Here is a 90,017-nt window from a genome sequence, read left to right as displayed (position 1 = left end):
GGCAGCGCCGACGGAAGCCATCGATGGCGAAGTGTTCGATGCACTCGGCACCTTCGCCGAACGCCTTGCCCGACGCGCAACCGGCCGCCAGGCGAAAGGACCCGACACCGCCGTCGGCGAGCATCTCGAAGTCGCCGCCGCGTATGGCGTGACCATGGTCAGCTTCGAGCGTGACGAGAAGATCCAGCTCTGCTATGACGGCGACGCCTTCCGCCGTGTCCTGGCGCTGCCGGCATCCGATCTACAGAAAGCCCTGGCGGCGCTGGCGCTCACGCGTCACGACTGCGTCTCACCGAGGCTGACGCCGGTCGAGCGATTCGCCCTCGTTAACTGGCGGGCCGAAGTGCTGGACCGGATCGACACGTCCCGGCTCCCGGATGTCCTTAAGAACCGCCTGCACCTGCGCAAGGCCGGTGTCTGGGCAAGTCTCGCGTGGCAGCGGGCGAGACGGTCCGAACTCGGTGTCGCAGCCGTTGCCGAGGCAGCCAACCGCGCGGTGGACGAACTGGCGCTAATCAACAAGAGCGAGTTGGCGGAGACGGATGCCGCGACCTATAGCGACGCCGCGATTCGCGTCGGCGCTTCGCGCTGGGCGGCCGAGCCCGGGCTACCTCTCGACCCAATCAAGGCGCCGGTCGGTCTCGGCGTCGCGACCACTCCCGGTGAGCCAGGCGAGACCTGCGTGCATCTGGTCGATGCCCGGCACGACGTCAAGAACCCGCTGCTCACGCGCTGCACCTTCGGCATTGTCTGGTCGGCGTCGGCGGCAGCCCATCCTCAGGGTGGCGCCCTGACGTTGGCCGTGCAACCGCTCGATACTTGGCGCGAGATGTGGGTCTTTCGCCAGGAACCGACGGGCTGGATCGTCGATGTCGTCCCGCCGGCCACCGACACGCCCGACCTCGGCTAGGTCGAGTTCGCGGGTTGGGTGCCAGGGCACACGAAACTGCTCGCCGCCCGCGAGGCGAAGGTCGACGGCCGCTACAAGATCCGTTTCGAGCTGCTGAACCTGTCCAGCCTGGAGGTCGAGCGCTGGGCTGACAAACCGAGTTCGCTGTCGGTCTTCTACCGGTCTCAGGCGCCGGCGTGGAAGGCGCGGACAGTGAGCATTCGCTGAGGTTTTCTGGAGGGGACGCGGCCCAGACCCGCGGGTGTTACTTCCCGATATCCTCCTTCATGCCATGGATCGCGACCGAACGGGTCACGATCCATGGCTCGCTGCACTTCGTCCGGCCTGAACCTCGCGGGCATCGGCGAACGGCGTTCGTTCGGCCGGCGACGATTCACGTTTCATCTGCCGCGGGTGGCTTGAAACGCCCTGCTGGTCGGTGAAACGGTGCTCGGGAAAGGTGCGGGTTGTGGACACCCGCGGGCCGAAGGATCGGTTGGGTCTATTCCCGCGGCTCAATAATCATGGCACGTTGGTACAGGTCGACGGTCAAGGCCGCGATGTGCTCTGGTGTCGCGTGATCCCCTGGGCTTCCAGGACAGCCTTCAGGATGCCCTCCAGAACGGCAGGGTCGTGACGGTGTTTGCGGCTCTTCGACATCGCTGACGCTTTTGGAGTCCGTGGCGTAAGCCCCGCCGACTTGGGCTGTGACGCGCCGGCCACGGCCGGTCGCGAGCCAGTCAAGGGTGACGCCTCCGGCGGCGGCAATGGCCCAAGCCTTGTCCAGCGAGGGCATTCGTCGGTCGTTCAGGTAGGTCCGGAGCACGGATTCCGCCATCCCGCACTTCCAGGCAAAGGACGCCACGGAGTGGTCGCCGATCAGCAGCTTCAACCGGGCCGCAAGCGCGCCCAATTCGATTTCAGGAAGGGAATGGCTCGCGTGCGCTTGGTCGGAAGCCATGGCATCAGGCGGCGATTCGCCCGTGGATTCGAACTTGCTCATCGTCGTCCGTTCAGTATCGGCGGTGGATTCGCGGTTCGACACCAGTGCCGCATTCACGCGAACGCACTCGATCTCCTGCCGGGAAACGGTCGGAGGAGCTTACTGCGCCCCGACAACCCGCATTCGCTGCAGCGTCAGCACAAAACTCACGCCATCGTCCACATTGCGAACGGCGATCGTGCCGCCCATCTTGGCCATATAGGTCTTGGCAACGAACAGGCCCTGGCCCCGGTTGCCGTTGGCGCCGGCTTCCGCCAACTCGGAGACGCCGTACTCGAAGATCTTGTCCATGAAATCCTCGGCGACGCGCTGACCGACGTTGTGAACGGTCACCGTCGCAGTGGTCTCCGTCGTCTCCAGGGTGAGTGTAATCGGCGTGCCGGGCTGGCGATAGCGGTCGGCGTTCTTGAGGATGTGGGAGAAGACGTCTTCCAGAGGGTACTCGTCGGCGCGCACGGGCACCGGTCCCTGCGCGGGCGCGCAACGCACGTCGGCAAAGCCCGCGTTGTCGGCGACGTTGCGCAGGAATTCGGCGATGTCGACCGCCTGCACCTGCAGGGTGGACGACTGGAACGTCTCGCTCGGACTGGCGCCACCGTACAGTACACGTACAGCCTGCTGCATGCGGCTGATGTAGCGGTGGCTTGGGTCTCCTGCATGGCGATGCAGTGCCAGGAGGGACTGCAGCGGCGACATGATTTCGTGACCGACCGCGTGCCAGAGGTCTCTTTCCTGCTCCGCGCGGATCCTTTCCCGCTCGGCGTCCTCCTTCACCCGACGCAGGAGATCGTTGAGACAGTTGGCGAGGATGCCCAACTCGTCACCGCCCCGCAGGTCCGCCAGGTCGAAGCGATCGAGGCCGTCGGTCGTCTTCACGCGTCTGGAGAGCGCGCTGGAACAGCGGGTGAGGTGGCTAATGCGGCGGATGATGCCGATTTCGATGACCAGCCACGCCAGCGCGATGGCCAGCAGCATTGCGCCGACGAACCAGGAAACGCGGGTGGCGACGGCGCTCAGGATCTGGTTCACGCTGCGCGCGTCACCGTGGAGCACAATCTGATAGTTGCCCATCGGCGTCGCCACCTCGTCGGCGAGTTCGACCGGGGCGTCGAAACGTTCCACCGGCAGCTTGCGAATCAGGCGCGTGAGCAGGAGCGACGATTCCTCGATGACCTCGTGCTTGCCGCGCAGTTGTACTTGATCCGCTTCTTCATCGCGGCCGGCCTTCCGAATCGTCAGGGTTTCGCCTGGCAGGAGAAGGTCCGTCAGGTCGTTGAGGGAGAAGGGTGCAACGGCACCGTCGGCGTTGCTATCAAAAATTGCCGGGCCGTCGCCGGGCGGCAGCACTTCGACGCGGACCTGGAACTGGTCGAGGTCCGGTGGCGGCCACTGGGGCTTTTCCGGCTGGAAGAGCGCGTCGCGCAGGACGTCGATGGGCAGGCGCAATGAGAAGAAGGATTTCTTCTCGCAGGCTTCATCGCTCTCGCTGGCGGCGTCAAGGCACCTGCCGCTCTGCCATACCCAGCCACGGAATTCCTTCACCGGCATCTCGCCGGTGTAGTCCCGGTCGTCGAGTTCCACGTAACCGGTGAAGCGACCCCGCCGTCCCCGACGCTCGCCGGCGCTCATTACGGCCCGGGACTTCAAAGGGCGCGAGCCAGCGGTAGGTCTCTCCACGCAGGCTGACCACTACCCGCAAGCGGTGGGCACCATCGAGAAACTCGTTACCGATGCGGTGAGGAACGAGCGTGCTGCTGACGAACGTACCGGCCGCATAGATGAAGCCGCCGGCCCAGGCGTTGTTGGCGATGGCGACGCACAGACTGCCGTAGTTCTTGTACTGGACCAGGCAACCGGCCATTTCCACGGCGTGACGGACCTTGCCCTGGTCGTCGAAATCGATGGCCGAGAAGGGCAGCATGACTGGGCGTAGCGGTGTCACCGGACCGTCGTCGCGCGGCGGGTTGAGCAGCGCCCGCTGGCCAGCCGGGTGGCGCAGGCGGGCGACGATCTGTTCCTTGGTCTTGGCGAAGCTCGCCTGATAGTTGTCGTAGCTACGCTGCTTCTCCTCCTGCAAGACTGCGACCGCCATGGCGACCACGGCCAGCGCAAGTAGCAGGAAGGCGCTGCGAAAGAGGATGCGCAGCCGGAACGATGCCAGCCAGGCCAGCGGTTTCATTCCGGCGACCTCAGCGAAGGGGCGCGGAGACGCGCCGGAGCGCCACGGAGGAACCTGCTGCCGTCCATCACCCGCCTACCGATCGCTTGCGCCTGTAGGGATTCGGTCGGACCAGCGGAAGCCGCGCATGGGGATGTTCTCGATACGGTCGAACTCCTCGTCCAGTTCTCGGAAAGCTTCGCGAATGCTGCTGATGTGTTTACGGATGTTGTCCCGATTACGGCCGCTTTTGACGACCTGGAAGAGTTCGTCGTAGGAGACCACCTGGCCGCGCTTCTCGTAGAGCGTGGCGAGGATGCGCTGGGCGGTCAGTGGCAGGTTGACGCGCTTGCCTCGCCAAAGGGGCGTGCTTTGCCGCAGGGGGGGTCAATGGAGAGTTCGTTACCGGCAGGCAAAGGGGGCTTGCCGTTGTCGCGCTGTCGAGAGGCGCGCAGGATTTCCAGAAAGGTGTCGATGAAGTCGCGTTCTTCAAAGGTGGTCTTCTGCAGGTAATCCCAGGCATCGAGCGCCTTCATGATGCTGCGGTAGAGGGTGGCGGGCATCGCCGAGACCACCAGCACCGGCGTGCCGCTGCCGCCCTTGTTGATGGCGTTGATGATCGCCACGCCGGCATGGCGTTCCCGCCCCAATTCGATATCCAGCACCACCAGATCGTAGTTCTCGCGGGCAATGGCGGCTTCGGCATCGTCGCGGGTGAACCACTGTTCCACGGTGATGTCCGGGTGCGCGGAGAGAATCCATTCCTTGAGTTGATTGCTGGTGGGAATGTCGTCTTCGATGATGGCCACTCTGAACATGCGGCGCTCCGTTCCTGTGTTGCGAAAGTATCCCTGTTTTTGACGGAGGAGCCACTGCCGTGGCGTGAATGTTTGTTCACGCGTCGGTAGCAATGGGCGCGCTCCGGAACATCAACCGCACAGCGTGGACCGAAGTCGCCCGGCGGCGGCATGGATTGCTCCAAGGCTTCTGCGGCACCATGACTGCCATGAGAGATCGGCCGGCGTATCGACGTGCCACTTTTCGGAACGGGGCAGGTAGGCTATGCCCCGGAAGCGTACCGCAGTGGAGGGAGCCACCATGTCGGATCGTCTGAGAAACCTCGTCGCAAGCCTGCTTCAAATCCGGGAAACGCTGGCCTTTACCATTTTTCTGGTGGGCACAGATCGCCGGTGCCGTCGATCCGCGCGCCCCTTATGAGGCCACGAGACCGGGCAGTGGTACTGCAGGAGACCTGCAGCAACACGCCGCGACGATCGAGCGCTCTTGACCGCAAGCGGAGCACCGCCAGAGCACCTGGCCACGTGCGAAGGACGAGTTTTAAGCGTCGGCCTCGAAATGTGACCGGAAAAGCCGTATCTCGGCCGCAGGGGGAGGCGGGCATTGCCCACGATTGCACCCAATCCCTATTCGATAAGGATTGGGTGGACCGCAGCCTTATGGAAGAAAAAGCCTGCTCATCGGTCTCGATTTACCCCCGGGACGAAGCCCTGCAAGGCCTTGAAGCCCGCCCGGTCGGCGAATTGGCCGTCCCTGATGACCGGGAAGTGCGTTGGCCCCTGCGATAGCCAGCGCCTTGGGGTGTCCGGGCTAAGGCGTTTTGGCGGATTTCTCAAAAGGATTGCTGGGGTGGCGAATCCTTATCTTTAAGAGGGGGCACGAACGGCCGATGGAGGACGGCATCAGGGACCTGCGAGCACTGTTGCAAGCTCAGCTGAGAGACGTGTTCGAGCAGGCGAGAGACCTTGGCAATCGCTACCTGCAGGAAATCGTGGAGGCGAACACCGCAAAGGGCTGGAATCAGAAGAACCGGTTGCAGTTTCGGGTTCGGCAGCGGGGCAATGCGATCGCCCTCGAGTGGTACCTCATCAACTGGTACGGCAGGAAGGATCAGGGCCGCGAGCTGCGCCGAACGTACATCCCGAAGCGCAACAAGAGCAGGCGGCGGGATGCGCAAGTGTTCGGCTACAGCATGGAGGACCTGCTTTGCCACACCTCGGGGTGGGACGATGATCTGGTGACCGCTGTCGAGAGCGAGGCCAGCGCCTATCGCCGTCAGGCGCACTTCCTTGCCGACATGCTCGTGACCCTGGGGCGCCTGGAGCGGTTTGCGACGGCGCAGACGCAGGGACCGTCGCCGGGCGCGCAGAAGGAGTCCTTGTCATGAACAAGCCCCCTCGTTATCTGGTGAGCGATCAGTTCGATCTTGGCATGCTTGCCTCGTTGGCCGCGGACATTACGCTAACGGAGCTTTCCCTCGACGACGTGTGCCAACGCATCGAGGATGCCGAGCGCGAGCACGAACTGGGCCTTCATGGCGGATGGGCTGCAGCCGTGACAAACAAAGCGGCGGTCACGCTGGTGCTCAACGCACCGATATTGCTGGTCGCCCGGCGGGTGAAAACCGATTACGGGGTGATTTTTAAATGGGTGCAGGTCGAAGTGATCAACTGATTTTCTCGCGGTGCTCTGGGCGGTGATGAGCGCTTGGTCCATGATCCAAAGGCGCAGTCAACGAGAGGCCGGAATTGAGAAATCGCGCGAACGTTGTCGATTAGAAACCCTCCGGGCGCGATCCATCGCATTTCTTCAGCGCCGATTCAGGGAACTAGGGCGGGCCAATCGGCTCGAAAAAAAATCGTGGTGTCGAATAAGCCTGTACTGGCTTAAAATCCGGATAAGTAGCGTTTTTTCAGCGTTCCATTTCAACCAGTAACACCTCTCAGGAGATTCCATGCCGAACTACCAGGAACTGATTGCCCAACGGGACGAACTCAATCAACGGATCGACGAAGCCCGTAGAACTGAAGTGGCAGAAGCGATTCGTCGGGTGAAGAACATTATTCAGGAACACGGATTGACCGCGGCCCAGTGTGGTTTTGGCGCAGGCGCTGCAAGCGTCAAGAAAGCGCGCATCCCCGTCAAAGCCAAATACATTACGCCCGACAGAACAGTGACCTGGAGCGGTCGTGGAAAGTGTCCGAATGTGTTCAAGGCGTTGGTTGACGCAGGTCACCGGATGGAAGACTTCTTGCTGAAGTGAGTTATAGGCCCAACCCGCTCATTGTTGTGAGCGATCCAGCATGGTTGTATTCTGCGATTGAGCTTTACGCTCTTTCTGTGTGCAACGCGGGTTCGTTTCGATGTCTGACAGGACCGTGAGAATCTCGTGGTGGCCGCCTCATTGATCGTATCTGCTCCTTCTCGCTGCCGTGTCCGCAACCACTCAAGCAGGAGATAAGATCATGGACATGACCATCGCTTCAAGTGCGTTTGCGAACAACGCGACAATCCCCAAGCTCTACACGTGTGAGGGCAAGGATATTTCCCCGCCACTGGCCTGGAGTAGCGTACCAACGGCGGCAAAGAGCCTGGTTCTTATCGTGGACGATCCCGATGCCCCCGATCCCGCCGCGCCGCGCATGACCTGGGTTCACTGGGTGCTGTACAACCTGCCGGTTGAAAGCACCGGGCTGCCGGAGGCCGTGCATTCGTTGCCGGCAGGCACGCTCGATGGACTGAACGACTGGCAGCGCGCTGGCTACGGAGGCCCCTGTCCTCCCATCGGTCGGCACCGCTATTTCCACAAGCTCTACGCGCTCGACGTTGTGCTGCCCGACTTGAAGGAACCGACCAAGACGGCCTTGGAGGACGCGATGAAGGGGCATGTCGTTGGGGAAGCGCAGTTGCTCGGTACCTATCAGAAGGGGCGTTGATCTCGCTTTGCACGAAAACCTTGCTCCCATCGTTTTCTGCGTTCTGATGGGCGCGACGCTTCCCGACCCGCCAGCGCTGTGGTTGTCCGGTCGTCGAACAGTTAAAACCGGTAGCGACGGACTCCACGAGAGGACCATGATGTCCGTTTGGGGGCATCGCCTGGCATGTTGGAGGCGCTATCAACGCCCTTTGGCAACGTGTCGGTCGAAGACTGACGAACGATACGGGCGCCGGCATTGCCGGCCACTTGCGGCATGAGCGTCGCGTACAATCGTCGCAAGTCGCCTTCTCGGAACTTCGGGCCGCCGATGCCGGACTTCCCGAGGAATCATCATGGGTGGGCTCGGTGTTTTAGTGGCGGCAGATTGACTCCATTTCTTCAAGGCACGACGTGACGCAAGAGGACCAAACTCCAGGCTGCTCGCCGCTCGCTCAAGCGGTGACGCGAGACGGCAAGACCGTTCCAATCGATATCTACGAGAACGGAGAAGGTGGCTGGCTTCTGGAGGTGGTCGATGAACACTGGAACTCCATCGTTTGGGATGGCTCGTTTGCCAGCGACCGCGAAGCGCTCGACGAAGCCCTGAACACTATTGACGGTGAGGGAATTGGGGCGCTGATTGGTTCGCCGAGTGGCGAGCAGAAGGCGATGGATTTCCATCAACCGTTGTCTGAAGCGGAACTCGACGAACTCGACGACTTTCTCGCCGACGAGGCCATCGAGACAGGTCGATGGATGTCTCGATGATGGAAGGGTTTCTGACCGCGGTCGCGATCGGACCCCGGATGGTGCTGCCGTCGGGATGGTTGCCCTGGGTGTGGGATATCGAGAACGGCCAAGCCGAAGCAGGGTTCGAGAGCGAGGAACACGCCAATCGAATCATCTCGCTCGTCATGCGACACTACAATGCGGTGGTCCAAACGTTCATCGACGATCCTGCATCGTTCAAATCGGTTTTCTGGCGCGGCGACCAGTGGGGTGCAGCCGAATGGTGTGACGGTTTCAGTCTCGGTTTTCAGTTCAGCGACGAGGCGTGGAGCCTGCTCGGTGGTGGGCAACCTACCTGGTTCGCCCCTTTCCTGCGTCTGGGTACCGACGATGGCATCTCCATCACCAACAACACTGGTGACGCTGAAAAATGGATGAACGAGATCGAACCGTCGCTCGTGAAAATGCACGCCTACTGGAAAGACAAACCTGGCAGCCAGCCTGGCGGAGTCATCCAGGACGAATTCCACCTTGCCGGGCAGAAAGAAGTCGGGCAGGTCGTTCGTGGCGGGCCAAAGGTCGATCGCAACGATCCGTGTCCTTGTGGCATTGGCAAGAAATTCAAGAAGTGCTGTGGAGCCAACGACGCTCCGGCCGCTTTGCATTGAGCGGCGTGAGATGGAGACGCCGCGTTCACCGTTTCGTTGAACCACGACTTGGGAATGGTGCCGAGAGGCGAGGGGTAAGCCGAACAAAACTCCCTGCGGTCCCGAAGCGTCCTGACGCAGCGCTCCATGCGCGACCGCTACTCGGCCGAGGGTGACTGCTTGGCCGATCCGCTAACGCGGTACCTTCTACACCGAGCAGAATGCTTGGCAGATCATGCCATGCGACAGGTGACTGACCGGATAGGACCCAAACCTCCCACATAACGCTCGCAAACGCTTTGGCAACCTGCTGACTACAAAGTGGCCGAGTTCCCTGCAATTTACGATGGCCTGCGTTTTGTGAATCCGGGGCGACGCACGTCTTACGGAACAAGTTTTTGATCGCGTAAAGTGCGACGGTACGCTCCAGCCGCGATTGCGAGCGCGACGACAAGCAGCGCAGCCGCGACCGAGAACGTGATGCGCATACCGCTGGCAACGGCCTCGGGGCGTGCCGTTGTTATGTCGGTCGTCGCCGAAGCGAGGGCGAACACAGCGCCCATGACCGATGCCCCGGTGATCAGTCCCAGGTTGCGTGACAAGTTGAGCATGCCGGAAGTGGCGCCGCTCAGGTCCGGGCTGACATCCGTCATGACGTTGGTGTTGTTGGCCGTCTGGAACAGCGCGTAGCTGGAGGTAATGACGACGATCGGTGCGATGTAGCCAGGGACGCCGAAAATCGTCGGCAGGATGGACAGCGTGAAGGCGCCCGCTGCCATTCCGAGGAGCCCAATGGTGATCATGCGTGGTGGCCCAAACCGGTCGGCCATGCGTCCGGCTGGCACGGCGGTCAGTGCAGCAACAAGCGGGCCGACGGACAAGACAAGTCCAACATGCGCGGCGTCGAGCCCGAGGGTACGCGAAAGATAGAACGGCCCGACCACCAGCGTCGCCATCATCACCGTCGAGACGAGCATGCTGGTGGCGAGACTCGAACTCAGCACGAGATTGCGGAACATCGCCAATCGGATCAACGGTGGCGCTGCCCGTTTCTCGGCAAGCACGAAGAGGCCGGCTCCAAGGACAGAAGCCAACAGCAGAGCGACGTTGAATGGGCCAAAACTGCCGCGCCCGGTCGTCATGGCTAGCGCATATGCCGCGAGTGTCAGGGCCAGCAGCAGCGTGCCCAAACCGTCGAAGCCGGGGCGCTCTGCGTTCAGTCGCTTGCGATCATTCGGCAGGTAGCGATGTGCAAGGAAAAGAGCCAGGACACCCAGTGGCAAGTTGATCAAGAAGATGACCCGCCACCCGAGTTCGGCGATCAGAATGCCGCCGAGTGATGGGCCGAGCGCGGTACCTACCGCGGACATCGTTCCGAGCAGCCCGATGGCGCTACCGGCCTTTGCCTTGGGAACCGTTTCACCGACAAACGCCATGGTGAGGGCCATCATGATGGCCGCGCCAAGACCCTGCAGTGCACGCGCAGCAATCAGTAACCAGAGCGTGGGAGCGACACCGCACACGCTTGATGCCACCGTAAACAGGAAGATTCCGGCAAATAGCAGCCGCTTGCGGCCGGTAATGTCACCGAGCCGGCCGACGCTGACGATCGTGGTGGTGATGGCCAGGAGGTAAGCGAGGACGATCCACTGGACCTCCTGAAAGGAGGCATTGAATGCCTCCGCAAAGTTTGGCAATGCCACATTGGCGATGCTCGTGCCGAGCGAAGATAGCAAGACGGCTAGCGAAAGGGTGGCGAGCGCCCAGCGCAGCGACGGTGCCTGTTCAGCGCTTCGATAGACGGCCCCATCTTGGTCTGCAATGATTGCGTTCATCATGAACTCCTTGTTGTGACTGCTCCCGAATCGGAACTGTCACAAACATAAGCCTTCACGTGCCCTGGCGGAAGGCGCATCATTTGCACTTTATTCGTGCGTTTGACGCCATATAACAACCAGGCCGTCTTGGGACTAACCCATGTCGACACCCGATCTGAATCTGCTCGTCACACTTGACGTGTTGCTCGCCGAAGGCAGCGTTGCGCGCGCTGCCAGACGGTTGCGGCTCAGCCCTTCGGCGATGAGCCGGGCACTGGCGCGATTGCGAGAGACGATAGGCGATCCGTTGTTGGTCAGGGCCGGACGCGGTCTCGTCCCCACGCCACGGGCGATCGAACTACGCGAGCGGGTCAGTCAGCTCGTGGAGGATGGAAAAGCCGTGCTGCGCCCCTCCGAGATGCTCAACCTCAAACAGCTGGACAGGACGTTCACGCTCCGGACCAGCGAGGGTTTTGTGGAGAACTTCGGACCGGAGCTCATTGCCCGCGTCAGCGAGGAAGCGCCCGGTGCACGGTTGTGCTTCGTGCAGAAGCCCGACAAGGACAGTACGGCACTGCGCGACGGGATCGTCGATCTGGAAACTGGCGTTGTGGGGAAGGCGACGGCTCAGGAACTGCGTGTGCAGACATTGTTCCGCGACCGCTTCATTGGCGCTGTGCGACTGGGGCATCCCTTTAGCCAGGGTGAGGTTTCGCCCTCTCGTTTTGCGGCCGGCAGGCACATCGGCGTTTCGCGCAGGGGGCTCGACGAAGGCCCGATTGACGAAGCATTGAAGCCACTTGGGCTGGGACGGCAGATCGTCACGTTTGTCGGAGGCTTTTCGACCGCGCTGGCCTTGGCTCGGGGCTCCGACTTGATTGCCAGTGTTCCCGAACGACACACGGGAAATCTACGTGCCGGAATGCATAGCTTTCCCCTCCCGGTCAGCACACCGGAGGTCACGGTCTCATTGCTCTGGCACCCGAGGCTGGATGCCGATCCCGCACATCGTTGGCTGCGCGGCCACATCAGGGATGTCTGCGCGGTATTTCGCTGAAATGACTGGGGCGACGGCCAATCGAGTGGAACGGCGGGTTCCGGATCAGTGTGCTGTCATTCGCGCCAGCCGGACTTTGGCTGTGGCTACGTCGCTTGCTGGCCGACAGCTGCCGTTGAGTGATGCGATCTCAAGGCGTCGACGGGCAAGTCGCCGGCGTCAGGCGGACACCGTCTCCCGTGGCCGGCGGGCCAATCCAGGACATTCGTGGCATCGGCTTTATCTCGGCCGACACGATTGCCCAGAAGATCGGCATCGCCAACGATTCTCTCCTGCGCGCCCAGGCCGGTATTTCCTACGCGCTCACCGAAGCTTCCGGCCAGGGCCATTGCGGCTTGCCTTATGCCGAGCTGGTGCCCTTGGCGGTGAAGCTGCTCGACATCGCGGAATCCATCATCGAAACAGCGATCGCTCAGGAAATCACCGCGGAGGTAGTGTTGCCCGACACCGTCGAGGGTCAACCCTGCGTTTTCCTTGCACCCCTGTACTACGCCGAGCAATCGATCGCCGCCCAGATCCAGCGCCTTCAAGCGGGCGGGACGACCCTCCCTGCCTTCGAGGCCGACAAAGCCATTCCGTGGGTCGAGCAAAAACTCGCCATCCAGCTGGCCGACAGCCAGAAACAAGCCATCCGTCTCGCGCTGTCGTCCAAGCGGCTGGTGATCACCGGCGGACCCGGCGTCGGCAAGACCACCCTGGTGAATTCGATTCTGACCATCATGACCGTCAAGGGCGTCAAACCGCTGCTGTGTGCGCCGACCGGACGAGCGGCCAAGCGTCTCTCCGAATCGACAGGCCTGGAAGCCAAGACCATCCACCGCTTGCTGGAAATCAATCCGATCAACGGTCAGTTCAAGCGCAACGCGGACAATCCTCTCGAATGCGATCTTCTGGTGGCCGACGAATGCGCGATGATCGACGTGCCGTTGGCAAACCAGTTGCTCAAGGCCGTGGCGACCCGCACGGCGGTGATTCTTGTCGGTGACGTGGATCAACTGCCCTCGGTTGGCCCCGGCCAGTTCCCGACCGATCTAATTGACTCGGGTGTCGTCCCCGTCATCCGGCTGCCCGAAGTGTTTCGCCAGGCGGCCACCTCGCGCATTGTGCGCAGTGCCCACCAGATCAACCGGGGGGGGTTTCCCAGTCTGCCCGCGAAGGGCGAAACATCTGACTTCCACCTTGTCGCCGCCGAGGAACCGGAAGCCATCGCGCAAACCGTGGTGGACTTGGTGCAGACTCGCCTGCCGAGAAAATTCGAGGTTGATTCGATCCGCGACATTCAGGTTCTGTGCCCGATGAACCGGGGGATCACCGGCGCCCGCGGTATCAACCAGGCTTTGCAGGCGGTGCTCAATCCACCCGGCGAGCACAGTGTCGACAAGTTCGGCAACCGCTTCAGCGCCGGCGACACGGTGATGCAGATCGAGAACAACTACGACCGGGATGTTTTCAACGGCGACATCGGCTTCGTGACCGGCGTCGACCAGGACGAAGAGGAACTCGCCGTCGCCTTCGATGGCCGGGTGGTCAGTTATCCGTTTGGCGAACTTGATGAGCTGGTGCTCTGTTACGCGACGACGATCCACAAGTCGCAGGGTTCCGAGTACCCGGTGGTGGTCATTCCGATCTCGACCCAGCACTACATGATGCTCAAGCGCAATCTGATCTACACCGGGATCACGCGCGGCAAGAGGCTGGTGGTGCTGGTCGGGCAGAAGAGAGCTCTGGCCATGGCGGTCAAGGGCAAGTAGGTGGAACGACGCTGGTCGAAGCTGAAAGAACGTCTGCTCACGACTGACCGATAGTCGAGCTGCCACGCTCGCGTTACCGGGTAAGTCGCGTGGGGTCCTCGCTACGGCGGGCTATGTCCCCTCGGGACAAAAACCCGCCAGATGACGTCTGCAAGTGCTTTTGCCGCTTGCCGATTTTCAAGGCGCCGATCGCAGCAATGTCACGTCGGACTGGTCGTCGGCCGTTTCGGACTTCATCTCCAATCCTCAACCTGCAATCCGCTGACTCGTTTGAACTCGCCAACATTCGATGTAACCACCACCAACCCACGCGCCATCCCTGTGCCAGCTATCAGGACATCGTAAGCGCCGATTGGCTGACCCTGGGTCTTGAGCGCCGCACAAATTGCTGCGGCTGCCTGTGCATCAGCTTCATCAAACGGCAGCGTGGCGATGGTGGAAAAAAAACGCGTCCAGTATTGGTGCCAGCTTCTTTGCGCGCTCGGTGTTGAGCGCCAGGCCGTAATCAACCTCCATGCGCGTAAGCGCAGATACGCCAATCAGATTCGGCGGTGTGGCTTTGACGCGCGCCAAGACGCTGGGTTGGCCTTTGACGAAATCAGAGACCGTGCAGGTGTCGAGCAGATACTTCATGCCAGTGGGTCAGCTGCCGGCGGCTTGAGGCGGTCCCTGTCTGCTTCAAATAGCGGCATGTCGGCCATACCCTTGAAGGCAAGTAGTTCGGCCGGCCATTGGGGTTTCCCGCGCCTCTTCAGCCACTCGCTCACTGCCTGGCGAACCAGCGCATTCCGGCTTTCGCCAACCTTTTTGGCAACTTCGTTGAGTTGCTGACCAGTTTCGTCGTCAAGGTAGATGTTGAAGTTCATGATTACGGCCTCCATACGCATAACTGCTTTATATGTTATACGAAGGGGGTTCGAATTGGAAGGTGTCCGAGTGTGATTGCGTAACCACGAGTATGGAGTAGCAATCTTGACAGGCCGGTTGACAGCCGAAATTCAGGCAGGGGATTCAAGGTGAACTTGGTTCAATGGCCGCTTACGGGAAATAACGCTGGTCCAGTGTCCGCAATGGAGGCGCGACCCCTCTGTCTCTTGTAGGCCGTGATTTGCCTGATGCTCAGTCCGACCCATCGGCTGCTATGCGCTGCGTTGCTGCCGCTGGGGATAAGAATCTGAACGGATCTTCTGGGGGCAGTCGCGCTCGACTACGAGGCGGCCCGGAGCAAGGCGCAGATCAAGGCGACCCGCGCGACGCAGAGCGCGGGCTCGTACATGGCGCACTTCCAGCCCGACCTGCAGGAACGCAAGCGCGACTGGAACATGGTGCTCAAAACCTTCGACAGCGGCCGCACGGTGGTCGGGATGTATCACCAGATCTGCCTCTTGGCCAAGGTCGCGGACGCCGGACGCTGCGAGCACGCCGTGCGTGCGGTCTGGCGCGCCCGCGGTTTCGATCTCTTCGACAACACCGGTGGCAACTTCAATTTTGCGGTCGCGGCACTGTCAGGCTCCGGCAAGTCGGTCTTTGTGAACGAGATGACCTATCGCTACCTTGGTGTCGGCGCCAAGGTCTGGATCATCGACGTTGGGCGATCGTACAAGAACCTCTGTGACTTGCTTGACGGCGAGTTCAACGAGTTCTCGGACGAGCGGCGCAACACCCTGTGCCTCAACCCGTTCTCGATGATCATCGATATCAACGCCGACATGGAAATGGTCCTGCCGCTCCTCGCCCAGATGGCGAGCCCCCGCGAACCGCTGGACAACTACAGCTACACCGCGCTCGGCTCGGCGATCAAGCGCGTCTGGGACGCCAAGGGCCGAACCGCGACGATTACCGACATCTACACCCTCCTGCAGACCGGCCGGCTGTCGAGCGACGGCGAGTACGAGCGCGACCTGAGTCGCCTAGCGACGGCGCTGGAGCCCTATACCCGGCACGGGGTCTATGCGAGCTACTTCGAGGGCGCCGCCAACATCGCCTTCGACCGGGATCTCGTGGTCCTCGAACTCGAAGAGCTGAAAGCCAAGAAGGACCTGCAGTCGGTGGTGATGCAACTGATCATGTACCGCATCACCCAGGAAATGTATCGCGACCGTTCCCGCCGAAAACTGGTGATCATCGACGAAAGCTGGGATCTGATGGGCAGCGGCGCCAGCGGCAGTTTCATCGAAGCCGGCTATCGTCGCGCCCGCAAGTACGGCGGCGCCTTCGGCACTATCACCCAGTCCGTGGACGACTATTACAAGAACGAGGCGACCCGGGCGGCGATCAACAACGCCGACTGGCTGTTCCTGCTGCGCCAGAAACCGGAGAACATCGAGCGCCTGGGCGCGGAAGGAAAGCTCGTGCTCGACGAATGGCTCAAACGCCAGCTCGCTTCGGTGAGTACCGAGCACGGCCACTTTTCTGAAATCTACATCCACTCGCCGCTCGGCTCTGGTCTCGGGCGACTCCTGCTCGATCCCTTCTCGATGCTCGTCTATTCCACCCGCGCCGAGGATTTCCAGGCGATCAAGCGCTTGCGCGAGCAAGGGTTGTCGGTTTCGGAAGCGGTCGAGCGTCTGGTCATTGAACGTGCGTCACGATAGGGCGGCCGCGTCATGAACCCATTCAGAACAGCGTTGCTTACCGGCGCCCTGACGCTGCTGCTCGGCGCCGGCATCGTGGCGTCCTGGCTGCACTTCCGGCCGCTGGAGATTCCGCGCTTCGCGCGCGTCAATATCGGCGCTTGGTCGCTCAGCAGCAGCAATCGCTGGTCGAGCGGGTCAAGCCGGGCATGGACGCCACGGAACAGGCCAGGCTCTTCGAGGACGCCAAAGCCTTCGGGCTGCGGCTCGACGCAGCCCTCGACCAGGTCGCGCAGGAGTGCCAATGCGCGCTGATCAATTCAGCGGCCTTGCTCAAGGCCTCGTCCGCTGCGGCGATTCCAGATCTTTCCGCACGGGTGGCGGAATTTGTTGGCACGGCGCCTGCAAGCCCGTCGGCGCAGTGATCGATGCGATCCCTCGTGATGGCCGTGTGCTGCCTCTGCTTCGGCAGCGCCTCAGCGAACAGCGGACTGGAGTACCCGTCGATGTGGATCTGTGACGAGGATCGGTTCAACTGGTATTGCGACATTCCACCCGATCCAGAGCCAGCCAACAGCGCCCCCGAAGCGAAGGTGCTCAGCGAGGAAGTCGAAGCCGTCGCGGCACTGAAAGCGCTGCGGGAAGGCGCCGAGCGGAAGAGGGCGCTGGCCATCATCAAGCCGACCCCGGAGAACTTGACCAGGGCAGCAGCGACGGCACAGGCTACCGCCACGGCATGGGGTCGAGTCGCCACCACGAGGCGAACGACAGCCTGCGCCAGGTCGATCAGTGGGCCAAAAAACTCGGCGTCAGCGAAAAGGTGGCGATGGAAATGATGATCGGCGCCTCGATGGGCATGAATACGCCGCAGCTCCTCGAGATCGCCGGGCTTCGCGGTGGGGTGGAGTTCTCCGCCAAGCTGCGCAACTCTGCCGACGCTTCGCGATCGCTGGAGGAGATGGCCCAGTTCGCCAGCGAATCGAGTTTTGGCAAAAAGGTGGGCACCGTGCTCGACAACGGCTGGGAGCGCAACTATCGCAGCACCGACGAGGGCAGGGCAGCCGGCAGCGAGGGGATGCGCGCGTCGCTGGATCACGCGCGGCAGTCGCGCGAAGCCTTCAGCGCCTCCTTGCAGGAAACGGAAGGGCATCGGCAGATGTGGGAGCTGTCGCACAGCGGCCAGCTGGGCTCGAACCTGCAGCTCCAGGATCACTTCATCAAGGATTTTCTGCTGCCCAAGCTCGATTTCAACTACGAGACCTTCCAGGGGATCATGGGCGACCCGTACAAGCTGCGCCCGTACATCGCCGAATACACCGCGCAGAACTACGACCGGATGCTTGGCGAGATGGCCGGTCAGGTGCTGGGGGCAGATGCGGTCGGTGCGCGGCACGAGGCGGATCGCAGCAGTATTCCCGGTGCCGGTGCGGTCGGGCAGGCGGGCGCCGGCCACCTTGGTCAGGTGACGGGCAGGGCGGCAGGTGCCGGGGTCTCGGCCCAGGGGCGCCCGAGTGATCAGACCGCGCATACGGCGATGCGGGAATTCTCGACGAACGCGCATGCGATACGGGACCGCAAGGAGGGAGCGGCGCAGACGCAGCAGGAGAACGCGGCACCCACAGATTTCAGCAAGCTGGAACCGGTGTCACCGGTCGGCAAGGCTGCAGCGGTTGTCGGTGAGGTCGGGAAAGCGGCGGGGCGGGTGGTCGAGGGGCTGACCGGGGAAGATCCCGCTCAGTATGTGCAGGACACTCTGGCCGGGAAGAAGAGGCGTTGATCAAGAATCCGCTTTACCGGCGCCCGTATGCGCGGTGTTAGTATAACTGGCGTTATAACATTGACCATTGCGGAGCCTTCCATGACCACGCTCAAGCTTACCCAGATCGGCAACTCGCTTGGCCTCATCCTGCCCAGGGAAGTGCTGGCGCGGCTGAAGCTGCAGAAGGGTGATACGGTGTTCGTCACCGACGCGGCGAATGGCGTGATGCTGACGCCTTACGACCCTGATCTTGACCAGCAACTCGAGATCGGGCGCGAGTTCATGCACGAGTACCGCGACACCTTCCACCAGCTCGCCAAGTGAGCTGGCGCTGGCTCGATCGCCGCGCGCTCGAATTGTTGCACGACGAGAGCCTGGCCGAGCATGGCGGCGCGAGCGGGCTGCGTGACGAAGGTCTGCTCGACTCCGCACTCGCGCGGCCGCTGAACCTTGCTGCCTATGGCCAACCGGATGTGGCCGACCTGGCTGCTGCCTACTGCGTCGGTCTGGCGCGCAACCACCCCTTCATAGACGGCAACAAGCGCGTTGCTTTTCTGGCGGTTGGCGTGTTTCTGGCGCTCAACGGCTGGCGCCTGGTGGCGAGTCAGGCCGATGCCACGCTGACCGTGCTCGCCGTCGCGGCCGGCCAGATCGACGAAGCGACGTTCGCGCGCTGGTTGCGCGAGCACAGCGCATCGCGTAACCGCTGAGCTCGTTCCGCCGGGCAGCGAGTGGTGCTGGATCGTAGCAGCACAAGGACAGGTCGCGATCCGAGTGAAGGCGGCGTCTTTCCCCAGATCCCTCGGCGGCGCCGATGCAGTCACACTGGAGGTGCTTCAACTCGGCAATGATCAGCAGATCGCCGCGGGACGTTCCGCGCAGTTCCTTTCGCAGCATTTCCAGATTGGCAATGCGCTTGGTCGTGGTCTGGCCTTGAATTGAAGTCGAGGAGGGCACGGCGCTTTGCGGGTAAGCGCAGCACGCTGTCCGCGTCACGCGGGCTGCTGTTGAACTCGTGCGAAAAACTGTGCTGGCAAGGACATGAGGTTGCTTGACCCTGCCAGCCGCCCAGGCGCCGCCGCCAGCATTGACGGCGGGTGTCACATGAGTCCTCGGCTCACCTAGGTCGGGAGCGATTCGACAATGCCGTCCCTGGCCCGTGTGAGCCTGTAGTGCACCTTTAAGGCGCGCGAGAAGTAGTACAGATTCGGGTTGCTGAGCACGCGCTCGTACTCGAGTTTGCTGATTTCGACCGTGGTGTCGCCAACCCGATAGAAATGCCGGTCGCCATCCTCGATGATTTCAGCCCAGTAGTTGCTGTCGTCGTCCGGCGGCTCGGGCCAGGGTAGCGCCACGCCCGCCGCGCGGGCGATTCGATTGGCTCGTCGCAGGTCTGCAGTTTGCCAGGTGCCGACGCGCAGGCGCGTGACCTTTGCCAGTGGGTGATCGTCAGTTGCCAGAGCTCGCTGGCTGACAGCGGTCGCACCGAAAGGTGCGGCGAACAGGCTGGCAAGTGCTGCCGCAAGTCTTGTGAATTCACGTCTTCTCATTTCAATCTCCTGTTTAGCGACTTTGCCGACACGGTGGGCGCGCAATCCGGATCAAATCCTCCCAATCGTTTTCCTCGGCAGGCGGCGGATCAAACCGTGTTTCGTCTCAAAATCTGGCAGCTCTTCCCTATTTGTTGACGCCGAAAGCCTCGGCCACTTCGCTGATCGAATCGAGGTCGACCACGCAGGTCGCGCCGCTTCGTTCCCGCAAGCTCAGCTGTCTGCGACCGCGTACCTTCTTGATCTTCCCCGGCAAGGCGTGGAGGCGCTGCTGGGCGCCCGACGCTGTCCTGAAAGTCACGTAGAGATACTCCTCGAATGCGATTGCCCGGTAGAGCAGGGCAAGATCGCCGCCGCCCGGGGTCGGCTGGCCGGCGTCGGGATTCTTGCCGAGGCGATAGCTTCCGGTGCTCGGATCCCAGTAGATGGGGAAGCCCAAGCTGTCACGCATCGTCTCCAAGTCGTTGCTTATGATGTCGCGGCGTTCTCCGAGGGCCGCCAGCAGGGTGCTCATGGTGACGCCACCGGGTTCAAGTAGAAGCTCACTGATACGCTCGACCGGGATCAGACGCTCTGCTGAGGGAATTCTGCACCGAAGGGCGGGGACATCAGGCCGCCTCCTTTTCCTGGTAATGCGCTCCGGCACTGGCTGTCTGGCCCCAAGCTTCGACGAAGGCCACGAGCGTGTTGTCGTGAATGTTGAGCACCGGGCGGATGCTGCCTGCGGCATCGCGCTGGTAGCCCCCGGCCAGATTCCAGGCGACTGGGATGCCGAGCCGGTGCAGCTCTTCGACTACGGTCCGGTCGCGCCGATAAAGCTGGTCGGTGGTCAGCCAGCCGCCCAGCGGGTCGTCGATGTGCGGGTCGGCCCCGGCTTGATAGAGGATCAGGTCGCAGCCCTGGAACAATTCAAGGAGAGCGGGGATTCGGGCAAGAAAGCCCTCTGCTCGCCCCGGCCGACCGAACTCCCCGGTCGGGCTGTAATGGACGATCTGGCTCTCACCCTGCAGATGGTCGATGATGTTCTGCGTGCCGTCGCCCCAGTGCTGGTCGAAGTCGAGGATGCACACCTTCAATAGCCGCGAGCGAAGGCATGGCCTGCATGGTGGAAGCCGGAGCAGGGCGCGATCGCACCGCGGCGGTTCTGCAGCGCCTCACGCGCCGCCGCGAGCATGGCGCCATTGGTCCAGGGCAGGGCAGCGCAGCGGCCACCGCTGGCGACCTGTTGCCAAAGCCATTGGTCCGCCGGCCGCCGAGAATGTCGGCGACGAACGCAGGGTCATGGGCGACGCTGAACTGTTCGGCGCTGAGCGGTAGCGGCGTGTGCATCTGCAGCGGCAATCCGAGTCGCTGCCACGACTCGATGACCAGCGCCGGCTTGCCCGCGCTGGGCGAGAAGCTTTCGCTGTCGGCGACCATCGCCGGGGTGTAGAAGACCGGAGTCGGCGTCGCGCCGGCCACGTCTTTCAGGTCGAGTGGTGGGTCGAGTGGTAGGTCGAGTCGCCGGCTGGCGGTTTGCTGTCGTTCATCATGAATTCTCCGGTAGAGGGGTCAAAGCCAGCATGAGGCATCGCTGTCTCACCAGATGAGAGAGTCACGACGCGACGGCGCGGTGATCCGGTCGGAGCGCGGCTCATTCGTCGCTCTCGCTTGCCGCCATGACTTTCTGGATCTCCGCAACGTTGACCGTGACTGCCTCGGTCGCCGACCGGTGCCGGATTTCTAGGCTCCATCCAGATGCCGTGATGCGCAGCTTCAGGGGCGTACCGGAGAGGATGCGCTCCAGGCCCGCCCGGGTCTCCTGATGACGAAGCGCGCCGGCTGCTCATGGATCAGCGCGTCAACCAGGTTTGAGAAATCGAGGTCACCAATGGCCGCCATGTTCGGCATGTCGATCTCGATCTTGCGGTCGAGTCCGTAGAGCGGAAAGTTCGCTTCGCAGAGCGTGTTTTTCAGCAAGCCGCGCATCGGTTCCAGAAACGGCCCAAGCACATTGGGGGCGATCTTCTCCACCATGTTGTTCAGCGTCAGGGCGGCATAGGCCTGCGCCGGGGTGAGCCACAAACCCGGGAGCATGTAAGTCGGGCCGGCATTGCCCTTGGGCTCGAGCCGATAGACGCCTCCGTCGCGATCCCAGACGATGGGTGCGTTCATCTCGTCACGCATCAGCTGAAGATCGCGATTGATCGTCGCCCGCGAGATTTCCAGTTCGCCCATGATCTGGGCGAGTGAGGCGCCCTGCGGGCGACGTGAGCAGAGCATTGATGCGGGTAATGCGTTGGGTGCGTCCCATGTTCGTCCTTGTGCAAAGTTTTCCTTCCCGTCCGGCAGGCAAGGACCACCAAAGCCCACTGCCCTGACTTTACCGCGACCCCTTGATCCCGGGCCTTGACCGGGCGCGCCATCGAACTGACCGCATGCGCCAACGGCTCGAAGCGCCCGCGCTCTTCATTCGGACCAAGGGTGAGCAGCGGACTGGCGATGCGCTGCGGGTGGGTGACATGGACCGGAGGCAGGCCAGCCGGATAGTATCGCCCGCCGCTCGCGTTGACCTGGACGAACTCCAGTTGGCAAATGGCAATTCGAGTTTTGCAACGGGCTCGGCGACGAGCGGGTTTTCGATACTGGTGTGATCGGCCATGACGGTTCTCCTGTTCCCCGTGCGTTCCGGCGTACACCGGGCCTTGGGGAATCGAGAGGCGGCGACGCTTTAGCAGTTCTTGTCGGTCGCCCTGCAAGTTGTCTTAACTCGGCGACGACCTCTCGGCCAGGGCACGTTGTCTTGTGCCGTGAATCGATTTTCACACCTGGCAGGCTCACAGGATGAGCTAGCGGGCCTCGGACCGAACAAAATCCTCAGAGCTTGTTCGGGAAGGGAGCAGCACGTCGCATGATGTATGTGGTCGTGCATCCCGCCCGTCGTTGCGGTGCGCCGCACTCTGCTGACGTAGGTTGGAAGAAGTCAAGTCCGGTGTCTTGTGGGATTTGGCGCGCGGAGGGCGTAGGTAAAACAGACATTTGTCGCCCACAACGCCTAACCAGAGATGCCGTCCCGTCTAGACGGCGGTACAGCTAGTCAGACTCATCGTTCGTCACCTGATCCCACGCAAATTCCTTCGTTCTGGCTCATCTGGTGAGCCGCATCTGGAGTATGCTAATCACGTTAATTGCTAGACACAACATGCTCAGGAGATTGGTCGCATGACATGGGAGCGGGGAACAGAGGTTCGACGATTGGACAACCCCGGCAAAACCGGTGTGACGACGGGCCAGGTTCGCAACCGGGGAACGTTGAGTTACTACGGTGTGCGCTGGCAGGATGCCTCGAACGACTATGTGGCTGAAGATCAGATTGAAGAATTGAACGCGATCATCTCGAAGGACCGATTCGAGCTGATCGAGCAAGGGCGTTACGGGCGCTCGGAGGATTTGCGCCGCAGCCTGACCCATGTTCACCTGTCCGGCCGTTTGGCCAATCTGGTGTATTCGATGGGCGTCACAAACACGGATTTTTATGCGCACCAGTACAAACCATTGCTGACGATGCTTGAGTCGCCAGCTGATGGATTGCTGATTGCGGATGAGGTTGGGTTAGGAAAGACAATCGAGGCTGGCATTATCTGGACCGAGCTGCGGGCGCGTGAAGACATGCGCCGCTTGCTGATCGTCTGTCCTGCAGTCTTGCGCGAGAAATGGCGCGACGAATTGAAGCTTCGTTTCGGGATCGATGCGATGATCGTCGACGCCAGAACACTTGCGGACGAAATGGCTCACTCGTCCGGTGCTGGGGCCGCAAAAGCGTGGGTTGCAAGCTATCAGGCGTTGCGCCCGCCACGTAATTGGCGTCCCGGGAGCGAGCTGCCGAGCAGAAAGGCTGCAGGAAGGCAGGTGCTTGCGCAGCTGCTGGACGAGCATGCGGAGGATCAGCCACTGGTCGATCTCGTCGTATTTGACGAAGCGCACTACATGCGCAACCCGGACAGTGCCGTGCATCGTCTCGGGGAGATGCTGCAGAGGGTTTCCCATCAGCGTGTGCTGCTGTCGGCGACCCCAATCAACTTGCGCAACGACGATCTATTCCATCTGCTCCAACTATGCGATCCCGATCATTTTCAGTATCCATCGAGCTTTCAGGAACTCTTGCTGGCCAACCAACCGCTCGTAGCGGCGCGTGATGCAGCGCTGAATCCAACGTCGAGCGCTGAAGAGATAATGAGCCATGTGCGGCAGGCATCGGAGAGCGATCTGTTACGCAACTCCCGCCAGCTGGCTTCGCTGATTGCCGATCCGCCGAGTGATGATCTGCTAGAACGTGCCGATTACCGTTCCGAACTTGCCGCCGGGTTAGAACGGATCAATCTCCTCGGGCATGTGGTCACAAGAACGCGCAAACGTGACGTGCAGATCGAGCGTCCTCGGCGTGAAGTGCATCCCGAAAGGGTACTCATGACGGAGGCCGAGCGGGCTTTCTATGAATATGTGACCGAAGCTACGCGTGAATACGCCTGGCGACGGGGAATTTCCGACGGCTTTCTGCTGGCGACGCCGCAGCGTCAGGTGTGCAGCTGTCCGGCGGCCTTTGCTCGCGCTTGGCTGGGGGGAAATGAAGCCCTCGTCGAGGATTTGTCCGAGCAGATTCTTGAGGAGTACGAAGAGAGCGGAGACGAGGCTGAGTTTGACGATATCAGCGTTTCACTGAAGGAGTTCCTGCTGACTCATAGGCCGCGCAATTTCGATCCGGCGGTGTTTGAGCGTTCCGACTCCAAGTTGCAGAGGCTCGTGACGGAGTTCGAAAGCTACTTTGCCGAACATCCTGAGGAAAAGGTGATTGTTTTCACTTCATTCCGGGTAACCGCGCAGTACCTGAAGGATCGTTTGGTTTCGCTGGGAATGCCGAGCCTGTTGCTCTGGGGAAACATGACCGAGTCCAAGCAGGATCTGATAAACGAGTTCCGCGACCGTTCAGATCTGAGAGTTCTCATTGCCACCGAGGTAGCATCGGAGGGGGTGGATTTGCAGTTTTGCCGCCTACTGGTGAACTACGACCTACCGTGGAACCCGATGCGAGTGGAGCAGCGAATTGGCCGGATTGATCGTCTCGGCCAAAAAGCCAAGGTCATTCACATCTGGAACCTGTTCTACGCAGAAACTATCGATGAGCGCATTTTCGGTCGCTTGCTGGTTCGATTGCGGGTCTTCGAGCAAGCCCTGGGCGAGCCGGAACCCATTATCGGCGAGACGATACAGAAGCTGGAGTCACATTTGTTGACGAATCGGCTGACGCCAGAGCAGGAGGAGGAGGAAATACAGCGAACTGCGCAGGCTCTGGAGAATGTTCGACAGCGGCAGGAGGAACTGGAAAGAAGTGCTTCGCAAATGATGGCGCACGGCGGACTGGTGCTGGAACGTATTGCCGCCGCACAGGAACTTTCGCGACGAGTAACCGAACGTGATCTGATCATCTATGTCCGCGACTTTTTTGAATCACCATGCTGTGGGACATCGCTTCCAACAGACGGAAACCGCCGACGAATTCGTGATTCAGTTGCCGGCAACCGTTGCCGCTGACCTGGATAGTTTCTGCCAACGCAAGGGCATTGTCGGGCAAAGCACTCTGGGCAACGGTCTCTCGCGGCATTGCCGATTCTTGAACAACTTGACCAATGCGAGCAATCGGTCTCGAGAATGCATTCATCAATTCCATCCCTTGATTCGCTTTATAAGTCACAAACTCAGAGAGATCGATGAGGCTTTCTATCCGCTCGTTGCGGTAAGTGTTCCAGCCAGCGAAATGAGCAGTCTGCCGTCCGGAAATTACATGTTTGCGCTCCGTCGATGGACGTTTAGCGGCGTGCGTGAAGAGGAATGGCTACAGTCGGCGGTGGCGCGGGTTTCGGACAAGATTCTTCTGCCAGATGAAGTGGCGGAGTCGCTTATTAATGTCGCGCGAGTCCATGGGGGTGACTGGATCGAAGCGTCTCAGCTCGTGGCAGCCGAGGTGGCGAGCTCGTGTCTGGATGAACTCGAAAGGCATCTCGATGAGGCTTACCAGCGCGCAAAGAAACGCAAACAGGATGAAAATTCTGATCGACTGATGTTCCAGTTGCACGGTATCGACCAGCATCTGCAGAGACGGCTGGATACGCTCGGGAAGGTGCTGGAAGAACATGCCCGGGTCGGGCGGCACGGTTTGGTCAAGGCCACGCAGGGGCGTATCGACAAGCTGCGTGCGTTGATGGGTCGGAAGCGTGAGCAGATTCAACGTCGGGAACTGATTCAGCCGGATGATTCGCCGGTATGTGTCGGGCTGATCCGGCTGGCATGAACAGGGCAAGTAAGGAGGCTTTCAATGGCAGATTGGAAGAGCGCGCTTCGTCAAATCAAGACCAGCCTTTCTGGGAAAAAGGAGGCGCAGGAAAGTCGTGAGCCTGCATCGAGGTGGTCGACGCAGCCCCCACACGAAGCCAAGACACTGGTCCAAAACGCAAGGCTGTTAGCCAAGGCGGGCTCCCCGGCGATATCAAAGATCTTGGCGGTCCCGCATACGGCGCCAAGTAAACCATTTGCCCCGTCCATGCGACCCGCACTGGTGCCTGCGTCGGTTTCTTCAACGCCGGGTCCTATGCTGGAGGCCTTGCCCAAGCCTAAGGGTATTCCAACTACCGTTCATGTTGCGCTTGCCAGCACGCTCGCAAGGCAAGCGTATTTCAAGATGCCGGAGCGATGGGTGGCCGAAGGTGCACGTACCCAACTGGTGCCGGGAAACGACAATACCGCGGTCGACGTCGTCATAGGCCTTGATTTTGGTACTTCCTATACCAAGGCGGCGATCGGCTTGCGCGATCAGATTATTCCAGTGACCTGGGAGGGGGTTTCGGATATGCCAGAGCGTTATCTCTTGCCTAGTGAGTACAGCGTGCTTGACGACGGCAGTTGTCAGCTCGGGCAAGCACCCTCGGTATCACATGAAAAGGTGCGTCAGCGGTTGAAGCACCCCTTCATAGACCCAGCTGTTTCGTCAGCGTCCATCGTGGCAGCGAGCATCTTTGTGGCCTTGGTTTTGCGTTACATTCGTTGCCTGGATTTTTCACAGGCATGGAAACAAGATCGGCCGAAGCAAGGTCCGCTGGATACTGAATATCGGTGCGCCAAGCAATGGTCTGGAAAATGCTCGGCTGGAACGCGCCTACCGGAGGCTTGGAGCATCTGCCTGGATTCTGAGCCAGACGGAGGCTGATATCGATACCGAAATTGCGCGCCAAGTCACCGACCAGGCAAGCATCGATCAGCTGCCTGACGAATTGATCGACTTGTGTGTTCGTCCCGAGTTCGTGGCACAAATTGCCGGTTACGTTCAGTCCGCACAGCGACGGCCGGGCTTGCATGCATTGGTCGACGTTGGCGGTGGTACGCTGGATGTGGTGACCTTCATTGTTCATGAAAGGGATGGCGAAGACGTGTTTCCTTTTCTCGTACCCGAAGTGCGTGCATTGGGTACTCAGCTGCTGGATGCAAACCGTCTCGTTGATGCGTCGAAGCTTGGAGAAATTCATCCGTGGGATGGCTTGGCGCCAGTGCTGTGTGCCGCGGAATTTGCCAGAACCAATGCTCTTCCCGAGGACTACGTTTGCCTGCGGGATGGGATCTTCTGGGAGGCGGTGCGCGACGTTGTAAAGGGGGTTTTACACAAGACGAAAGTCAGGCGCTATCGTTTGTCAAGTGCTTGGACAGACGGATTGCCAACTTTCTTCACCGGTGGAGGGGCTACGATTGACGGATACCGCAAATCCGTAAAAGAGGGCGGCGAGTGTCACGCCAAGGTGGTAAATCTGATGCCCTTGCCATTCCATCCTCGTCTTGCCGAATTCACTGGAGGGCTAGAGGAGTACCAGCGTATCTCGGTCGCTTGTGGTCTGGCTCTGGACGCGTTTGCCCTGGGGCATATCCGGCCAGCAAGGGAGGTCGAGGACGACTTGGCTCCGCGCCAACCTGTGCTTGAGCGGCCGGGTCACGAGGAACTTTATGCGCGCTAGGAATTTCGCGTTGTCCGCTCATTCTCCAGTGGGAGTTTGATCTTCCTCCTCCGGCGTGAGCGCGTCGCAAACGATATCGCGCCAGCGCCAACTCGAATTCCGCAGACACGCGTGCCTTGAGCGTTTCCGGTTCGATGACCTCGCAGTCACTGCCGTACTTCATGATGTCCATGATCAGTTCGCGGTCGTCGGCGTAGGGCAGGCGCAGCTCGTAGCGGCCGTCCTCGAGGAAGCGGCCCTCCTGCTTGCGATGCCAGCGCTCGGCAGCCACCCAGCGCGCTCTTTCGGGCGTGAAGCGAAGAACTGTCCACGCGACCTGGTCGCCCGAGAACACGCCATAGCCGGAGCCGAGCACTTCGTCGAGGCGCTTGTCGGCGACGTTCATGGCGCGCTTGTCGAGGATTTCGGCGTGCTCGATGGCATCGACGGCGAAGGCGCGCAAGCCGTCGCGCAGATGACACCAGGCGTCGAGATACCAGTTGTCGCGGTAGTGGTTAAGGCGCTGCGGCGAGATCTCCCGTTCGGTGACCTCGTCGGTGCCGCGTGCGTGGTAACGGATGACCAACCGCTTCCGCCGCAGGAGCGCAGAGCCGACGGCCTGGAAATGGTCGAGGTGGAACTCGCGGGCACCGACGGTCTGGATGCGGATGCGGCGTTGAACTTCCTCGGCCGGGTTGTTGGCCGCACCGAGCAGGCCGCTGAGACGGGCGAGCAGCGGCTGGATCTGCGGCCCGAGCAGGCCGCAGGTGTCAAGATTCGAGAGCAGATGCTGCATGGTCAGCAGGGCATGGATTTCCTCGGCGGTGAACCACAGGCCAGGCAGCTCGTATTGCGGACCGATCCGCTGGCCCGTCGTTTCGAAGCGGTAGCCGCCCAGGCTGCGGTCGAAGACGAGCGGGGCGTTCAGGCGATCGCGCATGTAGGCGAGGTCGCGCTTGAGCGTCGCCCAGGAGACGCCGAGACGTTCCGGCAGTTCCTTGCGGGTGACCGATTGGTGCGCGCCGAGGATCTGGTCGATCTGGTAGAGACGCTCCATGCCGCTCATGGCCATCCTTCCGGGAGAAGTTATCTGTATTTCAGGCTCATTAAGCGAGCCCGTCGGCGGGTACCATGACACACCAAAACCGTTATCACTTGCGGTAACATACCAACGGTATTCATGCAGCATCTTCGTTACCGCTGCCATGATGCAAGACACGTCCAGGGAGCCTTTGGCGAGACTGCGGGGGGGGAGTCAGGACGGCGAAAGCATGCCTGATGAGATGCCAGGAAGTGCAAGAACAACAAGAGAGAATCACAAATGCTTCCTTACGCTCCTGGCGCCCGTGTTGTTGTTCGCGATGAAGAGTGGCTGGTCCGCCGCGTCGATCCCTCAAGTGATGGCGGAAACCTGCTGACCTGCGATGGCGTTTCCGAACTGGTGCGAGGCCGCACGGCACAGTTCCTGACGCAACTCGAGGACGAGATCGTCGTCCTCGACCCGGCCAGGACCGAGTTGGTGGCCGACAGCAGTTCGCATTTCAACAGCACTTTCCTGTATCTCGAAGCGCAGCTGCGCCGCAGCACGCCCAACGATGCGCAGATCCATCTGGGCCATCGCGCGGTGATGAATCTCGTGCCCTATCAGCTCGATCCGGCGCTGCAGGCCCTCAAGCAGCCGCGCCAGCGCATTCTGATTGCCGATGCCGTCGGTCTGGGTAAGACGCTCGAGGCGGGCATTCTGACCACCGAATTGATCCAGCGCGGGCGCGGCCAGCGCATCCTGGTGATTACGCTAAAAAGTATGCTGACCCAGTTCCAGAAGGAACTCTGGAGCCGTTTTTCCATCCCGTTGGTGCGGCTGGATTCGGTCGGCCTGCAGCGGGTGCGCAACAGCATCCCCAGCAATCACAACCCGTTCAACTACTACGACCGCAGCATCATCTCGATCGATACGCTCAAGAACAATCTTGAGTACCGGAACTATCTGGAAAACGCCTGGTGGGACATCATCATCATCGATGAGTGCCACAACGTGGCGGCACGGGGCAACGAGGACGGCATGTCGCGTCGCGCACGACTGGCCCGCCTGCTTTCCGGTCGTTCGGACACCATGATGCTGTTGTCGGCTACGCCCCACGATGGTTCCGCGCGCAGCTTCGCGTCGCTGATGAGCCTGCTCGACCCCACCGCCATCAGCGACCCGGACGACTACACGCCGGAGGATTTTCGCGACAAAGGGCTGGTTGTCCGACGCTTCAAGAAAGACATTCGCGAGCAGGTCGGCGCCGATTTCCAGGAACGCATCACCGAGCAGTTGCAACAGGCCGCCAGCCCGCAGGAAGAAGCGGCCTATCGGGCCTTGCTGGCAATCCCGTTCACCCAGAAGGGCGAGCATCGCGCCGGCAAGCAGCAGGAGTTGCAGCGGGTGGGCATGCAGAAAGCCATGTTCTCCAGCCCGTTCGCCGCGCTCGACTCCACCGGGCGGCGAATCGCCCTGCTGCAGTGCAAGCCAGAAATCAGCAGCGACGAACAGGCCGAGGTCGCAGCGCTCCAGGAATTCGCTGCCGAATTGCGCCAGATTGATGCCGCCAGTTTCAGCAAGTTCCAGCGGCTGGTGAAGCGTCTCAAGGATCCCAGCTTCCACTGGCAACCGGCCGACCCATCAGACCGCCTGGTCATCTTCTCCGAGCGTATCGAAACCCTGCGCTGGTTGCAGGAAAACCTGCCCGGAGCGGCTGGCCTGAAGCCTGCCCACTTCGAGATCCTGCACGGCACCATGACCGATACCGAGCAGCAGGAGATGGTTGATCGCTTCGGTCGCCGGGACGACCCCGTGCGGGTCTTGCTGTGCTCGGATGTCGCCTCGGAAGGTCTCAACCTGCACTACTTCTGTCATCGCCTGGTGCATTTCGATCTGCCCTGGTCGCTAATGGTGTTTCAGCAGCGCAATGGCCGCGTCGACCGCTACGGCCAGACCCGGCAACCGCGCATCGTCTACCTGTTCACCGAAACGGCCGTCGAGCGCATCAAGGGCGACCTGCGGATTCTGGAAATCCTGCAAACCAAGGATGAGCAGGCCAACAGGAATCTCGGCGACCCGGCCTCATTCCTGCACGTGTTTGATCCGGAGAAGGAAGCCGCCAGGGTGGCCGAGATCATGGCCGATGGCACCAGCCCGCAGCAATTTGAAGCGGCGATCGATGCCGCTCAGGCGTCAAGCGAACAAGCCGGCGCGGATGCGGGCGGCGATGGTGACTGGCTGCTCAAACTGTTCGCCGAAGCCGGCCAGGCAGGCGAGGGGACTACCCCGCCACCACCCAGCACCGCTTCGATCCGCGAGGGCATTTCCCTGTTCGGCAATGGCGAACTCAGCGGCGACTACGCCTTTGCCAGAACCGCCCTGCAGCAACTCAGCATGCCGACGCCGATTGCCTCGTTCAGCCACGACGATGCCAGCCAGACCATCACGCTGAACGCGCCGCGTGACTTGCAGGAACGCCTGCGCGTCAGCCTGCCGCTGGAAGTGCGCGACGAGCATCATCGCTATGCCCTGTGCGCCCAAAAGACGCGCATGGCCCAGGCCATCGAGCAGGCCCGCCAGGCCAGGGCGGAAGAGGAAAGCTGGCCAGCGTTGCATTACCTCTGGCCGCAGCATCCGATCATGGACTGGCTGTCGGATCGTGTGCTCACGGCCTTCGGCCGTCACCGCGCACCGGTCATCGAGTGTCCGCAACTGATCGATGGCGAACAGGCCTTCATGCTCATGGGCCTGATCCCCAACCGCAAAGGCCAGCCGCTATTGATCGAGTGGCAGGTCGCGGTATTCAACGCTGGCGCCTGGACCTTGCAGGCTTTCCCCGATTTTGTCGCTCGCACCCGGCTCAAGGCCGGTACCTTGGCCAACCGCAATCAGGGGATCGACACGACTACGCTGCAGACCCGCCTGCCCGGCGCCGTCGCGGCCATGAAGCAGCACATGCTTGCCAGGCAGCTCAGCTTCGCCGCAGACATGACCGCGCGCCTGTCGGGAACCCTGGCCGATCTGGAGCGCCTGCAAGCGCGCCAGTTCGAGCAGCTGGAGTTGCGACTGGCCACCAATCAGCAGGCCGAACAGTTCAAGAAGACAAAACGCGAGCGGCGCACGCAGCACATCCGCAAGGTGTTCGACGAGTACCGGCAGTGGGTCCAGGACACCATGACCACCGAGCCGCAGCCCTTCATCCAGGTTCTGGCCGCCGCTGTGCGCTGAAACCGAGCCACGAACGAGAGAAGCAGACATGTCCGTCGCCCAGACCGTCCAGAGTTTTGTCGGCATCGCCAACGAAAACGAGTTCTACGGCCACCACTATCTGGCCGAAGTCTTCAAGGGCGACATCCGCGCCCTGATCGAAAGCTGGCAGGCCGCCGAAGAAGCCGCTTCCCAGGCAATTGCCGCTGGCGAAGCCGCCGAGGAAAGCCGTGCCGAGAGCCGGGCAGCGCACAAACGCCTCGCAGGTCTCGGCGGGAAGTGGTTTGCCGCTCTCGCCAACCCTACCCGCCTGCGCGACGATGCCGATCGTCTCCTGGCACACCAGGAGCTCCACACCCCCTTGCTGGAAGCCTTGGGTTACAAGATCAAGCCTCGGCAAGTCGAGCTGCAAGGCGGCATGCCGGTGCCCATCTGGGCTGCCTTTGGCGAAGCGCAGCAGTCGCCACAATTGCTGATCGTGCCCGCCTACCAACCCGGTCGCGAAGACGAAGACCCGCTCGATCATCGCCTGACAGTTGCGCACTACGGCGGGCAGGAAATTCCGCCGGCCTTCAGCAAACTCTCCTGGCTGGAAATCCTCAGCGAAGCGCTGTTCGGCAGCGACCAGCCGCCGCGCTACATCATTCTGGTCGGCTACAGGGAATGGCTGCTGCTTGACCGCTACAAGTGGCCCAACAATCGCCTGCTGCGCTTTGACTGGACGGAAATCCTCGACCGCAGGCACAGCTATACCCTGCAAGCGGCTGCGGCCCTGCTGCACCACGACAGCCTGGCGCCCGAGCAGGGCGCCAGCCTGCTCGACGGCCTTGATGAAAACGCCCACAAGCACGCCTTCGGCGTCAGCGAAGACCTCAAGTACGCGCTGCGCGAAGCGATCGAGGCGCTTGGCAATGAAGCGGTCCAGCAACTGCGCGAAAAGGCGCAAGCCAGCAAGCAAGGTTTCTACACCGGCAAGGACGCCGTCGATGCCGGCGACCTGAGCCTCGAATGCCTGCGCCTGGTCTATCGCCTGCTCTTCATGTTCTACATCGAAGCGCGTCCCGATCTGGGCTATGTGCCGATCCGCAACAGCAAAATCTACGCCAAGAGCTACAGCCTGGAGTCGCTGCGCGATCTGGAACTGACCCAGCTCAACACCGCTGCCGCCCGCGACGGCTTCTTTTTCGACGCCACGCTGCGCCGGCTGTTCTCGCTGATCGGCCAGGGCTGTGGCGCAGCCGCGCAGCAGAGCGTCCTCGCCGGCAGCGTCAAGGAAGCCTTCGCGCTGGCCCCTCTCGACAGCAAGCTGTTTGATCCCGAGGCGACGCCGCTGCTCAACCAGGTGCGGTTCCCCAACCATGTCTGGCAGCGCGTCATCCGCTTGATGTCGCTCTCGAAGGGCAAGCGCAACGGCCACAAGAGCGGCCGGGTCAGCTATCAGCTGCTGTCGATCAACCAGCTCGGCGCCGTCTATGAAGCGCTGCTTTCCTATCGCGGATTTTTTGCGTCGGAGGATCTCTACGAGGTTCAGCCGGAAGCGAAGAAAGCTGCCAAAGCCAGCAGCGATGACGACGACGAGGGAGAGGGAGAGGGCGAACAGGATAGCGGCGGCGGTACCACCGATCTCATGGACAGCGCCTGGTTCGTGCCGGCCAGCCGCATCGACCAGTACAAGCCCGGCGAGCGCGTCCACGACACCGACGAGCAAGGCCGCAAGAAGCTGCGCGTCTATCCCCGCGCTACCTTCATCTACCGCCTGGCCGGGCGCGACCGACAGAAGAGCGCCAGCTACTACACGCCGCAGGTGCTCACCCGCTGTCTGGTCAAATACGCGCTCAAAGAATTGCTGAAAGACAAGACCGCCGACGACATCCTTGAACTCAACGTCGTCGAGCCGGCAATGGGCAGCGCGGCGTTCCTGAACGAAGCCGTCAATCAGTTGGCCGAAGCGTATCTGGAGCGCAAGCAGACGGAGCTCAAGCGCCGCATCCCGCACGAGCAATACACCTTCGAGTTGCAAAAGACGCGCATGTACATTGCCGATCGCAATGTCTATGGCGTCGACCTGAACCCCATCGCCACCGAGCTGGCTGAAGTCAGTCTCTGGCTCAATGCCATCTACGGCGAGCCGGCAGAGCCGGGTCAGCCGCCCAGGGCAGCCCGTGTCCCGTGGTTTGGCTACCAGCTCTTTTCCGGCAACAGCCTGATCGGTGCAAGGCGCGAGGTGTTTCCGGCTGCGGTTTTGAAGAAGGGCAGCAAGCCCGCCTGGTACGCCAGCAGTCCGCGCCGGCTCGATCCGCAGGCGCCAACCCGCAGTTCCGACGAGGTCTACCACTTCCTGCTGCCCGATACCGGCATGGCCAGCTACACCGACAAGGTCGCGAAAAAGCTCTACCCGCCAGACTTCGATCGCCTCAAAGCCTGGCGAACGGCGATGAACAAGCCGCTCGAAATGTACGAAATCCAGCGCCTCCTGCAACTCTCCGACGCCATCGACCAGTTGTGGGCGCAACACGTCAAGCTGGTTGGCGAAGACCGTGCGCGTACCGAAGATCCCCTGGCGCTCTGGCCCGCCAGCGCCACTTCGGAATCCGTCACCTCACGCGCGCAAAAGGAAGCCATACGCACCAAAGGCCTGCTGAACCAGGACGACGACTACGCCACGCCGTACCGCCGCCTCAAGCTGGTGATGGATTACTGGTGCGCGCTGTGGTTTTGGCCCATCACGCAAAGTGCCGATCTGCCGAGCCGCGAACAGTGGTGGCTGGAAATCGGCGCCATCCTCGAAGGCAACATCGTCGACCTGTCTCCGCAAATACCAATGGACTTCAGCGCCGCGCCGGCGGCGCAGCCATTCCTGCCGGACGTTCAGGGAACGCTTTTCGGTGCCGTGCAGCCGATGCTGGCCACCGTGCCGGCGCAGCCCAAACTGCATGACAAATTTGGCCAACTGCGCATCAGCAAACTGCGATCACATTTTTCCCGCGTGGCGACCGTCGAGGCCGTTGCCCGGCAAAGGCGATTCATGCATTGGGAGCTGACCTTTGCCGATGTCTTTGCCAAACGCGGTGGCTTCGATCTGGTCGTCGGAAATCCGCCCTGGCTCAAGGTGGAATGGAACGAAGCGGGTATCCTCGGCGAAGCTAATCCCTTGGTGGCGATTCGCAAGTTGAATGCTACTGAACTGGCGCGCCAGCGCAGCGCCGCCTTCGAGCAGTTTCGTGGCCTGCAAGCCGAGTGGACCTCGGAACTTGAAGAGGCGGAAGCGACACAGAACTACCTCAATGCACAGCAGAACTATCCGCTACTCAAAGGAATGAAAGCCAATCTCTACAAATGCTTCATGCCGGTTGGCTGGATGCTGGCAGGGCAGAGTGGCGTGGTGGGATACTTACACCCAGAAAGTCCCTATGACAATCCTGAAGGCCGAGCATTGCGCGAGGCGGTGTATACGCGTTTGCGGGCGCATTTTCAGTTTGTTAACGAGTTAGTACTGTTTGGTGAGGTTCATCACCGTACTAAATACAGCATCAACCTATATGGCACATCACTTGAGGGGCCAAATTTCGATCAACTTGCCAATCTGTACGCACCATCCACCGTAGACGCCTGTTATGCGCATGATGGAATTTGTGCAGTGGGAGGCTTCAAAGACGACCAGGGAAGATGGAACACTGCCGGCCACGCTGACCGGATCGTCCGCGTCAGTGACGAACAATTGGCGGTTTTCGCCCAGCTTTACGACGAACCCGGCACGCCCCCGCGCAACGCGCGCCTTCCCGAGTTACACGCAGGGAAACTCTACAGCGTGCTGGCAAAGCTTTCTTCCTACCCACGCCGCTTAGCAGATCTCGGTGATCGGTGTTTTACGACACAACATTGGAACGAAAAACTCCGGCAGGATGATGGCACGATCGTTCGCAATGCTGATCGGAGTGCGCCATTTTCCACCACACCGGAAGAGTGGGTCTTGTCTGGCCCGCATTTCTTTCTCGCCAACCCCTTCAACAAAACACCGCGTGCAGTGTGCAACCTCAACAGTGACTATGACCCTCTCGATTTGGAAAGACTGCCCGATAACTATCTGCCACGTAGTAACTACCGCCCAATGGAGGATAAGGCCGAATACGCTCGCCGCACGCCACGAGTGACCTGGAACGATTGTGAGCTGCTGACCTTGCAATGGAATCAACTCACTGCCGAAGAACAAATCGAACATCACAATCAAGAAGGGTGTGCGGTATCACTGCGACGCTGGCGACAGAAATTGGCCACTGATTACTATCGGTTGGCGTTCCGCGGAATGCTTCCTGTAACGGGAGAGCGAACGCTTACTGGTGCGCTGATACCTCGTCGAACAGGTCACATAAACGGCGTTCAGTCCAGCGCTTTTAAGCAGACAACGGATTTGTTGAGCGCTGGAGTGCTAACGTCGTCAATCGTGGCCGATTTCTTCATCAAGTCGACGGGGCGAAGCAACCTCCACGGCACATGGACCACACTGCCGTGGATATCCGCATGTGACTCACTCACAGTGCGTTACCTCGCCCTCAATTGCCTCACCACGCACTACGCCCCGCTCTGGGCTGAAGTCTTCACCCCCGACTTCACCAACCAAGGCTGGAGCCAGCCCGACAACCCGCGCCTGCCGCAGGATTTCTTCGCCAAGCTCACGCCTGAATGGCAACGCCACTGCGCGCTGCGCAGCGACTACGCCCGCCGTATGGCACTGGTCGAAATCGACGTACTCGTCGCCCAGGCCCTCGGCCTCACCCTTGACGAACTGCTACTCATCTACCGCGTCCAGTTCCCGGTCATGCAGGGCTACGAGCGCGACACCTGGTACGACCTGGCCGGCCGCGTCGTGTTCACCAACAGCAAGGGTCTGCTCGGCGTCGGCCTGCCGCGTAAGGGCAGTCGCAGCACCGCCGACGTCACCGTCGCCACCCCCGACGGCCGCAGCAAGACCGGCAAGTGCGGCTGGGACGACCTGCGTCAGAGGCAGGAAGCCGGCAGCTTGCCCGCTGGCAGCACCGTCACCACCACCGTCATCGACGACACCCAGCCCGGTGGCCCGCAAACCCGCACCCGCAGCTACACCGCCCCCTTCGCCCTCGCCAGCCGCGAAGCCGACTACCGCATCGCCTGGGACTTTTTTGCTGCGTCAGGAGATTCGCCATGACCGAGATGGCCACCCAGGATTACGTCGAGTTCCTGGCCCAGATCAAGGCCCGGATTCGCCAGCGCCAGCTGCAGGCGTTGCGTGCCGTCAACCATGAGCTGGTCGGCCTGTATTGGGATCTGGGCGAATCCATTCATCGGAAACAGCTGGAGCAGGGTTGGGGCAAGTCGGTGGTGCGGAATCTCGCCCGTGACTTGCAGGCCGAGTTCCCCGGTCGTAACGGTTTCTCGGCGCAGAATCTGTGGTTCATGCTGCAGCTTTTCCGCGAATACAGCGCGCAGCCAAAACTCCAATCACTGATTAGAGAAATCAGCTGGGTCAATAACCTGGTCATCCTCAGCCGTTGCAAGGACGATCTGGCGCGCGAGTTCTACCTGCGCGCCACGGCCCGGTTCGGCTGGACCAAAGCCGTGTTACAGCACCAGATCGACAACCGAAGTTACGAGAAATACCTGCTCAACCAGACCAATTTCGACCACTCCCTGCCGGCCGAGCTGCGCGCCCAGGCCGCATTGGCGGTCAAGGACCATTACACCTTTGATTTCCTCGAGCTGGCGGAGGAACACAGCGAACGCCAACTGGAACAGGCGCTGGTGCAGAACCTGCGCAACTTTCTCGCCGAGCTGGGCGGCGCATTCACCTTCGTCGGTAATCAGCACCGGCTGGAAGTGGGCGGGCAGGAATACTTCATCGACCTGCTGCTGTTCCACCGCCGTCTGCGCTGCCTGGTGGCCATCGAGCTGAAAATCGGCGACTTCAAGCCCGAGCACAAGGGCAAGATCGAGTTCTATCTGGAGGCGCTGGACACGCAGGAGCGCATGCCCGGCGAGAACGCTCCCATCGGCATCATCATCTGCCGTAGCAAGAACAAGACCATCGTCGAATACGCACTGCGCAACGCGGTGCGTCCCCTCGGCGTGGCGACCTATGCCGTGGTGCCGCAATTGCCCGACGACTACAAGGCCGACCTGCCGAGCCCGGAACTGATCGCCGAGCGCATGCGCTTGTGGGATCGCGATGAAGGCGAGGAGTCGGACGCGGACCCGGCGCCGCCTGGAGAGGGTCAGTGACGCGCAAGCAGCGGCAGGCCAAGGGTCGGCACTTGCGGGACGGCGCTCGGTATCGATGCGTCTCGACTGGGCGGAGTGACGCGCATGAATAGCGCGGTTGAGTTCATCGAAGTGGATTTGGACGCCGATGAAAAGAAGCTCATCCTGGAGCTGGCCGGTTTCTGGGTGATGGATGAAACGACACAGGCGGACCTCAAGAACGGTCGGAAGAAATGGGTCAGATTGAGACTACATGTGGTTTCCGAGCTCATCGGTGAGTTGTCCTACCACTGCAACCGCTGCCGGAATGCCCGTAAAGCAGAGCGGCTGGATGAACTGATCTGCCATCTTGAAATTGCCCTTTCCGCTGGCGGGAGATAGTCACCCCCATGTTGCCTTCACTGCTCGCCCGCGAGATTCAGAATGGTTTGAAGCACTTCCTGACCACAGGTTTCGAGCCTTCCGACCCACTGTTCGCCGGCGTCATGCAGCGCTTTACCGAGGACGAAGCCCGCTGGATGAAGGGGCCTTACATCCAGATGGGGCTGCCGTTCCGGACCGGGACTGAGGGCAGGACATTTTTCGGGGATTTTGAGACGGCGTTCCCCGGTCACGTCCATCAGGACGCAGCGTGGCAACGCCTGACCAGCAACCGAGCGGCGGCCAGCACGCTGGTGGCTACCGGTACGGGCAGCGGCAAGACCGAATGCTTCCTGTACCCCTTGCTCGACCATTGCGCCCGCGCCAATCGCCAGGGGGACGAGGCCGACACCTCGGGCGTCAAGGCTCTGGTGATCTACCCGATGAACGCCCTGGCGGCCGACCAGGCCCGGCGCTTTGCGCAGGTCATCGCCGAGACAACGGCCTTCAAGGGGCTGCGCGTCGGCTTGTTCGTGGGTGGGCGCTCCGGAAAGGATGGCCGGGGGCTGATGGCCATGACCGCGAGCAGCGTGATCACCGACCGCGAGACGCTGCGCAAGGAACCGCCCGATATCCTGCTGACCAACTACAAGATGCTCGACTACCTGCTGATCCGCCCCAAGGATCGACTGCTCTGGACGAAGAATACCGCCGAAACCCTGCGCTATGTGGTGGTCGACGAGCTGCACACTTTCGACGGTGCGCAGGGAACCGACCTGGCCTTGCTCTTGCGCCGCCTGCGGGCGCGTCTTCAGACGCCGGACGGTCACCTGATTTGCGCGGGCACGTCGGCCACCCTGGGTGGCAACGCCGATACAGCGCCCTTGCGGGAGTACGCCCGGCAAATTTTTGGGGTGGGTTTCCCGCCCGAGTCGGTGGTCACCGAAAACCGCCTGGACGAGATCGAGTTTCTGGGGGACGGCGTGATCGAGCATGTGCTCCATCCACGACCCGACTTCGATGTGCTTCTCGATGCGGATCGCTATCCGTCGCCGGCGGCGGCGGTCGAGGCCTGGTTTCGGCTGTTTTTTCCCGGCGTGGCGCCGCCGGGCGACGTCAATGACCGCGACTGGCGCAGCGCCTTGGGAGAAATGCTCAAGAAGCACTTGCTGTTCATCAACCTGCTGAAGCTGATCAGGGGCCGGATCGTCTCGCTGGTTGAGTTGCAGGAGCAGATGCAGGGCCCCTTGCCGGAGGTGGCGCGGCCGCACATCGGCAAGGTGCTCGATGCCTTGCTGGTGCTCGTCGCCTGGGCCCGCGATGCGAACGGCCAGCCGCTGGTCACTCTGCGCGTGCAGTTGTGGATGCGCGAGTTGCGGCGCATGGTCACGCAGCTTCGCAGTGACCCGGAGGGGATTGAGTTGCGGGCCGAGAGCGACGTCAAGCGCGAGCCCGGCAAGCTCTATCTGCCGCTGCTGCAATGCGCGGATTGCCACACCACCGGCTGGTTGAGCCGTTTGCCCAGCGGTCAGTCGAGGCTGTCGACCGATCTCGACGAGATCTACAACACCTGGTTCTCCGGGCAGCCGGAAGCCTTGCGCCTGTATTCCCCGGCGGGCCTGAGCCGGCCGCTGTGCGACGGGATAGCCCAGCGGGTGTGTACCCAGTGTGGCCATCTGCAGAGTGGACCCGGCGAATGCGCTGCCTGCGGGCACGGCGACCTGGTGGCGGTTTTCCGGGTGACGGCAAGCCGCACGACGACCACGAAAGCGGGCATCACGCATCCCTGGCACGATCCCACCTGCCCGGCCTGTGGCAGCAAGTTCAGACAACTCCTGCTCGGTGCGCGCAACGCGACCCTCGGTGCAGTGACGATCGAGCAGACCTGGGCCAGCCCGTTCAATGACGACAAGAAGCTGATTGCGTTTTCCGACTCGGTGCAGGATGCAGCGCATCGTGCCGGTTTCTTTACCGCACGCACCTATCTCAATACCGTGCGGACTGGCCTGGCGCAGGTCATCGACCAGGTCGCGACGCCGCAGTGTTCCTGGAACAGCTTTCTCGAGAAGGCGGCCAGCCTGTGGCAGGAGGAAGACTCGCCGCTGGCGATGCCTGTGGAGCGCTTTGTTGCGGAGTTCATCGGGCCAAACATGATGTGGCAGCGGGATTGGGCCGTATCGATGCAGACGCACGACAGCTTGCCACAAGCCAGCCACTTGCCGGAACGGGTCAGGAAACGCCTGCGCTGGCAGGCCTTTGCCGAATTCACCTACCTCAGTCGGCGCGGACGCAATCTGGACGCGATCGGCAAGGCAACGCTGGCTCCCCGGCTGGCAGACATCGAGCGGGCAGCCGATGCGCTGTTGCCGGTTCTGCAGGAAAGTTTCGGCATTCGCCATGCCGTCCGACGGACCGTCGTGCACTGGCTGTGGGGCTTTGTCTGCCATTTGCGACAGCGTGGCGCGGTGGCCATGTCGGAGTTGATGGCCTATGCCCGTGACGGCAATATTTTCGCCTTTACTCGCACGCAGGGACGCGGCGAGTGGCTGCCGGGCATGGGGGAGCGCACCCCGCACCCGGTTTTCCTGTCGCTGGGGCGGGAACGCGGTTTTGACCACCTGGTGAATCCGCAGGCGGCGACCTTCTTTCAGACCTGGCTATTGGCAACCCTGGGCGCGCAAGGATTGCTGCCCGCCAAGGCGGAGGAGGCCATCTACACGCGGGCGATCGAGGCCCTTGTTCAGGAAGGCGTGCTGTTGCGCATCGACGCGCAGGCCTTCGCTGTGGTCGCCTTGAACCCGGCGGCATTGCTCATCGAAACCCGGCTTGAACGACTCGTGTCAGCGCAGGGAAAGCGTGCCCTGACCGTTCCTGCCGATTCGGCGGAAGCCTTGCTGGGCATGCCCTGCCTGGATGCCTCGCAGGAAACCTATGCCGAGCGCGTCGATGCTGGCGGCTGGCTGGCCAGACGCTTCAGCCGCGGCGACCTGCGGCGGGTGTTTTCTGCGGAACATACCGGTTTGCTGCAAAGGGATCAGCGCGAGGCTCTGGAGCTTCGCTTCAAGGCCAGGGATCCGCAGCCCTGGTACGAAAACCTGTTGTCGGCAACGCCTACACTCGAGATGGGGGTCGACATAGGCGATCTGTCGTCGGTATTGCTCTGTGCAGTGCCGCCGAACCAGGCCAGCTACCTGCAGCGCATCGGACGGGCCGGGCGACGCGACGGCAATGCGTTTACGGCCACCCTGGCCGACGGCGCGAGTCCGCACGACCTGTACTTCTTTGAAGACACAGACGAGATGTTGCAGGGTGAGGTGGTACCGCCGGGGATCTTCCTGAAGGCTGCCGAAGTGCTGCGCCGGCAGATGTTCGCGTTCTGCCTCGATGACTGGGTCGGATCGGGCATTCCCGATACGGCACTGCCAGACAAGACCCAGGATGCGCTCAATGCGCGCGACAGCCTGGATCAGACACGTTTCCCTTACACTTTTCTCGAGTACATCCTGGTTCACGAAGAGCGCTTGCTGGGCGGCTTCATGGCGCTGTTGGGTGAAGACCTCGATGATCGGGTCGCGGCTCGCTTGCGGGGCTTCATGCAGGGTAACGAGGAAGACGATGCCCTCCGCCTTCGCCTGAGCAAGCTTCTCGAGGAACTGGCCAGGGAACGCAAGACGCATCGCGATCGCGGGGTGTCGATCAGGAAGCAGATCAAGGGACTGAAGACACGTCCGCAGGATGAGGCCACCCGGGACGAGATCGACCATCTCGAACGCGAGCGGCAGAAAGCTTTGGAGTTGGTCAAGGAGATCAACCAGCGTGACCTGCTGAACACGCTGACCGATGCGGGGATGATCCCGAATTACGCTTTCCCGGAAGCAGGGGTCGAGCTGAAGTCCCTGCTTTGGCGGAAAAAGGGCAGCGATGATCCGGAGAATTCCACGACCTACATTTCTTTGCCTGCCGAGCGCTATGAACGACCGGCGCAATCGGCACTCTCCGAGTTTGCGCCGGAAAACGTGTTCTACGCCAACCAGCGACGCGTCGAGATCGACCAGATAAATGTCAGTCTGTCTTCGCTAGAACGGTGGCGGATGTGCCCGACCTGCCAGCATATGGAGAATCTCGAGATCCATGCCGACAGCCATGCCTCGTGTCCGCGTTGCGGTGATCCGATGTGGGCCAATGTTTCCCAGCAACAGCAGCTGCTTCGTTTCAAACAGGCGATTGCCAACAGCAACGATACAGACGTGCGGATTGACGATAGCGCAGAAGACCGCGAGCCGAAGTTCTATGTGCGTCAGATGCTGGCCGATTTCGAGATCAGGGACATCAGGGAAGCGTACCGGCTGGCGGCGCCGGATATGCCTTTTGGTTTCGAATTCATCGAGCGGGTGGTTTTCAGGGATGTGAATTTTGGCGAACCCACCAAGCCGGGTGAGTCCTACGCCGTGGCCGGGCAACAGAAGCCGCGCCCGGGATTCAAGCTCTGCAAGCATTGCGGGCAGATCCAGAGGGCGCCGCGCAATGCCCGCGAACGCGAGCTGGTTCAGTTCCACGCCTTTGACTGCGAGAAGCGCGGTAGCGCCGACCCGGAAAACATCATCGACTGCCTCTACCTGTACCGCGAGTTTTCGTCGGAAGCCTTGCGGATTCTCGTGCCCTACACCCGGTCTGGCGTCGATGAGGCTTCTGTTCAGTCCTTCATGGCAGCGCTGCGGATTGGTCTCAAGAAGCGATTTGGCGGCAAGGTCGATCATCTGCGGATGGTGACGCAAGAGGAGAAAGGTCAGGACGGTGCTGCGAATCGGCAGTATGTGATGCTTTACGACTCGGTGCCCGGCGGCACGGGCTACTTGCATGAATTGCTCGCCAATGAAGCGCAAACGCTGCTTAAGTTGTTTTGCCTGGCACTGACTCAGCTGGGCGCGTGTTCCTGCAACGCGGATCCCGAAAAGGATGGCTGCTATCGCTGCGTCTATCAGTACCGCCTGGGGCGCGCGATGGCGCTGGTGTCGCGTGATCGGGCGAGAGCCATACTGGAGCAGTTGGTGGACAGGCTGGGGCAGTTGGAGCGTGTTGCCTCGGTTGCCGACATTTACATCAATCCCAACTTCGATTCGGAGCTTGAGGCACGCTTCATCGAGAGCCTGCGCCGCCTGAGTGGCGTCGGTGGGCTGCCGTTTGTGAAGCTGGTGCAGGATATTGTTCAGGGCAAATCCGGCTATCTGCTCGAGGTCGGTGAGCAGCGCTATTGGGTAGAGCCGCAGGTTGATCTGGGTCCCAGCGACGGGATCAAGGTGGCATGTCGACCAGACTTTGTGCTGTGGCCGACGCAGAGCAAATCGCCAAGGCGTCCCATCGCCATCTTTTGTGACGGCTGGGCCCACCATCAGAACTCGACCCGAGAGGATGCCCACAAGCGCAGTGCCCTGGTGGCGAGCGGCAAATTCTGGGTCTGGTCGCTGACCTGGGAGGATGTCCAGGCGGCGATGGACGGGACGCTGGATTCGAACCTGGCTGACTGCCTGGAGTCGATGTGCTTCAATGAAAAACTCAAACTCCCCGCGCCGCTTCGTTCCATGCTGGACGACGAGCTCTGGATGCGGCACGCCGTGGCTGTCCTGCTGCAGTGGCTGGGCAAGCCGCCAGGAGGGGGAGGCGTGGCAGGAGGGGATCAACAGGCCGGAAAAGTGGCCCGTAATGCCGGCGCCACTGCCTTCCGCATGCTTCCACACCCGCAAAACGCCCCTCTCGAGGAGGCGCGAAACCAGCTGCTGAGCTTCTGGGAAGTGCTGGATAACGCGCATTGTGAGCATCCCGCCCAGAGTGTTCCCTGTGGCAATGTGAATGAAGCTTCCTTGAAACTGCGCTATTGGTGGCCACGCGAGTTAGCGAATTTGTCGGTTGCCATTCCTGTCAGCCCGGGGTTCGTCATCTTCAACGATGCGCATCTTCACGATGAACCCGAGCGGCATATGGTCTGGCGGCGATGGCTATGGTTGTTCAACATATTCCAGACTCTGCCGGGTGTCCTGCTGGCCACACAGGATGGGTTGGAGGCCGGTGATCATGCCGTGTTCGCTTTTGCCAAGGGGGCGTCGCCCGCATCAAGCGCGCAGGGGGCAGCCCACGCGGCGGCCTGGGCGGCCGTCATGGAACAGGCCATGGGTTCCCTGGCCGAGGGCTTGCGGGTGTTGATGGATGCCGGCTTGCCACTCCCTGATGAAGTGGGCTACGAACTGGAACAAGCCGGTGATGTGGTCGCTGAAGCCGAACTGGCCTGGGTTGCGCGCAAGCTGGTGCTCTTGATGCCAGCCCAGGCGGATGGTGCAACCGTCTGGCAGGGCAATGGATGGAAGACATTGGTGGCCGATGGCCAGTGGGCTCAAGAGCTGGCTGATGCGCTCGGCAATCATGGCACGCAAGAAACAACACAGCAGGAGGTTCAGGTATGACTTTCAAACCAAAAGTGGCGTTGGCGCAGGATTTTCTGGCCAATCTGGCCACCCTGACAGCCGCCGTGCAGGGGAAGGTGTTGCGGTGGGCACTGCGTTTTCAGAGTGATCCCACCTCCAGTGGCATCAACTACGAGCCGATCCATGGTGCCCGTGACCGGAATCTGAAGTCTGTGCGTATCGACCGGGACTGGCGTGGCATTGTCTTCAAACCACCCGCCGGGGACGTTTACGTGCTGATGTACGTGGATCACCATGACGATGCCTACCGATGGGCGGAAGGACGACGTGTCGCGGTGAACCCGACGACCGGCGCGCTCCAGGTGTTTGCCGTCGAAAGCCTCGTGGAGCCGGCATTGGAACGGGCCCGTCAGGCCACGTCCAGACCGTCGGCGGCGCCGCAGGAGAACCAAGGGGAACAGCGGCAGACGGCCCTGTTCGCCGCCCTGTCGGATGCGGACTTGCTGAGCCTTGGCACTCCGGAGGATCTCCTGGGGCAAGTCAGATCCATCCACACCGAGTTGGAACTGGATGCCGTGCAAGGCCTGCTGCCGGTTGAGGCCTACGAGGGTTTGTTCTTGATTGCCGCCGGCGATACCGTATCCGATGTGCTGATCGCACGGGAAACCCGTGTCGACCGCACAATCGATACGGAAGACTTTGCAACGGCCATCGAGACGGCGGAATCGCAATCCCGCTTCGTGGTGGTCGCCGATGAGGAGACGATGGCCGCCATGCTGAACTCGCCGCTCTCGCAATGGCGGGTTTTCCTGCATCCGACCCAACGCAAGCTGGCGCAAGGGGATCGTGGCGGTCCGGTGCGGGTGCTGGGAGGCGCGGGGACCGGCAAGACGGTTCTGGCCATGCATCGGGCGAAATGGCTTGCCGAGAATCGGGCCACGACCGAGAAGAAGGTTTTCTTTACGACATTCACGCGCAATCTGGCAGCAGACATTGAGGAGAATCTGAAATCCTTCTGCAGCCCGAGTGTCATGCAGAAGATCGAGGTGAAAAATCTCGATGCCTGGGTGCATGGCTTTCTTCGTCGTTACAAGTACGATCATCAAATCATCTACAACCGCAAGAAAGGGGAAGCGGCGGAAGCATGGCAACGTGCGCTGACTCTCCAGGACACCGCCCTTGCCTTGCCACCCGACTTCTATGAGGATGAGCTTGAGCGGGTTGTGCTGGCGCAGGGAATCAACTCGCGCGATGACTATCGCCAGGCCAGGAGGACGGGAAGGGGTGTGGTACTGACTCGTGGCAAGCGCGATGCCATCTGGCCCGTCTTTGAAGAATACCGGGCTCAGCTGGCCAGTCGCAAGCTGAAGGAAGTCGATGACGCCTATCGCGATGCCGCGGCCCTGCTCAGGGACAAACCAGCAACGTACTCTGCGGTCATTGCTGATGAAACTCAAGATTTCGGGCCCCAAGCACTGCGGCTGCTGCGTGCGATGGTGCCGGAAGGGCCCAACGATCTTTTGTTTGTCGGCGATGGCCATCAGCGCATCTACCCGCGGAATCGCGCGTCGATGAGTTCGTCAGGCATCAATATCAGAGGCCGGTCGCGCAAGTTGTATCTCAACTATCGCACGACGGAGGAAATCCGTCGGCTGGCGGTTGCCACGCTGGAAGGTTGCGAGGTCGATGATCTCGATGAAGGTTCTGACGAGGTCAAGCGCTACAAGTCGCTTTCACACGGCCCGGTCCCCAGGACCCTTGCTTTCCAGCATCTGGAGGACTCGCTCTCCAGCTTGCTGCCGATCGTTCAGGCAGGCCTCGCCGAAGCACGTTCCGTTTGTGTGATTGTGCCCACCAGACAGGATGCAGCTGCCGTCCAGGCAGCCTTGAAGGCTGGAAAGATATCGACCACGATCCTGGGTCCGGACGAGCGTGACAACCCCGACTCCAGGTCGGTGCGCATCTCGACGATGCATCGCGCCAAAGGTCTTGAATTCGACGAGGTGGTCTTGTTGATCCCTCAGGATTGCCGCGGCCTGAAAGCGAGCGCGGACGACCTGCAGCGTCTTCAGTACGTGGCGATGACCAGAGCGAAGAGATTGGCGACGCTCGTCCGCTATTAGATGAAGGGCGATGTTGTTGTGGCCGACGGCACCCAGCTCCAATGTCGCTTGCATTCGACGCCCGCCACAGCTTGCCTGGGGAGTTCATGCAGAAGTGGCTCGCCTCTCAAGCGTATTTCAGGCTGGCCTGGGCTCACGATGTCGCCACGCTCACGGCGACAGATCTACCGCCCACTCGCGCATCTGCGCGACATCCAGCCCGGCTTGATCCAGCAGCGTGACCAGCTCTTCCTGCCGCGGTTGCCCGAACACCACCCGGTAGGCATCGAGCTGCCGCTTCAGGCGCTTGAAAGCTTCGACTTCTTGGGTGTACGGACGCCTGGGTACATGCCGCTGCACCTTCACCGGCCCTGGTGCGATCCAATTCGGGACCAGGTCATTTTCTCCCGTTGCGCGCGCTTTATCGTTGGCCAGCTGGAAGACCATTTCCCACAGTTCCTCGCCCGGCTTCCACGCGGCAAGCGCTTCCGTAGCGTGTGCAAGCTGTCGGCGCGCCCCCGGGTGTCGCGGCGGTGACGGCTGCCTGTCCGGAGAGCGCGGCAGTGTCGGTGATCTTGCCGATACTGGCGTTGCCGTCGGAGAGCAGGATGGCGCGCGCCAGCGCTGCCTGGCCGGCGTCGAGCAGGAGGCCGTCGGCGTCTGCCAGCCACCGTGCAGGTTGGTCGAACCGCTGCTATGGACTTGCGACAGGGCCAGGTGCAGCGCCTGACGGTCACCGACCGGGCGGGCCGGGACCAGGGTCTGCACGCAGTCGTCGAAGACTACAAGCGCTGCGCTGTCGGTGGCTTGCAGCTGATCGACGATGTGCCTGGCGCGGCGCACCGCTTCGGCCAGCGGCGGCCCGGACATCGAACCGGGACGTTCGATGACCAGGGCGAGATGATAGGGCCGGCTTGCCTTCGTCGCCGTCTGCTCGGGATCGGGCGCCTGGACGCGGATGAGGACCGGTAGCGTCTGGCCAACGCCGGCGATGACGGCCGGTTTGGGTGGTTGGATGCGGAGCGGGGGATATTTTTTTTTCATGGAGTTACCTGTTCGTCCGGCGCCATTGCCGGCAGATGACTGCCGGATAGCGACCGGCAAGCTCACAGGATGAGCCTTCGGCGCTGTGATCTCTCAGCTCGTGCGTTCGAGTAGTCTGGGGACTGATTTCTCGTGCGCGACGAGAATCAGTTTCATCGCGCTGTGGGTCGCTTGTGTGCCGACGAAGGGCCTGCTCAGAACTGATTTGTCGAGCACCTCGAGACCGATCTCAGGGAGAGGCTGACCGCCGGATCGGGCTGGCCTGTGAAGCGGTGGACCGGGTCGACGAGTAGTCGGTTTCGGTCTCGGCGTGGTCGAGCGTTTCGATGCCGTCAGGGGCGATAGGCGAGGCAGCGTCGATTTTCCGGCGACCTGCGGAGCAGGCAGGGCAGGATCTACGTGTGGCAGGAGCCAGAATGCTCACTCCGGTCACAGATCAAGCCGGCCTTGCCGTCAAGCCACGTGTGGATGCCCGCATCCATGGCGCTCCGTTCACGCCACAGCCGATTCAGCGCTCGGCACTTTCTGGCCGACGACGACGGCCGTTCCCTGGTAGGTGACTCTCGACACTCGCCATTGCGATCCGGCCTGGTCATAGTGGGCATTGCTCTTGCGAAGTCCCACAACGGCATTGGCCCCCATGGCAAGCCCCTGGCGCGCCAGATCCAACAACGCTTGTTTCTCCGCCAGGCGGTACTCCCAGTCGGATGCCGCCTCAGTTTGGGACAATGCCTCCACGTAGCCGATCGTTCTGACCGTCCGTTCGCCGGGAACGGTGTTCGTGGTGACCAGCAAGATCTCATTTCTGATGGCCTTGAGCTCCCGCTCCAGTTGATCGAGCTGGCGTTTCGTAACCGCCTTCGATCGCCGATTCCAGCGGAACACGGCGATGACGAATAGCAGCAGCGCCAACAGCGGCAAAGTACTGAAGATGGCGCTGGTTTGTGATGCAGCGGCGATAGTCATGGAGGCCTCCAATCAGTTGATTACCGCTCCAGATTCTCATGGGTCCGCAAGACTGCAAGCACCTTTCGGCATAACGCTCGTTACCCTCCCGAGCCTGCACGGATTGGCGATTTTCTTGCCGCTGAAAAGCGTCACCGCAGGGCGCATTTCCAAATCCTGACGCTTGCGGCGCCGATACAGTGGCGGCATGTCTATCCGTCTTTTCGATCTCCTGGGACGCTGGTTTCCACTGCTGCTTTGGGTCATCGCCGCCCATTTGGCCTTTGGCCGCGCCTATCTGCTCGCCTTGAACCTCACCGAAAGCCTTCCCGGCACGCTCTTTCTGGTCGAGAAAGACGTGATGCCAGCGCGCGGGGACCTGGTGGCCTTCCGGTGGGAGGCCAACTGGCCCTATCCGCGCGGGAGCCTGTTCCTCAAACGCTTGATCGGCTTGCCCGGCTCCGTCGTTACCGCGACAGGGCGAGATTTCCGGGTAGATGGCGAGTCGGTCGGTCGTGCCAAGGAGCGCGCCAGAACCGGCGAGCCCCTGGACACTGGCCCGGTCGGGATCATTCCCGACGGGCGCTACTACGTTGCCGGCTCGCATCCCGACAGCCTCGATTCACGCTATCGCCTGACCGGCTGGGTGAGTCGGCAGCAGATTGTCGGGAAAGCGCATCGGGTCTTTTGACGTGCGACGCACCGGGTCTTGGGGACTCCTCGCCGACTGCGCTGTACGCGAGGTTGCCAAACGCTCCAAGCGCCTGTGGATCGCCGTCCTTCATCAGGCGATCGAGGATGCCAAGGGCAACACACGATCGGCCGAAAAACCGGCCAGCAGCGTCGAAGACCCGCAGCGGGACGCCCTGATCTGGATTTTTCATGACCGCTCCAGGGCAGGCAATTCGTTTCGCGCGATCTGCGACCTTCTCGATATCGACGCCGATCAGGCACGCCAGCACCTTCGCCGTGTACCTGCGATTCGGCGCGGCTTGCGCCGAGCCCGGCTGGATATGGGCCAAGGGGAGGCCTGACCGATGCTCGGTTTTCTCAGGAAAGCGATGAGGCAGGATAGACAAGGCCAACAACCGGTCGCTGGCCTTCCGTCGACTCCTCCGTCGGAGCTGGCCATGGACGACGACGAGATTCCGCGCTACCCGCCGTTTATGAAGGGCCTGCCGACAACCCACCCGGACAAACTCATCGAGACGCAGCGGGAACTGATCGGCCAAATCCGCGAAGCCGGACTCGCGTCGCCGGAGATATTCGAGCAGTTCTATCGACAGTCGCTTTGCCGTTTTGCCTCCTATGCACATCTCCTGCCGGCCAGCCAGACCCATCATCACCGGGGTGCCGGCGGACTCCTGCGTCACGCAGCCGAAGTCGCCCTGTGGTCGCTCCAGTCCGGTGATCGCGTGCTGCTGCCCGGAGAGCAGGCGCCGCGACGTCGCCGCGAGCTCCAGCCGCGGTGGCATCTGGCGGTCTTCCTCGCGGCCCTCTGCCACGACGTCGGCAAGCCGGTCACCGACCTGGTGGTTACCAGTCGCGATGGCGCGCAGGTCTGGAACCCCTTCGTCGAAGACCTCTACAGCTGGGCCGGCCGCCATCAGGTCGATCGCTACTTCCTGCATTGGCGCGAGAATCGTGGCAAGAAGCACCAGGCCATTTCCGCCTTGATTGCCGAGCGCATCATCAGTCCGCAGGGGCTGGCCTGGATCGCCGCGGGCGATACCGAGCTGGTGCTGTGGATGATGGAAACGATCAACGGCTCGCCCAGCGCCGAGAACCCGATTCACGATCTCGTCATTCGCGCGGATCAGGCCAGCGTCGAGCGCGACCTGCGCAGTCTTGGCGTCGCCTTCACCGGCTACGAGATCGGCCTGCCGGTCGAACGCTTCCTTGTCGACATCATGCGCCGGCTGGTTCGTGAGGGAACCTGGGGAGTCAATCAACCGGGCTCGCGACTCTGGCATATCGATGGGCATCTCTACCTGATCTGGCCGGCCGCTGGCGAGGAAATTGCCGCCCTCATTCATCAGGAAAAGATTCCGGGCTTGCCGAGAACGCCGAACAGTCTTCTCGATATGCTCGTGGAACGGCAGTTGGCGAGTGTTCGCGAGGATCGTGCCGACGGCCATCGCTACTGGGTGATCGCTCCGGCGGTGCTGGCCGAGAAGATCTCGAACATCCGACTGACGGCGATCAGGCTTCGTGAGCCGGGGCTGCTCATCGAGCCCGCGTCGCCCTGCGTTCCGGGAAGGCTTATCGAGCAGGACGAACCCGCAACAGTGCCGGCTGACCTCCCGACCCCGAAGTCATCGCCCGCCACGGAACCAGGCGCTTCGTCTGGGCGCACTCCGATGCCAGAGCCTGCTGCCAACCCAGAGCCCAAGCCCAACCTGCCAGCGGCGGGCAGCGATCAGCTCGACGGTGCCGTCGGCGAAGCATTACGGGCCCTTGCACACGACCTTCAGGCGGGCAAGAAAGCTGCCGAGACCCTGGTCCACATCGACCCCACCGGCGTGTTGTGTCTGAAGTGGCCCGATGCGCTCACTGGCTGCGGTCTGGACAGCAAGGCGATCCTCGACGAGCTGTCGCACCGCAACTGGCTGGCGCTTGATCCTTTGGCACCGTTTCGCAAGGTGACCGAGATCAAGGTCGAGCACGGTCAGCCGTGGAAAGTGATTCGCCTCCAGCCCGCGGTCAAGCAGCTCATGGCCATCGGAAACCTACAGCCCAAACCCGCAATCGGAGCGCCTCCAGCTACCCAACCCGATCAGGAAGCCAGGCCGAGCCAGGGCAAGACCAAGAACCCCGGTGAAGACGAGCGGCTGAAGTTGATTCAGGGCATCGTCGCCACCTTGCGCGACGGCGTAAAAACTGGCGTCCTGACATCAGCGCGGGAGGGGAACTTCACCTGGATTCCCTCCCGCCAGGCCGAACCCCTGTTGGTCGAGCGACTCCAGCTGGCCAGGATGCAGATCCTGCGCCTTGGGAGCGTCGTCCCGGAAGTGTTTCTGTGTCAAACGCGGAATCGGGCGCATTGCTACCGAATTCCGGTCCCGCCCGCTGGCGATGGCAGCCAGAACCGGAGCGCGTAGCCGCGGCAACCATCATCGCGCCATGCCGAGGCGAAATGCGCCCCGTAAAGTCGCATTTCGAAATCCACAGCCGCCGACGGCAGACCAGAATCGATTCCCATGTCGATTCAAGCCCCACTGCCGTTCTTCGCCCTGCTGCTCGCCGCTTCGATGCCAATCGCGCACGCGGAGGATCTCGGTGTCGTCGGGCCGACCTACGACATTGCAGAGCCGGATCTGCTGGACGTCATCGAGTCACGTCTCAAATACATGGAGAAGACCGGCGAACTCGCCCGGAAACAGAACGAACACCGCGATCGCGTCGTTGCTGCCGTCGAGAAACCCAGACCCGTCGACGGCCTCAAGGCCACCGTCACCCGGCGCCGCTTCTTCATCGACCCGACGTTGATCCTCGACCACGACATCCGTAATGCCGACGGCGCGATCCTTTTCGCGCGCGGACTAAGGGTGAATCCCCTCGACCACGTTTCGCTCCGCGAACGGCTCGTGTTCTTTGACGGGCGGGATCGCCGCCAAGTCGCCTTTGCGCAACAGGCGCTGGCGAGCCCCGAGGGGGGCGCCAAACCCATCCTGGTCGCCGGTGAGCCCCTGGCGCTAATGCGCTCGTGGAAACGCCGCGTCTTCTACGACCAGGGCGGTAGCTTGAACCGCCGCCTCGGCATTCGTCAGGTGCCGGCGGTGGTCAGTCAGGATGGCAAGAGGCTAAGGGTCGATGAAGTTCGTCCGTAAGTGCCTCTTGTTGTTCTTCTTGGCGGTGGCGATTGGGCGTATCGGGCCTGCCTTGGCGTCGCCGACCTGCACCGGCCGCTTCGCCAATCCGATCACTGATATCTGTTGGCGCTGCATGCTGCCGATCCGCTTCGGCGGCCTCGATCTGCTGTCGATGGGGCAGGAAGACACGCCGAATCCCGGCGGCTCACCGCTTTGTGCGTGCCCCTCCCAATTGCGCGTGGGTTTCAAGGTGAGCTTTTGGGAGCCGGTGAGGCGAGTCGATGTGGTGCGTCGCCCGTTCTGCCTGACCAGTCTCGGCGGACTCGAGCTTGATCCCGGGTTCGATGCGCCCCGCGGCTCCCGTTTCAGCCAGGACAGCACGTCGACCTCGTCTTTCTATCAGGTCCATTGGTACGTCGATCCGGTCATCTTCTGGCTGGAAGCGATCTTCGACAACGCCTGCCTGGCGCCGGGCGGTTTCGATGTCGCCTATCTCACCGAACTGGACCCGATGTGGCACGACGACGAGCTGACCTTCATCCTCAATCCCGAGGTCGCGCTGTTCGGCAACCTGGCGGCCCGCGCCGCCTGTGCCGCCGATTGCGCGGCGGCCACTGCCGGCTTCCCGCTCAACACCCTGTTCTGGTGTGCCGGCTGCCAGGGCAGCCTCTATCCGCTGAATGGCAACGTGCAGGCCCATATCGGTGGCGTCCAGGCATCGAGTCTGGAAATGACCCGCCTGATCGCCAAGATGCACCGGGAAGGGCTGATGTGGGCGGCCTCCGGCGAGGACGGGCTGTGTGGCTACTATCCGCAGCCGATCATGGATAAGACCGGCTACAAGTATCACATGCTCTATCCGATTCCCCAGACTGCACAGATTGCCGGGAAATGCTGCCAGCCGCTGGGGCGATCTACGATCCTGTGGGGCGCCGGGCGCGAGTTTCCCTTCGAGGGCGAGGACTTTGCGTACATGGTCTTCCGCAAACGCAACTGTTGCCAGGGCGCGTTCTGAGGCCATGAGCAAGCGATCGTGGATTTTGCTGTTGGCACGTTGCATTGGCGTCGGTGCCTTGGGCGGGGCGGTGACGTTCGCGCTCGCCCAGGTGGTAGTACCGACTGACACTGAGCTGCGTTCACACCGCGAGCGCATGGGTTCTGCCCTGGACGCCGTCGAGGCGCCGAAGGGCATGGGCCGCCCGGTGGTTCCCGATCCGGCCAAGCTGCCGCAGCCGGCGACCACAGGGCCCGACATTGCCCGGGTGGCAGAAGCCTACCGCCAGACCACGCCAGGCTCAGCACCGGGCAAGGACGAACCGGAGTTGATGGTCTTCATCTCTTTTTCGTTGCCGAAGGAAACCCTGCAGCGAATCATCACCCAGGCGGAGAAATCCGGCGCCGTGCTGGTCCTGCGCGGACTCAAGGGGAATTCTCTCACCCGCATGGGTGAGGAAATCGCTGAGCTGGTGGGCGCTCGAAACGTGACGGCGATCATTCATCCACCGGCCTTCAAACAGTTCAAGGTGCGGCAGGTGCCCGCACTGGTGCTGGCACGGTCGGGCCAGGCGTCAAAGATCGGCGAAGACGGCTGCGCCCCGGGGTCGAGCTTCATCCGCGTCGACGGTGATGTCACACAGGACTATGCGCTCGATCTCATCGAGCGACAGGCGCCGGCGTGGGCCGATGTGGCGCGCCGCTATGCCTCACGACTCGCGGGATCACAGCGATGAGCAAGCGGAGCTGGCTGCTCCTCGCTTTGATCCTGGCAAGCCGTGCCTGGGCGCAGGGCGATGCTGCGAGCAGCGCGTTTGCCGAGGGCAAAGCGCTGGGCGCCGGCACGATCGACAGCGCCTTCCAGGGAATCGGCAACGGCACCGGCGCCGCGACCGTGCCGGGGTTCGGACAGCGCACCCCCCAATCGCAAGTGTTCCAGGCGGGGCAGGGGCAGTTGTCGGGACCGGGTACGGCCAAGATCATCGACTGCGCCAGCCAGGCGCCTGACGTGGATTCCTATCGTCGGCAGGAGTGTGACGCCGTCAATTTCGTGGCCCGCAATCCTGCGGTACGGCCGGCATTCTCGATAGATCGCGCCAACGATCCGCTGATCAGTCGTGCCAGGGCGATTGCCCGTAATCCCACGATGGGCGCCACCGGCATCGCCGCCGGGAACCCTGCCGAACAGTGCCGGGTGGTGACCGAGACCCAGCCCGCGTCGTTCAGCCGGGAAACGTGCAACGACTACCGGCCGGTGAGCAGCAGTTTCTGTTCGACCGCGCGGCAGATCCGTGTCGATCAGCATCAGCGCTACCAATGCGTCGAGCAGATGCAGTCGGTGAGCAATGCCTCTTGCTTCATCGGCCAACAGATCGCGGTCGATACACGCTACCGCTACCAGTGCAATCAGACCGTGCAGGGCTACGAGTCGCTGAGTTGCCGGCGAGGGGTCTCCGTCACTGTCGGATTTGGCCAATGCACGCCCGGTGTCTGGCTCGGACGCACGGCGTTCGTCGACTGCGGCCACTGCGTCGATCCGTACATGGCGATGAACATCTATTGCGGCAGCGATGGCCGATCGTACGAGGTGGAACCCTACCGTTCCGGCGACGGCGCCAATCGCTTCGACTATCGCCCGCTGGGTTATTCCTGGGATGGCAGCTACGGTCGTTTTCCGGTGGCGGTCGCGCCGGGTCAATCGGTCAGCGATCACTACGTCAGCGATCTGGGTTATGGCTGCCATCTCTACGTCTATTTCAGCGTCAGCTGTAGCGCCACCACCTGCACACCCTCAGTGCGCAACGTCAGTGCCGGCTGCAACTCTGCCGGCGGCAGCGGCACCGGGGCGGCGCTGCAGCTGCCGATGTCCACGACGGTCAGCAGTTGGCGGTCGAGCGAGTGCGCCAGCTTGCAGCAGCGAGCACAGTGATGAAGGCGTTGCTTGCGATGCTGTTCGCCATGACACTCGCTGGCCGGGCGATCGCCGGCGACTGTCAGCTGGCGAGTTCGACCTGTGTCGATAGCACCGCGAGCAAGACGATCTCCGGCATCGTGGTGACTCTGGCGCAGGTCGGCGGTTGCTGGGAGTACCAGGACACCTACACCTGCATCAAGCCCGAGGCGATCGACTACTGCGCCGCGCTGACCACGGCCGGCTGCGGGCAGATCGGTTCGACCTGCAGCGACACGGCGTTCAACGGGACGTGCAACACCTATAGCAAGACTTTCCAGTGCGGCACCGACCAGGGCGAGCCGAGCAACACGCTGCGCTTGAGCAACAGCTACACGCTGCTCACCGACGCCATCGACGCCGGCGCCTGCAGCAGCTATGCGCAGAACGCGCGCTGTCGTCTGGCGGCGCATACCTGCGTCGATTCGACGCCGTGCAGGCGTGACGCCAGCGGGGCGACGGTTTGCCTGGCCGGCGTGACGCCGCCGGAAGGCGGGCTGAACTCGACGGCGAGCTGTTGGCGCTATCAGGACGACTATTCGTGCATTGTCGACGACCCCCTCGATTACTGCGCGGCGATCAAGGCGACCGAGGGCTGTACGCTGGTCACTTCAACGTGCGACAGCACGGCCTTCGACGGGTCGTGCAATCAATACACGCGCCAGTATCAGTGCACCAACGTGACGGCATCGACCAACCCGCCGACGGTCGTGCAACTCGACACCTCGTACACCATCACCTCGAACACCCTCGACACCAGCGGCTGCACCTCGCTGTCGGAAAGCAGCAACTGCGTCCACGCCGCGCACACCTGCACGGACAACACGCCGTGCAAGACGATCAACGGCTTGCAGGTCTGCCTGGACAGCGTCTCGCCGCTGCCGGAACGGGCCCAAAGTGCGGGCGACTCCTGCTGGGCGTGGTCGGAGGACTACACCTGCGCCGCGACAGCGCTGAGCGATGACTGTCAGGAACTGATCGACCGGGGATGCACCCAGGTGGGTAGCGATTGTGTTGATCGTCTGCCGTCGGGCGCTTGCGACCTGAACGAGCGCACCTACTCGTGCCAGACCTCGCCGGCGGTCCAGACGCAGCGCACGGCGTGCGATCAGGCGGCGTTCTGTCAGGGCGGTGGCTGTTTCGACACCAGCCATCCCGCCGATCAGGACTTCGGCAAGGTGATGGCCACGCTGGAGGCGGCACGGGAAGCCGGCGTCTATGGTGGCGATCAGCGGCTGTTCACGGGCGTCACCGAGCAGTGTCGCAAGCGGCTCTTCGGTCTGGTGAACTGCTGCAGGAAGGGCGGCAGTGGCGCGGCGAAAAGCAACAACGCGCTGATGTCGGCGGCGATCCAGGGGGCCTACGCGGGAGGGCAGCTGGCGGTGAACGCCGGCAGTAAGTACGTCTTCGATTTCATGTACCCGCAGTACGCGGGCTATCTCGAAGCGGGCGCGAAAGCGATGATTTCGTCCGAGGTGCTGTTCACGCCGACGAATTTCCAGCCTTCGTTCAGTTTCTATGGGCTGACCTTGTCCACCGGGACGATGACCAGTGGCCTGCTCGGCGGACCAATTTTTTCCATCGGCTCGCTGGGCAGCTTCAATTTCTATTTCGATCCTTACTCGCTGGCCGTGGCGGTGGCCCTCGAACTGCTCTCCGATCTGCTCTCGTGCGACCAGGCCGAGCAACTGCTGGCGATGCACCGCGATGCCAATCTCTGTGTCGCGGTGGGTTCGTTCTGTTCGGCCCGGGTGCCGATCATCAGGACGTGCATCGAGCAGACCCAGTCGTATTGCTGTTTCAACTCTCGCCTGGCCCGATTGATCAATGAACAGGGCAGGGGACAGATTGGCAAAGGCTGGGGCAGCGGCAGGGGTCCGGACTGTTCTGGATTCACCCCCGAAGAGTTCGAACGGCTCGATTTCTCGCGCATCGACCTGGGCGAGTTCATCGCGGAAGTCACGGCCAGCGTGCGCGTGCCCACTGCGTCGTCGATCGGGCAGAACGTCTCGGGCACCGTCGAGCAGCGCGTCAATAGCTACTACAACCGGTGATGACTGAGCACGCTGCACTTCCCGGGCAAGGACGCGATGTCTTCGGACAGGTGGGTGGCGTGAATTTTCTCAGGGAGATTCGATGAAAGCACCTCCGAAAACCCTTGCGATGGCGCTGTCCGTGCTGGGTCTGCTGGGCACCAGCGACGTTGTTGCTGCGGACTTGAAGCAACATCTGATCGCGGCGATCGATGCGCCCGATGGTCGATCCGACGGGGAGCTGAGTGGGCGGATGGCGGACTTCTTCAAGGGGCAGACGCGGTCGCCTGCGCCGGTGCGGCTTCAGGTCAGAACATTGAGGAAGTTTGCCGAGGCTGGTTGTGCTCGCCTGGAGGCGACGCTGATCCAGGAGGACGTGCCGACGAAGGATGGCAAGCGGATTCCACTGGCCGTTCGCTACGAACTCAATCTGTGCCGTGACGGGCAGCTACCGACTGAAGGGATCGACCTTGACGCGGCGTCGCGGGTGTTTTCCGGCGAGTCGCGCCGGCAATGATGAGAGAATCGGGCCCTCACTAACCACCAACCGGGAGTACCTCAATGAACAAGTCCGAGCTAATTGAAGCGCTGGCGAGCAAAGCTGATCTGTCCAAGGTGGCCGCGGGCCGTGCGGTCGATGTTCTGCTTGAAGAAATCGTGGCAGCCGTCGCCAACGGCGATTCGGTGACGCTGGTGGGCTTTGGATCTTTCAAAGCGGCACCGCGCGCGGCTCGCGAAGGCAAGAACCCGAAAACTGGCGCGAAGCTCAGCATTGCCGCCACGACGGTGCCCAAGTTCTCTGCGGGTGCCGTCTTCAAGCACGCAGTGGCCGGCAACTGCGAAGCCAACAACAGCTAGACGGTTCACGTGTCACCTGTCGCCAGCCGAGGTCTGGAAAAAAGGATCAACGAGCGTCGCGGTCGCTGCATTGCGAGTGAATGCCAGGCCCATTCACTCGCTGGCCTCTGATCACCTTTGCGGATCGATTGGCGACCCGCTTGGCGCCGTCACATGACGCTGGCTGCGAGCAGGCTGTAGCGGCGCTGCTGGTCGTTTGACCGCAACCCATCGTCGAGCAATTGCCCTCCACCATTCACCGCCAGCGTCCAGCGAAGTACGAAAAGCGCTCGGAAAGTTCGCATTTCGGCACCGTGATCCTCTCGTTGCCGTACTAAAGTTGGCTCATGGAATCGATGCTTGGCGCGGATGAATCTGGGCTGTCCGATGGAACGTGAGGTGATGCTATGAATCAACGGTTGATACGTCTTCCCCAGGTCAAGTCCATGGTGGGGCTTGGCCGATCATCAATTTACGCCAAGATCAAGCGCGGCGAATTTCCCAAACAGATCAAGCTCGGGCGCTCGTCCGGATGGGTCGAGGCTGAGGTGCAGACGTGGATCAGCGAACAGATCCAGGCGAGTCGGCTCGGTCAGGTGAGCCCTTCGCCGAATTCAGGCGCAACGCCAACATCCGCGTTGACGGATTGACTGCGCGGATGCGCACCGCACGATCCTGGAACCCGTCTGCAGCCCCTTTCCGTCGAGTGGTCCCAATCGCGCTCGGCGCACGCCGTCGCCTCAAACGGGTCTGCCAATGCCGTTACGTCACGAGCTGTGCGTATGCCGTACCGACTCGCTGGATCTGCTGGCGGCCGGTTTTCGTGGCTCCTGCTCTTGCGTGTGGCTGACGAATAGCGGATGCGTCCCCGGCGTGCCCAAGCCTTGCTTCCGCGCACCACCCGTCCATACTCGTCGCCTTGGGGCTGGGAGGAACAGATTCACTGCCAACCCGCTTATTCGAGCGGACGACTAGGCCCACGTCCAAGCCTACGAATCTGTTGGGCACTTTGTTGGGCACATTTTCATGCCAGCGTCTGCTAGAGACAAAAAAAGCCACCTCGAGGGTGGCTTAAGTGTTTGAATCTATTGGTGCGCCCGGAGCGATTCGAACGCCCGACCCCTTGGTTCGTAGCCAAGTACTCTATCCAACTGAGCTACGGGCGCCTTGCCTTGCTGAAGCGGCGAATTATACAGAGGCGATCGGCCGTGCTCAAGCACTATCTGGCCAATTTTCGCGTCCGCGGCGGTTTTCCCCGCCGCGCTGCGCGCCTGCCTTGCGGCGAGGCCGAGTGCGAGAATGCCGGCTTACTGATCCAGCGCGCGCCCGACGATCTCGCGTACATCCGACGACAGGCCATCGATTGAGCGCAGCTTTTCGAGGGCGAAGCTGGCTTGTTGCTGGCGCGGCTGGTCGAACTTCCGCCAGCGATCGAAGCGGCGTGCCAGACGTGCGGCGACCTGCGGGTTGAGGCGATCGATCTCGCCGATCTGTGTGGCGAGGAAAAGGTAGCCGCCGCCGTCGGCGGCGTGAAAACGGACATGATTGTTGCCGAAAGTGTTGAGCAGCGCGTAGACCTTGTTCGGATTGCGCAGATCGAAAGCCGGGTGATCGAGCAGCTCTCTGACCACCGCGAGCGTGTCGGGAAGGCGGCTCGCCGCCTGTACCGACAGCCATTTGTCGACCACCAGCGCTTCGTCGTGCCAGCGCTCGTAGAAGCTGTCCAGTGCCTGCACACGTTCCGGGCAGTCGTCCTGCGCCAGGGTTGCCAGCGCCGCCAACTGGTCGGTCATGTTGTTGGCTGTCTCGAACTGGCGCATGGCCAGGGCGCGCGACTCGGCGCTGTTCAGCTCGCCCAGATAGCCCAGGCAGAGGTTGCGCAGCGCGCGCCGCCCGGCGGCCGCCGGTGTCGCCTGGTAAGGGCCGCTGGTGGCGTGCGTTTCGTAAGCGTGCAGCAGCGCGCCACCCAGTTGTTCGGCGACAAAACGGCGCAGGCCATTGCGCGCTTCGTGCAGGGCGCTCGGGTCGACCATGGCCATCTCTTCGGCAAGGGTCGCTTCGCCGGGCAGGGTCAGGGCTTCGGCGGCGAAAGCGGGATCGGCAGCGGCGTTTTCGAGAAGCCGTGCGGCGGCTTCGACGAAGGTTTGCGGCCAGTAGGCAGCGCGGCCGACCGAGATGTCTTCGGCGGCTGCCAGGATCAGGCGGCTGGCCAGGCGTTGCCCGGCTTCCCAGCGATTGAAGGGGTCGCTGTCGTGGGCCAGCAGGTGCGCCAGCTCTTCGTCGCTCCAGGAGAAATCGAGAATCACCGGCGCCGAGAAGTCGCGCAGCAGCGAAACGACGGGGGCGGCGGCCAGCTCGGTGAAGACGAACTGCTGCTCGAAGTCGGTCAGCGAGAGGACGCGCGTCGTCCGGCCGCTGTCGGCGGTGCTGTCTTCACCGGCGATCAGCAGCGGCATGTCTTCGCCGTCTGCGCCGTTGAGGCCGATGGCCACCGGGATGTGGAAGGGACTGTGCAGCGGACTGTGCAGCGGCTCGGAGGTGGCGTCCGCGGCGGCGCGTGTGGGCAGCGATTGCGACAGCGTCAGGGTATAGCTGCGCGCTTCCTCGTCGTAGTGGCCGCTGGCCCAGAGGCGCGGTGTGCCGGCCTGGTCGTACCAGCGCTTGAACTGCGTCAGGTCGACGCCGGAAGCGTCGGCCATGGCCGCGACGAAGTCGTCGCAGGTCACCGCCTGGCCATCATGGCGCTCGAAGTAGAGGTCCATGCCGCGCCGGAAAGCTTGCTTGCCGATCAGCGTTTCGATCATGCGCACCACTTCGGCACCCTTGTCGTAAACGGTGCTGGTGTAGAAGTTGTTGATCTCGATATACGAATCGGGGCGCACCGGATGGGCCATCGGGCCGGCGTCTTCGGGAAACTGCATGGCGCGCAGGGCGCGCACTTCGCGAATGCGGGTGACCGCACGACTGTGCATGTCGGCGCCGAATTCCTGGTCGCGATAGACGGTCAGCCCTTCCTTCAGCGATAGCTGGAACCAGTCGCGACAGGTGACCCGGTTGCCGGTCCAGTTGTGGAAGTATTCGTGCGCGACGACGCGGTCGATGTTCTGGTAGTCGGCGTCGGTGGCGATGTCGGCACGGGCCAGGACGTACTTGGTGTTGAAGACGTTGAGGCCCTTGTTTTCCATCGCTCCCATGTTGAAGTCGCCGACGGCGACGATCATGTAGTGGTCGAGATCGCATTCCAGGCCGAAGACTTCCTCATCCCAGCGCATCGAGCGCTTGAGGGCGTCCATGGCGTGCGCGCACTGGTCGAGCTTGCCGGGCTCGACGAAGACGGCGAGCTGAACGCTGCGCCCGCTGCTGGTGGTGAACTCGTCGCGCAGCACGTCGAGGCGGGCGGCAACCAGGGCGAAGAGATAGCAGGGCTTGAAGAAGGGGTCTTCCCATTTCGCCCAGTGGCGGTCAGGCCCCTCGTCGCCGCTGCCGACCGGGTTGCCGTTGGCCAGCAGTACCGGCAGGCGGGTCTTGTCGGCATGCAGGGTGACCTGGTAGCGCGACATGATGTCCGGGCGATCCGGAAACCAAGTGATGCGGCGGAAACCCTGCGCCTCGCACTGGGTGAAATAGCCATCCTTGGAGCGAAAAAGTCCGGACAGGCTGCTGTTGTGGTCGGCATCGATACGCACCTGCGTACGCAGCGTCAGCGTGTCCGGCGGATTGACGATGGTCAGCAGTGAGTCGCTGCAGTGGTATTGGTCCTGGCCGAGAACGCTGCCGTCGATGGCTACGGAGATCGTTTCCAGCCCCTGGCCGTCGAGTTGTAGCGGTGGCAGGGGGCTTGCCTCCGCAGCCAGGGCAGCCAGGGGATTGCGCCGCAGTTGCAGCTGGCTGTTGACCAGCACTTCGCCGGCGTTGAAGTGCACGTCGAGTTCGACGCTGTCGACGAGGAAAGGCGGCGGTGTGTAATCCAGGCGGTGGATGCGCTGCGGGGTTTCGCTGTTCATCGGGGGTCCTTGTCTGTCGGCTTGCCCGACCATGATTATCGCCAGGGCGATGCTTGGCGTTGGCCGGTGCCTACGGCGCCTTGAGCAAACCAGCCTGGCGCAGCTGTTCGGCGATGCCTGTCGCCAGTTGTCGGTAGCCGTCGGCGTTGGGGTGGATGGGGTCAGCTCTCAGTTCCGGTTTGGCGAGGACCTCGGCGAGAACGCTGTCGACCAGCGCCAGCTTTTCTTCGCTGGCCAGCTCGGCGTAGATTTCAGAATCGGGCAAGCGGCCGCTGATGGCGCCGAGCAGCGAGAACTTGGGGACGGCGACCAGTACCACCTGCGCGCCGGAGTCGCGAATGGCGCTGACGATGGCCCGCAGATCTTCCTTGACGGCGGCTGCCGGGCGTCGGCGCAGGAAATCGTTGCCGCCCAGTTCGACGATGACCAGTGCCGGCCAGGTCGCCGCCAGGGCGGCCTCGATCCGCTCGCGGGCTGCCGCGCTGGTGTCGCCGGGGATGCCGGCGTTGGTGATCTGCCAGCCGCTGAGCGCTGCCAGCTCGGTCGGATAGTCTTCGCCAGGCTGGGCGCCGGTGCCGAAGGTAATGCTGTTGCCGAAGGCCAGGACCGCGCTTCCGGCCGGCAGCGCCGTTCCTTGCGTCGTCTCGCTGCAGCCGCTGGCCAGCAGCAAGGCCAGCAGCAGGGTCGTGGCCAGAAGCAGCCGCTGCAGGGGGAAGTGGAGCGCCGCAGCCACAGAGCGCAAACAAGGGTGTAGCGCAGGGCGTAGCGCAGCGCGTAGCCCGCTCACGGCAGCTGGTCGCGATGCAGCAGGAAGACGTACTGATCGCCGGCCGCGGTGTCCAGCCAGGTAAAGGCGGTATCCGGGAAGGCCGCTTCGAGCTGCTCCCGGTTGTGGCCGATTTCGACGACCAGCAGGCCGTTCGGCGTGAGGCGTTCGCGCGCTGTCGCGAGGATGGCCCGCGTCAGGTCGAGCCCGTCCTCACCGCTGGCCAGCGCCAGGGCGGGCTCGCGCTGGTATTCGGCGGGCAGGCTGCGCATCGATGGGGCATTGACGTAAGGCGGGTTGCTGATGATCAGGTCGTAGCGCTCCTTGCCGAGCGCGGCGAAGAGGTTGCTCTCGAGTAGCCGGATACGCGCCGTCAGCTCGTAGTCGCTGACGTTACGCTCGGCCACGGCCAGCGCGTCGGGCGAAATGTCGATGGCGTCGACGCTGGCCGCCGGGAAGGCATGCGCGGCGAAAATCGCCAGGCAGCCGGAACCGGTGCATAGGTCGAGAACGGACGCCACGCTCTCCGGGTCGTCGATCCATGGCGCCAGCTGCTCGCGCAGCAATTCGGCGATGAAGGAGCGCGGCACGATCACCCGTTGATCGACATAGAAGCGATATTCGGCCAACCAGGCTTCGTTGGTCAGGTAGGCGGCCGGCAGGCGTTCGCAGATGCGCCGCTCGATGATGCGCAGTACGGCCGTGCGCTCGTCGCTGGTCAGGCCGGCGTCGAGAAAAGGCTCGAGCCGATCAAGTGGCAGGTGCAGGCTGTGCAGCAGCAGATAAACCGCTTCGTCCCAGGCGTTGTCGGCGCCGTGTCCGAAGAACAGTCCGCCTTCGCTGAAGCGGCTGACGGCAAAGCGCAGCAGATCGCGCAAGGTGCGCAGTTCGTTTTGTGCCTGTTCAAACATGGCTGGGCAGCAAGGCTTCGAGAATACGGCGGTAGATGGCTGCGAGTCGTGGCAGGGCGGCGATTTCGACGGCTTCGTTGACCTTGTGGATGCTGGCATTGACCGGGCCGATTTCGATCACTTGTGCGCAGATCTCGGCGATGAAGCGACCGTCCGAAGTGCCGCCGCTGGTCGACAGCTCGGCTTCGACGCCGGTTTCGGCGCGAATCGCCTGCAGCGAGGCGTCGATCAGCGCGCCGTGGCCGGTCAGGAAAGGCTTGCCGCTCAAGTTCCACGCCAGTTCGTAGGTCAGCTGGTGGCGGTCGAGCAGCGCGCAGGTTCGCGCTTGCAGTTGCTCGGGTGTGCTGGCCGTACCAAAGCGGAAGTTGAACTGGATATCGACGCTGCCTGGAATGACATTGCTGGCGCCGGTGCCGCCGTGGATGTTGGAGATTTGCCAGGTGGTCGGCGGGAAAAACTCGTTGCCCTGATCCCAGACCGTCTGCGTCAGCTCGGCAATCGCCGGGGCTGCCAGATGAATCGGATTTCTTGCCAGATGCGGGTAGGCGATGTGGCCCTGCACACCCTTGACGGTCAGTTTCCCCGACAGCGATCCGCGGCGTCCATTCTTGACCATGTCGCCGAGCGTGTTGACCGAGGTCGGCTCGCCGATGATGCAGTAGTCGATCGTCTCGCCGCGTTGGCGCAAGGCCTCGGTGACGGCGACCGTGCCATCGATGGCGTCGCCTTCCTCATCGGAAGTGAGCAGGAAGGCGATCGAGCCGCCGTGCTCGGGCTTGCCGGCGACATAGGCTTCGGCGGCGGTGACGAAGGCCGCCAGCGAAGCTTTCATGTCGGCGGCGCCGCGCCCGTACAGCATCCCCTCCTTGCGCAGCGGCTGGAAGGGGTCGCTGTGCCATTGTTCGAGTGGGCCGCTGGGGACAACGTCGGTGTGGCCGGCCAGACAGAGCAAGGGGCTGCTGTGGCCGCGCCGCGCCCAGAGGTTGCTTACCGCGCCGCGCTTGATGAACTCGCAGCGGAAGCCGATGGCTTCAAGACGGCGGGCGATGATCGGCAGGCAGCCGGCGTCGTCGGGGGTCAGCGAGCGACAGGCGATGAGTTGCTCGGCGAGTGCAAGAGTCGCCTCGTTGGCGAGTGCAAGCGTCGCCTCGTTGGCGACTGCCAGCGTCGCCTCGTTGGCGACTGCCAGCTTGCTGTCCTTGGCCATCTCAGTAGCGCTGTCCCTGTTCATCGTGCGCGCCTGGCTAGGCTTGCTCGTCAGCGTCGTGGAGACTGAGCGAGAACTCCTTGAAGGAAGCGCTGCTGGGGTCGCTTTCCGATAGCTCGTATGATGACGTGCTCAACTTGTCGTCGCGACGCGGTGCCGGCGCTGCTTCGAAGTTGTTGATCAGCCAGGACAGGTTGGTCGGTGAATCGGCATTGCTCAGCGCCTCTTCCAGGGTAATCACGTCTGCGCGGTAGAGCTTGAAAAGCGCTTGTTCGAAAGTCTGCGAACCGGGTGCGAGGCTTTGCTCCATGGCCTCCTTGAGGGCCGGGATGTCGCCGCGCTCGACCAGTTCCTGGACGTGATAGCTGTTCAGCAGAACTTCGACGGCTGGCGCCAGCTTGCCTTCCTTGCGCTTTACCAGGCGCTGCGAAACGATCGCCTTCAGGCTCACCGAGAGGTCCATGTACAGCGCGCTGCGGCTATCGAGCGGGAAGAAGTTGATCATCCGGTTGAGTGCGTGGTAGCTGTTGTTGGCGTGCAGGGTGCCCAGGCAGAGGTGGCCCGTCTGGGCGTAGGCAATTGCCGCCTGCATCGTTTCCTTGTCGCGGATCTCGCCGATCAGAATACAGTCCGGTGCTTGCCGCATGGCGCTTTTTTAAGGCGTTGTTCCAGCCCAGGGTGTCCATGCCGATTTCGCGCTGGTTGACGATCGACTTCTTGTGCTTGAAGAGATACTCGATCGGATCTTCGATGGTCAGGATGTGGCCGGCGCAATTGCTGTTGCGATAATCGAGCATCGAGGCAATGGTGGTCGACTTTCCCGAGCCCGTCGAACCGACGATCAGGATCAGACCGCGCCTTTCCATGACCAGGTCGGCGAGGACCGGCGGCAAGAGCAGCGAATCGAGCGCCGGGATATTGCCGAGGATGTAACGGACGACAATGGAGATCGAGCCGCGCTGGCGAAACAGGTTGATGCGAAAATTGCCGAGCTTGGGGACGCCGATCGAGAGGTTCATCTCCTTGGTCGCCTCGAAGGTGTGCGCCTGCTCGGCGTTCATCAGTTCAAGGGCGATCTTTTCGATCATCGCCGGTTCCATCATCTGCTGATTGACCGGCACCGTGATGCCCTGAATCTTGATGTGGATCGGCGCGCCGGCGGATATGAAAATATCCGACGCCTGCCGGTCCGCCATCACCTGAAACAGCTTGTCGAGGATCAGGCGTTTGTCCGTCGCTTCAGGGCTCTGCACGGTGGCGCTCAGTCGCTGCGCAGGAGATCGTTGATGCTCGTCTTGGCGCGCGTCTGGGCGTCGACTTTCTTGACGATCACCGCGCAGTAGAGGCTGTAGCTGCCCCCCTTGCCCGGCATGCTGCCGGACACCACGACCGACCCCGGCGGCACGTAGCCATAGCTGACCGCGCCGGTTTCGCGGTCCAGGATCTTCGTCGATTGGCCGATGAAGACGCCCATCGAGATCACCGAGCCTGCACCGACGATGACCCCCTCGACGACTTCCGAGCGGGCACCGACAAAGCAGTTGTCCTCGATGATTGTCGGGTTGCTCTGCAGGGGTTCGAGGACGCCGCCGATACCGACGCCACCGGAGAGATGCACGTTCTTGCCGATCTGCGCGCAAGAGCCGACTGTGGCCCAGGTGTCGACCATCGTTCCTTCGTCGACGTAGGCGCCGATATTGATGTAAGACGGCATCAGAACCACGTTCCTGGCAATGAAAGAGCCGCGACGAGCGGTTGCCGGCGGCACGACGCGGAAGCCGCCGCTGGCAAACTTCTCGCTGTCGTAATCGGCAAACTTGCTCGGAACCTTGTCGAAATAGCGCAGCGGACCGGCTTCGATCAGGCTGTTGTCGGTCAGACGGAAGGAGAGCAGGACGGCTTTCTTGATCCACTGGTGTGTCACCCACTCGCCGTCGATCTTCTCGGCAACGCGCAGGTTGCCTTCGTCGAGTTGCTTGAGAACGGTGGCCACGTTCTGGCGAATGCTTTCGTCGGCATTGCCGGGTTGCAGCGAGGCGCGGTTTTCCCAGGCCTCATCGATGACTTGCTGGATTGCCTGCATGGCGGTTTCCCTAGAGTTTTGAAACGAATGAATGGATGCGTTCGGCCGCTTCGACGCAATCGGCAAGCGGTGCGACCAGTGCAATGCGCACGAAACCGGCGCCCGGATTGATCCCGCGCGCGTTACGTGCCAGGGTGCTGCCGGGCAGAAGGACCACATTATAGTCAGCGAGCAGTCCGCGGGCGAACTCGCCGTCATCGATCGGCGTCCGCACCCAGAGATAGAAACCGGCGTCGGGCAGCGCCGTGTCGAGCACTTCGGCCAGGCGCGGGGTGACCGCAGCGAACTTCTCCCGATACTGGCGGCGGTTCTCGATGACGTGCGCTTCGTCGTTCCAGGCGGCGATACTTGCCGCCTGCACGGCCGGATTCATCGCGCTACCGTGATAGGTACGGTAGAGCAGGAAGGATTTGAGCAGCGCCGGGTCACCGGCGACGAAGCCCGAGCGCATGCCGGGGACATTGGAGCGCTTGGAAAGGCTGGAGAACATGAGCAGGCGCTGCTCGCCTCGACCGAGCAGACGCGCGGCCTGCAGGCAGCCGAGCGGTGGCTGCGTCTCGTCGCCGTAGATCTCCGAGTAGCACTCGTCGGAGGCGATGACGAAGTCGTAGCGGTCGGCGAGGGCGAAGAGCTGTCGCCAGTCGTCGAGACTGAGGACCTTGCCGGTCGGGTTGCCCGGCGAGCAGACATAGAACAGTTGCACGCGCTGCCATTCGGCCTCGCTGAGGCTCGCGAAGTCGAACGCGTAATCGTCGTCCGGCAGGGTATTGAGAAAGCGCGGCTCGGCGCCGGCGAGATAGGCTGCCCCTTCGTAGATCTGGTAGAAGGGGTTCGGGCTGACGAGCAGCGGTGTGTAGCCGCGCGTGCGATCAATGACCGTCTGGGCGAAAGCGAACAAGGCTTCGCGCGAACCGTTCACCGGCATCACCTGCGTCTCGGGATCGAGGCCGTCGAGGCCATAGCGCCGGCCCAGCCATGCGGCCAGGCTGCGGCGCAGTTCGGCGCTGCCGAGAGTGGTAGGATAGCTCGCCAGTCCGGCCAGGTTGGCGCTTAGCGCATCCTTGATGAACGCCGGTGTGGCGTGCTGCGGCTCGCCGATCGACAGCCGGATCTCACGCAGGCCGGGATTTGGCTTGATGTCGGCGAAGAGTTGCCGGAGTTTCTCGAAGGGGTAGGGCTGCAGCTTGCTGAGGTGGGGATTCACAGGCGTGATTTTCTCGTCGCGGGGCGCTGGATTGTGCCGAGGATTATAAGGGGCATCGACTGACGGTGAAAGGAAAGGCGCAGCAGATTGCCGGCCTTGGTGGTGCGCGCGAGCAGCGTTTGGCGATCGGCGCCCTGCTCGGCGGGGCGCTGGTCTGGGGTGTCATCTGGTACCCCTACCGGCTGCTCCGTGACGCTGGCGTCGATGGCATTGTTTCTTCGACGCTCAGCTACGGCATTGCTTTCGTCCTCGGCCTGCTGATCTTCCGTCGATCGCCGCTTGCCTGGGCGCCGTCGTGGGCGCTGCTCTGGCTGGCGTTGGCGGCCGCTGGCTGCAACCTTGGCTACGTCCTGGCAACGCTCAACGGCGAAGTGGTGCGCGTCCTGCTCCTCTTCTACCTGGCGCCCTTATGGACCGTCCTGCTGTCGCGCCTGCTGCTCGACGAGCGCCTCAACTACGCCGGTGCCGGCGTCATCGCCCTGTCGCTGCTCGGTGCCGCGAGCATGCTCTGGCAGCCGCAGGCGGGCCTGCCGGCACCGCAGGATCTCGCCGACTGGCTCGGCTTGATGGCCGGCTTCTCCTTTGCCCTGTTCAACGTGCTCTCGCGGCGAACTGGTCATTTACCGATCGAAAGCAAGGTCATGGCCGCCTTCGCCGGAGTGGTGATCGCCGGCGCCCTGCTCCTGCTGGCTGGCGTCGGCAGCCCGGAGCTGCCAAGTGCGCCGTCGCTGTGGCTGTTGCTCGCCGCGCTCGGCTGCGTGCTGGTCGTCGCCAACCTCGTCGTCCAGTTCGGTCTGGCACGGGTCGCCGCCAACCGCGCGGTAGTGATCATGCTCACCGAAATCGGCTTTGCCGCCCTCGCCGCCTGGCTGATCGCCGACGAATCACTGGCGCCGCGTGACTGGCTCGGCGGCGCGCTGATCGTCGCCGCCAGCCTGTTTTCGGCGCGCATGGAGGAGCGCACGGCAGTGCGCCGGCTCGATCGGGAAAGCTGACGATGGCGCGGGCGCGGTGGCGGTGCTAGGCCCCGCAGCACTTCTTGAACTTCTTGCCGCTGCCACATGGGCAGGGGTCGTTGCGACCGATTTTTGGGGCTTCGCGGCGGATGGTCTTGATGCTGCGCTGGGCGACCCAGAAGCGGTAGATTGCGCTCACCACCTGCGGCAACTTCTCTTCGCATTCCGCCTCCAGGCGGCCGAGTTCCTCACCCGACGGCCACTCCTCGCCAGCGTCGAGGGCGGCTGTTCCAGCGTCGCCGGTGAGCAGGAACAGCGGGAAGAGCAGTTCGTCGAGGTAGGAGATCTCGTCACTGTCTTCCTTCTCGTCGTCGGCTCCCAGGGCGTCGAACCAGTCTTCGGACGCCGCGTCGACACCTTGCAGGTAGCCCTCGCACCAGGGAATGTAATCGCCGGCACTGTTCTTGTCGCCGTCGATGGGATAGAGCAGCAGCAACGGCGGTTCGCCACTTGCCAGTTCGGCTTCCAGTGCGGCGACGAAAGGGCGCAGCAGCTCGGCGGTTTCTCGGAGGAGGTCTTCGCGGCCCGCCTGGGGCTTGCCGAGTATCTCGCTCAGCCACTGCTCTTCAGCCATCGGCTGCGGGCCGGCAAGCGCCGCACAAAGAAAGCCGTGCGCTTCGTCAAGTTGCATCGTCTCCGGCAGGGCCGGGTCGCCGAGTAGCTGTTCGAGGCGCAGAAGCTGTGGGTCGGCAAGGGTCGCGGGCAGGCTCATGGTTTCAGTCTCGGGTGGGCGATTGGCTGTCGAAGGCGGCGAGTGGAATCCCTGGCGCCGGCGTCCAGCCTGCCTGGCGGTGTTCGGCGACCACCGTCGTGAAAATACCGCCGCGGACGTAGAAGCGTGCGCGCAGCTGCATGTAGCGGGGCTGGGTGGCACTGACCAGGTCGTCAAGAATGCGGTTGGTGACGTCTTCATGAAAGCAGCCGATGTTGCGGAACGACCAGATATACAGCTTCAAGCTCTTGAGTTCGACGCAGCTTTCCTCCGGGATGTAATCGAGGATGAGGGTCGCGAAATCCGGCTGCCCGGTCTTCGGGCACAGACAGGTGAATTCGGGGATTTCCATGTGGATGCGGAAATCCCGTTGCGGTGCGGGATTGGCGAAGGTGGCAAGCGTTTCGGCCGGGCTTGTGCTCATGCTTGTTCCGAGTGACTGGTAGTCCAGGAGGTGTGAAGGGGGCCAGGAAGGCCAAGGGCAGGCAAACTGGCTAGGCAGAATGCTATTATAGGCGACCGATTTTGCACCCGGCTGGAATGTTGCTTGTCATGAGCTTGGCCGGTGCGAGGCGTCATGCGCTCGCGGCAAGGCTTTTTTTTCCGATTTCTTCCCGCGCGGCTGAGCAGGCTGCGCTGCAGTGTTGATGCGCCTGACCAGACTGAAACTTGCCGGCTTCAAATCCTTTGTCGATCCCACGAACATCGCGCTGCCCGGGCAGTTGGTCGGTGTCGTCGGGCCGAATGGTTGCGGCAAGTCGAACGTGATCGACTCGGTGCGCTGGGTGCTGGGCGAGTCGAAAGCGTCGGAGTTGCGTGGCGAATCGATGCAGGACGTGATTTTCAACGGTTCGGGATCGCGCAAGCCGGTGTCGCGGGCGGCGGTCGAACTGGTCTTCGACAATACGCTGGGGCGGCTTTCCGGGCAGTGGGCGCAATATGCCGAGCTGTCGGTCAAGCGTTTGTTGACGCGAGCTGGCCAATCCGAGTACTACATCAACAACCTGCACGTTCGCCGCAAGGACGTTACCGACCTTTTTCTCGGCACCGGACTCGGTCCGCGTGCCTACGCGATCATCGGCCAAGGCACCATTTCGCGAATCATCGAGGCCAAGCCCGACGAGCTGAGGGTTTTTCTCGAAGAAGCCGCTGGCGTGACGCGCTACAAGGAGCGGCGCAAGGAAACCGGGCATCGCCTTGCCGACACCCGCGAGAATTTGACCCGCGTCGAAGACATTCGCTTTGAACTGGCTTCGCAGATGGAGCGCCTTGAAGGGCAGGCTGGTGTCGCGCGCCAATATCGCGCCTATAGCGACGAGCTGACACGCAAGCAACAGCTGCTGTGGCTGTTGCGCCGTAACGAGGCACAGTTCGAGCGCGAACGGCTGACGCGTGAAGTTGAGCAGGCGGGCACCGCTCTCGAAGCCCAGAACGCCGTACTGCGCGAACTCGAGGCGCGTCTCGAGGAGGCCCGCGAAGCGCATTTCGTGGCCAGCGACGGCGTGCATGCCGCGCAGGGGGAATTGTTTGCTGCCAATGCCGAAGTCGCCCGGCTTGAAGCCGAGATCCGGCATCGTCGCGAATCACAGCGCGAGTACGAAACACGTCTCGCGCAGCTCACTGCCGATCGACAGAATTGGCAGCAGCAGGCCGAAAAACTGGCCGGCGAAGAGCGGCGCTGGCAGGACTTGCTGGCGCTGGCCGACGAGCGCGTCGAGCACGGCCGGCTACGCCTGGAGGCGCAGCAGGAACGCTTGCCGCTGGCCGAGGACAGCCACGCCGCCGCGCGCCAGGACGCCAGTCGCCAGCGTGCCGAGATCGTCCAGGCCGAGCAGCGGCTGCATGTCGAGCAGGCCAATCGCGGGCACGCACAGCGTTCCTTGCAGAGTGTCGCCAGTCGGCGCGAACGCCTGACGCTCGAACGCCAGGCGCTGCCGCTTGCCGACGCTGGCGAGTTGATCGAGAAACAGGAGGAGCTGCTCGAATTGCGTGCCACGATCAGCGTTGCGCTCGACGAGCAGAAGGCGCTGCAACTGGGCTTGCCACATCGCGAACAGCAGCGGCGCGAACTTTTGGTTGAAGTGCAGCATGCGCAGAAAGAGCGCGCCGAGGCGACGGCCCGTCGTAACGCGTTGCAACAGTTGCAGCAGCGGCTGCAGGCGAACGGAAAACTCGAAGACTGGTTGCGTCGGCATGGTTTGCAGAATGGCGAGGCGCTATGGAAATCGCTGCGCGTCGAAGCCGGCTGGGAAGCCGCCGTCGAAGCGGTGCTGCGCGAACGCCTTGGCGCACTGCCGGCGGACGCTGCCGACGCGGCCTGGAGCACCGACCGGCCGGGTAGCAAGCTGACTTTGCTGTTGCCATTGGCCGGCGCGACCGCGCGCGATGTCCTTGACGGCAAAACGCTGCTGGCCCGTATTCGTTGCGACTCGCCGCAGTTGTCGGCGATTCTTGCCGACTGGCTCGGCGAGGTGCTGACGGCGCCCGATCTGGAAGCGGCGCTGGCGCTGCGCGGCGACTTGTCGGCGAGCGCCTGTTGCGTGACGCCCGGCGGCGACCTCGTCAACCGCCAGAGCGTGACCCTGTTCGCTGCGGATAGCGGTGAGCACGGACTGCTCGAGCGGCAGCGCGAGATTGACGGCCTGGCGGCGGTGATTGCTGAGCGCGAGGAAAAGCTCTTGCAGGCGCAGGCCAGGCTCGGCGAAGTCGAGCAAAGTCTGCAAGATAGCCAGCAGACTCTGCAGGAGTCTCGCCAGCAGCTTGGCATTCTGCAGAATGAGGCGCATGCCCTGCAGGTGGAGACGCTGAAGCTGGCGCAGGCACGCGAGCGTTGCAGCGAGCGGCAGGCGCAGATTGACGACAACCTGGCCGAGCTGGCCGGCGAGGAAGAGAACGAAAGCGAGCGCCTGTTCGTTGCCGATGAGGCAATTGATGTGCACAGCGAACAGCTCCGTCAGTTGCAAAACCTGATGCAAGCCGCGCAAACGCTTTTCGAGCAGGCCGAAGGCGCTTTACGTGAGCAGCGCGAGCAGCTTGCCGGCTGCGAACGCGAGCTGCGCGAAGCCGAGTTCTCGCAACGCGAGTGCGGCAACAAGCTGCACGAGCTGGCTTCCGGCCGCGCGCTGGCGAGCCAGCAACTGGCGCGCGTGCTTGAAGAGCTGCGGCGCTGCGAGGAGAATGCCACGGCGCTGCAGGCGGACGATCTGGAGCCTCGCTTGCAGGCCGCGCTGGATCATCGCGTCGCTCGCGAGCACGCGCTGGCGAGTGCTCGCGATGGCCTGGAAATGGCGACCAACGGCCTGCGCGCGCTGGACGAACAGCGCCTCAAGGCAGAGCAGAGTCTCGAGCCGCTGCGCCACCGGATCGGCGAACTGAAGCTCAAGGAGCAGGCGGCCGCACTCAACGTCGAGCAGGCGGCGCTGCAGTTGGCCGAGGTCAAGGCCGACGAGCCGTCACTGGTCGGCGAACTGGATGGCTTGCGAGCGGCGCCTTTGCAGGGGGCAATTACCTCTCTGCAGCGCTCGATCGACGCGCTTGGCGCGGTCAACCTGGCGGCGCTCGACGAACTGGAAGCGGCGCGCGAACGCAAGGGCTACCTGGATGCGCAGTCGGAAGACCTGACGCAGGCGATGGAAACACTGGAAAACGCGATTCGTCGTATCGACCGTGAAACGCGCGACCTCCTGCAAAGCACGTACGATGCAGTGAACCGCAGTTTTGGCGAGCTTTTTCCGGCGCTTTTCGGCGGTGGCGAGGCGCGGCTGATCATGACCGGTGAGGAAATCCTCGACGCCGGGCTGCAGGTGATGGCCCAGCCGCCAGGAAAAAAGAACTCGACGATTCATCTTCTCTCCGGCGGCGAGAAGGCCTTGACGGCAATCGCCCTGGTGTTTTCCATGTTTCAGCTCAACCCGGCGCCGTTTTGTCTGCTTGACGAAGTCGACGCACCGCTTGACGATACGAATACTGAACGTTTCTGCTCGATGGTGCGACGAATGTCGACCAACACACAGTTTCTGTTCATCAGCCACAACAAGATTACGATGGAGATGGCGCAACAGCTTGTCGGAGTGACCATGCAGGAATCCGGCGTCTCGCGCATCGTTGAAGTTGATATGGAAGAAGCGCTACGCATGCGCGAGCAACTCGTTTAGGAATAGATATGACCGACTTGCAGATGGGTTTGATCGGCTTCGGCGGCGTCGCCGTGCTGGGGGTACTGGCTTACAACAAATGGCAGGAGCGCAAGCACCGCAGAATGGCCGAGGAGCTCCTTGGTGCGCGCCAGACAGACGTCCTGCTTGACGAACCGACGAGTGCAGCAGGTGCTGCGGCGTCGAAAGATGGCGCGCCTCGCGCCACTCAAGAACGTGTCGAACCCTTGCTGCGCTCCGAGCCGGAAGAACTCCAGGTGCCGGATGAGCCGACGGCGAGGCCGCCAACGGCGGACGACAGCGGCGATCCGAGCCACACAGCCGCCGCTGCCAAGACCTCCCCGAGTGTCGCAGCGGAGTCGGTTGCGTCGCGCTCGTCGCCCGCTTCGTCCCCTGCCACCCCGTCGCCGAAGCCCGCTGTAGACGACCAGGGTGGGCTCCGGGACAGCCCGGCACCGCTTTGCGTGCTGTCGCCGAAGATCGACTACATCGCCGCGATCCAGGTGGTCGAACCCATCGCCGGCTACCGTATCCGTGAAGCACAGCGCGCCACCCTGGAACGGCTGAGCAAGGCGGTGAACTGGATTGGTCACAACGAAGACGAGCATGCCTGGGAGCCGATTCTCGATGACAGCAAACGCGAGTACCGGCATATTCGTGTCGGCTTGCAACTGGTGGACCGCAAAGGCCCGCTCGCCGACCGTGAGCTATCGGGTTTCAAGGTCGCGATGCAGGAAATGGCCACCGAGCTGATGGGTCTTGCCGAATTGCCGGCACGCGAGCCAGCCTTGCGAACGGCGGCACAGCTGGACGAGTTCTGCGCCGGCGTCGACATCCAGATCGGTGTCAACGTGATCAGCCAGGGGCAGGTTTTTGCAGGCACCAAACTGCGTGCGCTGGCTGAAGCGACGGGCATGGTCATCGACAGTGCCGGGCGTTTTGTCCGCTGTGATGACAACGACAATGTCCTCTACATGCTGGTGAATCAAGAGAGTGATGATTTCTCGGCCGAGGCGATGAAGACGCTGAGTACGCACGGGGTGACCTTTCTGCTCGACGTTCCGCGCGTGGCCCATGGCGATCGAGTGCTGACGCAGATGTTTGAACTGGCGCGGCGCTTTGCCGAAGCGCTCAACGGCGTGCTGGTGGACGATAACCGCCAGCCCTTGTCGGAGGCTGCTCTCGAGCCGATCCGTCAGCAGGTGCTGCAGTTCCAGGCGGCGATGGCGGCGCATAAGCTTCCGGCTGGTGGCCCGCTGGCGCAGCGCCTGTTCTCCTGAATCCCGGAAGTGCCGCGATGAGTGCCAGCGATCGCGTGCAGGCCTTGCGGGCGGCGATCGAGCGGCACAACATCGAGTATTACGCCCGCGACGCGCCGCTGATCGGTGATGCCGAATACGATCACCTGTTCGCCGAGCTGCAGGCGCTCGAGGCCGAACATCCGGAACTGCTGAGCGTCGATTCGCCGACGCAGCGCGTCGGTGCGGCGCCGCTGCCCGAGTTTGCGGCGCTCGCGCATGCGACACCGATGCTGTCGCTGAACAATGCCTTTGCCGAGGACGAAGTCGCGGCTTTCGACCGTCGTGTCCGCGACGGGCTGGCCGTTGGCAGCGCGGCTGAAGTCGGCGTCGAGGTCAACTACTCGGCCGAACCCAAGTTTGATGGTCTGGCCGTCAGCTTGAGCTATCAGGATGGCCATCTGCTGCGTGGCGCGACGCGCGGCGACGGCTCCAGCGGTGAGGACGTCAGCGCCAATCTGCGTACCTTGCGCAGCATTCCCCTGCGCTTGCAGGGCAGCGATTGGCCGGCCGTTCTCGAAGTGCGTGGCGAGGTGCTGATGCTGCGCAGCGATTTCGCGCAGATGAACGAGCGACAGCGCGATAAAGGCGAGAAAGAGTTCGTCAACCCACGCAACGCCGCGGCTGGCAGCCTGCGCCAACTCGATCCACGCATCACCGCGACACGTCCTTTGCGTTTCTTTGCCTATGGCGTCGGCATTGCTGAAGGCGCCGCCTTGCCGGCGACCCATAGCGAACTGCTCGATCGGCTCGCCGCCTGGGGCTTTCCCGTTGCCCGCGAACGGCGCCGTGTTGCGGGCCTTGCCGGCCTGCTCGCCTACTACGCCGAGATCGGCCGCCAGCGCAGCGCGCTGCCCTACGATATCGACGGCGTGGTCTACAAGGTCGATGAACTGGCGGCGCAGGCACGTCTGGGTTTCGTTTCACGCGCGCCACGTTTCGCACTGGCGCACAAATTCGCCGCCGAGGAGGCGGTCACCGAGTTGCTCGACATCACTATCCAGGTCGGCCGTACTGGCGCGCTGACGCCCGTGGCACGGCTCAAACCGGTTTTCGTCGGTGGCGTGACGGTGATCAACGCTACTTTGCACAACGAGGACGAGATTCGCCGCAAAGACGTACACATCGGCGACACCGTCGTCGTTCGCCGGGCCGGTGACGTGATCCCGGAAGTCGTTCGCGTGCTGCCCGAAAAACGGCCCGTCGATGCGCGTCGTTTCGCCATGCCGAAGAACTGCCCGGTTTGCGGCTCGATCGTTGTGCGCAGCGAAGATGACAAGGGCGAAAAGGGTGAAAAGGGCGACAAGGGTGTCGCGGCGGCGGTGGCGCGCTGTAGCGGCGGACTGTACTGCCCGGCGCAGCGCAAGCAGGCCTTGCTGCATTTTGCTTCACGGCGGGCGATGGACATCGAGGGGCTCGGCGACAAGCTGGTCGAACAACTGGTCGATAACGCCATCGTGCGTACGCCGGCGGATCTCTACCAGCTCGGCGTCGTGGCCTTGGCCGGGCTCGAGCGCCTTGCCGAGAAGTCGGCCGGGAATCTGCTCGCCGCCATCGAGAAGAGCAAGCAGACGACTCTGGCGCGTTTCATCTACGCGCTTGGGATGCGCAACGTCGGTGAGGCGACGGCCAGGGAGCTGGCGCGTCATTTCGGAAGCCTGCAGCGTCTGCTGACGGCCGATGACGCGCAGCTGCAAGAGGTTGCCGACGTCGGCCCGACTGTCGCCCAGTGTGTTCGCCAGTTCTGCAGTGAGCCGCACAACCGGATGGTCATCGAACAGCTGCGCGCCGCCGGGGTGAGCTGGAGCGAAAGCGAAGGCGCCATGCCCAGCGCTGGCGCAGTCGCCGGCAAAGTTTTCGTGCTCACTGGAACACTGCCTTCGCTGAGCCGCGATGCTGCTGGGGAGCTGATCATGGCGGCGGGTGGGAAAGTGACCGCGTCGGTGTCGAAGAAGACCCACTTCGTCGTTGCCGGCGCCGAGGCCGGCAGCAAGCTCGAGAAAGCGCAGCAGCTCGGCGTGTCGGTGATTGACGAAGGGGAATTGCTGGCCTTGCTGCAGGCAAGCCCGCTGGCAGTCCCGGAAAGCACATGATGGACGGGCAAGCGGCAATGACGCTGCTGGCTGGCGCCGATCTGATCCACTCGGCCGACACGGTCGCCGCCGCAGTGAGCCGCGTCGCGCGCGAGATCAGCAGCCGACTGCATGCCAGCCAGCCGCTGGTGTTGTGCGTCATGAAAGGGGGCGTGCCGTTTGCGGGCCAGCTACTGACGCAACTGACTTTTCCCCTCGACTTCGATTACCTTGACGTCAGCCGCTACGGTCAGGCAACGGCAGGCGGCGCGCTGTCGTGGCGTGTCGAGCCGTCGCTGGCGGTGGCCGGGCGCACGCTACTGGTGGTTGACGACATTCTCGACGAAGGCATCACGCTGGCCGCGATTCGCGATCGCCTGTTGCAAATGGGGGCGGCGGCTTGCTTTACGGCCGTTCTCGCCGACAAGTTAAATGGTCGAAGGAAGCCTCTGCGCGCCGACTTCGTCGCCCTGACCGTTCCCGATCGCTTCGTTTTTGGCTTCGGCATGGACGCCCGCGGCGCGTGGCGCAATCTGCCGGCGATCTACGCCATGCGGGAGGATTGAGATGTTGGCAATCATCGGGGGCAGCGGTCTGACGCAGCTCGCCAAGCTGGAAGTCGGGCAGCGAAAAGTGGTGAGCACGCCCTACGGTGAGCCATCCGCCGCTCTCAGCTTTGGCCATTTCGCCGGCCGACCGGTGGTCTTCCTGGCCCGTCATGGCGATCAGCACAGCATCCCGCCACACCAGGTCAACTACCGGGCAAACCTCTGGGCGCTGGCGGAGGCACGGGTGCTGGGCATCGTTGCCGTCGCTGCGGTCGGCAGCATTCGCTCCGACCTCAGACCTGGCGACCTGGTTCTTCCGGACCAGATCATCGACTACACCTGGGGGCGTCCGTCGACCTTCCACGAAGGACCCGGTGCCGTGGTGGCGCACATCGATTTCACCGAACCTTACGATCAGGCTCTACGCAGGCGCTTGCTCGACGCGGCGGCGACGATTGGCATCAGGCTCGGTGCTGCTGCGGTCTACGCCGCGACGCAGGGACCGCGTCTGGAATCGGCCGCCGAGATCAACCGCCTCGAGCGCGACGGCGCCGACGTCGTCGGCATGACCGGCATGCCCGAGGCGGCTCTGGCGCGCGAGCTGGCGCTGCCTTACGCGGCTCTCAACGTGGTCGCCAATTACGCAGCCGGGCGCGGCGATGATCGTGGCGGCATCAGCCTCGAAGCGATTCATGCGGTCTTGGCGGCGTCGATGCAGCAGGTGCATGCGATCATCGAAGCGATGCTGCGCGACGATGAGTAATGTGGAAGTCGCGCCCGCGACTCACGAATCTCCTTTCTCCCCCGGCGGGAGAAAGGCTGGAAAAGAGGGGGAACGGTCATGACTTTCATGATCCGGGGTATCTCGACAGGTCATGGCCGTTAGACCTGTCCTGAGAATGGGTGACGCGCGTCTCTGGCAGCAAGCCAGGGCCGTCGAGCGTTTTGCCACGGCAGAACTCGAAGCGCTGATCGTCGACATGGAAGACACCATGCGCGACCTCGACGGTGCCGGCCTGGCCGCACCGCAGATTGGCGTCGATCTGCGCGTCGTGATTTTCGGCATCGACGCCAATCCGCGCTACCCCGATGCCGAACAGGTGCCGCGCACAGTCTTGATCAACCCGGTCCTGACGCCGCTGTCGACCGAGGTCGAAGACGGCTGGGAAGGCTGCCTCTCGGTGCCCGGCCTGCGCGGCTGCGTGCCGCGCTGGAAACATCTGCGCTACAGCGGCTTCGACGCCAGCGGGCAGAGCATTGAGCGCAGCGTTTGCGATTTTCACGCCCGCGTCGTGCAGCATGAATGCGACCACCTTGATGGCATCCTTTATCCGATGCGGATCAAGGACTTCCGTCGTTTCGGTTTCGTTGACCTGCTGTTCCCCGAGGGCCCCGCGCCGGCGGCCGAGTAGCCGGGTGTGCCGCGATCGCAGCGCCGTGCTGCGAGTACTGGATCGTGGCTGGCCAGTTGCTGGATTTGTGAAAGAAGACCTTGTGATGAGCAAGACCGCCACGCCACCCCGTTACCGAATTCTCTTTGTCTGCATGGGCAACATCTGTCGCTCGCCGTTGGCGGCCGCGGTAACTCGTGGTCTGGCTCAGCGCGAGGGTCTGGGTGCGCTCGTGGAAACCGATTCGGCGGGGACGCACGGCCACTACCATGCCGGCGAAGCGCCGGATCCGCGCGCCCGCAAGGTTGGCGCCAAGCGTGGCTATGATCTTTCAAAAATGCGCGCGCGCCCGGTCGTGGTGGCCGATTTCGAGCGTTTCGATCGCGTTCTGGCAATGGACCAGCAGAATATGGCCAATCTGCTGCGCCTGTGCCCCGAAGAAAGCCGCGCGAAACTGGGCATGTTTCTCGACTACGTCCCGGAGTTTGGCCTTAGCGAGGTTCCTGATCCCTATTACGGCGCCGAGTCGGGATTCGAACGGGTGCTTGAGCTCTGCGAACTGGCGGCACGAGGCCTGCTCGCCGCCTGTGAGCACGGGCAGCTTGCCCCGTGAGCGGCCGAGTCAGGGAAATCGGCTAGCGCCGCACGCCTGATCTGTCCTCGGCGGGTACCAGCTGGGGCAGCAGTTCGGGCGGCAGTTGCAGCCGTGAGAGCAGTGTTTCGCGGCTGATGTTGAGCAGTTTTTCGATGGCTGCGAAGTCCTCCGGGAGAGCGGCATCCGTCCACCCGTCGACCGAGTGGCGGGCCAGGTTGACCGCCAGCTTGACGTTCTGCACGCGTACCAGTTGCGCACTGTCGTTGTCCATCAGCGCGGTGAGCAACTCGGGCAGTTGCCAGGCGCGGCAAAGTGCCAGGTGCAGCTCGCTGAGCGGAAAGCCGAGAACCTCGCGCTGCACGACGCTGCTGCGCAAGTTCTTGTCGACTTGCAGTCGGGCGCGGATAGCGATCGCCTGTTCGGGAGCAAAGCACCACAGCAGGACTTCCGCGAGGTCGTAGAGCAGTGCCGCGAGCGCGACTTCCTCGACGTTCATGTCGTGCCGGGCGAAGGCCCAGTCGTGCGCGTAGCGCGAGGCGCGCTGGCAGCGCAGGATGACCTGCAGTACGCCGAGTAGCGCCTGCGGCTTGCGGCCGAGCATGGTTTCGATGGTTGCCGGGTTTTCAAACTTGTGGAAGAAGGGCTCAACACCGAGCATCATCACCGCCGTGGCGATGTTGGTGACGTCGCTGCGCAGGTGCTTGCTGCCGAAGGACTGGATGTAGGCCAGCACGCGGATGGCGAGCAGGGGATCCTGCAGCACGATAGCGATGATGTCGCGGCCGTTTACCCGGTCGATACGCTGGCGCGCCTCGTCGAGGCGGCGGGCGGTCTGGCGCAGGACGGGCATCTCGGCGCTGCTGAACAAGGTCAGCCAGGCGGCAAGGTCTGGTGGTGCTTGCGGTTCGAGCATGGTGCTTGCCTTGGAGAACAGGATCGGGCCGACGAGCGCGGGTCGCCCCTCGCTCAGAAGCGCTCGTCCGCACGCAGATAGCGCCACTGCCCGGGCGGCAGCTTGCCGAGCGAGACGCTGCCGATACGCACGCGCTTGATGTCGGTAACCTGCAGCCCGACCAGTTCGCACATGCGCTGGATCTGCCCTTTCTTGCCGTCCGGCAGAACGAAGCGCATTTGTTGATCGCTGAGCCACGAGACCTGCGCCCGTGGCAGTTTGACGTTGTCGAGCGCCAGGCCGCGGCGCAGCAGATCCAGGCCGTCGGCTGCCAACTCGCCTTCGACGCGCACGTGATATTCCTTCTCCAGCCGTGAATCGCCGCCACTCAGACGGCGCGCGACGCTACCTTCCTGCGTAAAGGCGAGCATCCCGCCCTCTTCGGTCTCGAGTCGTCCGGCCTGCGCCAGACCGCGCAGGTGGGTGGGCTGGAAGCTCAATGGGGAATTGTCTTCGGCCCAGTGGTTGTCGGCGCGAATCAAGGCGGCGATGGCATCGCGGCCTTCTTCGGCAGCCGGGCCGGGAAAGTCTCGCGGTTTGTTGAAGACGATGCTGACGCTCTCGCTGCTGCGCGCGCGGGCAACTTCCTTGATCGTGATTTTGGCCTTGGGGTTTACGCGTGCGCCCAGGCGGTTGATGGCCACGCCATCGACGCTGACCCAGCCGTTCTCGATCCATTCGTCGGCTTCGCGTCGCGAGCACTGTGCCAACTCGCTGACCAGCTTCGACAGGCGCGGCGACTCCTTCGCCAAGCCGCGTGGCGGGCTGCTTGTCTCCGTCGCTGCTGCTGCCGGCGCGGGGGGAGGGCGGAGCTTGCCGCGCCTCGCTCGGCGATGCTTTGCCGTAGGTGCCGGCCGGCGGCAGGGAGGGCTCGCTGTCAGTGTTCTCTGGCGCTGGCCGGAAGGCGCGCGCTCCGGTGCTGCGTGCGATCCCGCGCGGAGGATGGATTTTCTTGGTCGGCTTGCGGGGTCGGTCGGCAGCGGCGGGGGCGGAGAATTTCTCCCTGAGCGCTGGTCCCGGACGGTCTTCACGGGCGCGGGGGGGTGGTGCTCACTACTGACGGGCTGTCGTTACTCGGGGAAGTCGTTTGCGTTTGCGGTGGCGTTTGGGGAGGGATGTCCCTGCTCGCCGTCCTGCTCGGCTTGGCAGTCGGCTGCGGCCTGCTGTCGCTAGGGCGGTAGCCTGCGCGCTTGGATGTCGCTGCGCCGCCGCGGAGCGGTTTGCGCGCCGGCGATCTGTTGGGCTCTGCAGCGTTGCCGTTGGTGCTTGTTTTCGGGAGTTTCAGGGTCGGGCGGGGCATGGCAGCGTGTTCCGTTCGGTCGGCCCAGTAGTGTACGCCAGAAGTTGCCAGAGCGCCCCGCGCGAATCTCTTGCACCCCTTCCCGGCCGGCCCTCGGAAGGCGGGCGACGGTCGCTGAGTGCAATGATGCGGCTAGCGCGGTGGTGGCGCGGGGGGGGCGCCCCGCGGTGGCGATGGCGGTGGGGGTGGCGGTGCGCCGAATGGCGGTGCTGGCGGCGGCGAAAGAGGCGCGCCAGCAGGTCTTGTGGTGTAGCCTTCCGATACCGCGAAACCGCCGACCAAGGGCACTTTCTGGCCGCGCGCGTACATGCACTGGATGTAGCTCTGGTCGTAACGTTGCTGCAAGGTGTACGCGGAGGCGTTGCTGGCGGCGACGCCGCCGACGCTGCCAGCGAGCAGGCCGACGCCAGCGCCGACCGCGGCACCGCTCGAACCATCGATCGCGGCGCCCACGGCAGCACCGACGAGCGTTCCCACCGCGGCGCTGGCGACACCGGAATTGACGGCTGTCGTTGCCGGCGTCGCGCCGCCAATCGCCTGGTTGGCGTAGGTCCGGCAAGCTTCATCGTCGCCGCGAAACTTGGTGAAAGACTGTCCCGATCCGGGCAAGGCCATCACGCTCGGTCCGTCCGGCGGATAGCTGGCACAGGCGGCGAGGATGAGGACCAATAAGGGCGCAAAGAAGCGTGGCTGAGGCATGGCTGAACTCATAAAGGGTTTTCGCCACGCCGGGACAAAGGGTGGACGATAGTAAATGTAACGCAGTTGTCCCTTGCGCGCTGACATGCGAGTTCCTCCATGGTCGCGTCCGCTGGCCCGCGGGCGTCGCTTTCTGATACGCTGAAAGGCGCGCCACCAGCAAACCACATCGAGCTGAATGGACCATGACCTTGCCTGAAGAACCGAAAAGCGCCATCGGCAACCTTGCCGACCTCGAGGACGGACAGATCGCCTTGTCGCGCTACATCGTCAAGCGCGCGGACGGCCTGTATGTGAACTTGTCGCGACTCGATTCGCCGGCCGATTTTGCCGACTTTGTCGAGCGCACCTTTGCCTTGGGGCTTTACTTCCGGGCGCTCGATTACGCGCAGTTTCAGTCTCTCCTCTACGACGATCCGGCGAGTCGCGAGCAGGCGGCACCCGCAGAGGTGTTCCTGGCGCTGGATATCGCCACCTTTCGGCCGCAGCGCCAGTCCTTGTACAAGGAACTGCGGATTCAGCGCGGCGAGGCGATTTATCTCTTCGAGCCGATCTACCTCGATGCAGCGAGTGACGAACAGGCAGTGGAAGACAGCGCCAGCAGCCCGCGGCAGCAGTTCGCTGGCGGGCTGCTGGAGACCCGTGCCTGGCTGGATGTGGATGAGTTCATTGCCAGCGCTTGGACGCGCGGGGTGCGCTTCGGAATCGATATCGCGGCGCTGCGGGAGGGCATCCAGCTCGACAAACCCGAGCGGCGCGTGGTCGCCCGCAGCCGGCCCTTCGTGGCCGGCAAGAATGCCGAAGTGACCGAGCAGGCGCCTGGCTTGCATCGCAACAATGCCCCGCGTCGCCTGCTTGGCGACCGGGTCGATCTGCGCCAGTTCGAGACGCGTTATCCGCAAGTCGCTGTCGGCTTGCGCCTGGTGAAGAAGTCACCCCGTACTCTCGGTGTGGACGGGCGGGATGTCACCGGCGAAGCGCTGCCCGCCCCCTTGCCCAAGGATTTCGACCTGGCGCGCATGGCCGGTGCCGGTACGCTGCTCAGCCGCGAAGCAGACGGCGAATTCCTGTTGGCGTCGGTCTGTGGCTTCCTCACTATCGATACTCGCAGCCATCAATTTTCGGTGACCGACAAGATCGTCAGTCACGAGGGCGTCAGCGCACGCACCACCGGCGACCTCATGTTGACCGGCGAAGAGTACGAGCAACACGGTGAAATCCAGGAGAAGCGGGTCGTTACCTGTCGCAGTATCACCGCTTTCGCCGATGTCTTTGGCAGCATCGTGTCCACCGGCGGTACGGTCCGTTTGAAACAGAACCTGGTCGGCGGCAGTGCCAGCAATGACGACGGCGACATCATCGTCGAAGGCGTTGCCTCCGGAGCGACCCTGATTGCGCCGCATGGTTGCGTGACGTTGAAGAGAGCGGACAACTGCACGATCATCGCGCGGCAGGTGGTCATCGAACGAGCGACGCTGTGCGACATCGTTGCCGATGCGCTGTCCCTCGAACTGGCGGAAGCTTGCGCTGCGGCAGCCAAGAGTATTCAGGTGCAGAGCGCGCGGGTGCGCAAGGAAATCGGCAACGTCTTCCTGCTACTGCTGCCCGACGCGTCGACCGAGGAGGCCGCTATTGTCGCCTTGCACGAGAAGCGCGCGGCGCTGGACAAGGAGATCGCCGCTCATCGCGCAAAGCTGGACGTCTTGCGTGGCGACAAGGATGTCACCAGCTACCTGCGTCTGGCCAGCAAGTTGCGGCGCGGCGAAGTGACCTTGACTCCCGAGCAGGAGGCTGGCTGGCGTCGCTTCTCGGCAGTCGTCGCCCCGGTCTTGAAGACCTGTTCTTTGTTGGCTGAAGCAATCAATGAGTTGGTCGTCCAGTCGACGGGCATGGGCTTGAAAATCGACGAAGCCCTGGCCGCTGCAGAGCAGCCTGCGGCGAACTGGCGTGCACGGTTGAGCGCGTCGAAGGCGAGACGCGGATCAGTGCGTTGCAGGTCAAGCTCGCCGATACGCCGCTGAATGCGCTGCCGCGCAAGGAACTGAAGATCCGACTGCGGGCGCCGGATGCGGCGACCAAAGAATTGTTCTCGGGCTCGTCTGGCCGCTTCTCCTGGACCTACCAGAAGCCGCAAGTGCCGCTCTGACGCTGCTCCGCGGCAGCGCCGCGAGAGCAGGCCATTTCAGCCCTCGGCAAGGCGTTTGCTGATGTGTTCGAGAGCTTCTTCGATCTGATCAATCAGGATCAGGCACAGGTCGCCTGGCTGCAATTCGGCCAGCGCGGTGTCGATCGCCAGAAACTCGCCATGAACTTCCTGGACCTTGGACGTGCGCGTGGCGTTGATCAGCCCCTGCTGTAGCAGGGCCAGTACTTCACCATCGGCGCGGCCGCGCTGGCATTGATCCTGATAGAGCACGACACGATCGAAGGCGCCGCCGAGAATCTCTGTCTGGCCGCGGATGTCTTCATCACGTCGGTCGCCGGCACCACTGATGACGACCGAGCGGCGACTGTCGGGCGGCGCCGGCAGGTTGTCGATGGCATCAACCAGGGCCTGGATGGCGTCCGGGTTATGGCCGTAGTCGGCGACCAGCGTGGCGCCACGATAGTTGAAGACGTTGAAACGTCCGGGCGCCGTCTGGGCGTCATTGACGAAGCTGGCCAGAGCGCTTTCGATGGTCGCCCAGGGAATCTCCAGCGCCCAGGCCGCGGCGATGGCGGCCATCGTGTTGTCGACCTGGAAACCGATGGCGCCATTCTGGGTGATCGGAATTCTGGCCAGCGCGACGTGGTGTTCGATCCCGCCTCCCGAGGCGACGATCGAATCGTTGTCGCTGTAGACGACGCGCTTTCTTTGCGCGCGGTGCAGGGCCATCAGCGGATGGTTGCGGTCAGCAGCGAAGAAGGTGACCTTCCCCGGGCAGGAGTCGGCCATTCGTGACACCATCGGATCGGCGGCGTTGAGCACGGCGACGCCGGTCTCGTGCCGGACGTTCTGAACGATGACCCGCTTGACTACCGCCAGGTCCTCGACGGTGCTGATATAGGACAGTCCGAGGTGGTCGCCCAGCCCGATGTTGGTGACCACGGCGACGTCGCAGCGGTCGAAGCCGAGCCCTTCGCGCAGCACGCCGCCGCGTGCCGTTTCGAGTACCGCAGCATCGACGTGGGGGTGGAAGAGAACGTTTCTGGCGCTTTTCGGACCACTGCAGTCACCGCTGTCGATGCGCCGACCCTCGATATAGACGCCGTCGGTGGTAGTCATGCCGACGCGTAGCCCCTGTTCGGCGAAGATATGGGCAATCAGACGGACGGTGGTCGTCTTGCCGTTGGTTCCGGCTACCGCGACCAGCGGGATGCGCGCTTCGTCGCCGTCGGCGAACATGTTGCCGATGATCGCCTCGCCAACCGGTCGCCCCTTGCCGAACGACGGCTGCAGGTGCATGCGCAGACCTGGCGCGGCGTTGAGTTCCACGATGCCACCACCCTGGGCCTCGAGCGGCCGCAGGACGCTGTCGCAGACGACGTCGACGCCGGCAATATCGAGCCCGATGGTCTGCGCCGCGGCGATTGCCTGGGCGGCGAACTCGGGATGCACGTCGTCGGTGACGTCGGTGGCCGTCCCGCCGGTCGACAGGTTGGCGTTGTTGCGCAGAACAACGCGCGAGCCTTTCGGCGGCACCGATTCCGGGGTCAGCCCGCCACTCGCCAGGCGCGCCAGGGCTACTTCGTCGAGGCGAATCCGGGTCAGCGAAGTGGCGTGGCCTTCGCCGCGCCGTGGATCGCTGTTGACCCGCTCGACGAGACCCCGAATGTCATGCACGCCATCGCCGACGACCAGCGGCGGATCGCGGCGAGCCGCGGCGATCAATTTGTTGCCGACCACCAGCAGGCGGTAGTCGTGGCCCGGGATGTAGCGCTCGACGAGGACTTCATCGCTGACTTGGAAGGCGATCGTGTAGGCGGCCTCGATCTGCTCGCGGCTGACCAGGTTGACGGCGACGCCTTTGCCCTGGTTGCCATCCTGCGGTTTGACGACCACCGGGCCGTCGATCTCGCAGGCCGCTGCCCAGGCGTCTTCGCGGCTCAGTACCGGTCGTCCGGCAGGGACTGGAACGCCGGCCGCGTGCAGCAGGATCTTGGCCAACTCCTTGTCCTGGGCGATGGCTTCGGCGACGGCGCTGGTGCGATCGGTTTCGGCGGCCTGTATGCGTCGCTGGCGACTGCCCCAGCCGAACTGCACCATGCTGCCCTCGGTCAGCCGCCGATAAGGGATGTTGCGGGCCATCGCCGCATAGACGATGGCTCCGGTGCTCGGGCCGAGGCGTACGTCCTCGTCGAGTTCGCGCAGACGGTTGAGCGCGTCGTCGAGGTCGAAAGCCTCTTCGTCAACCGCTGCCCGGCAGAGCTCCTGGGCCAGTTCGAAAGCCAGGCGGCCGACGACTTCTTCGCTGTATTCGACGACCACCTGATAGGTGCCGGCTTCCAGGGTCCTGGCGGTACGGCTGAAGGTGACCGGGCAACCGGCCTGTGCCTGCAGGCCGAGGGTCGCGAACTCCAGCGCCTGGGCCATCGACACCGCTTCATCATGGCCCGCCGGATGCAGCATGGCCAGTTCCGGGAAACGCGCGCGCAGACGATCCTCGAAGCCGGGCAGGTCGTCGATACTGCGCTCACCTTCAGCGCAACAGACGATCGCCTCGATGGCCGTATGCCGGCTCCAGAGGTTGGGGCCGCGCAGAGCGCGGATACGCGATACTTCCATGAACAGTTTCCCTTTCTGCTTCGCTGCGGATGACCAGGGGTGTCCGCATGGCTGCTATGTTTTCCGGGTTCGACGCGCGCCGATCAGGCTATGGCGCGGCCGCTCTGGGCGTACTTCCTTACTTCTAATGGGTGGGCCAGCGGATCATCGTCTCAGGCGACGGTGAAGGTTTCCAGCCCGGTGCGGATCAATTCCGGCCCGATGCCGAGCGCCCAGGCCGCAGCGGTGGCGGCGAGAACGTTCTCGATTTCAAAGTCGACGCGGCCAGCATCGGTCAGCGGAATACTCTCCAGGCTGACGATCGACATCTCCTCCTTACCGCTGGCGAGGACTACCTGTCCGTGGCGAGCGAATACCGCGCGCTTGCCTTGTGCCCGGTGTTCGATCAGGGCCGCTTGCTCGGGGTCCGTGGCAAAGAAAATGACTTCTCCGTCGCACAGGGGCGCGATGTCGACGAGCATTGGATGGCCGGCATTGAGTACCGCGGCACCGCCGGGCAGCACCAGGTCGACCTGGGTGCGCAGGATGGTGAACACCTGCTCCGGGGTTTCGATGTCGTAACGGCCGAAATGCGTGCTCGCATCGACGTTGGTGATCACGCCGATCAGGCAGCGGTCGTAGGCCAGGCCTTCGCCAAGAATGGTGTCGCCGCCGTTTTCCAGTACCGCCGCGTCGACGGCCCGGTTCATCAGGATGCGGTTGGCTGCAGCCCAGTTGGCGCTGTCGTCCTTGGCGATGCAGCGCCGGTCGAGGAACAGTCCGTCGCTGCAGGCCAGCCCGGTGTGTTTGCCGGAGAGGGCCAGAATGCGTGCGATGAGACTGGCGACGGTGGTCTTGCCGAAACTGCCGCTGACGCCGATCACCGGGATGCGGCCGTCGTCACCGTTGGGGAATAATTGGTCGACGATGGCGCGACCCACCGGGCGCGGCTCGCCGCTTTCCGGTTTCAGGTGCATCAGCAGTCCCGGGCCGGCGTTGACCTCGACGATCGCGCCGCGCTGCTCGTCGAGCGGCTGGGAGATGTCTTCGCAGACCAGGTCCACGCCGGCGATGTCGAGTCCGACGATGCGCGCTGCCAGCGCAGCGGTGGCGGCGGTATCGGGGTGTACGCTGTCGGTGATGTCGTCGGTATGGTTGCCGCTGCGCACGATCAGCACTTCGCGACCAGCGGGCGGGATCGAATCGCCGCTGAAGCCCTGGCGCGTGACTTCCAGCCGGGCTACCGGATTGTCGCTCAGCGAGAGGATGTCGAGCGGGTACTCCTCCTCCGCACCACGGCGGGGGTCGGAGTTGATCTGGCTGTCGATCAGCTGGTCGATGGTCGACTCGCCGTCAGCAATGACTTTGGCGGTCTCGCCGCGGGCGGCAGCGACCAGCTTGCCGCCAATCACCAGCAAGCGGTGCTCCGAGCCGCGCACGAAGCGTTCGACGATGACCCCGCTGCCTTCATCGACGGCGGCGGCATAGGCTGATTCGACTTCTGCACGAGTGATCAGATTGGTGAATACGCCGCGCGCGTGGTTGCCGTCGGAAGGCTTGACGACGACCGGGTAGCCGATGTCCTCGGCAGCTTCGCAGGCGTCGTCGGCGCTGTCGACCAGGCGCCCTTCGGGGACCGGTACGCCGCACGAGGAGAGCAGGCTCTTGGTCAGATCCTTGTCCCGCGAGATGCCCTCGGCGATGGCGCTGGTGCGGTCGGTCTCGGCGGTCCAGATGCGTCGGCTG

At 62.8% G+C, this 90,017-nt stretch carries 75 protein-coding genes, 1 tRNA gene and 3 pseudogenes; 48 read left to right on the top strand and 31 right to left on the bottom strand.

The window, feature by feature from the left end:
- Both E4Q23_RS00385 and E4Q23_RS00380 read left to right on the top strand, forming a co-directional pair.
- A pseudogene (locus E4Q23_RS00385) lies at positions 1 to 910 on the top strand (hypothetical protein); the annotation flags it as partial.
- An 18-nt stretch (positions 911 to 928) separates the two neighbouring features.
- Positions 929 to 1,117, top strand: coding sequence for a hypothetical protein (locus E4Q23_RS00380; protein ID WP_169064801.1), 189 nt, complete (start codon positions 929 to 931; stop codon positions 1,115 to 1,117).
- 274 nt (positions 1,118 to 1,391) lie between these two features.
- Here E4Q23_RS00380 and E4Q23_RS24455 read toward each other — a convergent pair whose 3' ends face one another.
- The 4 genes and pseudogenes from E4Q23_RS24455 to E4Q23_RS00365 form a co-directional block, all read right to left on the bottom strand.
- A complete protein-coding gene (locus E4Q23_RS24455) occupies positions 1,392 to 1,949 on the bottom strand; it encodes a helix-turn-helix domain-containing protein (protein WP_169064800.1) in 558 nt (185 codons plus the stop codon).
- 42 nt (positions 1,950 to 1,991) lie between these two features.
- On the bottom strand, positions 1,992 to 2,516 hold the full coding sequence (locus tag E4Q23_RS23405) for a sensor histidine kinase (RefSeq protein WP_248595151.1): 525 nt from the start codon (positions 2,514 to 2,516) through the stop codon (positions 1,992 to 1,994).
- An 871-nt stretch (positions 2,517 to 3,387) separates the two neighbouring features.
- Positions 3,388 to 4,071, bottom strand: coding sequence for a hypothetical protein (locus E4Q23_RS23400; protein ID WP_248595147.1), 684 nt, complete (start codon positions 4,069 to 4,071; stop codon positions 3,388 to 3,390).
- Positions 4,072 to 4,146: 75 nt separating this feature from the next.
- Positions 4,147 to 4,868, bottom strand: a pseudogene (locus tag E4Q23_RS00365) (response regulator transcription factor).
- An 869-nt stretch (positions 4,869 to 5,737) separates the two neighbouring features.
- Between E4Q23_RS00365 and mobI the strand changes: the two are divergent.
- From mobI to E4Q23_RS00335, 6 genes are all read left to right on the top strand, one after another.
- Positions 5,738 to 6,235, top strand: coding sequence for a conjugative transfer protein MobI(A/C) (gene mobI / locus E4Q23_RS00360; RefSeq protein WP_169064799.1), 498 nt, complete (start codon positions 5,738 to 5,740; stop codon positions 6,233 to 6,235).
- Positions 6,232 to 6,522 (top strand): hypothetical protein, encoded by a 291-nt coding sequence (locus E4Q23_RS00355; protein ID WP_169064798.1) that lies wholly within the window; start codon positions 6,232 to 6,234, stop codon positions 6,520 to 6,522. The genes mobI and E4Q23_RS00355 overlap by 4 nt, the downstream gene beginning before the upstream one ends.
- A 280-nt stretch (positions 6,523 to 6,802) precedes the next feature.
- Entirely contained in the window at positions 6,803 to 7,111 is a 309-nt protein-coding gene (locus E4Q23_RS00350; protein ID WP_169064797.1) for an H-NS family nucleoid-associated regulatory protein, read from the top strand.
- A gap of 202 nt (positions 7,112 to 7,313) precedes the next feature.
- Positions 7,314 to 7,784: a YbhB/YbcL family Raf kinase inhibitor-like protein gene (locus E4Q23_RS00345; protein WP_169064796.1), complete on the top strand. Its 471-nt coding sequence runs from the start codon at positions 7,314 to 7,316 to the stop codon at positions 7,782 to 7,784.
- Positions 7,785 to 8,176: 392 nt separating this feature from the next.
- The gene (locus E4Q23_RS24705) at positions 8,177 to 8,533 is read left to right on the top strand and encodes a hypothetical protein (protein ID WP_336511571.1); all 357 of its coding nucleotides are present in this window, start codon (positions 8,177 to 8,179) and stop codon (positions 8,531 to 8,533) included.
- The gene (locus tag E4Q23_RS00335; RefSeq protein ID WP_169064795.1) at positions 8,518 to 9,162 is read left to right on the top strand and encodes a UPF0149 family protein; all 645 of its coding nucleotides are present in this window, start codon (positions 8,518 to 8,520) and stop codon (positions 9,160 to 9,162) included. Before E4Q23_RS24705 ends, E4Q23_RS00335 begins: the two co-directional genes overlap by 16 nt.
- A 362-nt stretch (positions 9,163 to 9,524) precedes the next feature.
- On the opposite strand, the gene E4Q23_RS00330 is transcribed toward E4Q23_RS00335, so the two are convergent.
- On the bottom strand, positions 9,525 to 10,976 hold the full coding sequence (locus E4Q23_RS00330; protein WP_169064794.1) for an MFS transporter: 1,452 nt from the start codon (positions 10,974 to 10,976) through the stop codon (positions 9,525 to 9,527).
- Positions 10,977 to 11,118: 142 nt separating this feature from the next.
- Between E4Q23_RS00330 and E4Q23_RS00325 the strand changes: the two genes are divergently transcribed.
- Both E4Q23_RS00325 and E4Q23_RS00320 read left to right on the top strand, forming a co-directional pair.
- A complete protein-coding gene (locus E4Q23_RS00325) occupies positions 11,119 to 12,015 on the top strand; it encodes a LysR family transcriptional regulator (protein WP_169064793.1) in 897 nt (298 codons plus the stop codon).
- Positions 12,016 to 12,137: 122 nt separating this feature from the next.
- Complete coding sequence (locus E4Q23_RS00320) at positions 12,138 to 13,766, top strand: ATP-dependent DNA helicase (RefSeq protein ID WP_423753285.1); 1,629 nt, start codon at positions 12,138 to 12,140, stop codon at positions 13,764 to 13,766.
- Between the two features lie 233 nt (positions 13,767 to 13,999).
- On the opposite strand, the gene E4Q23_RS00315 is transcribed toward E4Q23_RS00320, so the two are convergent.
- The 3 genes from E4Q23_RS00315 to E4Q23_RS00310 are packed head-to-tail and all read right to left on the bottom strand — an operon-like array spanning position 14,000 to position 14,632.
- Positions 14,000 to 14,275: a PIN domain-containing protein gene (locus E4Q23_RS00315; protein WP_423753284.1), complete on the bottom strand. Its 276-nt coding sequence runs from the start codon at positions 14,273 to 14,275 to the stop codon at positions 14,000 to 14,002.
- Positions 14,181 to 14,399: a hypothetical protein gene (locus tag E4Q23_RS25050; protein ID WP_423753286.1), complete on the bottom strand. Its 219-nt coding sequence runs from the start codon at positions 14,397 to 14,399 to the stop codon at positions 14,181 to 14,183. The genes E4Q23_RS00315 and E4Q23_RS25050 overlap by 95 nt, the downstream gene beginning before the upstream one ends.
- Entirely contained in the window at positions 14,396 to 14,632 is a 237-nt protein-coding gene (locus tag E4Q23_RS00310; protein ID WP_169064792.1) for a CopG family transcriptional regulator, read from the bottom strand. The genes E4Q23_RS25050 and E4Q23_RS00310 overlap by 4 nt, the downstream gene beginning before the upstream one ends.
- A gap of 321 nt (positions 14,633 to 14,953) precedes the next feature.
- On the opposite strand from E4Q23_RS00310, the gene E4Q23_RS00305 reads away from it, so the two are divergent.
- The 6 genes from E4Q23_RS00305 (at position 14,954) to E4Q23_RS00280 (ending at position 18,808) form a co-directional block, all read left to right on the top strand.
- Positions 14,954 to 16,360 (top strand): DUF5934 domain-containing protein, encoded by a 1,407-nt coding sequence (locus tag E4Q23_RS00305; protein ID WP_248595150.1) that lies wholly within the window; start codon positions 14,954 to 14,956, stop codon positions 16,358 to 16,360.
- 140 nt (positions 16,361 to 16,500) lie between these two features.
- Positions 16,501 to 16,764 (top strand): hypothetical protein, encoded by a 264-nt coding sequence (locus E4Q23_RS00300; protein ID WP_169064790.1) that lies wholly within the window; start codon positions 16,501 to 16,503, stop codon positions 16,762 to 16,764.
- An 81-nt stretch (positions 16,765 to 16,845) separates the two neighbouring features.
- Positions 16,846 to 17,175 (top strand): conjugal transfer protein TraF, encoded by a 330-nt coding sequence (gene traF / locus E4Q23_RS00295; RefSeq protein WP_211203559.1) that lies wholly within the window; start codon positions 16,846 to 16,848, stop codon positions 17,173 to 17,175.
- Positions 17,166 to 18,116: a hypothetical protein gene (locus tag E4Q23_RS00290; protein WP_169064788.1), complete on the top strand. Its 951-nt coding sequence runs from the start codon at positions 17,166 to 17,168 to the stop codon at positions 18,114 to 18,116. Before traF ends, E4Q23_RS00290 begins: the two co-directional genes overlap by 10 nt.
- An 81-nt stretch (positions 18,117 to 18,197) precedes the next feature.
- Complete coding sequence (locus E4Q23_RS00285; RefSeq protein ID WP_043570477.1) at positions 18,198 to 18,422, top strand: AbrB/MazE/SpoVT family DNA-binding domain-containing protein; 225 nt, start codon at positions 18,198 to 18,200, stop codon at positions 18,420 to 18,422.
- Positions 18,419 to 18,808 carry a type II toxin-antitoxin system death-on-curing family toxin gene (locus E4Q23_RS00280; RefSeq protein ID WP_169064787.1) on the top strand — a complete coding sequence of 130 codons (390 nt, stop codon included), beginning with the start codon at positions 18,419 to 18,421 and terminating at the stop codon, positions 18,806 to 18,808. Before E4Q23_RS00285 ends, E4Q23_RS00280 begins: the two co-directional genes overlap by 4 nt.
- Positions 18,809 to 19,219: 411 nt before the next feature.
- Here the strand turns inward: E4Q23_RS00280 and E4Q23_RS00270 are convergent, their stop codons facing one another.
- The 3 genes from E4Q23_RS00270 to E4Q23_RS24450 all read right to left on the bottom strand — a co-directional run bounded on the left by E4Q23_RS00270 (position 19,220) and on the right by E4Q23_RS24450 (position 20,718).
- Positions 19,220 to 19,648: a hypothetical protein gene (locus E4Q23_RS00270; RefSeq protein WP_169064785.1), complete on the bottom strand. Its 429-nt coding sequence runs from the start codon at positions 19,646 to 19,648 to the stop codon at positions 19,220 to 19,222.
- Positions 19,649 to 19,775: 127 nt separating this feature from the next.
- Positions 19,776 to 20,162 carry a hypothetical protein gene (locus E4Q23_RS00265; RefSeq protein ID WP_169064784.1) on the bottom strand — a complete coding sequence of 129 codons (387 nt, stop codon included), beginning with the start codon at positions 20,160 to 20,162 and terminating at the stop codon, positions 19,776 to 19,778.
- A gap of 94 nt (positions 20,163 to 20,256) precedes the next feature.
- On the bottom strand, positions 20,257 to 20,718 hold the full coding sequence (locus E4Q23_RS24450; protein WP_169064783.1) for a hypothetical protein: 462 nt from the start codon (positions 20,716 to 20,718) through the stop codon (positions 20,257 to 20,259).
- Positions 20,719 to 20,750: 32 nt separating this feature from the next.
- On the opposite strand from E4Q23_RS24450, the gene E4Q23_RS00255 reads away from it, so the two are divergent.
- Positions 20,751 to 21,080: a hypothetical protein gene (locus E4Q23_RS00255; RefSeq protein ID WP_169064782.1), complete on the top strand. Its 330-nt coding sequence runs from the start codon at positions 20,751 to 20,753 to the stop codon at positions 21,078 to 21,080.
- Between the two features lie 323 nt (positions 21,081 to 21,403).
- Here E4Q23_RS00255 and E4Q23_RS00250 read toward each other — a convergent pair whose 3' ends face one another.
- Positions 21,404 to 21,865 carry a hypothetical protein gene (locus tag E4Q23_RS00250; protein WP_248595146.1) on the bottom strand — a complete coding sequence of 154 codons (462 nt, stop codon included), beginning with the start codon at positions 21,863 to 21,865 and terminating at the stop codon, positions 21,404 to 21,406.
- A gap of 200 nt (positions 21,866 to 22,065) precedes the next feature.
- On the opposite strand from E4Q23_RS00250, the gene E4Q23_RS00245 reads away from it, so the two are divergent.
- The 4 genes from E4Q23_RS00245 to E4Q23_RS00230 all read left to right on the top strand — a co-directional run bounded on the left by E4Q23_RS00245 (position 22,066) and on the right by E4Q23_RS00230 (position 26,885).
- On the top strand, positions 22,066 to 22,281 hold the full coding sequence (locus E4Q23_RS00245) for a hypothetical protein (RefSeq protein WP_169064780.1): 216 nt from the start codon (positions 22,066 to 22,068) through the stop codon (positions 22,279 to 22,281).
- 601 nt (positions 22,282 to 22,882) lie between these two features.
- On the top strand, positions 22,883 to 25,216 hold the full coding sequence (locus tag E4Q23_RS00240; RefSeq protein WP_169064779.1) for an SNF2-related protein: 2,334 nt from the start codon (positions 22,883 to 22,885) through the stop codon (positions 25,214 to 25,216).
- Entirely contained in the window at positions 25,185 to 25,973 is a 789-nt protein-coding gene (locus E4Q23_RS00235) for a hypothetical protein (RefSeq protein ID WP_169064778.1), read from the top strand. The genes E4Q23_RS00240 and E4Q23_RS00235 overlap by 32 nt, the downstream gene beginning before the upstream one ends.
- Positions 25,974 to 25,997: 24 nt before the next feature.
- Positions 25,998 to 26,885, top strand: a complete 888-nt coding sequence (locus E4Q23_RS00230) for a hypothetical protein (RefSeq protein WP_169064777.1) — start codon at positions 25,998 to 26,000, stop codon at positions 26,883 to 26,885.
- A gap of 629 nt (positions 26,886 to 27,514) precedes the next feature.
- Here E4Q23_RS00230 and E4Q23_RS00225 read toward each other — a convergent pair.
- Positions 27,515 to 28,726, bottom strand: a complete 1,212-nt coding sequence (locus E4Q23_RS00225) for a YafY family protein (RefSeq protein WP_336511570.1) — start codon at positions 28,724 to 28,726, stop codon at positions 27,515 to 27,517.
- A 255-nt stretch (positions 28,727 to 28,981) separates the two neighbouring features.
- On the opposite strand from E4Q23_RS00225, the gene E4Q23_RS00220 reads away from it, so the two are divergent.
- The 6 genes from E4Q23_RS00220 to E4Q23_RS00195 all read left to right on the top strand — a co-directional run bounded on the left by E4Q23_RS00220 (position 28,982) and on the right by E4Q23_RS00195 (position 47,021).
- A complete protein-coding gene (locus E4Q23_RS00220) occupies positions 28,982 to 31,912 on the top strand; it encodes a DEAD/DEAH box helicase (protein ID WP_169064776.1) in 2,931 nt (976 codons plus the stop codon).
- A gap of 28 nt (positions 31,913 to 31,940) precedes the next feature.
- Positions 31,941 to 37,073, top strand: a complete 5,133-nt coding sequence (locus E4Q23_RS00215; RefSeq protein WP_169064775.1) for a class I SAM-dependent DNA methyltransferase — start codon at positions 31,941 to 31,943, stop codon at positions 37,071 to 37,073.
- Positions 37,070 to 38,143 (top strand): PDDEXK nuclease domain-containing protein, encoded by a 1,074-nt coding sequence (locus E4Q23_RS00210; RefSeq protein WP_169064774.1) that lies wholly within the window; start codon positions 37,070 to 37,072, stop codon positions 38,141 to 38,143. Before E4Q23_RS00215 ends, E4Q23_RS00210 begins: the two co-directional genes overlap by 4 nt.
- Positions 38,144 to 38,227: 84 nt before the next feature.
- Complete coding sequence (locus tag E4Q23_RS00205; RefSeq protein WP_169064773.1) at positions 38,228 to 38,503, top strand: hypothetical protein; 276 nt, start codon at positions 38,228 to 38,230, stop codon at positions 38,501 to 38,503.
- A gap of 8 nt (positions 38,504 to 38,511) precedes the next feature.
- Entirely contained in the window at positions 38,512 to 44,937 is a 6,426-nt protein-coding gene (locus tag E4Q23_RS00200; protein ID WP_169064772.1) for a DEAD/DEAH box helicase, read from the top strand.
- Entirely contained in the window at positions 44,934 to 47,021 is a 2,088-nt protein-coding gene (locus tag E4Q23_RS00195; protein WP_169064771.1) for a UvrD-helicase domain-containing protein, read from the top strand. The genes E4Q23_RS00200 and E4Q23_RS00195 overlap by 4 nt, the downstream gene beginning before the upstream one ends.
- Before the next feature lie 150 nt (positions 47,022 to 47,171).
- Here the strand turns inward: E4Q23_RS00195 and E4Q23_RS23210 are convergent, their stop codons facing one another.
- Positions 47,172 to 48,044, bottom strand: a complete 873-nt coding sequence (locus E4Q23_RS23210) for a hypothetical protein (RefSeq protein ID WP_211203557.1) — start codon at positions 48,042 to 48,044, stop codon at positions 47,172 to 47,174.
- 492 nt (positions 48,045 to 48,536) lie between these two features.
- Positions 48,537 to 49,010 carry a heavy metal-binding domain-containing protein gene (locus tag E4Q23_RS00185; protein WP_169064770.1) on the bottom strand — a complete coding sequence of 158 codons (474 nt, stop codon included), beginning with the start codon at positions 49,008 to 49,010 and terminating at the stop codon, positions 48,537 to 48,539.
- 187 nt (positions 49,011 to 49,197) lie between these two features.
- Between E4Q23_RS00185 and E4Q23_RS00180 the strand changes: the two genes are divergently transcribed.
- The 10 genes from E4Q23_RS00180 to E4Q23_RS00135 all read left to right on the top strand — a co-directional run bounded on the left by E4Q23_RS00180 (position 49,198) and on the right by E4Q23_RS00135 (position 58,636).
- Positions 49,198 to 49,680, top strand: coding sequence for a S26 family signal peptidase (locus tag E4Q23_RS00180; protein WP_169064769.1), 483 nt, complete (start codon positions 49,198 to 49,200; stop codon positions 49,678 to 49,680).
- 1 nt (position 49,681) lies between these two features.
- The gene (locus E4Q23_RS00175) at positions 49,682 to 50,023 is read left to right on the top strand and encodes a hypothetical protein (RefSeq protein ID WP_169064768.1); all 342 of its coding nucleotides are present in this window, start codon (positions 49,682 to 49,684) and stop codon (positions 50,021 to 50,023) included.
- Between the two features lie 96 nt (positions 50,024 to 50,119).
- On the top strand, positions 50,120 to 52,090 hold the full coding sequence (gene mobH / locus E4Q23_RS00170; RefSeq protein WP_169064767.1) for a MobH family relaxase: 1,971 nt from the start codon (positions 50,120 to 50,122) through the stop codon (positions 52,088 to 52,090).
- A gap of 99 nt (positions 52,091 to 52,189) precedes the next feature.
- Complete coding sequence (gene traW, locus E4Q23_RS00165) at positions 52,190 to 52,819, top strand: type-F conjugative transfer system protein TraW (protein WP_169064766.1); 630 nt, start codon at positions 52,190 to 52,192, stop codon at positions 52,817 to 52,819.
- Entirely contained in the window at positions 52,803 to 53,816 is a 1,014-nt protein-coding gene (gene traU, locus E4Q23_RS00160; protein WP_169064765.1) for a conjugal transfer pilus assembly protein TraU, read from the top strand. Before traW ends, traU begins: the two co-directional genes overlap by 17 nt.
- A 31-nt stretch (positions 53,817 to 53,847) precedes the next feature.
- Positions 53,848 to 54,531 carry a type-F conjugative transfer system pilin assembly protein TrbC gene (gene trbC / locus E4Q23_RS00155; RefSeq protein WP_169064764.1) on the top strand — a complete coding sequence of 228 codons (684 nt, stop codon included), beginning with the start codon at positions 53,848 to 53,850 and terminating at the stop codon, positions 54,529 to 54,531.
- On the top strand, positions 54,528 to 55,724 hold the full coding sequence (locus E4Q23_RS00150) for a hypothetical protein (protein ID WP_169064763.1): 1,197 nt from the start codon (positions 54,528 to 54,530) through the stop codon (positions 55,722 to 55,724). Before trbC ends, E4Q23_RS00150 begins: the two co-directional genes overlap by 4 nt.
- On the top strand, positions 55,724 to 57,799 hold the full coding sequence (locus E4Q23_RS00145) for a conjugal transfer protein TraN (RefSeq protein ID WP_169064762.1): 2,076 nt from the start codon (positions 55,724 to 55,726) through the stop codon (positions 57,797 to 57,799). Before E4Q23_RS00150 ends, E4Q23_RS00145 begins: the two co-directional genes overlap by 1 nt.
- An 82-nt stretch (positions 57,800 to 57,881) precedes the next feature.
- Positions 57,882 to 58,295, top strand: a complete 414-nt coding sequence (locus E4Q23_RS00140) for a hypothetical protein (protein ID WP_169064761.1) — start codon at positions 57,882 to 57,884, stop codon at positions 58,293 to 58,295.
- 44 nt (positions 58,296 to 58,339) lie between these two features.
- On the top strand, positions 58,340 to 58,636 hold the full coding sequence (locus E4Q23_RS00135; RefSeq protein ID WP_169064760.1) for an HU family DNA-binding protein: 297 nt from the start codon (positions 58,340 to 58,342) through the stop codon (positions 58,634 to 58,636).
- 149 nt (positions 58,637 to 58,785) lie between these two features.
- Here the strand turns inward: E4Q23_RS00135 and E4Q23_RS24445 are convergent, their stop codons facing one another.
- A complete protein-coding gene (locus E4Q23_RS24445; RefSeq protein WP_272873616.1) occupies positions 58,786 to 58,920 on the bottom strand; it encodes a hypothetical protein in 135 nt (44 codons plus the stop codon).
- A 102-nt stretch (positions 58,921 to 59,022) separates the two neighbouring features.
- Between E4Q23_RS24445 and E4Q23_RS00130 the strand changes: the two genes are divergently transcribed.
- Positions 59,023 to 59,265: a helix-turn-helix transcriptional regulator gene (locus E4Q23_RS00130; RefSeq protein WP_169064759.1), complete on the top strand. Its 243-nt coding sequence runs from the start codon at positions 59,023 to 59,025 to the stop codon at positions 59,263 to 59,265.
- Positions 59,266 to 59,704: 439 nt separating this feature from the next.
- On the opposite strand, the gene E4Q23_RS00125 is transcribed toward E4Q23_RS00130, so the two are convergent.
- The 8 genes and pseudogenes from E4Q23_RS00125 to dapC form a co-directional block, all read right to left on the bottom strand.
- Positions 59,705 to 59,781 (bottom strand) — tRNA-Arg (locus tag E4Q23_RS00125).
- Between the two features lie 141 nt (positions 59,782 to 59,922).
- A complete protein-coding gene (gene pepN / locus E4Q23_RS00120; protein ID WP_169064758.1) occupies positions 59,923 to 62,619 on the bottom strand; it encodes an aminopeptidase N in 2,697 nt (898 codons plus the stop codon).
- A 70-nt stretch (positions 62,620 to 62,689) separates the two neighbouring features.
- Entirely contained in the window at positions 62,690 to 63,352 is a 663-nt protein-coding gene (locus tag E4Q23_RS00115; protein ID WP_291996994.1) for a GDSL-type esterase/lipase family protein, read from the bottom strand.
- Between the two features lie 50 nt (positions 63,353 to 63,402).
- Positions 63,403 to 64,296: a 50S ribosomal protein L3 N(5)-glutamine methyltransferase gene (prmB, locus tag E4Q23_RS00110; RefSeq protein WP_169064757.1), complete on the bottom strand. Its 894-nt coding sequence runs from the start codon at positions 64,294 to 64,296 to the stop codon at positions 63,403 to 63,405.
- Positions 64,289 to 65,527: a succinyl-diaminopimelate desuccinylase gene (gene dapE / locus E4Q23_RS00105; RefSeq protein ID WP_248595145.1), complete on the bottom strand. Its 1,239-nt coding sequence runs from the start codon at positions 65,525 to 65,527 to the stop codon at positions 64,289 to 64,291. Before dapE ends, prmB begins: the two co-directional genes overlap by 8 nt.
- Before the next feature lie 13 nt (positions 65,528 to 65,540).
- A pseudogene (locus tag E4Q23_RS00100) lies at positions 65,541 to 66,726 on the bottom strand (PilT/PilU family type 4a pilus ATPase).
- Between the two features lie 38 nt (positions 66,727 to 66,764).
- Complete coding sequence (dapD, locus tag E4Q23_RS00095; RefSeq protein ID WP_169064756.1) at positions 66,765 to 67,586, bottom strand: 2,3,4,5-tetrahydropyridine-2,6-dicarboxylate N-succinyltransferase; 822 nt, start codon at positions 67,584 to 67,586, stop codon at positions 66,765 to 66,767.
- Between the two features lie 10 nt (positions 67,587 to 67,596).
- Positions 67,597 to 68,790: a succinyldiaminopimelate transaminase gene (gene dapC / locus E4Q23_RS00090; RefSeq protein WP_169064755.1), complete on the bottom strand. Its 1,194-nt coding sequence runs from the start codon at positions 68,788 to 68,790 to the stop codon at positions 67,597 to 67,599.
- 65 nt (positions 68,791 to 68,855) lie between these two features.
- Between dapC and E4Q23_RS00085 the strand changes: the two genes are divergently transcribed.
- On the top strand, positions 68,856 to 69,785 hold the full coding sequence (locus tag E4Q23_RS00085; protein WP_336511569.1) for a DMT family transporter: 930 nt from the start codon (positions 68,856 to 68,858) through the stop codon (positions 69,783 to 69,785).
- A gap of 25 nt (positions 69,786 to 69,810) precedes the next feature.
- On the opposite strand, the gene E4Q23_RS00080 is transcribed toward E4Q23_RS00085, so the two are convergent.
- Together E4Q23_RS00080 and queF are read right to left on the bottom strand one after the other, a co-directional pair.
- A complete protein-coding gene (locus E4Q23_RS00080; protein ID WP_169064754.1) occupies positions 69,811 to 70,518 on the bottom strand; it encodes a YecA family protein in 708 nt (235 codons plus the stop codon).
- 4 nt (positions 70,519 to 70,522) lie between these two features.
- A complete protein-coding gene (queF, locus tag E4Q23_RS00075) occupies positions 70,523 to 70,942 on the bottom strand; it encodes a preQ(1) synthase (protein ID WP_169064753.1) in 420 nt (139 codons plus the stop codon).
- Between the two features lie 223 nt (positions 70,943 to 71,165).
- Between queF and smc the strand changes: the two genes are divergently transcribed.
- From smc to E4Q23_RS00040, 7 genes are all read left to right on the top strand, one after another.
- Complete coding sequence (smc, locus tag E4Q23_RS00070; RefSeq protein WP_169064752.1) at positions 71,166 to 74,672, top strand: chromosome segregation protein SMC; 3,507 nt, start codon at positions 71,166 to 71,168, stop codon at positions 74,670 to 74,672.
- A gap of 8 nt (positions 74,673 to 74,680) precedes the next feature.
- Positions 74,681 to 75,952 carry a cell division protein ZipA C-terminal FtsZ-binding domain-containing protein gene (locus E4Q23_RS00065; protein WP_169064751.1) on the top strand — a complete coding sequence of 424 codons (1,272 nt, stop codon included), beginning with the start codon at positions 74,681 to 74,683 and terminating at the stop codon, positions 75,950 to 75,952.
- A 17-nt stretch (positions 75,953 to 75,969) separates the two neighbouring features.
- Positions 75,970 to 78,063, top strand: coding sequence for an NAD-dependent DNA ligase LigA (ligA, locus tag E4Q23_RS00060; RefSeq protein ID WP_169064750.1), 2,094 nt, complete (start codon positions 75,970 to 75,972; stop codon positions 78,061 to 78,063).
- Positions 78,060 to 78,608, top strand: coding sequence for a hypoxanthine-guanine phosphoribosyltransferase (locus E4Q23_RS00055; protein WP_169064749.1), 549 nt, complete (start codon positions 78,060 to 78,062; stop codon positions 78,606 to 78,608). Before ligA ends, E4Q23_RS00055 begins: the two co-directional genes overlap by 4 nt.
- 1 nt (position 78,609) lies before the next feature.
- The gene (locus E4Q23_RS00050) at positions 78,610 to 79,353 is read left to right on the top strand and encodes an S-methyl-5'-thioinosine phosphorylase (RefSeq protein ID WP_169064748.1); all 744 of its coding nucleotides are present in this window, start codon (positions 78,610 to 78,612) and stop codon (positions 79,351 to 79,353) included.
- 112 nt (positions 79,354 to 79,465) lie between these two features.
- Complete coding sequence (def, locus tag E4Q23_RS00045; RefSeq protein WP_169064747.1) at positions 79,466 to 80,002, top strand: peptide deformylase; 537 nt, start codon at positions 79,466 to 79,468, stop codon at positions 80,000 to 80,002.
- Between the two features lie 85 nt (positions 80,003 to 80,087).
- The gene (locus tag E4Q23_RS00040; protein ID WP_169064746.1) at positions 80,088 to 80,594 is read left to right on the top strand and encodes a low molecular weight protein-tyrosine-phosphatase; all 507 of its coding nucleotides are present in this window, start codon (positions 80,088 to 80,090) and stop codon (positions 80,592 to 80,594) included.
- 22 nt (positions 80,595 to 80,616) lie between these two features.
- Here E4Q23_RS00040 and E4Q23_RS00035 read toward each other — a convergent pair whose 3' ends face one another.
- The 3 genes from E4Q23_RS00035 to E4Q23_RS00025 all read right to left on the bottom strand — a co-directional run bounded on the left by E4Q23_RS00035 (position 80,617) and on the right by E4Q23_RS00025 (position 83,527).
- Positions 80,617 to 81,489 (bottom strand): HDOD domain-containing protein, encoded by an 873-nt coding sequence (locus E4Q23_RS00035; protein ID WP_169064745.1) that lies wholly within the window; start codon positions 81,487 to 81,489, stop codon positions 80,617 to 80,619.
- Positions 81,490 to 81,542: 53 nt separating this feature from the next.
- The gene (locus E4Q23_RS00030; protein WP_169064744.1) at positions 81,543 to 82,280 is read right to left on the bottom strand and encodes a pseudouridine synthase; all 738 of its coding nucleotides are present in this window, start codon (positions 82,278 to 82,280) and stop codon (positions 81,543 to 81,545) included.
- A 680-nt stretch (positions 82,281 to 82,960) separates the two neighbouring features.
- Positions 82,961 to 83,527: a glycine zipper family protein gene (locus E4Q23_RS00025; protein ID WP_169064743.1), complete on the bottom strand. Its 567-nt coding sequence runs from the start codon at positions 83,525 to 83,527 to the stop codon at positions 82,961 to 82,963.
- 185 nt (positions 83,528 to 83,712) lie between these two features.
- Here E4Q23_RS00025 and E4Q23_RS00020 point away from each other — a divergent pair, with 185 nt between their 5' ends.
- Together E4Q23_RS00020 and E4Q23_RS00015 are read left to right on the top strand one after the other, a co-directional pair.
- Positions 83,713 to 85,548 (top strand): flagellar assembly protein A, encoded by a 1,836-nt coding sequence (locus E4Q23_RS00020; protein WP_169064742.1) that lies wholly within the window; start codon positions 83,713 to 83,715, stop codon positions 85,546 to 85,548.
- Positions 85,518 to 85,673 carry a hypothetical protein gene (locus E4Q23_RS00015; RefSeq protein ID WP_169064741.1) on the top strand — a complete coding sequence of 52 codons (156 nt, stop codon included), beginning with the start codon at positions 85,518 to 85,520 and terminating at the stop codon, positions 85,671 to 85,673. Before E4Q23_RS00020 ends, E4Q23_RS00015 begins: the two co-directional genes overlap by 31 nt.
- 36 nt (positions 85,674 to 85,709) lie before the next feature.
- Here the strand turns inward: E4Q23_RS00015 and cphA are convergent, their stop codons facing one another.
- Both cphA and E4Q23_RS00005 read right to left on the bottom strand, forming a co-directional pair.
- Entirely contained in the window at positions 85,710 to 88,292 is a 2,583-nt protein-coding gene (gene cphA, locus E4Q23_RS00010) for a cyanophycin synthetase (protein ID WP_169064740.1), read from the bottom strand.
- 152 nt (positions 88,293 to 88,444) lie between these two features.
- Positions 88,445 to 90,017, bottom strand: a 1,573-nt coding sequence (locus tag E4Q23_RS00005; protein WP_169064739.1) for a Mur ligase family protein, incomplete at its 5' end; no start/stop codon positions are given.

This window comes from Candidatus Accumulibacter phosphatis (assembly GCF_012939955.1).
Taxonomy (GTDB): domain Bacteria; phylum Pseudomonadota; class Gammaproteobacteria; order Burkholderiales; family Rhodocyclaceae; genus Accumulibacter; species Accumulibacter delftensis.
Note: the sequence above shows the minus strand (reverse complement) of the source record. Positions and strands in the feature narration are given on the sequence as shown.

Bases quoted from the DNA above. Each gene is read 5' to 3' on its own strand.
- E4Q23_RS00180 (WP_169064769.1), top strand. From the start codon at position 49,198: ATGTCTATCCGTCTTTTCGATCTCCTGGGACGCTGGTTTCCACTGCTG.
- prmB (WP_169064757.1), bottom strand. From the start codon at position 64,296: ATGTTTGAACAGGCACAAAACGAACTGCGCACCTTGCGCGATCTGCTG.
- mobH (WP_169064767.1), top strand. From the start codon at position 50,120: ATGGACGACGACGAGATTCCGCGCTACCCGCCGTTTATGAAGGGCCTG.
- E4Q23_RS00080 (WP_169064754.1), bottom strand. From the start codon at position 70,518: ATGAGCCTGCCCGCGACCCTTGCCGACCCACAGCTTCTGCGCCTCGAA.
- E4Q23_RS23400 (WP_248595147.1), bottom strand. From the start codon at position 4,071: ATGAAACCGCTGGCCTGGCTGGCATCGTTCCGGCTGCGCATCCTCTTT.
- ligA (WP_169064750.1), top strand. From the start codon at position 75,970: ATGAGTGCCAGCGATCGCGTGCAGGCCTTGCGGGCGGCGATCGAGCGG.
- E4Q23_RS00255 (WP_169064782.1), top strand. From the start codon at position 20,751: ATGGTGGAAGCCGGAGCAGGGCGCGATCGCACCGCGGCGGTTCTGCAG.
- E4Q23_RS00270 (WP_169064785.1), bottom strand. From the start codon at position 19,648: ATGAGAAGACGTGAATTCACAAGACTTGCGGCAGCACTTGCCAGCCTG.
- E4Q23_RS00330 (WP_169064794.1), bottom strand. From the start codon at position 10,976: ATGAACGCAATCATTGCAGACCAAGATGGGGCCGTCTATCGAAGCGCT.
- E4Q23_RS23405 (WP_248595151.1), bottom strand. From the start codon at position 2,516: ATGCAGCAGGCTGTACGTGTACTGTACGGTGGCGCCAGTCCGAGCGAG.
- E4Q23_RS00200 (WP_169064772.1), top strand. From the start codon at position 38,512: ATGTTGCCTTCACTGCTCGCCCGCGAGATTCAGAATGGTTTGAAGCAC.
- dapD (WP_169064756.1), bottom strand. From the start codon at position 67,586: ATGCAGGCAATCCAGCAAGTCATCGATGAGGCCTGGGAAAACCGCGCC.
- traW (WP_169064766.1), top strand. From the start codon at position 52,190: ATGTCGATTCAAGCCCCACTGCCGTTCTTCGCCCTGCTGCTCGCCGCT.
- E4Q23_RS00055 (WP_169064749.1), top strand. From the start codon at position 78,060: ATGATGGACGGGCAAGCGGCAATGACGCTGCTGGCTGGCGCCGATCTG.
- E4Q23_RS00345 (WP_169064796.1), top strand. From the start codon at position 7,314: ATGGACATGACCATCGCTTCAAGTGCGTTTGCGAACAACGCGACAATC.
- traU (WP_169064765.1), top strand. From the start codon at position 52,803: ATGAAGTTCGTCCGTAAGTGCCTCTTGTTGTTCTTCTTGGCGGTGGCG.
- E4Q23_RS00050 (WP_169064748.1), top strand. From the start codon at position 78,610: ATGTTGGCAATCATCGGGGGCAGCGGTCTGACGCAGCTCGCCAAGCTG.
- E4Q23_RS00325 (WP_169064793.1), top strand. From the start codon at position 11,119: ATGTCGACACCCGATCTGAATCTGCTCGTCACACTTGACGTGTTGCTC.
- smc (WP_169064752.1), top strand. From the start codon at position 71,166: ATGCGCCTGACCAGACTGAAACTTGCCGGCTTCAAATCCTTTGTCGAT.
- E4Q23_RS00250 (WP_248595146.1), bottom strand. From the start codon at position 21,865: ATGGGCGAACTGGAAATCTCGCGGGCGACGATCAATCGCGATCTTCAG.
- E4Q23_RS00035 (WP_169064745.1), bottom strand. From the start codon at position 81,489: ATGCTCGAACCGCAAGCACCACCAGACCTTGCCGCCTGGCTGACCTTG.
- E4Q23_RS00135 (WP_169064760.1), top strand. From the start codon at position 58,340: ATGAACAAGTCCGAGCTAATTGAAGCGCTGGCGAGCAAAGCTGATCTG.
- dapE (WP_248595145.1), bottom strand. From the start codon at position 65,527: ATGAACAGGGACAGCGCTACTGAGATGGCCAAGGACAGCAAGCTGGCA.
- E4Q23_RS00285 (WP_043570477.1), top strand. From the start codon at position 18,198: ATGACCACGCTCAAGCTTACCCAGATCGGCAACTCGCTTGGCCTCATC.
- E4Q23_RS25050 (WP_423753286.1), bottom strand. From the start codon at position 14,399: ATGAAGTATCTGCTCGACACCTGCACGGTCTCTGATTTCGTCAAAGGC.
- cphA (WP_169064740.1), bottom strand. From the start codon at position 88,292: ATGGAAGTATCGCGTATCCGCGCTCTGCGCGGCCCCAACCTCTGGAGC.
- E4Q23_RS00025 (WP_169064743.1), bottom strand. From the start codon at position 83,527: ATGCCTCAGCCACGCTTCTTTGCGCCCTTATTGGTCCTCATCCTCGCC.
- E4Q23_RS00205 (WP_169064773.1), top strand. From the start codon at position 38,228: ATGAATAGCGCGGTTGAGTTCATCGAAGTGGATTTGGACGCCGATGAA.
- E4Q23_RS00185 (WP_169064770.1), bottom strand. From the start codon at position 49,010: ATGACTATCGCCGCTGCATCACAAACCAGCGCCATCTTCAGTACTTTG.
- E4Q23_RS00335 (WP_169064795.1), top strand. From the start codon at position 8,518: ATGGATGTCTCGATGATGGAAGGGTTTCTGACCGCGGTCGCGATCGGA.
- E4Q23_RS00130 (WP_169064759.1), top strand. From the start codon at position 59,023: ATGAATCAACGGTTGATACGTCTTCCCCAGGTCAAGTCCATGGTGGGG.
- pepN (WP_169064758.1), bottom strand. From the start codon at position 62,619: ATGAACAGCGAAACCCCGCAGCGCATCCACCGCCTGGATTACACACCG.
- E4Q23_RS00215 (WP_169064775.1), top strand. From the start codon at position 31,941: ATGTCCGTCGCCCAGACCGTCCAGAGTTTTGTCGGCATCGCCAACGAA.
- E4Q23_RS00245 (WP_169064780.1), top strand. From the start codon at position 22,066: ATGCGCCAACGGCTCGAAGCGCCCGCGCTCTTCATTCGGACCAAGGGT.
- E4Q23_RS00355 (WP_169064798.1), top strand. From the start codon at position 6,232: ATGAACAAGCCCCCTCGTTATCTGGTGAGCGATCAGTTCGATCTTGGC.
- def (WP_169064747.1), top strand. From the start codon at position 79,466: ATGGCCGTTAGACCTGTCCTGAGAATGGGTGACGCGCGTCTCTGGCAG.
- E4Q23_RS00230 (WP_169064777.1), top strand. From the start codon at position 25,998: ATGGCAGATTGGAAGAGCGCGCTTCGTCAAATCAAGACCAGCCTTTCT.
- E4Q23_RS00265 (WP_169064784.1), bottom strand. From the start codon at position 20,162: ATGAGCACCCTGCTGGCGGCCCTCGGAGAACGCCGCGACATCATAAGC.
- E4Q23_RS00210 (WP_169064774.1), top strand. From the start codon at position 37,070: ATGACCGAGATGGCCACCCAGGATTACGTCGAGTTCCTGGCCCAGATC.
- E4Q23_RS00290 (WP_169064788.1), top strand. From the start codon at position 17,166: ATGGAAATGATGATCGGCGCCTCGATGGGCATGAATACGCCGCAGCTC.
- E4Q23_RS23210 (WP_211203557.1), bottom strand. From the start codon at position 48,044: ATGAAAAAAAAATATCCCCCGCTCCGCATCCAACCACCCAAACCGGCC.
- E4Q23_RS00195 (WP_169064771.1), top strand. From the start codon at position 44,934: ATGACTTTCAAACCAAAAGTGGCGTTGGCGCAGGATTTTCTGGCCAAT.
- E4Q23_RS00040 (WP_169064746.1), top strand. From the start codon at position 80,088: ATGAGCAAGACCGCCACGCCACCCCGTTACCGAATTCTCTTTGTCTGC.
- E4Q23_RS00020 (WP_169064742.1), top strand. From the start codon at position 83,713: ATGACCTTGCCTGAAGAACCGAAAAGCGCCATCGGCAACCTTGCCGAC.
- E4Q23_RS00150 (WP_169064763.1), top strand. From the start codon at position 54,528: ATGAGCAAGCGGAGCTGGCTGCTCCTCGCTTTGATCCTGGCAAGCCGT.
- E4Q23_RS00225 (WP_336511570.1), bottom strand. From the start codon at position 28,726: ATGAGCGGCATGGAGCGTCTCTACCAGATCGACCAGATCCTCGGCGCG.
- mobI (WP_169064799.1), top strand. From the start codon at position 5,738: ATGGAGGACGGCATCAGGGACCTGCGAGCACTGTTGCAAGCTCAGCTG.
- E4Q23_RS00310 (WP_169064792.1), bottom strand. From the start codon at position 14,632: ATGAACTTCAACATCTACCTTGACGACGAAACTGGTCAGCAACTCAAC.
- E4Q23_RS00320 (WP_423753285.1), top strand. From the start codon at position 12,138: ATGCGATCTCAAGGCGTCGACGGGCAAGTCGCCGGCGTCAGGCGGACA.
- traF (WP_211203559.1), top strand. From the start codon at position 16,846: ATGTGGATCTGTGACGAGGATCGGTTCAACTGGTATTGCGACATTCCA.
- E4Q23_RS00350 (WP_169064797.1), top strand. From the start codon at position 6,803: ATGCCGAACTACCAGGAACTGATTGCCCAACGGGACGAACTCAATCAA.
- E4Q23_RS00065 (WP_169064751.1), top strand. From the start codon at position 74,681: ATGACCGACTTGCAGATGGGTTTGATCGGCTTCGGCGGCGTCGCCGTG.
- queF (WP_169064753.1), bottom strand. From the start codon at position 70,942: ATGAGCACAAGCCCGGCCGAAACGCTTGCCACCTTCGCCAATCCCGCA.
- E4Q23_RS00220 (WP_169064776.1), top strand. From the start codon at position 28,982: ATGCTTCCTTACGCTCCTGGCGCCCGTGTTGTTGTTCGCGATGAAGAG.
- E4Q23_RS24445 (WP_272873616.1), bottom strand. From the start codon at position 58,920: ATGCGAACTTTCCGAGCGCTTTTCGTACTTCGCTGGACGCTGGCGGTG.
- E4Q23_RS00140 (WP_169064761.1), top strand. From the start codon at position 57,882: ATGAAAGCACCTCCGAAAACCCTTGCGATGGCGCTGTCCGTGCTGGGT.
- E4Q23_RS00145 (WP_169064762.1), top strand. From the start codon at position 55,724: ATGAAGGCGTTGCTTGCGATGCTGTTCGCCATGACACTCGCTGGCCGG.